At 74.0% G+C, this 88068-nt stretch carries 82 protein-coding genes (1 of these 82 running past the window's edge); 41 read left to right on the plus strand and 41 right to left on the minus strand.

Going from position 1 to position 88068, the window contains the following annotated elements; genetic code table 11:
• The 4 genes from qcrB to ctaE all read right to left on the minus strand — a co-directional run.
• Positions 1-264, minus strand: the start of a protein-coding gene (gene qcrB / locus SM452_RS16790; RefSeq protein ID WP_355512759.1) for a cytochrome bc1 complex cytochrome b subunit. 1368 nt of this gene lie to the left of the window's left edge; only the first 264 of its 1632 coding nucleotides appear in the window; it begins with the start codon at positions 262-264; its stop codon lies beyond the left edge, outside the window.
• Complete coding sequence (gene qcrA, locus SM452_RS16795; RefSeq protein WP_194801161.1) at positions 261-1349, minus strand: cytochrome bc1 complex Rieske iron-sulfur subunit; 1089 nt, start codon at positions 1347-1349, stop codon at positions 261-263. The genes qcrB and qcrA overlap by 4 nt, the downstream gene beginning before the upstream one ends.
• Before the next feature lie 67 nt (positions 1350-1416).
• On the minus strand, positions 1417-2250 hold the full coding sequence (qcrC, locus tag SM452_RS16800; RefSeq protein ID WP_091421029.1) for a cytochrome bc1 complex diheme cytochrome c subunit: 834 nt from the start codon (positions 2248-2250) through the stop codon (positions 1417-1419).
• Between the two features lie 72 nt (positions 2251-2322).
• Entirely contained in the window at positions 2323-2922 is a 600-nt protein-coding gene (ctaE, locus tag SM452_RS16805; RefSeq protein ID WP_354869940.1) for an aa3-type cytochrome oxidase subunit III, read from the minus strand.
• A gap of 108 nt (positions 2923-3030) precedes the next feature.
• On the opposite strand from ctaE, the gene SM452_RS16810 reads away from it, so the two are divergent.
• From SM452_RS16810 to SM452_RS16825, 4 genes are all read left to right on the plus strand, one after another.
• Positions 3031-3984 carry a cytochrome c oxidase assembly protein gene (locus SM452_RS16810; protein ID WP_436798924.1) on the plus strand — a complete coding sequence of 318 codons (954 nt, stop codon included), beginning with the start codon at positions 3031-3033 and terminating at the stop codon, positions 3982-3984.
• Between the two features lie 104 nt (positions 3985-4088).
• A complete protein-coding gene (locus SM452_RS16815) occupies positions 4089-4487 on the plus strand; it encodes a response regulator (RefSeq protein ID WP_194801159.1) in 399 nt (132 codons plus the stop codon).
• An 80-nt stretch (positions 4488-4567) separates the two neighbouring features.
• A complete protein-coding gene (gene trpD / locus SM452_RS16820) occupies positions 4568-5614 on the plus strand; it encodes an anthranilate phosphoribosyltransferase (RefSeq protein ID WP_463840236.1) in 1047 nt (348 codons plus the stop codon).
• A gap of 162 nt (positions 5615-5776) precedes the next feature.
• Positions 5777-5983 (plus strand): hypothetical protein, encoded by a 207-nt coding sequence (locus SM452_RS16825; protein WP_151499889.1) that lies wholly within the window; start codon positions 5777-5779, stop codon positions 5981-5983.
• Positions 5984-6605: 622 nt separating this feature from the next.
• Here SM452_RS16825 and SM452_RS16830 read toward each other — a convergent pair.
• Both SM452_RS16830 and ctaC read right to left on the minus strand, forming a co-directional pair.
• Positions 6606-7034: a cytochrome c oxidase subunit 4 gene (locus SM452_RS16830; RefSeq protein WP_355512764.1), complete on the minus strand. Its 429-nt coding sequence runs from the start codon at positions 7032-7034 to the stop codon at positions 6606-6608.
• Between the two features lie 10 nt (positions 7035-7044).
• Positions 7045-8016: an aa3-type cytochrome oxidase subunit II gene (gene ctaC / locus SM452_RS16835; protein WP_463840237.1), complete on the minus strand. Its 972-nt coding sequence runs from the start codon at positions 8014-8016 to the stop codon at positions 7045-7047.
• A 171-nt stretch (positions 8017-8187) separates the two neighbouring features.
• Between ctaC and SM452_RS16840 the strand changes: the two genes are divergently transcribed.
• Together SM452_RS16840 and SM452_RS16845 are read left to right on the plus strand one after the other, a co-directional pair.
• Entirely contained in the window at positions 8188-9339 is a 1152-nt protein-coding gene (locus SM452_RS16840) for a cysteine desulfurase family protein (RefSeq protein ID WP_402811291.1), read from the plus strand.
• A complete protein-coding gene (locus SM452_RS16845; protein ID WP_402811293.1) occupies positions 9336-9560 on the plus strand; it encodes a sulfurtransferase TusA family protein in 225 nt (74 codons plus the stop codon). The genes SM452_RS16840 and SM452_RS16845 overlap by 4 nt, the downstream gene beginning before the upstream one ends.
• On the opposite strand, the gene SM452_RS16850 is transcribed toward SM452_RS16845, so the two are convergent.
• The 4 genes from SM452_RS16850 to SM452_RS16865 form a co-directional block, all read right to left on the minus strand.
• Positions 9557-10099 carry a P-loop nucleotide/nucleoside kinase family protein gene (locus tag SM452_RS16850; protein ID WP_135241351.1) on the minus strand — a complete coding sequence of 181 codons (543 nt, stop codon included), beginning with the start codon at positions 10097-10099 and terminating at the stop codon, positions 9557-9559. The genes SM452_RS16845 and SM452_RS16850 overlap by 4 nt on opposite strands.
• Positions 10096-11070, minus strand: a complete 975-nt coding sequence (locus tag SM452_RS16855; RefSeq protein ID WP_135241352.1) for a carbohydrate kinase family protein — start codon at positions 11068-11070, stop codon at positions 10096-10098. The genes SM452_RS16850 and SM452_RS16855 overlap by 4 nt, the downstream gene beginning before the upstream one ends.
• Before the next feature lie 196 nt (positions 11071-11266).
• Complete coding sequence (erpA, locus tag SM452_RS16860) at positions 11267-11635, minus strand: iron-sulfur cluster insertion protein ErpA (protein ID WP_013287705.1); 369 nt, start codon at positions 11633-11635, stop codon at positions 11267-11269.
• Between the two features lie 140 nt (positions 11636-11775).
• Positions 11776-12936, minus strand: a complete 1161-nt coding sequence (locus SM452_RS16865; protein WP_463840238.1) for a glycerate kinase family protein — start codon at positions 12934-12936, stop codon at positions 11776-11778.
• A gap of 43 nt (positions 12937-12979) precedes the next feature.
• Between SM452_RS16865 and nadA the strand changes: the two genes are divergently transcribed.
• From nadA to SM452_RS16880, 3 genes are all read left to right on the plus strand, one after another.
• The gene (gene nadA / locus SM452_RS16870; RefSeq protein WP_355512774.1) at positions 12980-14155 is read left to right on the plus strand and encodes a quinolinate synthase NadA; all 1176 of its coding nucleotides are present in this window, start codon (positions 12980-12982) and stop codon (positions 14153-14155) included.
• Between the two features lie 214 nt (positions 14156-14369).
• Positions 14370-15725 (plus strand): UDP-N-acetylglucosamine 1-carboxyvinyltransferase, encoded by a 1356-nt coding sequence (murA, locus tag SM452_RS16875; RefSeq protein WP_135241354.1) that lies wholly within the window; start codon positions 14370-14372, stop codon positions 15723-15725.
• A gap of 79 nt (positions 15726-15804) precedes the next feature.
• Positions 15805-16410, plus strand: a complete 606-nt coding sequence (locus tag SM452_RS16880; protein WP_194801150.1) for a DUF3043 domain-containing protein — start codon at positions 15805-15807, stop codon at positions 16408-16410.
• Between the two features lie 101 nt (positions 16411-16511).
• Here SM452_RS16880 and SM452_RS16885 read toward each other — a convergent pair whose 3' ends face one another.
• Both SM452_RS16885 and SM452_RS16890 read right to left on the minus strand, forming a co-directional pair.
• Positions 16512-16820, minus strand: coding sequence for an AzlD domain-containing protein (locus SM452_RS16885; protein ID WP_334461719.1), 309 nt, complete (start codon positions 16818-16820; stop codon positions 16512-16514).
• A complete protein-coding gene (locus SM452_RS16890) occupies positions 16814-17662 on the minus strand; it encodes an AzlC family ABC transporter permease (RefSeq protein ID WP_355514683.1) in 849 nt (282 codons plus the stop codon). Before SM452_RS16890 ends, SM452_RS16885 begins: the two co-directional genes overlap by 7 nt.
• A gap of 67 nt (positions 17663-17729) precedes the next feature.
• Between SM452_RS16890 and SM452_RS16895 the strand changes: the two genes are divergently transcribed.
• Positions 17730-18290 carry a helix-turn-helix domain-containing protein gene (locus tag SM452_RS16895; protein ID WP_357210250.1) on the plus strand — a complete coding sequence of 187 codons (561 nt, stop codon included), beginning with the start codon at positions 17730-17732 and terminating at the stop codon, positions 18288-18290.
• On the opposite strand, the gene SM452_RS16900 is transcribed toward SM452_RS16895, so the two are convergent.
• From SM452_RS16900 to SM452_RS16915, 4 genes are all read right to left on the minus strand, one after another.
• On the minus strand, positions 18274-19260 hold the full coding sequence (locus tag SM452_RS16900) for an ABC transporter ATP-binding protein (RefSeq protein WP_463840239.1): 987 nt from the start codon (positions 19258-19260) through the stop codon (positions 18274-18276). The genes SM452_RS16895 and SM452_RS16900 overlap by 17 nt on opposite strands.
• Positions 19257-20057 carry an ABC transporter permease gene (locus SM452_RS16905; protein ID WP_357210295.1) on the minus strand — a complete coding sequence of 267 codons (801 nt, stop codon included), beginning with the start codon at positions 20055-20057 and terminating at the stop codon, positions 19257-19259. Before SM452_RS16905 ends, SM452_RS16900 begins: the two co-directional genes overlap by 4 nt.
• 82 nt (positions 20058-20139) lie before the next feature.
• Positions 20140-20991 carry an ABC transporter permease gene (locus SM452_RS16910; RefSeq protein ID WP_402811302.1) on the minus strand — a complete coding sequence of 284 codons (852 nt, stop codon included), beginning with the start codon at positions 20989-20991 and terminating at the stop codon, positions 20140-20142.
• A 1098-nt stretch (positions 20992-22089) separates the two neighbouring features.
• A complete protein-coding gene (locus SM452_RS16915) occupies positions 22090-22836 on the minus strand; it encodes a hypothetical protein (protein ID WP_463840240.1) in 747 nt (248 codons plus the stop codon).
• A gap of 1977 nt (positions 22837-24813) precedes the next feature.
• On the opposite strand from SM452_RS16915, the gene SM452_RS16920 reads away from it, so the two are divergent.
• Positions 24814-26691: a WG repeat-containing protein gene (locus SM452_RS16920; RefSeq protein WP_463840241.1), complete on the plus strand. Its 1878-nt coding sequence runs from the start codon at positions 24814-24816 to the stop codon at positions 26689-26691.
• A gap of 25 nt (positions 26692-26716) precedes the next feature.
• The gene (locus SM452_RS16925; protein ID WP_355514668.1) at positions 26717-27715 is read left to right on the plus strand and encodes an aldo/keto reductase family protein; all 999 of its coding nucleotides are present in this window, start codon (positions 26717-26719) and stop codon (positions 27713-27715) included.
• Between the two features lie 52 nt (positions 27716-27767).
• Here SM452_RS16925 and SM452_RS16930 read toward each other — a convergent pair whose 3' ends face one another.
• Together SM452_RS16930 and SM452_RS16935 are read right to left on the minus strand one after the other, a co-directional pair.
• Entirely contained in the window at positions 27768-28562 is a 795-nt protein-coding gene (locus SM452_RS16930) for a site-2 protease family protein (RefSeq protein ID WP_135241362.1), read from the minus strand.
• On the minus strand, positions 28559-28759 hold the full coding sequence (locus SM452_RS16935; RefSeq protein ID WP_194801142.1) for a hypothetical protein: 201 nt from the start codon (positions 28757-28759) through the stop codon (positions 28559-28561). The genes SM452_RS16930 and SM452_RS16935 overlap by 4 nt, the downstream gene beginning before the upstream one ends.
• A 291-nt stretch (positions 28760-29050) precedes the next feature.
• Between SM452_RS16935 and SM452_RS16940 the strand changes: the two genes are divergently transcribed.
• From SM452_RS16940 to SM452_RS16950, 3 genes are all read left to right on the plus strand, one after another.
• Entirely contained in the window at positions 29051-31144 is a 2094-nt protein-coding gene (locus SM452_RS16940; protein WP_463840242.1) for a bifunctional adenosylcobinamide kinase/adenosylcobinamide-phosphate guanylyltransferase, read from the plus strand.
• Positions 31134-31907 carry an adenosylcobinamide-GDP ribazoletransferase gene (gene cobS / locus SM452_RS16945; protein ID WP_355514632.1) on the plus strand — a complete coding sequence of 258 codons (774 nt, stop codon included), beginning with the start codon at positions 31134-31136 and terminating at the stop codon, positions 31905-31907. The genes SM452_RS16940 and cobS overlap by 11 nt, the downstream gene beginning before the upstream one ends.
• Before the next feature lie 63 nt (positions 31908-31970).
• Complete coding sequence (locus tag SM452_RS16950; RefSeq protein WP_355514634.1) at positions 31971-33260, plus strand: DUF2314 domain-containing protein; 1290 nt, start codon at positions 31971-31973, stop codon at positions 33258-33260.
• 42 nt (positions 33261-33302) lie between these two features.
• Here SM452_RS16950 and gcvT read toward each other — a convergent pair whose 3' ends face one another.
• A complete protein-coding gene (gene gcvT / locus SM452_RS16955) occupies positions 33303-34427 on the minus strand; it encodes a glycine cleavage system aminomethyltransferase GcvT (protein ID WP_269697386.1) in 1125 nt (374 codons plus the stop codon).
• A gap of 166 nt (positions 34428-34593) precedes the next feature.
• On the opposite strand from gcvT, the gene SM452_RS16960 reads away from it, so the two are divergent.
• Positions 34594-36162: a leucyl aminopeptidase gene (locus SM452_RS16960; protein WP_463840243.1), complete on the plus strand. Its 1569-nt coding sequence runs from the start codon at positions 34594-34596 to the stop codon at positions 36160-36162.
• Between the two features lie 74 nt (positions 36163-36236).
• Here SM452_RS16960 and SM452_RS16965 read toward each other — a convergent pair whose 3' ends face one another.
• A complete protein-coding gene (locus tag SM452_RS16965) occupies positions 36237-36566 on the minus strand; it encodes a hypothetical protein (protein WP_013287729.1) in 330 nt (109 codons plus the stop codon).
• A 178-nt stretch (positions 36567-36744) separates the two neighbouring features.
• Here SM452_RS16965 and lpdA point away from each other — a divergent pair, with 178 nt between their 5' ends.
• Positions 36745-38136: a dihydrolipoyl dehydrogenase gene (gene lpdA, locus SM452_RS16970; RefSeq protein ID WP_269697387.1), complete on the plus strand. Its 1392-nt coding sequence runs from the start codon at positions 36745-36747 to the stop codon at positions 38134-38136.
• Between the two features lie 66 nt (positions 38137-38202).
• Entirely contained in the window at positions 38203-40050 is a 1848-nt protein-coding gene (sucB, locus tag SM452_RS16975; RefSeq protein WP_463840244.1) for a 2-oxoglutarate dehydrogenase, E2 component, dihydrolipoamide succinyltransferase, read from the plus strand.
• 63 nt (positions 40051-40113) lie between these two features.
• Here sucB and SM452_RS16980 read toward each other — a convergent pair whose 3' ends face one another.
• Entirely contained in the window at positions 40114-41058 is a 945-nt protein-coding gene (locus SM452_RS16980) for an SDR family NAD(P)-dependent oxidoreductase (RefSeq protein WP_463840245.1), read from the minus strand.
• Positions 41059-41205: 147 nt separating this feature from the next.
• On the opposite strand from SM452_RS16980, the gene SM452_RS16985 reads away from it, so the two are divergent.
• From SM452_RS16985 to SM452_RS17020, 8 genes are all read left to right on the plus strand, one after another.
• Complete coding sequence (locus tag SM452_RS16985; protein ID WP_355514385.1) at positions 41206-41772, plus strand: TetR/AcrR family transcriptional regulator; 567 nt, start codon at positions 41206-41208, stop codon at positions 41770-41772.
• 44 nt (positions 41773-41816) lie between these two features.
• Entirely contained in the window at positions 41817-43151 is a 1335-nt protein-coding gene (locus SM452_RS16990) for a low temperature requirement protein A (protein ID WP_463840246.1), read from the plus strand.
• Positions 43152-43224: 73 nt separating this feature from the next.
• A complete protein-coding gene (locus SM452_RS16995) occupies positions 43225-44103 on the plus strand; it encodes an oxidoreductase (protein ID WP_355514380.1) in 879 nt (292 codons plus the stop codon).
• Positions 44104-44172: 69 nt separating this feature from the next.
• Positions 44173-45120, plus strand: coding sequence for an LLM class flavin-dependent oxidoreductase (locus SM452_RS17000; RefSeq protein WP_355514377.1), 948 nt, complete (start codon positions 44173-44175; stop codon positions 45118-45120).
• An 11-nt stretch (positions 45121-45131) separates the two neighbouring features.
• Positions 45132-46142 (plus strand): aldo/keto reductase, encoded by a 1011-nt coding sequence (locus SM452_RS17005; protein WP_463840247.1) that lies wholly within the window; start codon positions 45132-45134, stop codon positions 46140-46142.
• Between the two features lie 67 nt (positions 46143-46209).
• On the plus strand, positions 46210-46479 hold the full coding sequence (locus tag SM452_RS17010; protein WP_366625473.1) for a type II toxin-antitoxin system Phd/YefM family antitoxin: 270 nt from the start codon (positions 46210-46212) through the stop codon (positions 46477-46479).
• Positions 46469-46891: a PIN domain-containing protein gene (locus SM452_RS17015; RefSeq protein WP_463840248.1), complete on the plus strand. Its 423-nt coding sequence runs from the start codon at positions 46469-46471 to the stop codon at positions 46889-46891. Before SM452_RS17010 ends, SM452_RS17015 begins: the two co-directional genes overlap by 11 nt.
• Positions 46892-46982: 91 nt before the next feature.
• The gene (locus SM452_RS17020) at positions 46983-47882 is read left to right on the plus strand and encodes a TIGR01777 family oxidoreductase (RefSeq protein WP_357210458.1); all 900 of its coding nucleotides are present in this window, start codon (positions 46983-46985) and stop codon (positions 47880-47882) included.
• Between the two features lie 28 nt (positions 47883-47910).
• On the opposite strand, the gene SM452_RS17025 is transcribed toward SM452_RS17020, so the two are convergent.
• Positions 47911-49146 (minus strand): extracellular catalytic domain type 1 short-chain-length polyhydroxyalkanoate depolymerase, encoded by a 1236-nt coding sequence (locus tag SM452_RS17025; RefSeq protein WP_463840249.1) that lies wholly within the window; start codon positions 49144-49146, stop codon positions 47911-47913.
• A 173-nt stretch (positions 49147-49319) separates the two neighbouring features.
• Here SM452_RS17025 and SM452_RS17030 point away from each other — a divergent pair, with 173 nt between their 5' ends.
• The 3 genes from SM452_RS17030 (at position 49320) to SM452_RS17040 (ending at position 52258) form a co-directional block, all read left to right on the plus strand.
• Positions 49320-51131, plus strand: a complete 1812-nt coding sequence (locus tag SM452_RS17030) for a DUF6311 domain-containing protein (protein ID WP_463840250.1) — start codon at positions 49320-49322, stop codon at positions 51129-51131.
• A gap of 88 nt (positions 51132-51219) precedes the next feature.
• A complete protein-coding gene (gene lipB, locus SM452_RS17035) occupies positions 51220-51861 on the plus strand; it encodes a lipoyl(octanoyl) transferase LipB (RefSeq protein ID WP_030500098.1) in 642 nt (213 codons plus the stop codon).
• A 4-nt stretch (positions 51862-51865) separates the two neighbouring features.
• The gene (locus SM452_RS17040; protein WP_194801122.1) at positions 51866-52258 is read left to right on the plus strand and encodes a VOC family protein; all 393 of its coding nucleotides are present in this window, start codon (positions 51866-51868) and stop codon (positions 52256-52258) included.
• Between the two features lie 367 nt (positions 52259-52625).
• Here SM452_RS17040 and aspS read toward each other — a convergent pair whose 3' ends face one another.
• Positions 52626-53912, minus strand: coding sequence for an aspartate--tRNA(Asn) ligase (aspS, locus tag SM452_RS17045; RefSeq protein WP_463840251.1), 1287 nt, complete (start codon positions 53910-53912; stop codon positions 52626-52628).
• A gap of 413 nt (positions 53913-54325) precedes the next feature.
• On the opposite strand from aspS, the gene lipA reads away from it, so the two are divergent.
• A complete protein-coding gene (lipA, locus tag SM452_RS17050) occupies positions 54326-55315 on the plus strand; it encodes a lipoyl synthase (protein ID WP_355514355.1) in 990 nt (329 codons plus the stop codon).
• A 60-nt stretch (positions 55316-55375) separates the two neighbouring features.
• Positions 55376-56965 carry a DUF423 domain-containing protein gene (locus SM452_RS17055; protein WP_463840252.1) on the plus strand — a complete coding sequence of 530 codons (1590 nt, stop codon included), beginning with the start codon at positions 55376-55378 and terminating at the stop codon, positions 56963-56965.
• Positions 56966-56980: 15 nt separating this feature from the next.
• Here the strand turns inward: SM452_RS17055 and SM452_RS17060 are convergent, their stop codons facing one another.
• Positions 56981-59905: an ATP-binding protein gene (locus SM452_RS17060; protein WP_463840253.1), complete on the minus strand. Its 2925-nt coding sequence runs from the start codon at positions 59903-59905 to the stop codon at positions 56981-56983.
• A gap of 152 nt (positions 59906-60057) precedes the next feature.
• Entirely contained in the window at positions 60058-60228 is a 171-nt protein-coding gene (locus SM452_RS17065) for a hypothetical protein (RefSeq protein ID WP_162959008.1), read from the minus strand.
• A 215-nt stretch (positions 60229-60443) separates the two neighbouring features.
• On the opposite strand from SM452_RS17065, the gene SM452_RS17070 reads away from it, so the two are divergent.
• Complete coding sequence (locus SM452_RS17070; protein WP_120568720.1) at positions 60444-61133, plus strand: DUF4191 domain-containing protein; 690 nt, start codon at positions 60444-60446, stop codon at positions 61131-61133.
• Positions 61134-61194: 61 nt separating this feature from the next.
• Here the strand turns inward: SM452_RS17070 and SM452_RS17075 are convergent, their stop codons facing one another.
• Entirely contained in the window at positions 61195-61650 is a 456-nt protein-coding gene (locus SM452_RS17075; protein WP_120568719.1) for an RDD family protein, read from the minus strand.
• A gap of 129 nt (positions 61651-61779) precedes the next feature.
• Between SM452_RS17075 and glnA (SM452_RS17080) the strand changes: the two genes are divergently transcribed.
• Entirely contained in the window at positions 61780-63204 is a 1425-nt protein-coding gene (glnA, locus tag SM452_RS17080; protein WP_463840254.1) for a type I glutamate--ammonia ligase, read from the plus strand.
• Between the two features lie 80 nt (positions 63205-63284).
• Here glnA (SM452_RS17080) and mptB (SM452_RS17085) read toward each other — a convergent pair whose 3' ends face one another.
• Together mptB (SM452_RS17085) and mptB (SM452_RS17090) are read right to left on the minus strand one after the other, a co-directional pair.
• A complete protein-coding gene (gene mptB / locus SM452_RS17085; RefSeq protein WP_463840255.1) occupies positions 63285-64772 on the minus strand; it encodes a polyprenol phosphomannose-dependent alpha 1,6 mannosyltransferase MptB in 1488 nt (495 codons plus the stop codon).
• Positions 64773-64783: 11 nt separating this feature from the next.
• Entirely contained in the window at positions 64784-66196 is a 1413-nt protein-coding gene (gene mptB / locus SM452_RS17090; protein ID WP_463840256.1) for a polyprenol phosphomannose-dependent alpha 1,6 mannosyltransferase MptB, read from the minus strand.
• 36 nt (positions 66197-66232) lie between these two features.
• Between mptB (SM452_RS17090) and SM452_RS17095 the strand changes: the two genes are divergently transcribed.
• A complete protein-coding gene (locus SM452_RS17095) occupies positions 66233-67804 on the plus strand; it encodes a hypothetical protein (protein ID WP_463840257.1) in 1572 nt (523 codons plus the stop codon).
• A 149-nt stretch (positions 67805-67953) separates the two neighbouring features.
• On the opposite strand, the gene SM452_RS17100 is transcribed toward SM452_RS17095, so the two are convergent.
• Complete coding sequence (locus SM452_RS17100) at positions 67954-70977, minus strand: bifunctional [glutamine synthetase] adenylyltransferase/[glutamine synthetase]-adenylyl-L-tyrosine phosphorylase (RefSeq protein WP_463840258.1); 3024 nt, start codon at positions 70975-70977, stop codon at positions 67954-67956.
• A gap of 2 nt (positions 70978-70979) precedes the next feature.
• Entirely contained in the window at positions 70980-71747 is a 768-nt protein-coding gene (locus SM452_RS17105; RefSeq protein ID WP_463840259.1) for a type 1 glutamine amidotransferase, read from the minus strand.
• Positions 71748-71859: 112 nt separating this feature from the next.
• Here SM452_RS17105 and SM452_RS17110 point away from each other — a divergent pair, with 112 nt between their 5' ends.
• Positions 71860-72735, plus strand: a complete 876-nt coding sequence (locus tag SM452_RS17110; RefSeq protein WP_463840273.1) for a S66 peptidase family protein — start codon at positions 71860-71862, stop codon at positions 72733-72735.
• 67 nt (positions 72736-72802) lie between these two features.
• On the opposite strand, the gene SM452_RS17115 is transcribed toward SM452_RS17110, so the two are convergent.
• Positions 72803-73702, minus strand: a complete 900-nt coding sequence (locus SM452_RS17115; protein ID WP_463840260.1) for a Vgb family protein — start codon at positions 73700-73702, stop codon at positions 72803-72805.
• 181 nt (positions 73703-73883) lie between these two features.
• On the opposite strand from SM452_RS17115, the gene SM452_RS17120 reads away from it, so the two are divergent.
• Positions 73884-74414, plus strand: a complete 531-nt coding sequence (locus SM452_RS17120) for a hypothetical protein (protein WP_463840261.1) — start codon at positions 73884-73886, stop codon at positions 74412-74414.
• A 282-nt stretch (positions 74415-74696) separates the two neighbouring features.
• Here SM452_RS17120 and SM452_RS17125 read toward each other — a convergent pair whose 3' ends face one another.
• The 4 genes from SM452_RS17125 to glnA (SM452_RS17140) all read right to left on the minus strand — a co-directional run bounded on the left by SM452_RS17125 (position 74697) and on the right by glnA (SM452_RS17140) (position 77736).
• On the minus strand, positions 74697-75059 hold the full coding sequence (locus SM452_RS17125) for a VOC family protein (RefSeq protein WP_463840262.1): 363 nt from the start codon (positions 75057-75059) through the stop codon (positions 74697-74699).
• A 95-nt stretch (positions 75060-75154) separates the two neighbouring features.
• The gene (locus tag SM452_RS17130) at positions 75155-75847 is read right to left on the minus strand and encodes a helix-turn-helix transcriptional regulator (protein WP_318335105.1); all 693 of its coding nucleotides are present in this window, start codon (positions 75845-75847) and stop codon (positions 75155-75157) included.
• Positions 75848-75879: 32 nt separating this feature from the next.
• Positions 75880-76305 carry a DUF350 domain-containing protein gene (locus SM452_RS17135; protein WP_128138053.1) on the minus strand — a complete coding sequence of 142 codons (426 nt, stop codon included), beginning with the start codon at positions 76303-76305 and terminating at the stop codon, positions 75880-75882.
• An 81-nt stretch (positions 76306-76386) separates the two neighbouring features.
• Complete coding sequence (glnA, locus tag SM452_RS17140; RefSeq protein ID WP_091421234.1) at positions 76387-77736, minus strand: type I glutamate--ammonia ligase; 1350 nt, start codon at positions 77734-77736, stop codon at positions 76387-76389.
• Positions 77737-77941: 205 nt separating this feature from the next.
• On the opposite strand from glnA (SM452_RS17140), the gene SM452_RS17145 reads away from it, so the two are divergent.
• Together SM452_RS17145 and panB are read left to right on the plus strand one after the other, a co-directional pair.
• Entirely contained in the window at positions 77942-79702 is a 1761-nt protein-coding gene (locus tag SM452_RS17145) for an NAD+ synthase (RefSeq protein ID WP_463840263.1), read from the plus strand.
• Between the two features lie 119 nt (positions 79703-79821).
• Positions 79822-80667, plus strand: coding sequence for a 3-methyl-2-oxobutanoate hydroxymethyltransferase (gene panB / locus SM452_RS17150; RefSeq protein ID WP_355508129.1), 846 nt, complete (start codon positions 79822-79824; stop codon positions 80665-80667).
• Positions 80668-80713: 46 nt separating this feature from the next.
• Here the strand turns inward: panB and npdG are convergent, their stop codons facing one another.
• The 4 genes from npdG to SM452_RS17170 all read right to left on the minus strand — a co-directional run bounded on the left by npdG (position 80714) and on the right by SM452_RS17170 (position 84016).
• On the minus strand, positions 80714-81412 hold the full coding sequence (npdG, locus tag SM452_RS17155) for an NADPH-dependent F420 reductase (RefSeq protein ID WP_355508131.1): 699 nt from the start codon (positions 81410-81412) through the stop codon (positions 80714-80716).
• A 66-nt stretch (positions 81413-81478) separates the two neighbouring features.
• On the minus strand, positions 81479-82915 hold the full coding sequence (locus SM452_RS17160; protein WP_463840264.1) for an RNB domain-containing ribonuclease: 1437 nt from the start codon (positions 82913-82915) through the stop codon (positions 81479-81481).
• A 61-nt stretch (positions 82916-82976) separates the two neighbouring features.
• Positions 82977-83735 carry a histone gene (locus tag SM452_RS17165; RefSeq protein WP_463840265.1) on the minus strand — a complete coding sequence of 253 codons (759 nt, stop codon included), beginning with the start codon at positions 83733-83735 and terminating at the stop codon, positions 82977-82979.
• A 77-nt stretch (positions 83736-83812) separates the two neighbouring features.
• The gene (locus tag SM452_RS17170) at positions 83813-84016 is read right to left on the minus strand and encodes a hypothetical protein (RefSeq protein ID WP_030273123.1); all 204 of its coding nucleotides are present in this window, start codon (positions 84014-84016) and stop codon (positions 83813-83815) included.
• Between the two features lie 182 nt (positions 84017-84198).
• Here SM452_RS17170 and SM452_RS17175 point away from each other — a divergent pair, with 182 nt between their 5' ends.
• The gene (locus tag SM452_RS17175; RefSeq protein WP_463840266.1) at positions 84199-85473 is read left to right on the plus strand and encodes a M48 family metalloprotease; all 1275 of its coding nucleotides are present in this window, start codon (positions 84199-84201) and stop codon (positions 85471-85473) included.
• Between the two features lie 3 nt (positions 85474-85476).
• Here SM452_RS17175 and SM452_RS17180 read toward each other — a convergent pair whose 3' ends face one another.
• Together SM452_RS17180 and SM452_RS17185 are read right to left on the minus strand one after the other, a co-directional pair.
• On the minus strand, positions 85477-86430 hold the full coding sequence (locus SM452_RS17180; protein WP_463840267.1) for a hypothetical protein: 954 nt from the start codon (positions 86428-86430) through the stop codon (positions 85477-85479).
• Positions 86424-86750 (minus strand): PadR family transcriptional regulator, encoded by a 327-nt coding sequence (locus SM452_RS17185; RefSeq protein WP_135241405.1) that lies wholly within the window; start codon positions 86748-86750, stop codon positions 86424-86426. Before SM452_RS17185 ends, SM452_RS17180 begins: the two co-directional genes overlap by 7 nt.
• 236 nt (positions 86751-86986) lie before the next feature.
• On the opposite strand from SM452_RS17185, the gene SM452_RS17190 reads away from it, so the two are divergent.
• Together SM452_RS17190 and SM452_RS17195 are read left to right on the plus strand one after the other, a co-directional pair.
• Positions 86987-87358, plus strand: a complete 372-nt coding sequence (locus SM452_RS17190; protein WP_135241406.1) for a hypothetical protein — start codon at positions 86987-86989, stop codon at positions 87356-87358.
• On the plus strand, positions 87355-87840 hold the full coding sequence (locus SM452_RS17195) for a roadblock/LC7 domain-containing protein (protein WP_135241407.1): 486 nt from the start codon (positions 87355-87357) through the stop codon (positions 87838-87840). The genes SM452_RS17190 and SM452_RS17195 overlap by 4 nt, the downstream gene beginning before the upstream one ends.
• Positions 87841-88068: the final 228 nt, after the last annotated feature.

An 88068-nucleotide genomic window follows, 5' to 3' on the forward strand; every position in this document is an offset into this window, starting at 1 on the left:
CATCGGGGTGCCCCGCAGCGGCGCGTAGCTGCCGTTGTAGATGACCTCGGTCATCGCCGGCTCGAAGAAGAACGTCAGGAAGACGCCGGTGAGCAGCAGAACGATGAACGAGAACAGCGCGATCTCGCCGAGCAGGAACGACCAGTGGTCGGGGAAGACCTTGTTCAGCAGCTTGCGCAGGGGCGTGGCCACCTGGAAGCGGTCGTCCACCGCCCGCGCGCTCTTGGCCGGCAGCGCGGCCGCATCAAACTTTCGGCGCTTCATGGCCGCTCCCAGAAGTCGGGACCGATGGTCTCGGTGTAGTCGGACTTCGCCACGAAGAAGCCCTCCTCGTCCACCTCGATCGGCAGCTGCGGCAGCGGCCGGTTCGCCGGGCCGAAGATCGGCTTGGCGTTGTCGGTGATGAGGAACTGCGACTGGTGGCAGGGGCAGAGCAGGCGGTTGGTCTGCTGCTCGTAGAGGCTGGCCGGGCAGCCCGCGTGCGTGCAGATCTTGGAGAACGCGACGTAGTTGCCCCACATGTAGTCGCCGTGGCCCTTGCGCTCGTTCGCGGCGCGCGACTTCTGCGCGTCGTCCTCCCGCAGGTGGATGAGCAGGGTGGGCGAGTCGGCGTGCAGGTTGCTCACGCCGCCGTCGATGCCCGGGAACACGGTGAGCTGGCCGCCGACGCTGACGTCGGCCGGGCGGATCGGGCGGCCGTCCTCACGGATCAGCCGGATCTTCTTGCCGCCCTCACCCGGCTGGAAGCCGGTGGTGAACATCTGGTTGTTCTTGTGCGGCTGCTCGATCAGGCCACCGATCAGCGGGGCCGCGGCCACCGCGCCCACCGGCGCCAGGCCGGCGAGCAGCGAGATGCCCAGCAGCGGCCGGCGACGGACGCCCATCTCGTCGGCCAGGTAGAGCATGGTCTCGCCGGTGATCTTGCGACCCTCCGGGTCGTCGGCCTGGTCGTGCCGGTCCTGGATCGAGACCTCCTTGGGCAGCAACTTCTTGCCCCAGGTCAGGATGCCGAAACCGATGCCCAGCAGCGCGAGGCCGAGGGTCAGGCCGAGCAGCGGCGTGTAGAGCTTGTCGCCGCCGGTACCCGGCTCCCACTGCCACGGCCACCAGATGTAGACCACCAGGAAGGCGGTCGCGAAGACGCCGGTCAGCAGGAACATCAGGGCGACCGTACGGGTCAGCCGGCGCTCGGCCTTGCTGCCCGGGACGACCTGCGGCTCGTAGTGGACGATCTCGATGTCGTCCCGCCGCGCACCCTCCTGGACGATGTCGAACCGGGAGAGCCGGGGGTCGTTCACGTCGAGCGGCTCCGGGCCCTGCTGGGCCTGGTGCTCGGTGTGGGTGCTCATGCCGTCACCTCGCTACGGGTGACGCCGGGGGTCGGCGCCACAGCACTGGAAGCATTGATCCGTCCGGTCACGACTTGCCCGCGATCCACAGGCTCGCGAAGACCAGCGCGACGATGCCGACCAGGAAGATCGCGAGACCCTCGGTCGACGGGCCGTAGCGGCCCAGGTTGAAGCCGCCCGGGTCGCCGTCGTGCTTCAGCGTCTCCTGGATGTAGGCGATGATGTCCGCCTTCTCCTCGGGCGTGATCTGGTTGTCGCCGAACACCGGCATGTTCTGCGGGCCGCTCAGCATCGCGGCGTAGATCTGCCGGTCGCTGGCCGGCGCCAGGCTCGGCGCGTACTTGCCGGAGGACAGCGCACCGCCGCCGCCACTGAAGGCGTGGCACTGCGAGCAGTTGATCCGGAACAGCTCACCACCGGTGGACAGGTTGGCGCCCTCACGCAGGTCGCCGTTGGGGACCTCCGGGCCGCCGCCGAGCTCCTGGATGTACTGCCCGAGCTGGCGCACCTGCTCGTCGGTGAACTGCGGCGGCTTGCGCATGGCCTGGGCCTCCTGCCGGGCCATCGGCATGCGACCGCTGCTGACCTGGAACTCCACCGAGGCCGCTCCGACGCCGATCAGGCTCGGACCGCGGCCCTCGACGCCCTGGGCGTTGCGACCGTGACAGGTCACACAGCTCACGTCGAACAGCGCCTTGCCCTCGTTGCCTGCGGCGGTCAACGGAGGGTTGTCCTGCGCCTGCACGCCGGGGGCGAAGACGGTGTAGGCACCGCCGGCCAGCATCAGCGCGGCGAACAGCCGGACCGCGGCACCCAGCCGGCGGCGGCCCCTGCTGCGCACTACGGGCCGCCCGCGCAGCCGCGCGAGCAGACCGCGTCGGCGGTCGTTGTCAGAAGTCATGACCTGTGTCCTTAACCGGTTGGACCTTGTCTCAGGGGACGGAGCAGCGGCGCGGTTCGTGACGCGCCAAGATCACTGAAGCCAGTAGATCATGACGTAGAGCCCGATCCACACGACGTCCACGAAGTGCCAGTAGTAGGACACGACGATCGCCGAGGTCGCCTGGGCGGGGGTGAACCGGCCCATCGTGGTACGGATCATGAAGATCACGAAGGCGATGAGACCGCCGGTCACGTGCAGACCGTGGAAGCCGGTGGTGAGGTAGAACATCGACCCGTAACCGTCTTCGTTGATCTTCACACCCTCGTGCACCAGGGTCCGGTACTCGTTCAACTGACCGAGCACGAAGATCAGACCCATCACGAAGGTGATCGTGAACCACCGGCGCAGAGCGTGGACGTCACCGCGCTCGGCCGCGAACACGCCGATCTGGCAGGTGATCGAGGAGAGCACCAGGATCACCGTGAACGTGGTCGCGTACGGGATGTTCAGCACCTCGGTGTGCTTCTCCCACTGCTCCGGCGCCGCCGCGCGGATGGAGAAGTACATCGCGAACAGCGCCGCGAAGAACATGAGTTCGCTGGAGAGCCACACGATCGTCCCGACGCTGACCATGTTGGGTCGGGTCAGGGAGTGGATCCGGCTCTTGTCAATGGCTGGGGCCGCAGTCACGCGGTCATTATTGCCCCTGACCGGGACCGACGATCAGCGGGGTGGCAAACCCGGCCCTTCCGTGGCCCGATCGTGGTGGTCCGCTTCGCCTGACCTACCCTGAAAAGCGTGCTGCACGTCGATCAGATCCGCGCCGTCACCTCGGCTGTTCCGGCGACGCTGGCGGCGGGAGGCGAGGGCGCCCCGCCGCCGTTCACCGTGACCCGGGTGTTCACCGAGACCCGGCTGGACAGCTGGCTCACGCTGGGCATCGTCCTGGCCGCCGGCCTCTACCTCTACGGGGTGCACCGGCTGCGGCTGCGCGGCGACCGCTGGCCGGTCGTCCGTACCGTGTCGTTCCTCGGCCCCGGCCTCGGCGGCATCGCCCTGGTCACGCTCACCGGCCTCGGCGCGTACGACACCGCCCTGCTCTCGGTGCACATGGTGCAGCACATGGTGCTGTCCATGATCGCGCCGATCTTCCTGGCGCTCGGCGCCCCGATGACGCTGGCGCTGCGCACGCTGCCGGCACGACCCCGCAAGCGGCTGCTCGCGATCGTGCACAGCAAGGTGATCCGGATCTACAGCTTCCCGCTTGTGGCGTTCGCCATCTTCGTGGTGAACCCGTTCGCGCTGTACTTCACCGACCTCTACGAGTTCACCCTGCGCCACGAGTGGGCGCACGAGCTGGTGCACGCGCACTTCATCGCCACCGGCTGCGTCTTCTTCTGGCCGCTGCTCGGGCTGGACCCGCTGCCCGGCCGCTGGCCGTACCCGGGCCGCGCGCTGCTCATGCTGCTCTCGGTGCCGTTCCACACCGTCCTCGGCCTGACCATCATGCAGAGCACCACGCTGTTCGGCGGCGACTGGTACCCGTCGCTCAACCTGTCCTGGTCCGACCCCTGGAACGACCAGGTGGTCGCGGGCGGCATCCTGTGGGCCGGCGGCGAGTTCGTGAGCGTCACCATGCTCGCCGTCCTGGTCGTCCAGTGGGTCAAGCAGTCCGAGCGCGAGGCCCGGCGGCTCGACCGCGAGCTGGACCGCCAGGAGGCCCGCCAGCGCGCCGCGGAGACGAGCGCCTGACGGCCCGTTCCGGGGTACGCCCCGAGCCCGCCGGGCGGGGCGACAGCCCGGATGTGACGACCGCTACGATCAGCGGGCAGCTACGAGGTGGGAGCCACGTCACGATGAGCGATCGTCTTTGCACCGTCCTGCTCTACAGCGACGACCCGAAGGTCCGCGACCGGATGCGGCTCGCCGTGGGCACCCGGCCGGCGCCCGGGCTCGAGATCGAGTTCGTCGAGGCCGACGACTACAACGCCTGCATCCGGCTGGTCGACGACTACGAGATCGACCTGCTCCTGCTCGACGGCGAGGCGACCCCGGGCGGCGGCATCGGCATCGCCCGCCAGATCAAGGACGACCGGGACGACGCGCCGCCCACCTGCGTGGTGCTCGCCCGCGCCGCCGACCGCTGGCTGGCCGCGTACGCCGAGGTCGACGCCACGCTGACCCACCCGCTGGACCCGGTGGTCGCCGGCAGCACCGTGGCGGAGCTGCTGCGCCGCACCCACGCCGCGGCCTGACCCCTCCGGTCTTCGCGCGCCACGGCGACGCGGCCGTGGCGCGCCCCAACCGCTTTCTCACGCCGCTCGGGAGGCCCGCCATGGGCGAACGGACCTGGCCGCTTCTGCTCAACGCGCTGCTGCGCGGCGAGGAGCTCTCCACCGCCGACACCGCGTGGGCGATGGGTGAGATCATGGCCGGCTCGGCCACCCCGGCGCAGATCGCCGGGTTCGCCGTGGCGCTGCGCACCAAGGGTGAGACCCCCGCCGAGCTGGGCGGCCTGGTCGAGGCCATGCTGACCCGCGCGGTGCCGGTGCTCCTGCCCGAGGACGTACGCGCGAGCGCGCTGGACGTGGTCGGCACCGGCGGCGACCTCGCCCACACGGTGAACATCTCCACCATGGCGGCGCTGGTGGTCGCCGGGGCCGGGGTGCGCGTGGTCAAGCACGGCAACCGGGCCGCCTCCTCCTCCTGCGGCACCGCCGACGTGTTGGAGCAGCTCGGCGTACCCCTCGACCTGGCGCCCGAGCAGGTGGCCCGCTGCGTCACCGAGGCCGGCATCGGCTTCTGCTTCGCCGCCCGCTTCCACCCCGGCATGCGCCACACCGGCCCGGTCCGGCGCGAGATCGGCGTACCCACCGCGTTCAACTTCCTCGGCCCGCTGACCAACCCGGCGCGGCCCCGCGCGGGCGCGGTGGGCTGCTTCGACAAGCGGATGGCCCCGGTGATGGCCGCCGTCTTCGCGGCCCGTGGTGACTCCGCGATCGTGGTACGCGGCGAGGACGGCCTGGACGAGTTCAGCACCGGCGCACCCACCCGGGTCTGGGTGGCGCAGCAGGGCACCGTCACGGAGGCCGTGCTGGACGCTACGGACCTCGGTGTGCCCCGGGCCACCCTGGCCGACCTGCGCGGCGGGGACGCGGTCTACAACGCCGACGTGGTCCGGCGCCTGCTCGCCGGCGAGACCGGGCCGGTACGGGACGCGGTGCTGGTCAACGCCGCCGTCGCGCTTGCCACCCAGGGGCCGCTCGACGGCGATCTGCACGAGGTGCTGCGGGCCAACCTGGACCGGGCCGCCGAGGCGGTCGACTCCGGCGCCGCCGCGGCAGCGCTGGACCGCTGGCTCGAGGTGGCGCGCGCCGCCTGACGGCGGCCTGACGCGGGTGTTGTCGTACCCGCGTGCCAAACTACACGGGAGTTATTTTCCGTTTTCGGTCTATCCGTTTTCGGTCTATCCGTTTTCCGTCTTCGGTCCACCCGGCCGGCGGCTTCCCGCCCCGGCCCGTGCCCGGAGCGAGAGGAGCCACCCGTGTCTGACCGCGAGCTGCACTGTGACACCTGCGAGGGCGTCGTGCTGTTCGAGGCGCCGCCGTGCGGCGACGGGCACGGCGCCGACTGCCCGGAGCTGATCTGCACCGGTTGCGGCGCGGCAGTGGTGATCGCCACGTTCACGTTCCGCGAGACCCGCCTGTCCGGCCGCCGCGCCCGCCGCCCCTCCCACCCCCAGGCCGCCTGACCTCCACTCCCTTTCGCGTCTTCGCCCTTCCGCGCCGCGGCCCTTCTGCACCCTTCCGGCACACCGCGCCGAGACTGTCCGCGCCTCTTACGCCTCCGCGCCGCCCGCCACCCTTGCATCCCGCCACGCCCGACAGCCCAACCGTCCGCCGCTCGTGATCAAGGAGTTGGTGTCCCCGCGGTCTTCCAGGCGGACACAAACTCCTTGATCACCGTCCGGGTGACCGGCAGGTGGCGGTGCTCCCCCGGATCAATGAGGCAGGGCGGGCGCCGGGAGCGCATCGGGCGTTGGGCTTGGGCGTGAGTGTCGGCGGCGCCCCCCGTGACAACACCGGGCCAAGCCGCGCGGCGAGATCTTGGAAGGAAACGGCCCCTATGAGGGCCGTTTCCTTCCAAGATCTCTTGTGGTCCTGGTGTGAGCCGGTGGTGCGCGTCGGAGGTGAGCGGGAGAGCGCCAGGCTGACCGCGTCTGGCGGTGATCATGAAGTTGACGGGGACAAAAGGGACCGCCAACGCCGCTAACTTCATGATCGACGGGGAAAGCGGGGGCGGGGCGGGTGGGGGAACGCGCGGCAGGCCCGCGGCCCCGGAGAGGGGGCGCGGGCCTGCGACGGTGCTTCGGGTCAGTGCTCGGCGGTGCGGCGGGTGCCCGAGTAGTACTCGAACAGCAGCCCGCAGGTGGCGAGGACGACCGCCACCAGGCCCAGTCCCAGCAGCCAGAACTGCCAGAACACCAGGCCGAGACCGGCGATCGCGGCGGCCAGCGCCAGCCCGAACGGCCAGTAGCTACCCGGGCTGAAGAAGCCGACCTCACCGGCGCCGTCGGCGATCTCGCCGTCCGGCCGGTCCTCGGGGCGCAGGTCGATACGGCGGGAGACGAACCAGAAGAAGCCGCCGCACATGGCGCAGAGCAGGAAGGACAGCAGCAGCGCCACGGTGCCGATCCACTCGACGTGGCCGCCGCTGTCGGCGTGCGTCCAGGCGCCGTAGAGGATCGTCGCGCCGAGGAGGAACGTGGCGATGGTCAGGAAGATCTTCCACTCGGTCTTCATGCCGAACCCCTCAGCTTCCCGCGCCGGCCGACGCGTCGGACGGGTTGAAGTTGTTCACGTCGCGCCGGGTGTCGAACGGCTTCGTCTCGGTGGCGTACTCCGGCTCACCGATCGCGCCGAGCGCCTCCTGGGTCGACTTGCCGGCCTTCTTGGCCGCCAGGAACTGGTCGTACTTCTCCGGCGAGACGACCCGCAGCTCGAAGTTCATGAAGGCGTGGTAGCTGCCGCACAGCTCGGCGCAGCGGCCGACGAACGCGCCCTCCTGGTCGATGCTGGAGACCTCGAACGTGTTGCGCACGTTGCCCGGCATGACGTCCCGCTTGAACAGCAGCTCCGGCACCCAGAACGAGTGGATGACGTCGCGGCTGGTCTCCTCGAACCGGATCGAGCGGCCGCTGGGCAGCACCAGCACCGGGATGACCTCGCTGGTGCCGAGCACCGAGGCGACGGTGTTGGCGTCGCGGCCCTGGCCGTCGCGGTAGTTGAACTGCCAGTTCCACTTGAACGCCACGACCTCGACGGTGACGTCCGGGTTCTTCGACTCCTTCACCACGTCGGTCTGCACGACCGCCGTGTAGTAGAAGAGCACGGAGACCACGAGGATCGGCGCGATGGTGTAGAGGAACTCCATCGGCAGGTTGTAGCGGGTCTGCACCGGCAGCTCGTTGCCGCGCTTGCGGTAGCGGACCACGCACCAGAAGATCAGGCCCCACACGAACACGCCGACGGCGAGCGCCGCGATGCAGGACGCGATCCACAGGTCGTACATGCGGTGCGACTCGGGCGTGATGCCGCCCTGCGGCCAGCCGAACCCGCCGAACGTCTTGCCGACGTCACAGCCGGTGAGCGAGACCAGCAGCGCCGCCGCGCCGAGACCGAGCCCGGCGATTCGACCAGCACCACGCCGCCGGCGTCCACCGGCCCCCGGGGAAGCGCTGTGCCGTACGGCCGAGCGCCGTACCTCCGAACTCCTTGCGACCACCTGGTCCTGCCTCCCTAGCGCGCCGCGGCGGTTGTTCTCCTTGACACCGACGGCAAAGGCGTCACCGACGGTCGCAGATTACTCGACCATGACCGGCCAGGCCGTCTTGGGGTCGCTGTCCACCCCCATCGGGGGGATCTTGGGCGTAACCGGGCGATAGCGTGGAACCCCATGAGCGCCTCCCCGGTCTACCTGGACGCCGCCACCGCGGCGCCGCTGCATCCGGTCGCGCGGCAGGCGATGCTGGCCGCCCTGGACGACGGCTGGGCCGACCCGGCCCGGCTCTACTCGGCGGCCCGCCGGGCCCGCCGGCTCCTCGACGCCGCGCGGGAGGCCGCCGCGCAGACGCTCGGCGTCCGCGCCGACGAGCTGTCCTTCACCCCCAGCGGTACGACGGCAGCGCACGCCGCCGTACTCGGTGGCCTGGCCGGGCGGCGGCGGGCCGGGGCGACGCTTGTGCACTCGGCGATCGAACACTCGGCGGTGCTGCACGCCGCCCAGCGGCACACGGCGGCCGGCGGCACGGCGGTGTCCGTACCCGTGGACCGGTCGGGCCGGCTGGACCTGGACGCCTGGTCGGCGGCGGTGGCCGCGCCCGGCGTGGCCCTCGCGGCGCTGATCGGGGCCAGTCACGAGGTGGGCACGGTGCAGCCGGTGCCCGCGGCGGCGGAGTCGTGCGCCGAGGCGGGCGTGCCGCTGTACGTGGACGCGGCACAGCTGGCCGGCCGGGCGCCGCTGCCGGCGGGCTGGTCGGTGCTGAGCGCCAGCGCGCACAAGTGGGGCGGGCCGCCCGGCGTCGGGCTGCTCGTGGTGCGCAAGGGCACCCGGTGGGAGTCGCCGTACCCGGCCGACGAGCGGGAGTCGGGGCGTACCCCCGGGGTGGTGAACCTGCCGGCGGTGGTGGCGGCGGCGGCGAGCCTGCGCGCGGCGGCGGCCGACGCGGCGGCCGAGGCGGCCCGGCTGGGTCCGCTTGTCGACCGGATCCGGGCGCGGGTGGCGGCCGAGGTGCCGGACGTGGAGGTGGTCGGCGACCCGGTGGACCGGTTGCCGCACCTGGTGACGTTCTCCTGCCTGTACGTGGACGGCGAGGCGTTGCTGCACGCGCTGGACCGGCGCGGGTTCGCGGTGTCCTCCGGCTCGTCGTGCACGTCGTCGACGGTGCGCCCGTCACACGTGCTGGAGGCGATGGGGGTGCTGTCGCACGGCAACGTACGGGTGTCGCTGCACCGGGAGACGACCGAGGCGGACGTGGAGCGGTTCCTGGCCGAGCTGCCCGGGATCGTGGCGGACCTGCGGGCGGAGGCGGGGGTGACGGACCTGTGAGCGAGCCGGATCAGGTGCTGGACTGCCGGGGGCAGCGCTGCCCGCTACCAGTGATCAATCTCGCCCGGCTGGTGCCCGGTCTGCCGGTCGGCGCGGTGGTGCGGGTGCTGGCCGACGACCCGGCGGCGGCCGTCGACATCCCGGCGTGGTGCCGGATGCGCGGCCACGAGTTCCTCGACGCGCACCCCGGCCCCGCCTACGACGTCCGGGTGAGCGGCTAGCGCAGGTACGCGAGGATGCCCGGCAGCGGGTCTGCCGCCACGGCGGTGTCGACCACCAGGCGCGGGCCGATCAGCGGCTCGTACTCGGCCCGGCGGCGCAGCGTCTGCTCCCAGGTGCCGTGCTCCTCGGGCGGGCGGGCCTCGACGCGGCGGCGGTGCTCCTCCTCGTCGCCGCAGTGCACCTCGATCACCCGCAGCGGCACGCCGGCCCGTTCGGCCACGTCGTGCCAGAGTCCTCGGGCGCTGGCGACCGGGTTCACCGCGTCGACCACCACGCTGAGCCCCAGGCCGAGCTGCACCTCGGCCAGCCCGGCGACCGCGCCGTAGGCGGCCATGCCGGGTACGTCGCCGGTGAGGCCGTAGCGGTGCAGGGCCCGCTCGACCGGGTCGACCGGCAGGACCGGGGCGCGCAGAGCGGCGCCGACCCGGGCGGCCAGGGTGGTCTTGCCCACACCCGGCAGCCCGGCGAACGCGACGAGGACCGGACCGCCGGTGCCGGGGCGGACCTCCGGGTCCACCCCGCCGGCCGGGCCGGTCACAGCAGGTGCGGCCGGACGTCCTCGGCGGCCGCGTCACCGTACGACTCGGCGAGTCGCTTCACGAACAGGTCGCGGCGGACCTCGTACTCCTGGCCGCCGAAGTTCTCCAGCACGAGCGTGGCCAGCAGGCAGCCGACCTGGGCCGCGCGCTCCAGCCCGACGCCCCAGTCGAGCGCGGCGAAGAAACCGGCCCGGAAGCCGTCGCCGACACCGGTCGGGTCGACCGCCTGGATCTCCCGCGCGATCGGCACCCGGATCGTGCCGATCTCCCGGCCGGCGATCTCCACACCCTGCTTGCCCAGCGTGGTGACCCGCACCTTGACCCGGTCCAGCAGCTGCTCGTCGGTGAGGCCGGCCTTGCTCTGCAGCAGCGACTTCTCGTACTCGTTGGTCATCAGGTAGTCGGCGCCCTCGACCAGGCCGAGCACGTCCGCGCCGTCCATCCGGGCGAGCTGCTGCGACGGGTCGGCGACGAAGGCGTAGCCGCGGTCCCGGCACTCGCCGGAATGCCGGATCATCGCGGCCGGGTCGTTGGCGCTGACCAGCACCAGATCCAGCCCGCCGAGGCGCTGCGCCACCGGGGCCAGCTCGATGTTGCGGGCCTCGCTCATCGCCCCGGCGTAGAAGGAGGCGATCTGGCACATGTCGGTGTCGGTGGTGCAGACGAAGCGTGCCGTGTGCGCGATCTCGCTGACGTGCACCGAGTCGCAGTCGACGCCGTGGCGCTCCAGCCAGGAGCGGTAGTCGGCGAAGTCGGCGCCGACCGCGCCGAGCAGCACCGGGCGCAGGCCGAGCTGGGCCATGCCGAAGGCGATGTTCGCCGCGGTGCCGCCACGCCGGAGCACCAGTTCGTCGACGAGGAAGGACAGCGAGACCTTGTCGAGCTGGTCGGCGATGAGCTGATCGGCGAAGCGGCCGGGGAAGCTCATCAGGTGGTCGGTCGCGATCGAGCCGGTCACGGCGATCTTCATGTCAACCCTCGGGGTCGGGAGCACGGCGCGGTCAGCCTACCGGCCCCCGGACCGGACGGACGGCGGTCGGTCACCAACCGGTCGGTCAGCGCACATCCGGGCGTCACACCCCGGGGGTACGTCACGCGCCGGGGGTACGACGAAGCGGCGGGCCGCCCCACCGGGGACGGCCCGCCGCTGTCGGTCGGTCGTCGACTCAGCTGAAGGAGTCGCCGCAGGCGCAGGAGTTGCCCGCGTTCGGGTTGTCGATGGTGAAGCCCTGGGCGTCGATCCGGTCGGCGAAGTCGATGGTGGCGCCGGCCAGGTAGGGGGCGCTCATCCGGTCGACGACGACCTCGACACCGTCGAAGTCGGTGACGACGTCACCGTCGAGCGAGCGCTCGTCGAAGAACAGCTGGTACCGCAGGCCGGAGCAGCCACCCGGCTGCACGGCGACCCGGAGCCGCAGGTCGTCGCGGCCCTCCTGCTCGATCAGGGCCTTGACCTTCTGCGCCGCGACGTCGGTGAGGACGACGGTGCTGGGGGCCTTGGCCTCGGTCGACTCGGTCTGCGCTGGCGTGGTCACGTGGAAGTCTCCCTGCGCGGTATGAGGTCCGGACGTCCTGGCCAACGCCGCACGTCCGCCAGTGATTCCCGGTGTGGTCCGTCTTTCGATCGTACGCCGCCTCCGGCGCCGCCACCCGGCGGCGTGACCAGCGGAACCGGTCAGCGGCTCCACTGCCGGGCGAGGCGGGCGCCGAGCGCGCGCAGCCCTTCGGCCGGGCGGGTCATCGCGGCGTCCACTCCCCCGTGCTCCTCGCCGCCGAAGTGCTCGACCAGGCTGTACGTCTCGGTGACGCCGGCCGCCGCCGCCTCCCGCCGTCCGGTGCTCACCCGTCCCGCGAGCACCACGCAGGGCACGCCCCGGTCCCGGGCGGCCCCGGCCACGCCGGCGACCACCTTGCCGCGCAGCGACTGGTGGTCGAACGAGCCCTCGCCGGTGATCACCAGGTCGGCGGCGTCGAGCGCGGCGTCCAGTCTCACCGCGCGGGTGACCAGGCCGATGCCCGATTCGCACCGGCCGCCGAGCGCCAGCACCACCGCGCCGAGGCCGCCCGCGGCGCCGCCGCCGGGCAGCGCGCCCAGCCCGGACGGGCAGCCGGGCAGGCGTTCGGTCAGCACCTCCGCCCAGCGGGTCAGCGCGGCGTCCAGCAGCAGCACGTCGGCCCGGTCGGCGCCCTTCTGCGGGCCGAAGACGCTGCTCGCGCCGTGCAGCCCGAGCAGCGGGTTGTCGACGTCGGTGGCGGCGACGAGCGTGGCGCCGCGCAGCCGGGGCTCCCCGTCGAGCGCGGCCACCTCGGCCAGCGCCGCGCCGCCGTACGGCAGGGCCCGGCCGGCGCCGTCCAGCGGCGTGACGCCCAGCGGGACGAGCATCCCGGCGCCGCCGTCGTTCGTGGCCGAGCCGCCCAGCCCCACCACCACCGTGCGCGCGCCCGCCTCGACCGCGGCGGCGACGAGCAGCCCCAGCCCGTACGAGGTGGTGGCCTTCGGGTCGCGTTCGGCGGCGGTGAGCAGGTGCAGTCCGCACGCCTGCGCGCTCTCCAGGTACGCCGTGCCGTCGTCGGTGAGCAGGATCTCACCGGCGGCCGGGCGGCCCAGCGGGTCGACGGTGGGCACCGGCACCCGGCGCCCGCCCAGCGCCCCGGCGAGCACGTCGACGAACCCCGGCCCGCCGTCGGCGAGTGGCCGGGCCAGCAGGTCGTCGCCGGGGGCGACGTCACGCCAGCCGTCGGCCACCGCGGCGGCCACGTCTGGGGCCGGCAGCGTGCCGGCGAACTTGTCCGGGCAGAGCAGCACGCGCATGCGCAGCAGTGTGGCAGGCCACATCCGAGGCGGCTGCGGCGCGGGCGCGCTGTGGGACCATGGGGTCGTGACTTCGACCTGGGTTGAGCCGTCCAACACCGCCACGGCGCTGCTGCTCCTCGGCCGCGGCAGCGACCCCGCCACCGAACGTGGCGTGGAGTGTCCGGGTGATCTCCCCGCGCCGAGCGACCCCGACCTGGTGGCCCGCGCCGCCGCCGCGAAGGCCGCGCTCGGCACGAAGGTGTTCGTCCTGGGCCACCACTACCAGCGCGACGAGGTGATCCAGTTCGCCGACGTGACGGGCGACTCGTTCAAGCTGGCCCGGGAGGCCGCGGCCCGCCCGGACGCGGAGTACATCGTCTTCTGCGGCGTGCACTTCATGGCCGAGAGCGCGGACATCCTCACCTCGGACGCGCAGAAGGTGATCCTGCCCGATCTCGCCGCCGGCTGCTCGATGGCCGACATGGCGGTGCTGTCGCAGGTCGAGGCCGCGTGGGACACGCTCACCGACCTGGGCATCGCGGCCGAGACCGTGCCGGTGACGTACATGAACTCCTCGGCCGACATCAAGGGCTTCGTCGGGCGCAACGGCGGCGTGGTCTGCACCTCGTCCAACGCCAAGCGGGCCCTGGACTGGGCCTTCGAGCAGGGCCGCAAGGTGCTGTTCCTGCCCGACCAGCACCTCGGCCGCAACACCGCGGTGCTGGAGATGGGCTTCTCGCTCGACGACTGCGTGCTCTACGACCCGCACAAGCCGGGCGGCGGGCTGACCCCGGAGCAGCTGCGGGACGCGAAGATGATCCTGTGGCGCGGCCACTGCTCGGTGCACGGCCGGTTCACGCTGGACAGCGTCGACGACGTCCGCGAGCGGGTGCCGGGCGTGAACGTGCTGGTGCACCCGGAGTGCCGCCACGAGGTGGTGAACGCCGCCGACCTGGTCGGCTCGACCGAGTTCATCATCAGGACCATCGAGGCGGCCCCGGCCGGCTCGGCGTGGGCGGTCGGCACCGAGCTGAACCTGGTGCGCCGGCTCGCCCTGGCCCACCCGGACAAGCAGATCATGTTCCTCGACCGGGCGGTCTGCTACTGCTCGACGATGAACCGGATCGACCTGCCGCACCTGGTCTGGGCGTTGGAGGAACTGGTCGCCGGGCGCGTGGTCAACCAGATCACGGTGGACCCGGAAACCGCCCGACACGCCCGGTCGGCGCTGGACCAGATGCTCGCCCTTCCGGGAGCCTGATCACCGTCGGTGACCCCGCTGGCACGGAAACGCACCGGACACCCCGGTTCGTGCCCTCGCTGGCGATGTGACCGATTCCATTCCCGTCACGGAGGGCTATGCTGCCGGGGCGACGACACACGCGGCCCGTTTTCCCATGACCGCGTTCCGGGTAGCGATGAACTTCGTGCACCCATCACTAGACACGGCAGCACCCAACGCGCTGGAGGTTGCGTTGACCGACGACGTCCTGGTCGTACACGGAGGCACTCCGCTTGAAGGGCGGATCCGCGTGCGCGGCGCGAAGAACCTGGTGTCCAAGGCGATGGTGGCCGCCCTGCTGGGCGACACACCGAGCCGGCTGTTCGACGTGCCTCGTATCCGTGACGTCGAGGTGGTCCGCGGTCTGCTCGGCCTGCACGGCGTCAAGGTCAGCGACGGCGTGGAGGAGGGCGAACTCGTCTTCGACCCCTCGAACGTCGAGAGCGCCAGCACCGACCAGATCAACGTGCACGCCGGGTCCAGCCGGATCCCGATCCTGTTCTGCGGCCCGCTGCTGCACCGGCTCGGCCACGCCTTCATCCCCGACCTGGGCGGCTGCCACATCGGCCCGCGCCCGATCGACTTCCACCTCCAGGCGCTGCGCGAGTTCGGCGCCACCGTCGAGAAGACGCCGGAGGGCCTGCACCTGTCCGCGCCCAACGGGCTGCACGGCACGAAGTTCGCGCTGCCGTACCCGAGCGTGGGCGCCACCGAGCAGGTGCTGCTCACCGCGGTGATGGCCGAGGGCGTCACCGAGCTGCGCAACGCGGCGGTCGAGCCGGAGATCATCGACCTCATCTGCGTGCTGCAGAAGATGGGCGCGATCATCAAGGTGCACACCGACCGGGTGATCGAGATCCAGGGCGTCAAGAAGCTGCACGGCTACACCCACCGGCCGATCCCGGACCGGATCGAGGCGGCCAGCTGGGCGGCGGCCGCGCTGGCCACCCGCGGTCACGTCGAGGTGCTGGGCGCCCAGCAGGCCGACATGATGACGTTCCTGAACATCTTCCGGTCGGTCGGCGGCGAGTACGAGGTCACCGACCTGCGCCCGCCGCGCGGCGGCAGCCCGGGCCAGGAGGGCGGCATCCGGTTCTGGCACCCGGGCGGCGAGCTGAACGCGGTGGCGCTGGAGACCGACGTACACCCCGGTTTCATGACCGACTGGCAGCAGCCGCTGGTGGTCGCGCTCACCCAGGCCCGAGGCCTGTCGATCGTCCACGAGACGGTCTACGAGCAGCGGCTCGGCTACACCGAGGCGCTGAACACGATGGGCGCCAACATCCAGGTCTACCGGGACTGCCTCGGCGGCACCCCGTGCCGCTTCGGCCGGCGCAACTTCAAGCACTCCGCGGTGATCGCCGGGCCGAGCAAGCTGCACGCCGCCGACCTGGTCATCCCGGACCTTCGTGCCGGGTTCAGCCACCTGATCGCGGCGCTGGCCGCCGAGGGCACCTCCCGGGTGTACGGCGTGGACCTGATCAACCGTGGCTACGAGGACTTCGAGGCCAAGCTGGCCGACCTCGGCGCGCACGTCGAGCGTCCCTGACCGTCCCGTTCACTCGTCCGGCCGCGCCCGGTGCACCCGTGATGTGCACCGGGCGCGGCCGGTTGGCTACCCTTGCCGCGTGCCGTCGCTGTTTCGCCGCAAGCCCGCCGACCTCGTCGAGGAGTCCGTCACCACGGTGACGACCGACGAGGAGTCCGCCGCCCGCCCCCGGGGCTACACGCCCAGCAAGAAGGAACTCGGGCAGGTCACGCCGAAGCGCCCGGTCGCCGGTCGCCGGCCGACCGCGCCGGCGAAGCCGCTGACCAAGGAGGAGGCCCGCGCGCAGCGCCGCGCCGCCCGCGCCGAGGCCGCCGCCGAGTTCCGCCGCGAGGGCGGCCCGCGTGACCGGGGCCCCGAGCGGCTGCTGGCCCGCAACGTGGTCGACTCCCGCCGTACGATCGGCACCTGGTTCTTCGGCGGCGCGCTGATCGTGCTGTTCGGCTCCAACCAGGCCATGCCGCCGATCGTGCGGCTGCTGTCGAACGTGCTCTGGGGCGCGCTGGCGCTCGGCGTGCTGATCGACTCGATCCTGATCTCCCGGAAGATCAAGCGGCTGGTCCGCGAGCGCTTCCCGAAGAGCACCGAGAAGCTCGGCTCGCTCTACTTCTACGCGATCATGCGGTCGATCACGTTCCGTCGGATGCGCGCTCCCGCCCCCCGGGTGAACATCGGCGACAAGGTCTGACCGGCCCGCTCCGAACCGGCCCCTCCCCGCCCCGGCGGTGAGGGGCCGTTCTCATGCGGGAAGCGGCCGATGCCGCGCCGGGAGCGGGCCGAATGCCGCGCTCAGGCCACGCCGAGCAGGCGCAGCACCGCGGTGGTGGCCGCCGCCGCGACCACGACCAGCACGAACGGCGCCCGGCGCCAGGCGAGCAGCAGGCCGACGAGCACCCCGGCGGGCCGGGCGTAGCCGGCGAAGCCGCCGGCCTCGGTGAGCGCCGCGGTGGCGGCGAGCGCGGCGAGCAGCGTGGCGGCGCCGACCGGCAGCAGGTGACGGGACCACTCCGGCAGGTCGAGCCGGTCCCGCAGCAGCACCCCGGCGACCCGGAACCCGTAGGTGCCGGCGGCCAGCGCGAGGATCACCGCGATCAGCACGAGACCTCCCCGGCCCGCACACTCCGCCGAGCCCCGCCGTCGTCCACCGGTCCGCCGCCGGCCGCGTCCGGCACGGCGACGGGACCACCAGCCGGCGCGGCGTCCGGGTCGGACGGCACGCCGGACCGGTCGGCGGACGCGGGGTTCGGGTCGGCGGCCGGCGAAGCGGGTGGGCGGCGGCGGGCCAGCAGCGGCAGGGCCAGCGCGGCGAGCGCGAGCAGCACCGGCAGCCCGGCCGGCAGCAGCGGGGTGGCCAGCACGGCGAGGCCGGCACCGAGGAGCGCCACCCGGCGGGTCTCCCGGTCGCGCAGGCTCGGCAGCAGCAGGGCCGCCAGCCCGGCCGGGAACGCGGCGTCGAGTCCCAGCGTCGCCGGGTCGCCTGCGGCGCCGCCGGCGAGCACGCCGAGCGCGGTGCCGGCGTTCCAGGCCAGGAACAGCAGCACCCCGGCGAGCCAGAACGCCCGGCGCCGCTGCGGCCCGGCCGGGCGGGCCAGCGCGAACGCGGTCGCCTCGTCGGTCATCAGGTGGCTGCCGAGCAGCCGCTGCGCGCGCCGGGTGCCGAGCGCACCGCCGAGGGCCAGGCCGAACGGCAGGTGCCGGGCGTTGAGGAGCAGGCCGGCGAGGACCGCCGCGAGCGGGCTGCCGGCCGCGACGAGGCCCACTGCCATGAACTGGGCGCCACCGGCGTAGACGACAGCGGACATGGCGAGCGTGGCCCAGACGGGCAGGCCGGCGGCCACCGCCACGGCACCGAACGAGGCGCCCACGGCGAGCATCGCCGCGCCGATGGCGGCGACGTCGCGGAGCACCCGGGCGTCGCCCGTTCGGTTTGCCGTACGCATGTCCATTATCCTGAACGGGAGCACGCTGGTTCGTCAAACCGAACAAATCGACTGATGGAGCGAACATATGGCGATCGACCCCGCTCCCCCGCTCGCCACCATCGCCGCCGCGCTGCGCCGCGAGCGCGAACGGGCCGGCCTGTCGCTCACCGAACTGGCCCGCCGCGCCGGCATCGCCAAGTCCACCCTGTCCCAGCTGGAGTCCGGCTCCGGCAACCCCAGCGTGGAGACGCTCTGGGCGCTCGGCGTGGCGCTGGACGTACCGTTCAGCCGCCTGGTCGAACCTCCCACCGCCGCCGTGCGGGTGATCCGGGCCGGCGAGGGTCCCCGGATCCGGTCCGAGCACGCCGACTTCTCCGCCACCCTGCTCGCCGCCGGAGCGCCGCACGCCCGGCGGGACGTCTACGTGATGGAGCTGGAACCCGGCGCGGTACGGCTCGCCGAGGCGCACACCCCGCGCAGCGTCGAGCACGTCGTGGTCGCCGCCGGGCGGATGCGCGTCGGCCCCGAGAGCGACCTGGTCGAGCTGGGCCCCGGCGACTACGCCACGTTCCCCGGCGACACCCCGCACCGGTACGAGGCACTGGCCCCCGGCACCTTCGCCGTACTCGTCATGGAGCACCCGTGACGGCGGACGGCCCAGCCGGCGCCCGGTAGAGCCGGGTCACCACCTCCTCGATGTCCGGCTCCACGATCGAGATGTCCCGCAGCGTGGTCAGGCCGGCCAGCCCGGCCACCACCTCGGCGACGCTCGCCCGTTCCAGCGCGAAGACCAGCCGCCGTCCGTCGGCCTCCACCCGCTGCACCGACGCGCCGGGCAGCACCGGCGGCTCGGGCAGCGCCCCGTCCAGCTCGGCGACCACCATCCGGCGCGAGCCGTACCGGCAGTGCAGCTCGGCGATCGACCCGTCGTGCACCACCCGCCCGTGGTCGATCACCACGAGCCGCCGGCACAGCCGCTCGATGTCGGCCAGGTCGTGCGTCGTCAGCACGAGCGTGGTGTCCCCGGCCCGGCCCAGCTCGGCCAGGAAACCGCGTACCGCCTGCTTGCTGACCACGTCCAGGCCGATCGTCGGCTCGTCCAGGAACAGCACCTCCGGGCCGTGCAGCAGCGCCGCGGTCAGCTCACCGCGCATCCGCTGACCCAGCGAGAGCTGCCGGACCGGGGTGTCCAGGAACCCGTCCAGGTCGAGCAACTCCCGGCAGCGGGCCAGCCGGGCCGCGTGCTCGCCGGCCGGCACCCGGTAGACGTGCCGCAGCAGGTCGAACGAGTCTCGCAGCGGCAGGTCCCACCAGAGCTGCGAGCGCTGCCCGAACACCACCCCGATACGCAGCGCCAGCCGGGTCCGGTCGGCCACCGGGCGCAGCCCGCACACCCGGGCCCGCCCCGCGGACGGCGTCAGCACGCCGGTGAGCATCTTCAGCGTGGTCGACTTCCCGGCGCCGTTCGGGCCGATGTAGCCGAGCATCTCACCGCGCTCCACCCGCAGGTCGACCCCGTCGACGGCGGTCACCGTCCGCTTCTCGCGCCGCAGCGGACCGGCCTTCACCCGGACCGTGAACTCCTTGCGCAGACCGTCCATCTCGATGACGCTCATGACCCCGTACTCCGGTAGTGACGGACCCCGACGCGCCAGGCCAGGGCGGCCAGCGCCGCGGCGACCACCGCGACGCCCGGCGCGGCCCAGCCCGTCCACTGCGGCAGGCCGAGCGGGTCGGCGCGGCCCAGCAGCGCCAGCGCCGGGTGGTAACTGACGAAGGCGAACCCCATCCCGTACGCGAACAGCGCGCGGAACCACCCGCCGTACACGGTGATCGGGTACGAGGTGAAGTCGCGCCCGCCGTAGGTGACCGCGTTCGCCAGCTCGCCCGAGTCGACCCAGTAGAACGACACGGTCGCGGTCAGCACGAAGACCGAGCCGAAGAAGACCACTGCGGCCAGCGGGGCGACCACCGCCAGCGCGACCCGGCCCGGCGTCCAGTCGATGCCGGCCGAGACGAGCGCGAACAGCAGCACGGCGAGCCCGAACACGGCCCGGGACAGCTTGCGCAGCGGCAGATCCATCAGCAGCAGTTGCGGCAGCGCCCCGAGCGGGCGGACCAGCACGGCGTCGAAGAGGCCGGTGCGCACGTACCGGGGAAGCCGTTCGATGTTGCCGACCAGCAGGTCGGCGGTGGCGAAGCCGCACGACGACAGGCCGACCACGACGAGCGTCTCGCGCAGCGTGAAGCCGCCCAGCTCCCGCGTCACGCCGAAGATCACCAGGACGGTGACCACGTCGAACACGGTGGCGCCCACGTTGCCGACCAGGTCCACCACGAACGAGGTGCGGTACGCCGCCTGCGAGCGCGCCTGCGCACCGAGCAGCGCCCGGTACGCGCGCAGTTCCGCCAGATCAGCCACCCTGGGCGCGCTGCCGCGCTCAGCCACCCTGGGGGCGCTGCCGCGCTCAGCCACCCTGGGGGCGCTGCCGCGCTCAGCCACCCTGGACCACCAGGCGGCGCTCGGCTCGGCGCTGCACCAGCCGGCACAGCGCCAGCAGCAGCACCGCCCAGCCGGCCTGCACCCCGACCAGGGTGAGACCGGTGGCCATCGGCTCCCGCTCGACGAGCACGTCCAGCGGCACCTGGAGGATGCTGGGGAACGGGGTGGCGTACCGCAGGACCGCCTCCAGCGGGCCGGGCAGGAAGCCCAGCGGGAAGTAGAGGCCGGCCAGCACGCCGGAGCCGAGCGTCCACAGGATCATCGGGCCCCGGACGTCCTGCAACCAGTACGCGGTCGCGTTGACCAGGTAGCGGCAGCCGAAGCAGACCACCACCGCGAGCAACGCGGAGAGCAGGAACAGCGGCACCGTCGCCCAGTGCCGGGGCACGTACACCGCGAAGAAGAACGGGCCGACCACAAGCGGCGGCACCAGCCGGGCCAGCGACGCGAACCCGGCCCGGCCCAGGTCGGTGGCGAGGTAGCTGGTCACCGGGTGCACCGGCCGCAGCAGGTCGGCGGCCACCTCGCCGGTACGGATCCGGTCGGCCAGATCGGTCCAGCCCCAGATGGCGATCACCGCCAGCAGCCCCTGGCCGGCCCAGACGAACGTGGCGAGCTGCGCCCTGTCGTAGCCGGCCACGGTGCCCGCCGCACCCGTCGCCGCGAGGAAGATGTAGCACCGCAGGAAGCCGAACACGGTGTTGGTGCACAACCCCGCCACGGCGGCCTGACGGTAGGTCGCGTGCCGCCGGAACCCGGCCGCCGCGATCGCGCCGAATGTCCGAAACCATGGGGTAACGTGTGCGCCGGTGGGTGGTGCCACAGTGGCGGTGACCGAGCCCACGCCGTTACCCTCCTTCCGCAGCCACGACGTGCTGGACCGGGCGACTGTACCGGCACGTCCGGCGCCCCAGCGCGAGAATTTCCAATGAGGTGACACCGCCGTGAGCGAGCGACGCGAGCCGGCCCCGGGGCCGTCCCGCGCGAGCGGCGGGAGGGGTTGCCGATGAGCGGCTGGGGCAGCTGGCGCGAGCCGGCCGAACCGGCCTGGGCCGCCGAGCCCACCCACGAGTGGCAGCCGCAGTTCCCCGGGCAGCGCTACCCGGGTGACATCGGCATCGAGAACCTGACGCCGCGTCCGCGCGCCGTGGTCGGCCGGGCCGAGGTACGCCCGGTCAGCCCCGCGCCGAACGAGGACACGTACCCGGTGAGCCCCGCCGGTGCCCGGCCCTCCGGACACGAGGCCGGACGCCCGGTGAGCCCGGCCGGCCCGCGCGACGCGCACCGCGCCGGCCCGGACACGTACCCGGTCAGCCCGGCCGGTCCGCACGGCGCGTACCCGACCAGCCCGGCGGCGCCGCGCGAGGCGTACCCGATCAGTCCCGCGGTCCCGCCCGGCGTGCACCCGACCAGCCCCGCCGGGCCACGCGGCGCGCACCCGGACGGACCGGCAGGTCCACGCGGCACGCATCCGAACAGTCCGGTTGGACCGCGCGGCGGGCACTCGGACGGGTCGGCAGCTCCACGCGGCACGTACCTGGACGGGGCGGGTGCGCCGCGCGGGGCGTACCCGATCGGTTCCGCCGGTCCCGGCGGGCAGCGCCCCGCGGGGCCGGACGAGCGGCGCGGGCATCTCGACGGCCCCGGCGCGGACGGCCGCCGGTCCCACCGGCCCGGCCCGCCGCCGGAGCGGCTCGACCAACGCTGGGTACACCCCGACGGCCCACCCCGTCGGGCCGCCCAGCCGGGCTGGATGCCGGAGCCGAACGAGGCTCCGCACCGGGCCGATCGCCCGGCGGACGGCAGGCGCGCCCCGGCCGACGGCCGTCCGGCGGCTTCCGGCGACCGGTGGGGTGCGGCACCCGACGCTCGCCGTGACCACTCCCCCGCCGCACGTGGCGGTCCCCTGCCCGACGGACGTCGCGGCCCCTTCCCGGAGCCGTCACAGGTCGATCCCGCCCGTGGTCGGCGCGGTCCCGGCGTCGACGGGCGCGACGGAGCCGTGCCGCCGTCGGAGCGGAGTGCTGCCGGCCGGGTCGAGCCGGGTCGGCGTGAGCCAGGCTGGGCCGATCCGGCTCGCGACGGCCGGCGCGAACCAGGCTGGAGCGAGCCGGGCCACGGCGGCCCCGGTTGGGGCGGTTCGGGCCACGACGGCCGGCGCGAGCCCGCGCGTGACGGCTGGCGCGAGCCCGGCCCACCTCCCCCGGCGGACCGGCGCGACCCGGCCGGTGGCCGGTGGGACGACCGTGCGCCGGGCCGCGAGGCCGCCGCGTACCCGGAGACCCAGCGCCGGGCACCCGAGAACGGGCGGCCGGCGCCGCAGAGCGAGCCCGACCGGTACGGCGCGCAGGGACACCGTCCGGCTGACCCGCAAGCGTCCGCCCCGGCGCGGCCGGGCGCCGACCAGCGTTGGCAGCGCCCGCCAGCCGATCGCCCTCGCCCGCACCAGGGCGAGTGGCCCGTCATCGAGCCCCGCCCCCGGCCGGAGCCCGACGCGTACCGGCCGGACGAGCGGCACCGCCCACCCGCGGAGCGGCCCGTACCGCCCCGGCACCCGATGCCACCCGCCGACGGTCCACGCCCCGACGCGCGCCGTCCCGGGCAGGACGGTCCCGTCCGTCCGGACCCACGCGACGCTCGGCCTGCCGGTACGGGCGCGCAGCCCGACGGCACCGGTCCGCGTACCCACGCCACCCGGCCGCCCACCGCCCCGACGCGCCCCGAGACCGGGCGGTCGCAGCCGGAGCAGGACCGTCGCCAGCCGGGCGAGGTCGCCGCGCGTTCCGAGTCCCGGCCGCAGCAGTGGCCGGTACGGCCCGACGAGCGCCGTCCGGACACCCCGGACCAGGCGGCCGCGCGTCCCGACGACCGTGCCCGCCCTGCCCCGGCAGTACCGGATCCGCTGTCGTCACCGCGTACGCCCGCGCGCCCCGGCGACGGCTCGCCGTCGACCGGCCCGGCCGCGCTGCGGCCCGTGTCACCAGCCGGTTCGGACGAGCAGCACCGGACGCCGACGCCGGGCCGGTACGAGGCGACCCGTCCGCCGGTGCCCGAGCCCGACCGGCGCGTGGCCGACGGCGGTTCCGCACCTGCTGTTCCCGTCCGCGACGAGCCCTCGCCCGCCGTGCCCTCGGGCCCCAGGTCGGACGCGCCCTCGGCCCCGACATCGGACAGGCCTTCCAGTCCCGCGCCCCGCGTGCCCTCCGGCCCCACACCCGGCGCGCCCGCTTCTGCGGGTCCGGGGCCGTCGAGCGCACCGGTCTCCGGCGGGGTCGCTCCCGCCGCACCGGTTGTCGGCACGCCCAGCGGAGATGCTCAGGCTCCTACCGGCACCGGACGAGCGGAGGCCGTCCGCCCCACGCCGCCGCCGGGCCGGACCGAGGAACGTCAGGGACTTCCTCCGGCCGGTCCCGTCCAGCCGACCCGGGCCGCGCCGGCTCGTCCCGCGCCGCCCACCTATCCGGGCCCTGCCCAGGCCGGTCCGACCGCGCCACCACCGGTTGTCCCAGCGACGCGCCCCGCCGAACCGGCGCCGCGCCCCGCCGAACCGGCGCCGCGCCCCGCCGAACCGGAAGCACAGGCGGCTCGGCCCACGGCAGGCACGAGCGCCCGTCCCGTTCCGCACACGGACGCCAACCGCCCCGAAGCCGACGCCGGAGCGACGCCCGGAGTGGGCACCCGACCCGAGCCGGCCACGGGCACCGGGACGGGCACCGGCACTGGCACTGGCACTGGCACCAACGGTCCGGGATCCGGCGCGTACTCCGGAGCGACGCCCGACACGAGCGCCCGCGCGGTCCCGGACATGAGGGCCGATCGCCCGGTAGCCGACCCGCGTCCTCGAACCGCGCCCGGCACCCCGACTACGCCGAGCACGGACGCCGACCGTCGAGCGGTCGACGCGCACGCCGAGACGACACCGCCCCGGACGGTCCCCCAGGCCACGCCGACCGCCGCCACCGGCCAGCCCGAGACCGATGTGCACGTCCCCTTCGAGGACGGCAACCTGGGAGCCGGTGCAGGCACCCGGCCCGAGTCCCGCTCAGACGGAGGCCCGCCCGATGCCGAAGCGGACGTGGAAGCCGCGTCCACTACGGACATCGTCTCTCCGGAAGCCGACGCCGACACCCGGCCCGCACAGGGCGCGGACCGGCTCGGAGCCGAGGCGTCCTCCGGCCGGAGTGACAAGCCGTCGGGGAACGGCCGGCCGGCGGAGAAGACACGTCCGCCGTCCCCCGGCGCCGAGGCATGGTTCCGCCCGAACCAGCCCGCCGAAGCCCCGAAACCGCCGGAGATCTTGGACGATTTCGGCCCCTCTGGGGGCCCTTTCGTACCAAGATCTCTACCCGGCCAGGAGTCGATCGCTCCGGCGGCGGCGGCGAAGGGGCCGGAAGCCGCAGCGACCGCAGCGGAGACGAACGCAACGGACGGGAGGAAGCCTCCGGAACTCGATGCCGTGGTGCCTCCAGCACCGGCGTCCACTGCCGACTCGAACGCACCCACACCCGCACCCGCGCGTGAACCGGCGCCGGCCCCCGCACCGGTCGTCACCGCGTCCGCCCCGGACGACGCCGATGCCCGCCGTGCCCTGTCCGGAGGAGCTACCGCGTCAACTGCCGGCGCACCGGCCGAGGCCACAACGACCACCGGCTCACCGGCCGAACCCGTGCACGCGCCGATCACCCCGCCGCCGGTCGAGCCGACGACGGCGGACACCAGCGTCCCCGCACCCGACGGCCCGCCTGCCGAGCCCGAGCCGCACGACGCGATTGCTACGGCACCCGAGCAGTCCAGCCCTCCGCCGGAGCGCAATCCGAACGATGTCGCGACCTTCGGCACCACCGAGGCCCGGCGGGACGGCGCCGCACCGGAGGCCACTGCCGACGAGACGACGGGCGAGACCATCGCCGACGGCACAGCCCGGGAACCAGCGGCGGCCGACGGCACCGGCCGCTCCGCGCCCACACCGTCCACCCCGGAGCCGGTCGACACGGCCGCTGATGCGGACGACACCGCCGCCGCGCCCCCGCAACAGGCGCAAGCACAGGCCGAAGACACCGAACCGACCCCGACCGACACCGAGCACGACGCCGAACACGCCGGCAGCGCCGAGCACACCAAGAGCACCGACCACACCGACGACGAAGACGAAGACGACGCGCAGGATCCGCGTACCCCCGAAGTCGGAACCCACGACGGCGCCGCGCCGGCGACGGACGCCGAGCCGCCGCCTCCCGTCGACCCGGAGCAGGCCCTCGCGGCGGTCGGCTGGGAACTGGATCCGCTGACGCTGCGCGAGCGGGCCCCCGACCCGGAGCAGCTGCGGGTGATCCGGGACGGGCTGACCGGCAAGCTGGACACCACGCTCGACAACCGCAGCCGGGCCCGGCTGCTGAGCCTGCGCGCGGTGGCGTCGCGGATCCTCGGTGACCTGGACGACGCGCTCGGGGACGCGCGGCTGGCCGTCACGTACGCGGAGGCCACCGGCGAGTTCCGGCGGACCGCGCTGGCCCGCGCGCGCCTCGCCGAGGCACTGCGGTGGCGGGGCGACCACGCGGAGGCGGACCGGCTCTTCGCAGAGGCGAACTCGCCGGAGCTGCCGGACCGGCTGCGTGCGCTGCTGCACGAGCATGCCGGGCGGTGCTGCTTCGACCAGGGCCGGCTGACCGAGGCGTGCCTGCACTTCGAGCGGGCGCTGGACCTGCGTCACGGCGAGGACGCGCAGCTCAACGCCCGGGTCGAGGTCGCGCTGGACGCGGTCGCGACGCGGGCCGCCGCCGACGGCTTCGGGCCCCCGCCGCGCCGGCCCGAGGAGGTGCTCGGCACGCCGCGTCCGCCGATGCCGACGTTCGACGAGGAGCAAGAGCTCTGGGGGTACGCGGACGCCGACGGCGAGATGGTCATCGCGCACCGGTACGCCGAGGCGCAGCCGTTCCAGGAAGGACTGGCCTGGGTACGGCGGCCGGAGGCGTCCCGGTGGGCGCTGATCGACACGTCCGGCGCGGCGCTGATCGAGGCGAACAACGGCTACCGGGCGGTGGTGCCCTTCTCGGACGGGCTGTCCTGGGTGTCGATGGACGGCAAGGGCCGGTGGATGGCCGTCGACCGGATGAACATCGTGAAGATCCCGCCCGGGTACGAGGAGGCCAGGCCGTTCCGCAACGGCCTGGCGGCGGTACGGCAGAACGGCGGCTGGGGCGCGGTGGACCTGACCGGCGAGGTGGTGGTGCCGACCCGCTACCACCGTCTCGGCACGCCGCTCGCGGACGGGCGGGAGGTCGACGGGTTCACCGCCGACGGACTGGCGGTGGTCGAGTTGGCCGGCCGCCGGGGCGTGGTGGACCGGACCGGCCGGGTGGTGGTGCCACCGGCGTACCCGACGGTGGTGGTGCACCCGGTGGCGTTCCTGGTCGCCGCCGAGTCGGGCCGCTGGGGCGCGCTGGACCGGCGCGGCGAGCCGCTCATCGACCCGGTGCACCCGGGGCGCGCGGCGGTGGTCGCGGAGATCGACCGGCTGCTCGCCGACGCCAGCCCGGTGCTCTGACCCGGGCAGGTCTAGGGTCGGGAGCATGGAATTCCGTCACCTGGGCCGTTCCGGCCTGATGGTCAGCGAGATCTCGTACGGCAACTGGATCACCCACGGCTCGCAGGTCGAGGAGGACGCGGCGGTCGCGTGCGTCCGCGCCGCGATCGACAGTGGCATCACCACCTTCGACACCGCCGACGTGTACGCGGGCACCCGCGCCGAGTCGGTGCTCGGCCGCGCGCTCAAGGGTGAGCGTCGCGAAGGGCTGGAGATCTTCACCAAGGTCTACTGGCCGACCGGTCCCGGCCGCAACGACCGGGGTCTGTCCCGCAAGCACATCATGGAGTCGATCGACGGCTCGCTGCGTCGCCTCCAGACCGACCACGTGGACCTCTACCAGGCCCACCGCTACGACTACAGCACCCCGCTGGAGGAGACGATGGAGGCCTTCGCCGACGTCGTCCGGTCCGGCAAGGCGCACTACATCGGCGTCTCCGAGTGGAAGGCGTCCCAGCTGCGTGAGGCGCATGCGCTGGCCCGTGAGCTGCGCATCCCGCTGATCTCGAACCAGCCGCAGTACTCGATGCTGTGGCGGGTCATCGAGACCGAGGTGGTCCCCACCAGCGAGGAGCTGGGCATCGGCCAGATCGTCTGGTCGCCGATGGCCCAGGGTGTGCTGTCCGGCAAGTACCTGCCGGGCCAGCCGCCGCCCGCCGGCTCGCGCGCCACCGACGAGAAGTCCGGCGCCGGGTTCATCGCCCGGTTCATGACCGACGACGTGCTCACCCGGGTGCAGCGGCTCAAGCCGCTGGCCGAGCAGGCCGGGCTGACCATGCCGCAGCTCGCCGTCGCCTGGGTGCTGCAGAATCCGAACGTCTCGTCGGCGATCGTCGGCGCGTCCCGGCCGGAGCAGGTGCACGACAACGTGAAGGCGGCGGGCGTGAAGCTCGACGCCGACCTGCTCAAGGCGATCGACGAGATCGTCGAGCCGGTCACCGAGCGAGACCCGGCGAAGACCGAGAGCCCGGCTCAGCGCCCGTGACCTCGCGTCGTTCCCGGGCCGGCTCGCACCGGCCCGGGAACGACCGGGCCGGCTACTCCCAGAAGCGGATCAGGGCGTAGCCGATCTGGTACAGCTCGCGCGGCAGGCCGAGCGCGTCGCCGACGGCGAAGACCGCGCCGAAGAACGCCCGGTTGATCTGCGGGCTCCACAGCAGCGCGAAGAGCAGAATGAAGCCGTACGGGGCGAACAGGTCGTACATCCGCCGGTAGGCGGGGCTGAGCCAGGGCTGGAGCATGTTGCCGCCGTCCAGGCCGGGCACCGGCAGCAGGTTGAGCACGCTGGCGGTGAGCTGGAGGAACGCGAGCAGCCCGACGCCGGCCCAGAACTCCAGCGGCCCGCCCAGTTCCGGCCCCCACGCCACCGCTGCCACCAGCACCAGCGTGAACAGCACGTTCGTCGCCGGACCGGCCAGGCTGACCAGCGTGTGCCGCAGCCGGCCGGGGATGGCGTGCCGGTCCACCCAGACCGCGCCGCCGGGCAGGCCGATGCCGCCGAGCAGCACCACGACCACCGGCAGCACGATCGACAGCAGCGGGCTGGTGTATTTCAGCGGGTTCAGCGTGAGGTAGCCGCGGTGCGCGATGTCCCGGTCACCGGACCGGTACGCGACCACGGCGTGCGCGTACTCGTGCAGGCACAGCGAGACCAGCCAGCCGGACACGACGAAGAGGAACACGTCGAAGCCGACGTTGCCGTACCGGTTCCAGGTCATCACCCCGGCGGCGACGAACAGCGCCACCAGGGCCAGGAAGATCGGGCTGGGCCGGAACGCCGCCCGGGGCACGCCGAGGATCAGCGGCTCGCCCGGGCGGTCGTAGCCCGTCATTCGGCCGGGGGTTGCAGGCTCATCCGGTAGTCCACCCGGTCGTCCTCGACCAGCACGACTGTGGTGACGCCGGATGCCGCGAGCTCCCGCCAGGTCTGGCCGATCCACGATTCGGCGTCCGCCTGGCTCGTGAACGACTCGGCCGGCCCGTCGGCCGCGTCGCCGTTCGTGCCCTCGTACCGCCAGCTCCACGCCATGCCGCGTCTCCCCTCGCCGCCGTCGTCCCGTGGGACGCCAAACCTCCGCAAGCCTAGTCGGCCCCGCCGACGACGGCCCGCCACCACATCGATCATGCCGACCTGCCCCGCCCACCGCACCGTCGATCTTGCGGTTGGCGCCCCGACAGAGCGGTCATTCCCGGCATCCCGGGGGCCGCAAGTGCAAGATCGGCGGCGGGGAGAGGGTCGGGCGAGGGCGGGGCGGGGGTGGGGTGGGGGTGGGGAGGGGCGAGCTGCCCGGAACGCGGGCGGGCGAACTAAGGTACGGGCATGTCCGTTGACGGGTGGCACACCCTCCTGGTGCTCGGCGGTATCCGCTCCGGCAAGTCCGAGTTCGCCGAGTCACTGGTCGCCGACGCGCCCACGGTCCGGTACGTCGCCACCGCCCCGGCCGGCGACCCGGAGGACACCGAGTGGGCGATCCGCCTCGCGGCGCACCGCGCCCGGCGGCCGGGGAGCTGGAGCACCGAGGAGACCGCTGCGGACCCGGGCCGGCTGGTCGAGGTGATCACCGCCGCCGGGCCGAACGAGACGCTGCTCGTGGACGACCTGGGCGGCTGGGTGACGGTGCTGCTCGACCCGGCCCACCAGCCCGCTGACGACACCGCGACGATCGCCGAGCTGGCCGAGGCGGTGCGCTCCAGCACGGCCCGGCTGGTGCTGGTCAGCCCCGAGGTGGGCCTGTCGCTGGTGCCCACCACGCCGCTGGGCCGGGCGTTCACCGACGCGCTGGGCGCGACGAACCGCGCGGTCGCCGACGCCTGCGACGCGGTCGCGCTCGTCGTCGCCGGTCAGACCGCCTGGCTGAAGCCGGCCACCCCGGCCCCCGCGCACGCCGTGCCGCCCGCCGCCACGTCGCCCGAGGCCGAGCCCGGCCGCGCCCCCGCGCCCCATCACGCGGCGCCCCATCACGCGGCGCCCCAGACAGCGGCACCCCAGACCGCAGCGCCCCACGCCGCAGCGTCCTGGACCGCGGCGCCCCAGCCCGCACCGAACCAGACCACGCCGGCCCAGGCCGTACCGGCCGACCTCGGCGCCGGGGACGTGACGCTGCCCGAGGTGCTCACCCCGGCCGCCGCCCCGGTGCCCGCCCCGGCCACGTCCGACGAGCCCGGTACGGGCGACTGGGCCGCACCCACGATGGCGCTGCCGATGATCGCCACCGGCCTGGTCATCCAGCCGGGCATGGAACTGCCGATGCCCGACGACTACACCGGACCGCAGGCGGTCGACCGGCTCGCCACCCTCGACATCCCCGGCGCCGGTCTCGGCGTGCTGGAGCAGGTGGTCGGCTTCGCCGCCGCCACCCAGGGCACCTCGACGCCGCGTCCGTGGGACTCGGTGCGCGTACTGCTGATCCAGGGCGACCACGAGGGCGGCGCGTCGGCCGGCGCGACGCCCGGTGAGTCGGCCCGCCGTGCCCGGCAGGCCCGGGCCGGCCGGGGCGCGCTGGCCCGGCTCGCCGCCGAGAACCGGGCCGGCCTGCAGATCGTCGAGGCGCCCGTCTCGGCGCCGATGGAGGACGGTCCGGCCCTGCCCGCCGACGAGGTCGAGGCGGCGCTGCGCTACGGCTGGCGGCTCGCCGAGCAGGCCGCCGACGCCGGGGTGCAGCTACTGGTGCTCGCCGCGTGCGGCACGGGCGCCGAGGCCGCCGCCGCGGCGGTGCTCGCGGCCACCGCCGGCGCGGAGCCGCCGACGGTGCTCGGCCGGGTGATCACCGAGCAGGGCGAGATCGACGACACCGCCTGGATGGTCCGCTGCGCGGCGGTGCGGGACGCGCTGCACCGCACCCGGCGCTCCGCCCGGGAGGCCAAGGACGTGCTGGCCGAGCTGGGCGGCGGCGACATCGCGCTGGCCACCGGCGTGCTGCTGGGCGCCACCGCCCGCAACGTGCCGGTGCTGCTGGACGGGCCGGTCGGCACCGCCGCCGCCATGGTCAGCCGCGACCTGGCCGGGCAGGCCCGGCACTGGTGCCTGCTGCCCGACCACGGCGGCCGTCCGGGCGTGCGGCTCGCCGCCGACGTGCTCGGCCTGACGCCGCTGGTGGACCTGCGGCTCGACCTGGGCGAGGGGGCGACCGCGCTGGCCGCGCTGCCGCTGCTGCGCTCCGCGCTGACGCTCGCCGCCACGCTGCCGGTGCACCCGTCGCTGGGCGGCCCCGACGACAGCGACAGCGACACCGACGACGCCGCCGGCGACCGCACCAGCTCCGGCATCGGCGAGCCCACCAGCGACGACGGCAGCGACGACGACTGGACCGGCGGCGGGGCCGAACCGGACTTCGCCGAGCCGGAGCCGGCCGGGCCGGGACCGACCACGATCGGGTCCGGCGAGCCGGTCTCCCCCGGCCGACGTGCCGACTGAGGCGCGGCTCGCCGACGGCATCCGGCTGGCGCTCACCACGTTCACCACCCTCCCGGTACGCGCCGGCCGGGTCGACCGCGCCGCCGCCGGCACCGCGATGGCGCTCGCGCCGCTGGTCGGGGCGCTGCTCGGCGCCGTACTCGGCGGGGTGCTGCTGCTCACCGGCGCGCTCGCGCCACCGCTCGTCGCCGCGGTGGTCACCGTGGGGCTGGGCGCGCTGCTCACCCGGGGCCTGCACCTGGACGGGCTGGCCGACACCGTCGACGCGCTCGGCTCGTACCGGCGCGGTCCAGCCGCGCTGGAGATCATGAAGCAGCCGGACGTCGGCCCGTTCGGGGTGGTCGCGCTGGTGGTCGTACTCCTGCTCCAGGCCGCGGTGCTCGCGGAGCTGGCCGGCCGGAACGCCCTCGCCGCGTTCGCCGCCGTGGTCGCGGCCACCGCGGCCGGGCGGCTCGCCGTCGGCCTGGCCTGCCGGCGCGGCGTGCCGGCGGCCCGGCCGGAGGGCCTGGGCGCGCTCGTCGCCGGCACGGTCGGGTGGGCCGCGCCGGCGCTCGGCGCGGTCGCCGTCGCGCTGGCGGCCGTGCCCGCGGTGCCGGACCGTCCGTGGCAGGGGCCGCTCGCCGTCCTCGGCGCGCTCGCCGTCGCGGCCGGGCTGCTGCGGCACCTGGTACGCCGCTTCGGCGGCATCACCGGCGACGTGCTCGGGGCGCTCGTGGAGATCGTCACCACGCTGTCCTACCTGGGACTGGTGCTGACCGGCTGAGCGTCACCGGTCCGGGCGGGTAGCGTTCGGGGCGAGTGCACCGGCGCGGTCGAGGGGGACGGCATGCTCATCACGGACGACTTCCTGCCGGTACCGGTGCCCGAGTCGCTCGACGCGACGTACCTGGTACCGATCACCGGGCTGCCCAAGGTGAGCCCGAAGACAGCCGTGGAAGGGCTGGCCGGCCGGCTCGCCGAACCGGTCCACGGGCTGGCCCGGCAGATGCTCGACAGCCCGCTGATGACGGTGGACACCCGTACCGTCGACGAGTTCCCCGAGCTGCCGCCGGACCTGCTCACCGCGTTCGGCGCCACCGAGGAGCAGCTGGCCCGGCTGGCCGCCGCCACCCACCTCGTGGTGGTGCAGGCCGAGTACCGGCCGGGCTGGCCGCCCGCGCACGAGTGGGCCGCCCGCGCGGTGGCCGCCGCGGTCGCCGAGACGGTCGGCGGGGACGTGGTGGACGTCTTCGGGCTGCAGTTCCTCGACCCGGCGGCGGCGCTGCGCTCGCTGCCCGACGAGCAGGGCCGGATCCGGCTCGTCGACTGGGTGCTGGTGCCCTACTCCTCGGACTCCGACGGGCTCTGGTTCACCACGAAGGGGCTGCGCCGGTTCGGGCTGCTGGAGTTGCAGGCCCAGGGCGTACCGGACCACCTGACCCGGGCATGGGGCGCGGTGATGACCGGCGCGGCCCGGCGGCTGCTGCGGGACTGGACCGACGGGCTCACCGGCGAGGAGGTGCCGGCGTTCGTGCAGCTGCCGGTGCTGGCCACGGTGACCGGGCACGACATCGCCGTGGCGTACGGCAATCCGGAACAGCACGGCGCGACCGCACCGGTGCTGCTGCGGCTGGAGCTGGACCCGGCCACCGACCCGGACGCCGACTCGTTCCTGAGCCTGAACCCGCCGCCCGGGCATCCGGGTCCGCCCGGCCGCTACTTCGCCGCCGCCTGCGCCACGCTGTTCAACGGCATCCAGCCGGACGTGCGCTACACCCGCACCGGCGACGCGATGAGCCGCGCGGTGGAGACCGCCCGGGAGGCGCTCGGCGACATCCGGGCCCGGTTCCTGGCCGGGCGGCTGCCCGAGGAGAGCCAGCTCGTGGTCAAGTACGGCCTGCCCGGCGACGACGGCCCCGAGTACGTCTGGGCCGGGGTGACCTCGTGGGACACCCCGGAACGGATCGTCGGCGCCAGCGCCAGCGACGCCAACACCGACCCGAGCGTGCGGATCGGCTCGCCGGTGGTGGTGGAGGCGTCGGACGTCGTCGACTGGGCCGTGCTGGACGGCACCGGCGTGCTGGAGGGCGGCTGGACGCAGGCAGTGCTCGACGCCGGGGAGCGCGGCGAGCACTGACCCGCGCGGCTCAGCGCACCGAGGGCGGGTCCGCCTCCGGGCTCAGCGCACCGAGGGCTTGACGAACGGCGGCCGGGTCAGGCGCATCCGGGCGCGGCGGCCCCGGATGTCCACCTCCAGCTCGTCGCCGTCGGCCAGCTTCGGGTCGGTGTCGACGAGCGCCAGCGCGACGCCGTGCTTGAGCGTCGGGCTGAACGTGCCGCTGGTGACGGTGCCGACCTGGCGGTCGCCCGCGTACACGGCCATGCCGGGGCGCGGGATGGCCCGGTCGACGGCGGTGAGGCCGCGCAGCGTACGGGCCGGGCCGGCGGCCTTCTCGGCGCGCAGCGCGTCCCGGCCCCAGAACGCCGGCTTGTCCCAGCCCACCGCCCAGCCGGAGCGGCCCTGCACCGGGGTGATCTCCGGGGACAGGTCCTGCCCGTGCAGCGGGTAGCCCATCTCGGTGCGCAGCGTGTCCCGGGCGGCCAGGCCGCAGGCGCGTACGTCGCCTGCCGCGGCGAAGAGCGCGTCCCAGACGGCGACCGCGTGCTCGGCCGGTACTACCAACTCGTAGCCCAGCTCGCCGGTGTAGCCGGTGCGGCACACGGTCAGCTCCACCCCGTCGAGCGTGGCGGTGGAGAAGCTCATGTAGTCGTGGCCGGTGGGCAGGCCGAGCGCGCCCAGCAGGTCCGCCGAGCGCGGTCCCTGGACGGCGAGCACCGCGTACGCCTCGTGCTCGTCGGTGACGGTGACGCCGGCCGGCGCGGCGGCGCGCAGCCGGCGGGCCACCTCGGCGGTGTTCGCGGCGTTGGGGATCAGGAAGACGTGGTCGTCGGCGTGCAGGTAGGCGATGATGTCGTCCACCACGCCGCCGGTGGCGTCGTCGCAGCAGAGCGTGTACTGCGCCTGGCCGGGGGCGATCCGGCCGAGGTCGTTGGTGAGGCAGGCGTTGACGAAGTCCGCCGCGCCCGGCCCGGTGACCCGGATCTTGCCCAGGTGCGAGACGTCGAACACGCCGACGCCCTCGCGGACGGCCGTGTGCTCCTTGAGCACGCCGCCACCGGCGTACTCCAGCGGCATCTGCCAGCCCCCGAAGGGGGCGAACTTCGCGCCGAGCGCGGTGTGCCGCTCGTGCAGCGGGGAGCGGCGCAGCCGGGTCTCGGCGGCGTCGGAGGTCACCTCGGTCATGGGTGGCAACTTACCGGCCCGGACCGCTGTGGTTAGCATCGGCGGGATCCCGTCGGCACGCATCGGCGGGACAGCCACGCCCCCCGGCGGGTAGGTTGCCGCCGGAGACACCTTCATCGCCGGTACGCGACTACGCGGCCGGCCCGGCCCGCCCGGAGTAGCTTTCGTGACATCGCCCCGCACCACCCTCAGCCTGGTCGACACCGACCCCGCCGAACTCGCCGTCGACGCGATCGTGATCGGCGTGCACAGCCAGACCACCGAGCCGGGCAGCGGCGCATCCGCCCACGCCCTGCTGCTGGCCACCGGCGGGGAGAGCATCGCCGCCGCGTTCGACGGAAAGCTGACCGAGACGCTGGCCCTGCTCGGCGCGACAGGTGGCCCGGGCGAGGTGATCAAGCTGGCCACGCTGGGCACCGTGACCGCGCCGCTGGTCGTGGCCGTCGGTCTCGGCCCGGAGCCCTCGGGCGCCGCTCCGGCCCCGGAGTCGCTGCGCCGGGCCGCCGGTGCCGCGGTGCGGGCGCTGGCCGGCGCCCCGCGCGTCGCGCTGGCCCTGCCGCTGCCCGACGACGCCGACGCCCCGGCCGCGCTGCGCGCGGTCGCCGAGGGCGCGCTGCTGGGCGGCTACCGGTTCGCCGGCTACAAGACCAAGCCGCAGCCGGCCCGGCGTGAGCCGGTGGCCGAGGTGCTGGTGGCGGTGCCGGACGCGGCCGACGCGACCGCCCAGGCCGAGATCGCGCGGGCGCAGGCCGTGGCCGGCGCGGTGCGGACCAGCCGGGACTGGGTCAACACCGCGCCGAACGAGCTGCGTCCCCCGGCGTTCGCCGACGTCGTCTCCGCCGCCGCCCGCGAGGCGGGGCTGGAGGTCGAGGTGCTGGACGAGGCGGCGCTGAAGGCCGGCGGCTACGGCGGCATCCTCGCCGTCGGCCAGGGCTCCGAGGCCCCGCCGCGGCTGGTGAAGCTCACCTACACGCCCGAGGCCGGCGGCAACGGCAAGCGGGTCGCGCTTGTCGGCAAGGGCATCACGTTCGACACCGGCGGCATCTCGATCAAGCCGGCGCAGGGCATGTGGGAGATGAAGTCGGACATGGCCGGCGCGGCGGCGGTCGGCGCCGCCATGCTGGCGGTCGCGGCGCTCAAGCCGTCGGTCACCGTCACCGGCTACCTGCCGATGGCGGAGAACATGCCGTCGGGCACCAGCTACCGGCCGGGCGACGTGATCAGCATGTTCAACGGCAAGAAGGTGGAGGTGCTCAACACCGACGCCGAGGGCCGGATGGTGCTGGCCGACGCGATGGCGCGGGCCTGCGCGGACGGCGCGGACTACCTGTTCGAGACCTCCACGCTGACCGGCGGACAGGTGATCGCGCTGGGCAAGCGGATCGCCGGTGTGATGGGCACCCCGGAGCTGTGCGAGCGGGTGCGGGTGGCAGGTGACGCGACCGGTGAGCCGGCCTGGCCGATGCCGCTGCCGGACGACGTGCGCAAGGGCATGGAGTCGGACGTCGCGGACATCTCGCAGGTCAACGCCGGGATGGACCGGGCCGGGCACATGCTGCAGGGCGGCGTGTTCCTGCGTGAGTTCGTCACCGACGACGTGGCGTGGGCGCACATCGACATCGCCGGTCCGGGCTACCACTCGGGCGAGGCGACCGGCTACTGGACCAAGGGCGGCACCGGCGTGCCGGTGCGTACGCTCGTGCACCTGGTCGAGGACGTCGCCACCAACGGCTGACGTGCAAGGAAGGGCCCCTTCTTAACGCCTGGCGTTGCAGAAGGGGCCCTTTTTAACACCCGCGCGCAGACAGCTCAGAACAGCTCGGGGCGGCGCTTGCGGCGCTCGTTGTAGTCGCGCATGCGCTGCGGATAGCCCATCAGCCGCACGTCGTAGATCGGGATGGCGATCCGGTGCGCCCAGCGGCGGGCCTCGTCCGGCCCGCCGACACGCCGCCGGGTCCACTCGCCGTCGTCGGCGATCAGCATGATCGTGGTCTCGGTGACAGTCGTACGGGGCTCGATGTACGCCTCGACGCCCTTGCGGGTCCGGACGAAGTTCTCCAGATGGTCCAGATCGGCGCGGTCGGCGGCGCGGTCGCGGCTCGCCGGGGCCGCCCGCTTGCGTCGTCGGAACAGCCCCACCGAATCCACTCCTCCCCCAAGCCGTCATCGAAGACGGTGCCAAGGGTACGTGTCACCGACGTGTCGTTGGGCACCTCGGTACGCGCTCGGTCCGTGGTGGTGACAAGATGACCGAGGTGGGGTGTGCCTGTTACTCCGCCGTAACCCCCGATGCAGTGACGCGACCTGGGAGTTGGATGTGAGCGAGCCGAACGACACGACCTTCGACATCGTCATCCTCGGAGGTGGTAGCGGCGGCTACGCGGCGGCGCTGCGTGCCGCCCAGCTGGACCTCTCCGTCGCCCTCATCGAGAAGAGCAAGCTGGGCGGGACCTGCCTGCACAACGGGTGCATCCCGACCAAGGCGCTGCTGCACGCCGCCGAGATCGCCGACCAGACCCGCGAGTCCGAGCAGTTCGGTGTGAAGGCCGAGCTGGTCGGCATCGACATGAAGGCCGTCAACTCGTACAAGGACGGCGTGATCTCCCGCCTGTACAAGGGTCTCCAGGGCCTGGTGGGCAGCAGCAAGAAGATCACCTTCGTGGCCGGCGCGGGCAAGCTGGTCGGCAAGAACGTCGTCGAGGTGGACGGCAAGCGCTACACCGGCCGCAACGTCGTGCTGGCCTCCGGCTCGTACGCGAAGAGCCTGCCCGGCCTGGACGTCGACGGTGAGCGGATCATCACCAGCGACCACGCCCTGACCCTGGACCGCGTCCCGTCGTCGGCGATCGTCCTCGGCGGCGGCGTGATCGGCGTCGAGTTCGCCAGCGTCTGGAAGTCCTTCGGCGTGGACGTGACCATCGTCGAGGCGCTGCCTCGCCTGGTCGCCGCCGAGGACGAGGAGTCGTCGAAGGCGCTGGAGCGGGCGTTCCGCAAGCGGAAGATCAACTTCAAGGTCGGCAAGCCGTTCGAGAAGGTCGAGAAGACCGACAAGGGCGTGAAGCTGACCATTCAGGGCGGCGACACGGTCGAGGCCGAGCTGCTGCTGGTCGCCGTGGGCCGCGGCCCGAACACCGCCGGCCTCGGCTACGAGGAGCAGGGCGTCAAGATGGACCGCGGCTACGTGCTGACCGACGAGCGGCTGCGCACCAGCGTGCCGAACGTCTACGCGGTCGGCGACATCGTGCCCGGCCTGCAGCTCGCGCACCGTGGCTTCCAGCAGGGCATCTTCGTCGCCGAGGAGATCGCCGGGAAGAACCCGGCCGTGATCGACGAGGCCGGCATCCCGCGCGTCACCTACTGCGACCCGGAGCTGGCGTCGGTCGGCCTGACCGAGGCGAAGGCCAAGGAGCAGTACGGCGCCGACAAGATCAAGACCTACAACTACAACCTGGGCGGCAACGGCAAGAGCCAGATCCTCAAGACCGCCGGCCACGTGAAGCTGGTCCGGGTGGACGACGGCCCGGTGGTCGGCGTGCACATGGTCGGCGCCCGGGTCGGTGAGCTGATCGGCGAGGCGCAGCTCATCTACAACTGGGAGGCGTACCCGGCCGAGGTGGCGCAGCTCGTGCACGCCCACCCGACGCAGAACGAGGCTCTGGGCGAGGCGCACCTGGCCCTGGCCGGCAAGCCGCTGCACGCGCACGCCTGACACGACAACCGCGGCGTCCGGCGACGGGCGATGATCCCACCAGGGGAATGAAGGAGTCTGGAGAACATGCCGGTATCGGTCACCATGCCCCGGCTCGGCGAGAGCGTCACCGAGGGCACCGTCACGCGCTGGCTCAAGCAGGAGGGTGACACCGTCGAGGTCGACGAGCCCCTGCTCGAGGTGTCGACCGACAAGGTCGACACCGAGATCCCGTCCCCCGCGGCGGGCGTGCTGAGCCGGATCGTGGTCGGCGAGGACGAGACCGCCGAGGTCGGCAGCGAGCTGGCGGTCATCGCCGGCGAGGGCGAGGACGCGGGCGCGGCTCCCACGGAGAAGGCCGAGCCGGCCACCGAGCCGACGGCCGCCGCCGAGGGCACCGGCCCCGAGCCGGAGCAGGAGGCCGAGCAGGCCGCCGCCGCGCCGGGCGCCGAGGCCGAGCAGCCGGCCGTCGAGGAGCCGGCCGAGCCCGCCGCGCCGTCGGGCGAGGGCACGCCGGTGACCATGCCGGCCCTGGGTGAGAGCGTCACCGAGGGTACTGTCACCCGCTGGCTCAAGCAGGTCGGCGAGACCGTCGAGGTGGACGAGCCGCTGCTGGAGGTCTCCACCGACAAGGTCGACACCGAGATTCCGTCGCCGGTCGCCGGCACGCTGCAGGAGATCAAGGTCGCCGAGGACGAGACCGCCGACGTCGGCGCCGTGCTGGCGATCGTCGGGGTGGCCGGCGCCGCGCCCGCGAAGGCCGAGCCGAAGCCCGAGCCCAAGCCGGAGCCCAAGGCCGAGGCGAAGCCCGAGCCCAAGCCCGAGCCGAAGCCGGAGCCCGAGGTCGAGGAGCCCACGCCGGGCGCGTCCTACAACGAGCCGGCCGCCGAGGCGGAGCAGGCCGCGCAGCCGGCCAAGGCCGAGCAGGCGGCCCAGCCGGCCGCGCCGGCCGCCGCGCAGCGCCCGAGCGTTCCGGCCGAGTACGGCGAGGACGCCGCCGGGTACGTGACGCCGCTGGTGCGCAAGCTCGCCGCCGAGCACGGCGTGGACCTGGGTTCGATCAAGGGCACCGGCGTGGGTGGCCGCATCCGTAAGCAGGACGTGCTGGAGGCGGCCGAGAAGGCGAAGGCCGCCAAGCCCGCGCCGGTCGCCGCCGCTGCCCCGTCCGCACCGGCCCCGGCCAAGCCGGCCGCCAAGCCGGAGCCGAGCGCCAAGCGGGGCACCACGGAGAAGCTGCCGCGGATCCGCTCGATCATCGCCAAGCGTCTCCAGCAGTCGCTGCACGAGACGGCGCAGCTGACCACCGTCGTCGAGGTCGACGTCACCAAGGTCGCCAAGCTGCGGGCCCGGGCCAAGGACTCGTTCCAGGCCAAGCACGGCGTGAAGCTGTCCTTCCTGCCGTTCTTCGCGGTGGCCGCGATCGAGGCGCTCCAGACGTACCCGATCATCCAGGCCAGCATGGACCTGGACGGCGGGACGATCACCTACCCGGGCGCCGAGCACCTGGGCATCGCGGTGGACACCGAGCGCGGGCTGCTCACGCCGGTCATCCACAACGCCGGTGACCTGAACATGGGTGGCCTGGCCAAGCGGATCGCCGACCTGGCCGAGCGCACCCGGGCCAACAAGATCACCCCGGACGAGATGGCCGGGGCGACGTTCACGCTCACCAACACCGGCAGCCGGGGCGCGCTGTTCGACACCCCGATCGTGCCGTCGCCGCAGTCGGCGATGCTCGGCACGGGTGCCGTGGTGAAGCGTCCGGTCGTGGTGAACGACGCGGAGCTGGGCGAGGTCGTGGCGATCCGCTCGATGGTCTACCTGGCTCTGTCGTACGACCACCGGCTGATCGACGGCGCCGACGCGGCCCGCTTCCTCACCGCGGTGAAGGAGCGGCTGGAGGGCGGCAACTTCGAGGCCGAGCTGGGTCTGTAGATCCCGTACGGCGAGGGGGCGCGCGGCGACATGCCGCGCGCCCCCTTCCTCGTTTCCTCGGGTTCAGCCGCGCAGGTGCGCCTCGGAGACGGTCCAGAGCTGCTCGGCGGCCTCCGGGTCCCGGGCGTACCCGGCCCAGCCGGTGCGAGTGCCCGGCTGGTTCGGCCCGGCCTCCTGGCAGTCCTCGAAGTACCGGCCGCCGACGCCGTCGAGCAGCGGCGAGGCGGCGACCAGCACCGAGGTCGCCGCGCCCTGCTCGGGGGTCTTGAAGGTGGCCGCGCCGCCGCCGCTCTGGGCGCGCATCCGGGCCAGCTCCTCCTCGGTGATGTAGCGCTGCAGGTTGGTCCGGATCGCGCCGGGCATCAGCGCGTTGGTGTAGATGCCGTCGTCCGCCCAGCGGCGGGTCGCCTCCACCGCGAAGAGCACGTTCGCGGTCTTGGACTGCCCGTACGCCAGCCACGGGTCGTACGGCCGCTGCCGGAAGTGGATGTCGGAGAACACCACCGGTGAGCGCAGGTGCGCCGCCGAGCTGACCGAGACGATCCGCGCGCCGTCGGCCGCGGCGAGCGCCGGGCGCAGCCCGGCGGCGAGCGCGAAGTGCCCGAGGTGGTTTGTGGCGAACTGCATCTCCCAGCCCTGTTCGGTGCGCATCTCGGGCGAGGCCATGATCCCGGCGTTGTTCACGAGCATGTGCAGCGGCCCGTCCCAGGTGCGGACGAACGAGGCCACCGAGGCGAGGTCGGCGAGGTCGAGCGGCGCGACCAGGATCCGGTCGTTGCCGGTGGTGCCGGTGATGTCGTCGGCGGCGCGCTGCCCGGCGTCGGTGTTGCGGACGGCGAGTGTGAGGTCCGCTCCGGCGGCGGCGAGCGCCCGGGCGGTCTCCACGCCGATCCCGGAGGCGCCGCCGGTGACGACGGCCCGCCGGCCGGTGAGGTCCAGGTCGCGGACCACCTCCAGGGCTGTGGTCTCGGCGGAGAACGGGGTGGTGACGGGTGTCGAGCTGGTCATGGTCCATCCTTGTCGACGGCGACGCGGACCGATGTCCGCCCGCTACGATGAGAAGCGGAGGATCCTCCGTTACTTCGCCAGCATAACCGGAGGGCACTCCGGTTACCATCGTGCGGGGCCGGGGACCCGGTCGAGGGAGGAGGGCCCGTGCCCGACCGACAGCTGCGCGCGGACGCGCTGCGCAACCGGCAGCGGCTGCTCGACGCCGCGGTCCAGGCGTTTTCCCAGGACGGCCCGGAGGTGACGCTGGACCGGGTCGCCAAGGAGGCCGGCGTCGGCATCGGCACGCTCTACCGCCACTTCCCGAGCCGGGAGGCGCTGATCGAGGCCGCGTACCGCAACGAGCTGGAGAAGCTCTGCGACGCCGCCCCGGCGCTGATCGCGGCCCAGCCCGCCGACGCGGCGCTGCGCGCCTGGATGGACCGGTTCGTCGACTACCTCGCCACCAAGCGGGGCATGGCCGACGCGCTGCGGCTGGTGATCGCCTCCGGCGCCAACCCGTACGCGCAGAGCCGCGACCGGCTACTCGCCGCGCTCGGCGAACTGCTCGCGGCCGGCGCGGCGGCCGGCGTCCTGCGCGCCGACGTGGCCGCCGCCGACGTGCTCGCCAGCCTCAGCGGGGTCTCCCTGGTGGCGGGCGAGCCGGACCAGCGCGCCCAGGCCGGACGCCTGCTCGACCTGCTGATGGACGGCCTGCGCCACCGGCCGGGCTGACCGAATCGGCCACCCGGCCCGACCTGCGCTGACAGACTCGGCCGGTGGGCTCGTACGGGTGGCGGGGACGCCTGGGGCCGGCGGTGCCGGTGGCCCCGGGCGCCCGGGTCGACCGGTTCGAGATCTTCTTCGACCTGGTCTTCGTCTTCTCGTTCTTCATCATCACCCGGGCCACCGCCCTCCAGGTGACCGGCGGGGCGCTGCTGCACGCGCTGCTGGTCCTCGCCGTGCTGTGGTGGTCGTGGGTGGTGCACAGTGTGGTCGCCACCCGGGTACGCCTCGGCGAGGGCTTCGTCCCGGTGCTCATGACCGTCGGCATGGCCGCGCTGTTCACGTTCGCGCTGTCCCTGCCGCAGGCGTTCCGGGACCCCACCGGCAACGCGGCCGGGCCGATGGTCGCGGCGCTCAGCTACACCGTCCTGCGGTTGATCCACCTGCTGCTGTACCGGCACGCGGTCCGGGACAGCCCGAACGAGCGTCGGCAACTCCTCCGGTTCGCCCCGGAACTGATCGGCAGCACCGCGCTGCTGCTGGTCGCCGCGCTACTGCCGCCGAGGATCGACGACCTGTTCTCCGCGGCGGTGCTCCGCGACGTGCTGTGGGGCGGGGTCGTCCTGCTCCAGTACGGCAGCGGCCTGATCGCCGGCACGTGGGGCTGGGGCGTCGCGTCGGCCGAACACTGGACCGAGCGGTACGACCTCATCCTGATCATCGCGCTGGGCGAGTCCGTGATCTCGGTCGGCGTCGGCAGCAACCTGCTCGGCCAGCCGCCCACCTGGCCGGCCGTGGCCGCGGCGGTACTCGGCATCTTCTTCACCGCCGCGCTCTGGTGGGCGCACTACGACATGGTCGGGCCGGCCGCCCGGATCGCCCTGCACGTCGCGCAGGACGGCCCCCGGGTGGCCATGGCCCGGGATGCGTACGCGTACCTGTTCCTGCCGATGATCACGGGCATCATCCTGTTCGCGCTCGGCGCCGAGACGATCGTGCACGGCATCGCCGACCCGAACGTGCCGCCGAGCGAGCCGGCACACGGTCCCGGCGTACCGCTGCTGTACGGCGGCGTCATCTGCTACCTCTGCGGCAACATGCTGTTCCAGCTGCGTACCCTGCGCACGCTGAGCTGGACCCGGGTCGGCGCGGCACTGCTGCTGGGCTTGCTCATCCCGGTCGCGGAACGCGTGCCGGGGCTGGCCGCGCTGGGCATGCTGACCGCCGTCACCGTGGGTATGGTGGCCGTCGAGGTGGTCGTCTTCGCCGAGGGCCGGCAGGCGCTGCGCAAGCTGGTCTTCGAGGAACGCGCCAGCCACGAGGCGCACGAGGCGGCCTGGCGGGCCCGCTGGCTCGAGAAGCCCGAGGACCGCGACGAAGGCGAGTGAACCGGCTGCCCGTCGCCCCCGTGGTACCTGTCGGCCCCGCAGTGGGGCCGCAGACGAGGGATACGGGGACCACATGACCATCGACACCGTGCACGCCGGCGCCGCCGGCACCTGGCAGCTCGGCGACCTGACCGTCAACCGGATGGGCCTGGGCGCGATGCGGCTGACCGCGAACGCCGACGGCAGCCCGAGCGACAGGGACCGAGCCGTCGCCGTACTGCGCCGCGCCGTCGAGCTGGGCGTCAACCACATCGACACGGCCGCGTTCTACTTCTCGCCGCTGCGCTCGGCCAACGAGCTGATCAACCGGGCGCTGTGGCCGTACCCGGAGGATCTGGTCGTCGTGACCAAGGTCGGGCCGGGCAAGGACCCGTCCGGGCAGTGGCTGCCGGCGGCCCGCCCGGACCAGCTGCGCGGGCAGGTGGAGGAGAACCTGCGTCAGCTCGGCCGCGACCACCTGGACGTGGTGAACCTGCGGGTGCACGGGCCGGAGCCGCTGTCCGAACACTTCGGCGCGCTCGCCGAGCTGCGCGACGCCGGGCTGATCCGGCACCTCGGCGTCTCCGCCGTACGCCCGCACCAGGTCGCCGAGGCGCGCGCCATCGCCCCGGTGGTGTGCGTGCAGAACTCGTACGGCCTGGGCTACCGCCGTCAGCACGACGAGCTGATCCGCGACTGCGCGGCGCACGGCACCGCGTTCGTGCCCTTCTTCTCCCTCGTCACCAGCGGCCGGGAGGCCGGCGCGACCGGCGAGGAGCACCCGGAGGTGCTCGCGGTGGCCCGGGAGCACGGTGTGACGGCGGCCCAGGTCCGGCTGGCCTGGACGCTGGCCCGGGGCCCGAACGTGCTGGCCATCCCCGGCACCGGCGACCCGGCGCACCTGGAGCAGAACGTCGCCGCCGCCGCGCTGCGCCTCTCCCCCGCCGACCTGGCCCGCCTCGACGCGGTGTGACGTTCGGCCGTCGGCAGAATCGGCGCGTACGGGGTGGCCTGCGGCCCGGCGCGCGCCGATGCTGAGGCGATGGCGACCTTCTCCGTACAGGCCCATCCCACCGACGCGGCGAGCTGGACCGAGCTGGCCCGCACCGTCGAGGCGGCCGGTTTCGACGCGCTGTTCGCCGCCGACCACCCCGGCGACTGCGCGTCGCCGTTCGTCGCGCTGGCCGCCGCGGCGGCGGTGACCAGCACGCTGGGCCTCGGCTCGTACGTCTCCAACGCCGGCGTCCGGGAACCGATCCTGCTCGCCGCCGACGTGGCCACGCTCGACGTGGTCTCCGGCGGGCGGGCCCGGTTCGGCGTCGGCGCGGGCCACACGCCGGCCGAGTGGCGGGCCGTCGGGCGCGAGCGCCCGGACGTCGCCGGCCGGGTCCGCCGCTGCGTCGCGGTGACCGAGGCGGTACGGGCACTGCTGGCCGGCGACGAGGTCACCGTGGACACCGGGGAGCTGACCGCGCACGCCGCCCGCCTCACGGCACCCCGCCCGGTCCAGGACCGGATCCCGCTGACCGTGGGCACGTCCAACTCGACGCTGCTGCGCTGGGCCGGGAGGCACGCCGACGTGGTCGGCCTGACCGGCTTCGGCCGTACCCTGCCCGACGGCCACCAGCACACCGTCCGCTGGCGGTCCGACCAGATCGAGGCGCAGCTCGCGCACGTGGCAGCCGGAGCGGCCGGCCGGGACACACCGCCGGCCCTGGAGGCGCTGGTCCAGCACGTCGCCGTCACCGACGACGCCGAGGCGGCCGCCGCCGGGACGGCCGCCGAGACCGGGCTCACCCCGGCGGAGGTGCTGGCCACCCCGTTCGTACTGGCCGGCACGCCCGACGAGATCGTCTCGGCGGTCGCCGGGCACCGGCGCCGCTGGGGCGTCACCCGCTTCGTGGTACGCGCCGGAGCCGTCGACGCGCTCGCCCCGCTCCTGCCCCGGCTGGCGGGAAAAGGGCTGGACTTCGAGCACACTCGAAAGTGAACACTTGGCGCATGACGACGACACGACGGCTGGGCCGCAGCGGCATCGAGGTCAGCGCGATCGGCATGGGTTGCTGGGCGATCGGCGGCCCGCTCTGGGACGGCACCCAACCGCTCGGCTGGGGCGAGGTGGACGACGACGAGTCGGTGCGTACCGTCCACCGGGCTCTCGACCTGGGCGCGACGCTGTTCGACACCTCCAGCAACTACGGCGCGGGGCACAGCGAGCGGGTACTCGGGCGCGCGCTGGCGGGCCGCCGGGACCGGGCGGTCATCGCGACCAAGTTCGGCTACCCCACCGACGAGGAGACCCGCCAGGCGCTCGGCGAGGACGCCGGCCCCGAGTACGCGCGGCGCAGCCTGGAGGGTTCGCTGCGCCGGCTCGGCACCGACCACGTCGACCTCTACCAGCTCCACCTGGGCGGTCTGCCGGTGCCGCGGGCGCTGGACCTCGTCGGCACGCTGGAGGACCTGGTCGCGGAGGGGAAGATCCGGGCGTACGGCTGGAGCACCGACGACCCCGCCTCGGCACGCGCCTTCGCCGAGGCCGGACCGCACTGCGCGGCGATCCAGCACGACCAGTCGGTGCTGCGGGACAACGCGGCCATGCTCGCGGTGTGCGCGGAGTTCGACCTGGCCAGCCTCAACCGGGGGCCGCTGGCGATGGGCCTGCTCACCGCGAAGTACCAGGACGCACCGATCGCCCGGGGCGACGACGACGTGCGCGGCGTGGCACCGGAGTGGCTGGACTGGTTCACCGGCGGCGTACCGCGCGCCGAGTGGTCCGAGCGGGTGGCCCGGGTCCGTGAGGCGCTGACCGCCGACGGCCGCACGCTCGCCCAGGGCGCGCTGGGCTGGCTGCTCGCCCGCAGCCCGCAGACGCTGCCGATCCCCGGCTGCCGGACCGTCGCGCAGGCCGAGGAGAACCTGGGAGCGCTGGCGTACGGGCCGCTGCCGGAGGCGGCTTTCGCCGAGGTGGAACGCCTGCTCGCCGACCTGCGCACCGCCCCGGCCGACGCCTGACCGGCTCGGCTGCACCGACGCCGACAACCTGTAGCACTTCGTAGCACACAGGCGGTAGGCTGTCGGTGTGGCCGAGCACGCTCATCGCGAGATCACCCAACGCGAGCTGCGCAACGACTCCGGCGCCATCATGCGCGGGGTCGAGCGCGGAGAGTCCTTCACCATCACCCGCAACGGCACGCCGATCGGACGCTTGATCCCGATCCGGCGGCGCACGTTCGTACCGCGAGCCGAGGTTCTCGCGGCCTTCGCCAGCGCACCCCGGTTGGACGAGGCACGGTTCCGGGCCGACCTCGACGGCGCGATCGACCAGGAGCTGCCCAGCCGTGACTGGTGACCTCCCCGTCCGCGGTCTGATCGACACCAACATCGTCATCCATCTGGGCGGACTCGACGGGGCGGAACTGCCCAACGAGATGGTCATCAGCGCGGTCACGCTTGCCGAACTCTCGGCCGGTCCACATCACACCGACGATCCGCGCGAGCGCGCCCGCCGGATGAGCGTCCTGCAGCACGTCGAGGCCACCTTCGAGCCGCTTCCGTTCGACGCCGAGGCGGCGCGGGCCTTCGGCCTGGTCTCAGCGGCGGTGCTCGCCGCCGGACGAGGCACACGCCGCCGGGTGGCGGACCTGATGATCGCCTCCGTCGCACATGCCAACGCGCTTCCTCTCTACACCACGAACCCCGCCGACTTCCTCGGGCTCGACGGTCTGGTCACCGTGCATCCGGTCAACCGGCCGACCGGCTGAAGCCCGCGGGCGGCGCGCAACCGGTAGGCGTGACGAGTGAGTGATTTCGCTCAACGCATCCGAATCGCGCCGCGTACTCGAAGATGTGAGCATGCGGATCCTCATGGCCGGCGCGTCCGGTTTCCTCGGCACCCGACTGGTCGACTGCCTCACCGCGGACGGCCACCAGGTCACCCGCCTGGTCCGCCGCCCGCCACGCACCCCCACCGAACGGCAGTGGAACCCGTCCGCCGCGCAGCTGGACCCGCAGTGCGTCGCCGACGCGGACGCGGTGGTGAACCTGGCCGGCGCCGGGGTGGGCGACAAGCGCTGGAACGACGATTACCGGAAGCTGATCCGGACCAGCCGGGTGGACAGCACCACCACGCTCGCCATCACGATCGCCGGCCTGCCCGCCGCCGACCGGCCCGCGGTGCTGCTGAACTCCTCCGCCGTCGGCTGGTACGGCAACACCGGCGACCGGACGGTCACCGAGGAGGCGCCTGCGGGTGAGGGATTCCTCGCCGACGTCTGCCGGGTCTGGGAGGCCGCGACCCGCCCGGCCGAGGACGCGGGCGTACGGGTGGTGCGCCTGCGGACCGGACTGCCGCTGCACCGCGACGGCGGCCTGCTCAAGCCGCAGCTGCTGCCGTTCCGGCTCGGCGTCGGCGGCAAGCTGGGCAACGGGCGGCAGTGGCTGCCGTGGATCTCGATGCGGGACTGGCTCGACGCCGCGAAGTTCCTGCTGGCCCGCGACGGCATCGCCGGCGCGGTGAACGTGGTCGGCCCGGCGCCGGTCACCAACGCCGAGTTCACCAAGGAGCTGGCCCGGCAGCTGCACCGCCCGGCGATCATGCCGATCCCGGCGGTGGCGTTGAAGGTGGCGCTCGGCGGTTTCGCGCAGGAGGCGCTGACCAGCGCGCGGGTGCTGCCCGCCGTGCTCGACAAGGCCGGGTTCCCGTGGGCGCACCCGGACCTGGCGGGCGCGTTGCGCGCCGCCCTCACCGAGTGAGCGGGCGAGGGCGGCGCGACAGGGGCGATCAGCAGCCGATCACCCAGTACGCGGGCCCGGTCTGCTTCAGCGTGCTCGTGTAGAAGGTGTTGTAGAGGCCCATCCGCTGCCCGCTGCCGAGCGCGTAGGCGTACCCGCCGGACTGGTAGGCCCGCCCGGCCACCACGTGCGCGTAGTTGCTGGCGGTGACGCAGACCGGTGCGCCGGTCGGCGTGGGCGACGCGGTCGGCGACGCGGTCGGCGTGGGTGACGCGGTCGCCGTCGGGGCCGGGCTCGGCGAGGCGCCGCCACCGCCGAGCCCGAAGAAGACCGCGTCCCGGTACGTCGAACAGATGGTGTCCAGGAAGTACGCCCCGGCGGTGCCGCACTGGTCCGCGCCCGCACCCGGGTCGACGGGGGTGCCGTGGCCCATCCCGGAGACCCGGTAGAGGCGGACCTGGTCGCTGCCGTAGACCTCCAGGCCGGTGCCGGCCGGCAACGTGGACGTGCTGGTCGGGGTGGTCGACACACCCAGCACGTTCGTCCACTGGTCCCGCGACTCGGCGGCGTTCGCGGTCGCCACCGTGGTGTCACTGGTGCCGTGCCAGATCGCCACCCGCGGGCGCTTCCCGGTGTATCCGGCGTACGCGCCGCGGACCAGGTCGCCCCACTGCGCCGGGGTCTTGTCCACGCCCGGGTTCATGCAGCTGAACGCGGTGACGGTGCTGGTGGCGCAGCGGTACGGGATGCCGGCGATGATCGAGCCGCCGGCGAAGACGTCCGGGTAGGCGGCGAGCATGGCCGCGCTCATCGCGCCGCCTGCGGACAGGCCGCTGACGTACACCCGGGCGCCGTCGGTGCCGTAGGTGGTCTTGGCGTAGTCGACCATCTGCTTGATCGACAGCGCCTCGCCCTGGCCGCGCGCGGTGTCACCGGTCTCGAACCAGTTGAAGCAGGAGTTGGCGTTGTTGGCGCTGGGCTGCTGCGGCGCGATGAGCGTGAACTTCCACTGGTCGGCGTACTTCTGCCAGCCGGAGTTGGCGACGTACGTCGAGGCGTTCTGCACGCAGCCGTGCAGCAGCACCACGGCGGGCGCGCCGGCGGGCAGGCCGTCCGGGCGGTACGCGTACATGGCCAGGTTGCCGGGGTTGGAGCCGAATCCGGTGACCTGGGTCAGCGAGGCGGCCTGGGCGGGAAGGGCGGCTACCAGCGCGGTGGCCGCGGCCAGCACGACCCCGGCCGCCGCCCCGGCGACGCGGGCGATGAGGGATGAGGAGCGGGGCACGGGGACCTCCCGATCGTGGAATGTGAACTGAGTCACCTCCGAGTTGCCGAGACGTTACGGCCGCGTTTCGTCACACCGGAATGGCCGCCGCTCACACATTCACGGTCACCGAAGTGTGCGGCGAGTTCCGTGTCCGGGCGGTCTGCCCAGGTCCGGTTGGTAACGTCCGCTGCGTGCCCTCCTCCCCGTCCCCGGCCGCCGGCCCGGCGCCGACACGCGTCCGCGACCGGCGCGCCGACCTGCTGGTCACGCTCGCCGCGCTGGCCCTGGCCCTCTGGGTGACGAGTGGCCTGTGGCGGGATCCGAACAGCCGCGCGATCACCGTCAACTCCAGCGACCAGGCGCTGTTCGAGTGGCTGCTGGCGTTCGGCGGACACGCGCTGACCCACGGACAGAACCCGCTGTACACCACCTTGATCAATGTTCCGGACGGGGTGAACCTCGCGGTGAACACCTCGATCACCGTGTACGCGGCGGTCTTCGCGCCGCTGACGTACCTGATCGGGCCGCCCGCGACGTTCCTGGTGATCCTCACGCTCAACCTGGCCGCGACGGCGGTGGCCTGGTACTGGCTGCTCAGCCGGCACCTGGTCCGCAGCCGGCTGGCCGCCGGGGTGGGCGCGCTGTTCATCGCCTTCTGCCCGGCGATGGTGTCGCACGCCAACGCGCACCTGAACTGGACCGCGGGCTGGCTGGTGCCGCTGCTGATCTGGGGCGTGTTCCGGCTGCGCCGGCCGGGCCGGGCGGTCACCGGCGGGATCGTGCTCGGGCTGCTGGTGGCCGTCGCGTTCTCGATCGCCGCCGAGGGTCTGTTCTTCACCGCGCTGGCGCTCGGCGTGTTCCTCGCGGTGTGGGCGCTGCACCCGGCCCGCCGGTCCGAGGTACGCGCCGCGCTGCCCCGGATGGCGGCCGGACTGGGCGTGACAGCACTCGTCGCGGGGGCGCTGCTGGCGTACCCGCTCTGGCTGCACTTCCTCGGACCGCAACGGTTCCACGGCACCGGGTTCGACCCGCTGATCCACTCCGAGGACATCGCCGCGTACGGGTCGTACCCGCGCCGGTCGCTGGCCGGCTGGGCCGGATGGGGCACCTCGCTGGCGCCCAACCCGACGGAGGAGAACTCGTTCTTCGGCGTACCGCTGCTCCTGCTCGCCGTCGCCTGCTTCGCGCTGCTGTGGCGGCGCGCGGACCGGGCGTTCCGGGCCACGCTGGCCGCCCTCGGCGTGACCGCAGTGGTCTTCGCGGTGCTGTCGTGGGGGCCGACGGTGAAGTGGAACGGCCGCCGCTTCGACCAGACGCTGCCGTTCGGGGTGCTGGACAACCTGCCGGTGATCAACGCGGCGTTGCCGTCCCGGCTGGCGCTCGTGGTCGCGCCGGTCATCGGCCTGCTGCTGGCGTACGCGATCGACTCGCTGCGCGCCCGGCCGCCCCGGCGCCGGGTGAGCGGGCTCGCCTGGGCGCTGGGCTTCGTCGCCGCGCTGCTGCCGCTGGTACCCACCCCGCTGCTGACAAGCGTCCGCGAACCGATCCCGGCGTTCATCACCAGCGGCGCCTGGCAGCGCTACGTCCCGCCCGACGGGGTGCTGACCCCGCTGCCGCTGACCGTTGACGTCTACCCGGACGGGCAGCGCTGGCAGGCGTACGCGCTGGCGAACCGGCAGGGTGAGTTCCGGATCCCGTCCGGGTTCTTCCTCGGGCCGGGCGGGCCGGAGGGCCGGGGCCGGATCGGCCCGGTGCCGCGCACCTTCGACTCGCTGATGGATCAGGCGGGCCGGACCGGGCTGGTGCCGATCATCACCGACGGCAGCATCCGCGAGTCGCGTGCCGACCTGCGCTACTGGGGCGTCCAGGCGGTGGTGCTTCCCGACCGGGTGCACGGCGCGAAGTTCGACGTCGACGAGGAGGCGCTGCGGCGCACCGCCACCGCGCTGCTCGGCCCGCCCGAGCGGGTGGAGGACGTCTGGCTGTGGCGGGTGCCGGCCTGACCACTGCCTCGGCACCGACCGCAGCCTCGGCTCGATGGCGACGAGGCTCACGGGTCCGGTTCCCGGGGGTCGGGACTAGGCTGGACGGGTGAGCGTGACGACTTCCGGGCTGACCGCCGTCCGCGCCGGCCTGCTCGACTACCAGGCCGCCTGGGACGAGCAGCGCCGGCTGCACGAGGCGGTGGTGGCCGGCGAGCAGGGCGACACGGTGCTGCTGCTGGAGCACCCCAGCGTCTACACCGCCGGCAAGCGCACCGAGCCGTGGGACCGCCCGATGGACGGCACCCCGGTGGTGGACGTGGACCGCGGCGGAAAGATCACCTGGCACGGTCCGGGGCAGCTCGTCGGCTACCCGATCGTCCGGCTGCCCGACCCGGTCGACGTGGTCGCGTACGTCCGGCGCACCGAGCAGCTCCTGATCGACGTCTGCGCCGAGTTCGGGCTGGCCGCCGGCCGGGTCGAGGGACGCAGCGGCGTGTGGGTGCCGGAGGACGACCGGGGCCCGGCCCGCAAGGTCGCCGCCATCGGCATCCGGGTGGCGCGCGGTGTCACGCTGCACGGCTTCTCCATCAACTGCGACTGCGACCTGGGCTTCTTCGACCGGATCGTGCCCTGCGGCATCCGCGACGCCGGTGTCACCTCGCTGACCGCCGAGCTGGGCCGGCCGATCACCGTCGCCGACGTGCTGCCGGTGGTCGAGCGGCACCTGCCGACGCTGACGCAGGTCTGAGCCCGTGCGGCTCGACCTGGTCACGCTCGTCGTGGCCGAGTACGACCCGGCGATCACCTTCTTCACCGAGGTGCTCGGATTCGAGCTGGCCGAGGACAAGCCCTCGCTGACGAACGACGGCCGGCCCAAGCGCTGGGTGGTCGTACGCCCGCCGGGCGGCGGAACCGGCCTGCTGCTGGCCCGCGCCGACGGCGAGCACCAGGCCGGTGCGGTGGGCGACCAGACCCACGGCCGGGTGGGCTTCTTCCTCCAGGTCGACGACTTCGAGGCGGTGTACCGCCGGATGGCCGACGCGGGCGTCGAGTTCGTCCGGCCGCCCCGCACCGAGCCGTACGGCCGGGTCGCGGTCTTCCGCGACATCGCCGGCAACCCCTGGGACCTGCTCGGCCCCGCCTGACCGTCCCCTCCCCCGAGCCCGCGCGCCGGCAGGACCGGCGCCCCGCAGTCACCGTGAGTGACAGATGCCGTGCCCCTGGGTTGTGCCCTCTCGCCGACTTTGCTCTGCAGCCGGATACGCGACGGTCACTCCTTGTCGGCCGGCGCGTCGGTGGCTGCAGAGCAAAGGGCGCACATGCCCATCCCTCCCTCTCGGCGGGCGTTCGCCATAATCCCTGCTCACCGCGATCTGGAGGCGACAAGGGCACCCGAGCGACCTCTGACGCATCCTCACGGACCGTGACCGCAGTCGGAGACGGCTTCCCCTCACTCTCAGTGGCCACGCCGGGGCCGGTTTCCCCAGCCCCGGCTCGACCGAGAGCCGCCGGTCAGGGCGTGAGGCGGTGCAGGTCGCGCGGGAAGGCGGTCACCTCGCGGACGTTCGCCGCGCCCGTGAGCCGGGCGACGAACCGCTCCAGCCCGATCGCGAAACCGCCGTGCGGCGGCATGCCGTGCCGGAACGCGTCCACGTACCCGGCGTACGGCTCCACCGGCTCGCCGCGCGCCGCCAGGGCGGCCAGGTAGTCGGCGTGCCGGTGCAGCCGCTGCCCGCCGGTCACCAGCTCCACGCCGCGGAACAGCAGGTCGAAACCGTTGGAGTACGCGGGCCGGGCCGGGTCCGGATGGGTGTAGAACGGGCGCTTCGCCATCGGGTAGCCGGTGACGAAGAGGAAGTCGCTGCCGTGCTCGCGGAGCGCCCACTCCCCCAGCGCCCGCTCGTGCGCCGGGGCCAGGTCGGGTTCGGAAGGCGGCGCCCCGGCGATCGTCAGCGCGTCGGTGAAGTGCACCGCCGGGATCTCGGCCGGCACCTCCGGCACCGTCACACCGAGCGTCGTCAGCGCGCCACCGGCCCGCTCGCCGACGGTCGCCACCATCCCGGCCAGGGTCTCCCGCAGCACCGCCATCACGTCCCGGTGGTCGGCCACGAAGCCCAACTCCACGTCGAGCGACGTGTACTGGGCCAGGTGGCGCACCGTGTCGTGCGGCTCGGCGCGGAACACCGGCCCCACCTCGTACACCCGCTCGAAGACGCCGACCATGAGCTGCTTGTAGAACTGCGGCGACTGGGCCAGGTAGGCGGGCCGCCCGAACCAGTCCAGCGCGAACACGTTCGCCCCGCTCTCGGTGGACGAGGCGACAACCTTCGGCGTGTGCACCTCGACGAAGCCCCGCCCGTCGAGCGTGGCCCGGAAGCCGGACACGGCCGCCGCCGAGATCCGCAGCGCGGCGGAGCGGACCGGGTGCCGCAGCGCGACCGGCGCGTGGTCGAGCTGGGTGGGCAGGGTGGCGGTGAGCACCGGCCGGTACAGGTCGAACGGGGGCGGGACGGCGGGCGGCCCGAGCGGCCGTACCGTCGGCTCGACGACCTCGACCCCGGCGGGCGCGGTGGGGTTCGCGACCACCGTGCCGACCACCTCGACGACCGTCTCCTCGGTGAGCGCCTCGACCTGCTCGCGCACAGCGGGCGCGGCGACCACCACCTGGGCGAGCCCGGCGGCGTCCCGCAGGATCAGGAAGGCCACCGACTTGAGCAGCCGGCGGCGGTGGACCCAACCGGCGAGCCGCACGGTGGCGCCCACATGGGCGGGGAGTTCTGTGGACAGGATGCGTTGCACGACTACTACCTCCTTGACCAATCGCAACGCGATCCCCAGGGAGGTGTGGGCGAGCGGGAAACCTCGCGGTGCCACCACACCTTCGCCCCCGCCAGGGCGGGAGCCTCGTTCGTCGCCTTTTCACCGGGGCCGGCCGGGCGGGCTCTACTGGGCGCGACGCGCCGTTCTTCCCGCAGCTCGGGAGGGTCTTCGCGGACCGGCGCCAGACCGCCTCGCAGCAACCGGCGGCTCTCTCGACTGGCGGATCGGTCCGTTACTCGGCTCCGTCACAGCTCTGCCCGGCACGCTAGCACCGCACGCGCCACGCTGTGACCGGGTTTTTTCGCCCCTGGTGTCCGGTGTCACAGCCATTCCGGCGTGACGGCCGTCGCCCTCGTTCATCGACCGGCACCGACCGGCGTACGCTCGGTTTTGTGACGATCGAGCAATCCGCGCCGACGAATGAGCAGCCAGCGCGCACCGCGACTGTCGCCCCGGAGGGGCGGCGGATGCTGCGGATCGAGGCGCGCAACGCCGAGACGCCGATCGAGCGCAAGCCGCCGTGGATCAAGGTCAAGGCCAAGATGGGCCCGGAGTACACCCAGTTGCGCGGGCTCGTGTCGCGCGAAGGGCTGCACACCGTGTGCCAGGAGGCCGGCTGCCCCAACATCTACGAGTGCTGGGAGGACCGGGAGGCCACCTTCCTCATCGGTGGTGACCAGTGCACCCGGCGCTGCGACTTCTGCCAGATCGACACCGGCAAGCCGGCCGAGTTCGACGCCGACGAGCCGCGGCGCGTCGCCGAGTCGGTCGCCACGATGGGCCTGCGCTACGCGACCATCACCGGCGTCGCCCGCGACGACCTGCCCGACGGCGGGGCCTGGCTGTACGCCGAGACGGTCCGGCAGATCCACGCGCTGCAGTCCGGCTGCGGTGTCGAACTGCTGATCCCCGACTTCAACGCGGTGCCCGAGCAGCTCGCCGAGGTCTTCGGCTCGCGGCCCGAGGTGCTGGCCCATAACGTGGAGACCGTGCCGCGCATCTTCAAGCGGATCCGCCCGGCGTTCCGCTACGAGCGTTCGCTGGACGTGATCCGCCAGGCGCGGGCCGACGGCCTGGTCACCAAGAGCAACCTGATCCTCGGCATGGGCGAGGAGCGTGCCGAGGTGTCCCAGGCGCTGCGTGACCTCCACGAGGCGGGCTGCGAGCTGATCACCATCACGCAGTACCTGCGCCCCTCCCCCCGGCACCACCCGGTGACCCGCTGGGTCAAGCCGGAGGAGTTCGTCGAGCTGCGCGAGGAGGCCGAGGAGATCGGCTTCGCGGGCGTGATGAGCGGTCCCCTGGTCCGCTCGTCGTACCGCGCGGGCCGCCTCTACCAGCAGGCGCTCGACGCCCGCCGGGAGGTCACCGTCGCCGGCTGAGGCCGGCCGACCACCGCGTCACCCGCCGCCGGCCGCCCGCCGGATGCCATGATCACAGGCATGACCGCCGGGGTACGCGAGGAGCCACGCGAAGCGGTGCGCCCTCGTACGCCCCGGCGGCTGCCGTTGCCGACGCTGCTCGCCCTGCTCGTCGGGTCCGCCGGGGTGGGCTACCGGCTGGCGCTGCTGTTCGCCGGCGTACCGCCCACCAACAGCGACGAGGCGACGATGGGGCTGGCCGCCCTGCACATCGCCCGCGGTGACGGCTTCCCGGTGTGGTTCTACGGCCAGGCGTACATGGGCACGCTGGAGGCGTACCTGGCCGCGCCGCTGGTTGCGCTGGCCGGACCGTCGGTGCTCGTGCTGCGGCTGCCCACGCTGGCGCTGTACGCGTTGTTCCTGCTGCTGTCCTGGCGGCTGACCCGGCGTCTCGGCGGTGACCGCTGGTACGCCCTGCTGGTGGTCGCCGTGCTGGCGCTCGGCGCGGACCGGGTGGTGAAGAACCAGCTCATCGCCGGTGGCGGCTATCCGGAGCTGAACCCCGCAGGTGCCGCGCTTGCGCTGCTGACGGTCGGGCTCTGCGTGACCGGGGCGGGCGCGCGGCTGCCCCGCTGGGCGGCCTGGGGACTGATCTCCGGGGTGCTGCTCTGGGTGGACCCGCTGATCCTGCCGTACGTGCTGACGCTCGGCGCGCTGCTGGTGGCCCGCCGGTGGCGGGAGCTGGCCGGCCGGGCCGGGGTGGTGCTGACCGGCGCGCTGCTGCTGGGCGCGGCCCCGATGCTCGTGGACAGTATCCGGCACAGCCGCAACCCGGTGGCCGCGGTACTGGCGGCCGGTGGCACGGGCTCACCTGCCGACTGGGCGGACCGGCTGCACGGCGCGCTGGTCCTCGGGCCGCCGCTGGCGATGGGCTTCTGCTCCCCCGGCCGGTGCGCCACCTGGCAGCTCTGGTGGGCCGTCGCGTTCCCGGTGCTGCTGGTGCTCGCCGCGCTCACCGCGTGGCTCACCCTCCGCCGTACCTCCGGCGGTCCGGGCTCGCCGGAGCGGGTGTCGGCCGGGGTGCGGCTGGCGCTGCTCGGCGGCGCGGCGGGTGTGCTCGGCGCGTACGCGGTGAGCAACGCGGCCGGGCAGACGCCGATCGAGAGCAGTCGTTACCTGTCGTGCCTGGCGGTCGCCGTGCCCGCCCTGCTCTGGCCACTGTGGCAGGCCGCCCGCCGGCCGGCGGTCCGGGTGGCGGGAGTCGCGGCGGTGGCGGTGCTGGCGGGTGTGCTCGGCACCGGCGCGGTGGCCACAGTGGACGTGATCCGGGCGGCGCCGGCCGTGCACGCCGAGGCGGACCGGCACCGGTCGCTCGTGGACACGCTCGGCGCGCTCGACGTCCGGAACGTCCGCGGCGGCTACTGGACGTGCAACCGGCTCACCTACGCCACCGGCGAGAACGTGGTCTGTGCTGTGGTCGACGACGACCTGACCCCGGGTTTCGACCGGTTGCCCGCGTACCGGCGGGAGGTGGCCGCCGACCCGGGCGCGGCGTGGGTGGCGCCGGCCGGCTCGCCGCTGGCCGCACGGCTGGACGAACGCCTCGGCACCGAATCCGGCGCGCTCGACGTGGTCACGGTGGCCGGCTGGCGGATCTACCTGCCGCGCTGACGCGGACGCGGCGCGCTACCGGGCGCGGCGCTGTGCCGGGGCGGGCGGCGAAGCGTCGAGCAGGCCGAGGCGGTGGGCCAGCGCGGCGGCCTCGACCCGGTTGGTCACGTCGAGCTTGGCGATGATCCGGGACACGTGCACACTCGCCGTCTTCGGCGAGATGAACAGCCGCTCGGCGATCCGGCTGTTGCTGTGCCCCTCGGCGACCAGCCGCAGCACCTCCTGCTCCCGGCTGGTCAGCAGGTCCGGCCCGGGTCGCCCGGTGCCCCGCAGCCCCACCCGGCGGGCCAGCGTCGCCGCCTGCTCGCCCAGCGGGGTGGCACCCAGCCGGGCGGCCAGTTCGGCCGTCTCCCGTACCGCGGCGGCGACCTCGTCCCGCTCGCCCGCCGCCGCGGCCGCCTCGGCCAGCCCGAGCAGCGCCCGGCCCAGCGGGTACGGCTGCCCGGCCGCCCGCCACGCCGCCACGGCCTCCCGCCACGCGGCGAGCGCCTCGGCGGGAGCGGCGGGGCCGAGCCCGGTCAGGACGGCGGTGACGTGGGCCGCGTGGGCGTGCTCGGCCGGGTGCCGGGCGGGCAGCGCGGCGGCCACCGCCGACACCTCGGCGGCGAGCGTCGCCTCCCCGATCACCGCGGCGGTACGCGCCAGCGCGTTCAGCAGCGGCCAGCCCTCCCGCGGCAGGTCGGCCAGGTGCGCGTCGGCCAGTGCGGCGCGCGCCGCGCGTACCGCCTCGGGCTTGTCGTCGGCGGCGAGCGCGGCCTCCACGCGCAGCTCGTGCAGCGGCAGCCGGTGGTTCGGCCAGAGGTAGGGGCGGCTGAGGAACGCCAGCGCCCGCCCGACGACCTCGTCGGCGCCGGGATGGGCGCGGGCCAGGTGGAGCCCGGCGCGCAGTTGCAGCCAGTGCAGCCCGGACACGCCGGGCGGGTCGATCCGGGCCGCCTCGGCGCAGGTGGCGTCCGCCTCGTCCCAGCGGCCCAGCGCGATCAGCGCCTCGGCCCGGTTGGACAGCAGGTACGCCCCGATCGAGCGGCTGATGCCGACCCGGCGCGCCTCGCTCACCCCGGCCGCGGCCGCCTGTTCGGACTCGTCGTAGCGGCCCAGTTCGTAGAGCACGTCGGAGAGGAAGACCAGCGCACTGACCAGGGCCCACGAGTCACCGGCGGCGCGGGCCCGCGCCTCGACCCCGCGCAGCTCGGCCAGCCCGCGCTCCGGGGTGCCGTCGAGGCGGTGCAGCAGGGCGATCCGGGTGGGCAGCAGCACCAGGTCGGTGCCGACCTCGGACGCGCCGGCCGCGGCTTCGGCGGCGACCGAGGCGGCCTCGCGCGGGTCGACCTTCATCAGGTGCGACGCGATGTCGGCCAGCACGGCGAACCGTTCCGGGCCGTCGGGGGCGCCGGCCGCCAGCCGGTACGCCTCGCGCAGCTCGGCCGCGCCGTCGCTCTTGCCGAGCAGCGCGAACAGCCGGCCGCGATGGTCGAGCAGGCGGGCGGCGCGCAGCGGCTCGGCGCCGGGGTCGACCTCGGCGAGCGCGGCCCGGGTGAGCGTGAGCGCGCGGCTGAGGTCACCGGCGGTGACCGCGGCGGTGAGCGTGTCCTCCAGCACCCGCAGGTGGTCCATGCCGAGCCGGTCGGCGGCGTCGGGCACCTGCTCCCACAGTTCGAGGACGCGCTCCAGCAGACGACTCTGCTCCGCGTACGCGTACCGTTCGGCCGCCGCCTCGGCGGCGACCAGGGCGGCGGTGAGCGCGCGCGGGTGGTCGTGCGCGGCGTACCAGTGGTGGGCGATCTCGGCCGGCGCCCGACCGGCGGCGACCAGGTGGGGTTGGGCCTCGATCGCGGCGGCGTACCGGGCATGCAGCCGCGCGTGCTCGCCGGGCAGCAGGTCGTCGTGCACGGCCTCGCGGACCAGCGCGTGCCGGAACTCGTAGTCGCCGTCCGGGTCGGCCACCACGAGCTGCCCGGCGACGGCGGCGCGCAGCGCGTCCTCCAGTTCGGCCTCGGGCAGGCCGGCCACCTCGGCGAGCAGTTGGTGGGCGAAGCGGGTGCCTCCGGCGGCCGCGATCCGCAGCACCCGCTGGGCCGGCTCGGGCAGCCGGTCGACGCGGGCCAGCAGCAGGTCGCGCAGCGTCTCCGGGATGGCCGCGCAGCCGACCGGGCCACCGGCGGCGGCCAGTTCCTCGATGAAGAACGGGTTGCCCTGGGTGCGTTCGTGCACGTCGTCGACGGTCCGGGCGTACTGCTCGGTGCCGAGCAGGTCGGCCAGCACCGCGGCGGTGCCGTCGCGGTCGAGACGGCCCAGCTCGATCCGGTCCACGCCGCGGACCCGGTCCAGCTCGGCGAGGAACGGCCGCAGCGGGTGCCCGCGGTGCAGCTCGTCGGTGCGGTACGTGCAGACCACCAGCAGGCGGGTGGCGCGGGCGGCCCGCACCAGGAAGCCGATGAGATCCCGGGTGGACCGGTCGGCCCAGTGCAGGTCCTCGATCACCAGCACCAGCGGGCGTTCCTCGGCGATCCGCCGGAACAGGTCGGCGACCAGGTCGAACAGGTAGCCACGCGGGGTGTCGGCGAGCGCCGGCCCGGCGGGCGCGGCGACACCTGCGGGCATCCGGGCGAGTTCCGGCAGCAGCCGGGCGAACTCCGCCTCGTAGCCGGCGAAGGCGGCCGGCCCGTCGTGGCGCAGCACGTCGCGCAGCGCGGCGGCGAACGGGGCGAACGGCAGGCCGGCCTCGCCCAGCTCCAGGCACTGGCCGACGAGCAGCCGCGCGCCGGCCGCGTCCACCTGCGTGCCGAACTCCTCCAGCAGCCGGGTCTTGCCGACACCCGCCTCGCCGCCGACGAGCACCGTCGCCGGCTCGCCGGACCGGGACCGGGCCAGCGCGTCGCCGAGCGCGGTCAGCTCGGTCCGGCGGCCGACGAGGACGGTGCTGGCGGCGCGTACGGTCACGCCGTCGAGCATGCCACGCGCCCCCGACGGCCCGACCGGGCCGATCGGGCCGCGCGTCGCCGCCGGTCCGGCCGCCCCCGTGACGGCCGGACCGGCGAACTGCCCTGCGGCACCGGCCGCGCCCACGATCCCGGGGACGGCCGCCGGTGCGGTCACCGGCGGGCGTCGGTGGTGCGGGCGTTGTGCTGCCGACGGCTGAGCCAGCCGCGCGGGTGCCGCCGTGGCAGCGACCGGGCGAGCCGGTCCTGTGCGGCGTCGGCCTGCAACTCGGAGGCGTGGCTGCGGTGGATGCTGAGGATGAAGTCCGCGTCGTTGCCGAACATCTCGATCTCCCTTGTCGTGCGGTGTCGTTCCCTGTCGAGATCGACTCTCCGCGCGAAGGTGCCCCCGGGGCATGGGTACGCCGCCTGATCTTCGCCCGCCCGGCCTCCTTACCGGCGGGCCGGTTCGGGCCGGCACGGCGGTAAGGTACTCAGCCCTCGGCGGAAGAGGCGGCCACGGATCAACGTGATGTGCGCCGACCACTAGACTCTGCGGTATGGCAAAGCCCCAGGAGAAGGTCTCGTTCGGCCAGCGGCTGAAGCAGATCGGGATGGTGTTCCGGTTCACCGCCAAGCAGGACAAGTGGTTCGCGCCGCTGACCGCGGCGGCGGTGCTGATCCCGCTCGCGCTCACCGTGGTCGCGGTGATCGCCTGGGGCTGGCTCTGGCTGCCGATCGGCATCCTGCTCGCCCTGCTGGCCGTGCTGATCGTGCTCAACCTGCGCTCCAACAAGGCGATGATGAACGCCGCCGAGGGGCAGCCCGGCGCGGCGGCGCAGATCATGGAGAGCATGCGCGGCGACTGGCGGGTCACTCCGGCGGTCAGCTCCACCACCCAGATGGACATGGTGCACCTGGTGGTGGGCCGGCAGGGTGTGATCCTCCTGGCCGAGGGCAACCCGCAGCGCGTACGCGGCCTGCTCGGCCAGGAGAAGCGCCGCCTGGCGAAGGTGATCGGCACCGCCCCGCTGCACGACTACGTGATCGGGCAGGGCGAGGGTGAGCTGCCGGTCCGCAAGCTGCGGATGACGCTGATGCGGCTGCCCCGCGCCCTGTCCCCCAAGGACGTCAACGCGCTCGACAAGCGGCTCAAGGCGCTCACCGCGCGGCCGCAGATGCCCAAGGGCGCGATCCCGAAGAACATGCGGCCGGCGCGCGGCGCGTTCCGGCAGACCCGGGGTCGCTGACCTCCGGCGTACGCGAAGAAGGAGCCGGTCCCGTGCGGGGCCGGCTCCTTCGTCGTACAGGTCAGCGGCGCGGGGCGTCGGTGACGACCGACCCGGAGAGCCGGTCGTGCAGGCCCCGCCGGTGCTCGTCCATGAGCAGGGCCGGCACCACGAGGGCCAGCAGGAGGCCGCGCAGCAGGCCCCGGAGCAGCCCGATCCGGCCGCCGTCGGCCCAGGACACGCAGCGCAGCCGGGTGAGGAACATGCCGGGGGTCTGGGCGAACAGGCCGATGAAGAAGCCGTACTCCAGGATCAGCACCAGGACCGGCGGCCAGCCGTCGCGGACCGGGTCGGAGAAGGCCCGGGCGACCATCAGGCACAGCACCCAGTCGATGATCAGGGCGCCGAAGCGGCGGCCGAGGCTGGGCGGGGTGAAGGCGGGGTCGGTGGCGGGCGGCACCGGTGTGGCGGCGGTATCGGTCACAGCGGCCAGGGTAGCGCCGCCTCGACCCCTGACGAAAAATACGACATTCAGCATCAGAGTGTGCCGGGATGACGCTCCGCAAGCGACGTAACACGGCGGAAACAGACGAGACACGGCCGGGCAACCCCCCGGCCATAGCGTCGCCAGTAGCCAGCTACCGGAGTGGACCTGCCAGGAGGACGTGTGTTCGCCAATTCCGAGGAACTCCTGCGATACCTCGCCAACGAGGACGTGAAGTTCGTCGACGTACGTTTCTGTGACCTGCCCGGCGTGATGCAGCACTTCAACCTGCCGGTCGAGTCGTTCGACGACAGCGTCTTCACCGACGGCCTCGCCTTCGACGGATCCTCGATCCGCGGCTTCCAGGCCATCCACGAGTCCGACATGCTCCTGCTGCCGGACGTCGCCACCGCCTTCATCGACCCGTTCCGGGCCCAGAAGACGCTCGCGCTCAACTTCTTCATCCACGACCCGTTCACCCGCGAGGCCTACTCCCGCGACCCGCGCAACGTGGCGAAGAAGGCCGAGGCGTACCTCGCCGCCAGCGGAATCGCGGACACCGCGTACTTCGGCGCGGAGGCGGAGTTCTACATCTTCGACTCCATCCGCCACGAGACCTCCGCGCACCAGTCGTTCTACTACATCGACTCGATCGAGGGCGCCTGGAACAGCGGCCGGATCGAGGAGGGCGGCAACCGGGGTTACAAGACCGCCTACAAGGGCGGCTACTTCCCGGTGCCGCCGGTGGACCACTACGCCGACCTGCGCGACCGGATCGTGCGGCGCCTCGTCGACGGCGGCTTCACCGTCGAGCGGTCGCACCACGAGGTCGGCACCGCCGGCCAGTCGGAGATCAACTACAAGTTCTCCACCCTGCTGCACGCCGCCGACCAGCTCCAGCTGTTCAAGTACATCGTCAAGAACGAGACCTGGGCCGCCGGCAAGACCGCGACGTTCATGCCCAAGCCGCTGTTCGGTGACAACGGTTCCGGCATGCACACCCACCAGAGCCTCTGGCGTGGCGGCGAGCCGCTGTTCTACGACGAGACCGGCTACGCCGGCCTGTCCGACACCGCCCGCTGGTACATCGGCGGCCTGCTGCACCACGCACCCTCGCTGCTCGCCTTCACCAACCCGACCATCAACTCCTACCGCCGTCTCGTCCCCGGCTTCGAGGCCCCGGTGAACCTGGTCTACTCGCAGCGCAACCGCTCCGCCTGCACCCGCATCCCGGTCACCGGCAGCAACCCCAAGGCCAAGCGCGTCGAGTTCCGCGTCCCCGACCCGTCCAGCAACCCGTACCTGGCGTTCTCGGCCATGATGATGGCCGGTCTCGACGGCATCAAGAACAAGATCGAGCCGCCGGCGCCGATCGACAAGGACCTGTACGACCTGCCGCCGGAGGAGTGGGGCGACGTCAAGCAGGTTCCGGGTTCGCTGCCGGAGGTGCTCAACGCGCTCGAGGCCGACCACGACTACCTGCTCGACGGCGGCGTGTTCACGCCGGACCTGATCTCCACCTGGGTCGACTGGAAGCGGGCCAACGAGGTCGACCCGGTGCGTCTGCGCCCGACCCCGCACGAGTTCGCGATGTACTTCGACTGCTGAGCACGCTCGTCAGCACCGGCCGGGCCGGCTCCGCGATGGCGGAGCTGGCCCGGCCGTTCCGCGCGGTGCGGTTCGGCCGTTCACGCGGTACGCCGGCGCAACGCGGCCCGGACACCGGCCACCGCGACGACCACCACCAGCGCCGTCATCAGCACCGCGCCCGGCGCCTTGCTGAACCGGGCCAGGTTGGATCCGTCGGGCAGGGTGAGCGCCGAGGCGACCGCGCAGGGCGCCACGAACCAGACCTGCCGGGCCAGCGGCACCGCCGCGACCGCGAGCACTGTCAGCGGCCAGATCGCGTACCAGGGGTGGAAGACCGGGGCGAGCAGCACCGTGGCGGCGAGCGCCAGCCCCGCGCCGAGCAGCGCCACCCGGGGGCGGGCCAGCGTCAGCCGGGCCACCCGCTGCCGGGCGTCGTTGAGTCGGCGCAGCGTCGTCCACGCCTGCCACCAGAGCGCGACGAGCGTCCCGGCCAGCAGCACCAGCGCGACCGCCCGGGCCACCGGAACCGCCTGCGGTCGCAGGCCGGCCAGCTCACCGGCATAGTCGATGACGAAGCCGACAGCTGTGGGCGGGGACGTCCACTGCTGCGAGTCGCCGCTGTGGCCGAGCCCTCCCACCCAGCCCAGTCCGAGACCGGTGGCGAGCGAGAGGACCAGCAGCGTGCCGAGCACCGACGCGGCCAGCTGCCCGCCGTCGCGTAGCAGCGCACGCCAGGTGTAGCGGCCGAGCACGGCGGCGAGCGCCGCGAACGGCAGCGCCACCACCGCGACCGCCTTCACCGCCACGGCCAGGCCCAGCAGCATCCCGGCCACCAGCAGCGCGCGCGGCTTGCCCGGCAGGCGGACCAGCACCAGCAGCCCGAGCAGGAGCAGCCCGAGCGCGAGCGCGTCGTTGTGCGCGCCCGCCACCAGGTGGACCCCGACCAACGGGCACGCGAGCACCAGCCAGGCGGCGCGGCGGGTGGGCATCCCGGCGGCGCGGGCCAGGCCGGGCAGGCAGAGCGCGGCCAGCAGCACCCCGGCCACCGCGACCAGCCGCAGCGCCACGATCGTCCCGATCAGGCCGCCACCGGCGAGGACGGCGAGCCCGGCCAGCAGCACGAAGAACGGCCCGTACGGCGCCGGGGTGTCCCGCCAGATCGGCGACACCGAGTCGGTCCACGGGCAGCCGGCCGCGGCGACGCCCACCCGGTACGGGCTGAGCCCCTGCGTCCACGTCCAGCCCTGGCAGGCGTACGAGTAGACGTCGCGGCTGCCGATCGGCGGCGCGGCGAGCAGCGGCAGCGACCAGAGCCCGGCGGTCACGTACGCCCACCGGCCGGACGGTGCGCCCCACCGCAGCGACCACCAGGCGCCCACCAGCAGCAGCATCCCGGCCAGCCAGCAGCCGAGCGTCACCGGCCCGTGCGGTGCGGTCCAGATCGCGGCGAGCGTGCCGCGCGGTGGCGTGCGGGGTAGCGCGCCGCCGAGCCATCCGGCGACGGTGAGCAGCACGGCCCCGGCGAGGCCGGTGTAGCGGGCGAGACCGGCGGCGATCGGCCGGACGGGTCCGTCGGGCTCGCTCACCGGCACACTCCTCAGTCCACGGGAACCGGCTGCCGGCCCTTGCGAGCCGACCGTACCAACCACACGACCACCCCGATCACGAACAGGGTCATCAAGGGCGCACCGGGCATCTTGGAGTACCGGGCCAGCCCGGTGCCGTCGGCCAGCACCAGGAACGACGACACCACGGTGACGATCGAGAACCAGAGCTTGCGGTGCGCGGTGGCGGCGAGCACGGCCAGCGGCCACAGCCAGTACCAGGGGTGGAACAGCGGAGAGAGCGCGACGGTGGCGGTCAGCGCCAGCCCGGCGTGCCAGAACGGCTCACCGCGACGGAACGACCGGAACCAGAGCCAGATCAGCACGGCGACCAGCACGACCATGCCGATCGCCCGGGTCACCGGCAGCGCGTCGACGTGCACACCGAACGGCGCGAGCAGGTAGCCGACGGTCTGCCCCACCGCCGTCGGCGGCGACGTCCAGGCCACCACCAGCCCGCCCTGCTCCAGCCCGCTGACGAACCCCAGCCCCAGCCCGGAGGCGACTGTCACGGCGGTGAGCGCGGCGAGCGAGCCGCCGACCACCCACCCGCCGTCGCGCACCAGCGTCCTGATCCGGTACGCCCCGACGATCGCGGCCAGCGCGGCGAACGGCATCACGACCAGCGCGGTGACCTTGACGGCGGCGGCCAGTCCGAGCAGCGCCCCACCGGCGAGCAGCGGTCCGGGCCGGCCCGGACGGGCCGCCACCACCGCCAGCCCGGCCACGAGCAGGCCGATCATCAGCGCGTCGTTGTGCGCGCCGGAGACCAGGTGCACGGGCACCAGCGGGCTCGCCAGCGCCAGCCAGAGCGCCCGGCGCGGCGGCACCCCGCAGCGGCGGGCCAGCACCGGCAGCGCCCACGCGGTGAGCGCCACCCCGGCCACGGCGAGCACCCGGAACAGCGCGACGGCGGCGAGCAGCGAGCCGGTGGCCTCCACCACCGCGCCGGCGAGCAGCACGAACAGCGGCCCGTACGGTGCCGGGGTGTCCCGCCAGATGTAGGAGATGGTGTCCAGCCAGGGGCACGGCAGCGCGGACACGCCCTGCTCGTAGGGGTTGATCCCGGCCGAGAAGCTGGCGCCCTGACAGGCGTACGCGTACACGTCCCGGCTGCCCAGCGGCGGCGCGACGAGCATCGGCAGCAGCCACAGCGCGACGGTGACCAGCACCCACCGGGCGGACGGCACCCGGTCCCGCAGCGACCACCAGGCCCACGCCAGCAGCGCGGTGCCGACCAGCCACAACCCGATGATCAGCGGCCCGTTCGGGCCCTGCCAGATGCTGACCGGGGTGGGACGCAACTCGCCGTCGGGCAGGGCGCCGCCGAGGAACGCGGCCACGGCGAGCAGCACCGAACCCGCCAGGCCGATCCAGCGCGAGAGGTGGTGAGGCACGTCCGACATGCTGCCAGTACGGTGGTTCGCGATCAGGAGGTGGGCATGCGGGGCGGTCGGGTGGTGGCGGTCTCCGCCGTGTCGGCGCTCGTCCTCTGCGTGCTCTACCTCACGCTGCCGGCCACCGGCTCTGACCTGTCCGCGCAGGTCGCCCGCGCCGGGTTCTTCGCCGATCACGGAAGCGCCCTGGTCGACCTGCGCTGGTACGGCGGTGTGCACCCGTGGGGCTACAGCCTCGTCTCGCCGCCGCTGATGGCACTGCTCGGGGTACGCGTCACCGGCGCGCTCGCCCTGCTCGCCTCCGCCACCGCGTTCGCCGCCCTGCTGGTGCGGACCCGGGTGCCCCGTCCGCTGCTCGGCAGCCTGGTGGGCGTGGTCACGATCGCCGGCAACCTGGTGTCCGGGCGGGTCACGTACGCCCTCGGCGTCGCGTTCGGCCTGGCCGCGCTGCTCGCTCTCACCGTCCCCGCCCGCCGCTCCCGGCTCGTCGCCGCCGGTGCCGCCGCGCTGCTCGCCTCGGCGGCCAGCCCGGTGGCCGGGCTGTTCGTCGGGCTCGCCGGCGTCGCGCTGCTGCTGACCCGCCGGTACGCCGACGGCCTGCTGCTCGCCGTACCGGCCGCCGCACCGCTCGCGGTGACCGGGCTGCTGTTCGGTGAGGGCGGCTGGATGAACATCAGCACTGCCGACACCGTGCACGCCGTGGTGACGAGCCTGGTCGTGGCGGCGCTCGTGGCGTACCGGCCGGTGCGGGTGGGCGCGCTGCTGTCCGCGGCCGGGGTGCTGGCGTCGGCGCTGCTGCACACGCCGGTCGGGCTGAACGCCACCCGCCTGGTGGTGATGTTCGCGCTGCCGGTGCTGGCCGCCACCGCGACGCTTCCCGCCCCGGTGTCCGATCGGCTTCGCGCCGCCGGCCGGCGCTTCCGGGTCGCCGGGGCGGTCGGGCTTGCCGCGCTGCTGGCGGTGGTGTGCTGGTGGCAGCCGCCGGTGGTCACCGCCGACCTGCGCAGCGCCGACGACCCGACGGCGGACCCGGCGTACTTCACGCCGCTGCGCGCGGAGCTGGCCCGGCGCGGGCTCACCGGGCGGGTGGAGGTGCCGCCGACCCGCAACTACTGGGAGGCGGCCCACATGGGCGACGTGCCGCTCGCCCGGGGCTGGCTGCGGCAGGCCGACATCGACCGCAACGCGCTGTTCTTCACCACGGTGCCCGGCGCGGACGGCACCGGCGTCCCGCTGACCCCGATCACCTACCGGGACTGGCTGGCCGACAACGCGGTGCAGTACGTGGCCGTGCCCGACGCCGAGTTCTCCTGGGTGGGTGCGTCGGAGGCGAAGCTGGTGGAGACGGGCCAGCCGTACCTGACCGAGGTCTGGTCGGACCGGCACTGGAAGCTGTACGCGGTCGCCGAGCCCACGCCGCTGGTCGGCGCGCCTGGTGAATTGATCCGCCAGGACGGCGCCTCGATCACGTTCCGCGCCCCCGCCCTCGGCAAGATCCCGATCCGGGTACGCCACGACCGCTGGCTCACCGTCAACGGCGGCGCCGAGGTCACCCGAGACGGCAAGTGGATCACCGTAACGGTCCCCCGAGAGGGCACCTACACCCTCACAAGCTGACCCACCCGCCCCCGCCCTCGTCCCCCTGCCCCGTCGATCTTGCGGTTGCGGCCCCTCGGGAGCCGGAAATGCCGCTTTCGCCGGGGCCACAAGTGCAAGATCAACGCCGCGGGAGGCGGGCGGGGCGGGGCGGGAGGGGCGGCGTGGGGTTAGAGGGGGGACTCGAGGATTCGCTGGACGACTGTGCGGGAGTGGCGGCCGGTGCGCAGGTACTCGTCGAGGAACTCGCCCTGGTCCTCGCGCCCCAGCAGCCGCACCACCCCGGCCAGCTCCACCCCGTGCCGGGGCAACTGGTCCCCGGCCCGGCCGCGGACCAGCATCAACGCGTCGCGCACCTCGGCGGCGAGCGTCCAGCCGGCGGCCAGCTCGGCGGCGTCGGAGGGGTCGAGCAGCCCGGCGTCGCGAGCGGCGGCGAGCGCGTCGAGCGTACGGGTGCCACGCAGGGCGGGCACCTGACCGGCGTACCGGAGCTGGAGCAACTGCACCGCCCACTCGACGTCTGCCAGCCCGCCCCGGCCCAGCTTGGTGTGGGTGGCCGGGTCGGCGCCCCGGGGCAGCCGCTCGGTCTCCACCCGCGCCTTGATCCGCCGGATCTCCACCACCTGCTCGCGGCTCAGCCCTTCGGCCGGGTAGCGCACCGGCTCGATCATGGCCTCGAACTCGGCGCCCAGGTCGGCGTCGCCGCAGACGAACCGGGCCCGCAGCAGCGCCTGCGCCTCCCACACCCGGGACCAGCGCGCGTAGTACTGCGCGTACGCGGCGAGGCTGCGGACCAGCGGGCCCTGCCGGCCCTCGGGGCGCAGGTCGGCGTCGACGCCCAGCGGCGGGTCGGGGGCGGGCGCGGACAGCAGCCGGCGCAGTTCCTCGGCGATGGCCTGAGCGGCGGCGCTCGCCGCGCTCTCCCCCAGCCCGGGCGGCGGGTCGTAGACGAACAGCACGTCGGCGTCGGAGAGGTAGTTCGACTCGTACCCGCCGAGCCGGCCCATGCCGATCACCGCGAAGCGCAGGCCGGGCGGTCCGGGGTGGACGGTACGGGCGGCGCGCAGCGCGGCGGCCAGCGTGGCGTCGGCGACGTGCGACAACGCGGTGCCGACGGCAGTCACGTCCACCACAGTGGGCCGGCGTTCCCCGCCGCCGACCGGGCGCGAGGTGAGCGGGGCGAGCGAACCGGCGTGGCTGAGCACGTCGGCGGCGGCGATCCGGACCAGCTCCCGGCGGCGCAGCGCGCGGACCGCCCGAATCGCCTCGACCGGGTCGTCGTGGCGGGCGGCAGCGGCGGCGAAGCCCTCGACGAGCGTCTCCCGTGGACGCGGAGTCAGCTCGCTGTCCTCGGCGAGCAGCCGCAGCGCCTCCGGTTCGCGGGCCAGCATGTCGGCCGCGTACCGGGACGAGGACAGCACCCGGGCCAGCCGGCGCGCGACCGGGCCGGAGTCACGCAGCAGGCGCAGGTACCAGGGGGTGCTGCCGAGCTTGTCGGAGACCTGCCGGTAGTTGAGCAGACCACGGTCCGGTTCGGGGGCGTCGGCGAACTCGTCGAGCAGCACCGGCAGCAGCGTGCGCTGGATCGCGGCGGTACGGCTGACGCCGCCGGTGAGCGCCTGCAGGTGCCGCAGCGCACCGGCCGGGTCGGCGAAGCCGAGCACCTCCAGCCGGTGCCGGGCCGCCTCGGGCGTGAGGCGCAGCCCTTCGGCCGGTACGCGGGCCACGGATTCGAGCAGCGGCCGGTAGAGCAGTTTGGCGTGCAGCCGGCGTACCTCGGTGGCGTGGGTGACCCACTCGGCGCGGAACTCCTCGACGGCGCTGCGGCCCGGCGTGGCCACGTAGCCGAGCGCGGCGGCGAGCCAGCGCAGCGCGGCCGGTTCGGTCGGCACGGTGTGGGTGCGGCGCAGGGCTTGGAGCTGGAGCCGATGCTCGACGGCGCGCAGGAAGCGGTAGCCGCGCAGCAGCGCCTCCCCGTCGGCGCGCCCCACGTAGCCGCCGGCGACGAGCGCGCGCAGCGCCGGCACGGTGCCGGGCACCCGCAGCGACTCGTCGCCCCGGCCGTGCACGAGCTGGAGCAGCTGGACGGCGAACTCGATGTCGCGCAGCCCGCCCGGACCGCGCTTGATCTCGCGTTCCAGCTCCTTCGGCGGCACGTTGTCGAGGATCTTGCGGCGCATGGACCGGACGTCCTCGACCGCCTCGGGGCGCTCGGCGGCGGTCCACACGAGCGGGGCCAGCGCGTCGATCCACTCCTTTGCGAGCTCCAGGTCGCCGGCGGCCGGGCGGGCCTTGAGCAGCGCCTGGAACTCCCAGGTGCGCGCCCAGCGCTTGTAGTAGGCGAGGTGGCTGGCGAGCGTGCGGACCAGCGGCCCCCGGTTGCCCTCGGGTCGCAGCGCCGCGTCGACCGGCCAGGCCACCAGCCCGCAGATCTGGATCAGCCGGGTGGCGATCTGGGTCGCGGCGGGCAGGTCGTCGTCGGTGGCGGAGACGAAGATGACGTCGACGTCGGAGACGTAGTTCAGCTCGTCGCCACCGCACTTGCCCATCGCCACCACCGCGAGCCGGGGGCGCGGCGTGCCCTCGGGGAGTTCGTCGGCGGCGATGTCGTAGGCGGCGGCCAGCGTGGCGTCGGCCAGCCCGGACAGCGCCGCCATGGTCTGCTCCAGGCCGCGCCCGCCGGTCAGGTCGGCCGCCGCGATCTGCAGCAGCGAGAGACGGTACGCCTGCCGCAGCAGCGGGACCGCGCCGGTCATCGTGGTGAGCCGGGCGGCGACGCTCAGGTCGAGCCGGCCGTCCGCGGTGGGGGCGAGCCCGTCCGGCTCGGTCGCCAGCACCGCCCACTGCCCGGGGTTGGCGACCAGGTGGTCGCCGAGCGCGGAGGAGGCGCCGAGCACCGCGATCAGCCGGCGGCGCAGCCCGGGGTCGGCGGCCAGGGCGTCGCGTACGGCCACCTCGTCGCCGGAGCGCCGCTCGGACTCGACCAGCCGGTGCAGCTGACGCAGGGCCAGGTCCGGGTCGGCGGCGCGGGACAGCGCGCCGAGCAGCTCGGCGGCGGGTTCGTCGGCGGGCTCCTGGGTGTCGGGCCGCCACAGGGCGAGCCCGTCCGGGCCGAGCAGGTCGGCGGCGCGGGCGGCGCCGTCACCCTCGGCGAATCCGTAGCGGGCCAGGCGCCCGCGGGCCGGCCGGGTCACCGTCAGGCCCCGAGCAGCGGCAGGCTGCGGCGCGGGTTGTCGTCGCCGAGTTCGCCGAGCGCGAGTGCGGCGAACCGGATCGCGAACGGCTGCCACGCCTCCTCGACGTCGGCCATCACCCGGTCGCAGGCGGCCACCACCAGCTCCGGGTCGTAGCCCAGCTCGGCCAGCACGGCCGAGTCGCGGGACCACTCGGCGATCATCGCGGTGTCGCACTCGATGTGGAACTGCAGCCCCCAGGCCCGGTCGCCGAGCCGGAACGCCTGGTGCGGGTAGCGGGTGGACGCGGCGAGCAGCGTCGCGCCGTGCGGCAGCTCGGTGATCTCGTCGGCGTGCCACTGGAGCACGTCGGGCATCAGCGGCACGTACCGGAACAGGGGGTCGTCCTCGGCGGCGTCGCGCCGCCCGACGAGCGTCGGCCCGACCTCCGGGCCGGACGTGCTGCGCTCGACCCGGCCGGCGTGCGCGGTGGCGAGCAGTTGCGCGCCGAGGCAGACCGCGAGCGTGGGCACGCGCTTGCGGACCGCCTTGCGCAGCAGCCCTTCCAGCGCCGGGAACCAGGGTGCGCCCGGAGCCCCGTCGGGCCCCGGGTATGCCTGCTGGTCGCCGCCGAGCACCACGAGCGCGGCGTACCCCTCCAGGTCGTCGGGGAGCGGGTCACCGGCGTGCGGACGCAGCACGCGCAGCTCAAGGCCCCCTTCGGTGAGCCACTCCCCCAGGCGGCGGAGGTCGTCGGTCGGGTCGTTCTCGATCACCAGCGCGGTCGCCACGACGTCGAGGCTAACCGGTGCGGCCGACAGGGCACGGTCCGGCAGGCCCTAGGCTCCGATCGTGCCTGACGACTGTGTGCGCCCACCGGCCCTGCGTCCCGGCGACGCGGTGATGCTGGTGTCCCCGTCCGGGCCGACCCGTCCCGAACGGGTGGCCCGCGGCATCGAGCTGCTCACCGGGTGGGGGCTGCGGCCGGTGCCCGCGCCGAACGCGTACGCCAGGCGGGGTTACCTGGCCGGCGACGACGCGCTGCGGGCCGCGGACCTGAACGCGGCGTTCGCCGACCCGGAGATCCGCGGGGTGATCTGCACCCGGGGCGGCTACGGCGCGCAGCGGGTGGTCGACCTGATCGACATGGCCGCGGTACGCCGGGATCCGAAGGTGGTGGCCGGGTTCTCCGACATCACCGCGTTGCAGTTCGCGCTCTGGCGGGGCGCCCGGCTGGCCGGGGTGCACGGGCCGGGCGCCGCGTGGCGGGACGAGCGCACGCCGGTCCGCTCGGCGGAGTCGCTGCACGCCGCGCTGGCCAGCACCGAGCCGGTGACGGTGGCGGCGGTCGAGGCGGAGGAGACGTACCCGGTGCGGGTGCCCGGGCGGGCCGAGGGCCGGCTGATCGGCGGCAACCTGTGCCTGATCACCGCGTCCATCGGCACGCCGGACATGCCCGACCTGACCGGGGCGATCCTGCTGGTCGAGGAGGTGCAGGAGCCGCCGTACAAGATCGACCGGATGCTCACCCACCTGCGCCGCTGCGGCGCGTTGGACGGGATCGCCGGGGTGGCGGTCGGCCAGTTCACCGAGTGCGCGGACGGCTGGGACACCACAGTCGTGGACGTGCTCACCGACCGGCTGGGCGACCTGGGCGTGCCGGTCCTCGGCGGCCTGCCCGTCGGCCACGGCCCGGGCCAGCTCACCGTCCCGGTGAACACCCCCGCCCTGCTCGACGCCACCACAGGCACCCTGACGGTGACCGCCGCCGTCCGCTGACGCCGAGGCCGAGGCCCGGCGATCATGAAGTTGGCGGCAGCTCAGAGATCCACAACTGCCGCCAACCTCATGATCGACGCGGCGAGGGCGTGAGGTGGGCCACGGCGCCGATCTCCAGGGCCGCCCAGACCGCGCCGTCGGGGGTGACCGTGAGGCCGTGGGGTTCCGAGGCCGGCGTGGGCAGGGTGTGGGCGGTGATGTGGCCGTCGGGGTCGATGTGGCCGATGCGGTTGGCGCCCCACTCGGTGAACCAGCAGCCGCCGGCCGGGTCCGCGACGATCGCGTGCGGGCGCGCCGTCCGGTCCGGCAACGGGAACTCGTCGATCCGCCCGTCCGGCGTGATCCGGCCGAGCTGCCCGGCCACGATCTCCACGAACCAGAGCGCGCCGTCGCCGCCCCGGGTGATGCCGACCGGCCCGGCCGCCTCGGTGGGCAGCGGATGCACTGCCACCTTCCCGTCCAGGCCGACCCGGGCGATCGCGTTCGCCTGGTTGAGCGTGAGCCAGAGCGCGTCGTCCGGGCCGGCCGCCAGCATCGACGGGAAGCCCTTGTCGACCGGCAGCGGGAAGGACGTCACCTCCCCGTCGACGCTCACCCGGCCGATCGTGTCGTCGCTCATGCCGGCGTACCAGAGCGCGCCGTCCGCACCCACCGCCAGCCCGCAGGGGCCGCAGGCGGGCGGCAGCGCCACCGAGCCGGTCTCGCCGTCGACGGTGATCCGGCCGAGCCGGTCGTCGCCCGAGCGGGTGTACCAGAGCGCGCCGTCGGGGCCGCCGACGATGATCAGCGGGCGGCTGCCGGGCGGGTCGTCGCGGTAGGTCCGTACCTCACCGTCGAGGCCGAGCCGGGCGACGCCGCCGGAGCCGGCCAGCGCCAGCCAGAGCGCGCCGTCGGGCCCGACCGTGATCGAGTACGGCCCGGAGCCCGGCCCGGTGAGCGGGATCTCGCGGATGGCGGGCTGTGGCATGGAGTGGCCTTTCGTCGGGTTTCGCCCAGCCTCGCGGGCGCTGCGGCACCCCGGCAACACGAATAATTCGGGCCTTCCGGACGGGATTGCCAGCTCGCTGACAGGTTCGCCACGGGTGGCCCTCAGTTCCGGCGACCACTGTCGGTGACGTCATCGCACCACCACCGAACAGGAGAATCGCATGATCCGCACGATGTCGAAGAAGCACCTGCTGGCCGGCCTGGCCGCCGCCGGCGTGCTCGGCGTCGGGATCGCCGCCCCGACGGTGGCGCTCGCCGACGACAAGAGCCCGAACCCGTCTTCGAGCGCCAGCAGCAGCACCGACCAGGGTGACGACCGCCGCCAGAAGCACGCCGACCGGCAGGCCGAGTTCGCCGAGGCGCTCGCCAAGGAGCTGGGCGTCTCGACCGACAAGGTCACCGCGGCGCTGGAGAAGCTGCACGAGCAGCGCCAGGGCGACCGCCCGGAGCGGCCGGAGCGGCCGTCGACCGAGGACCGGCAGGCCGCGCTGAAGGAGCGGCTGGACCAGGCCGTCACCGACGGCAAGCTCACCCAGGAGCAGGCCGACGCGGTGCTCAAGGCCGCCGAGGCGGGCGTGTTCCCGGGCCCGGGCAAGGGCGGCCACGACGGCCGGCCCGGCCACCACGGCAAGGGCGGCGACAAGGCCAGCAAGGGCGCCGAGGCCGAGCAGGAGGGCCAGGGCGGCAAGTGACGCGGTGGTCCCGCCGCCCCTCACCGGCCGTTCCCTCCTCCTGGCCGGAGCTGAGCGGGGCCACCCCCGGTGGGGGGGGGGCCCCGGGGGCCCCCCCCCCCCCCCCCCGCCCACCAGCCCCCCGGGGGGGGGGGGGGGGGGCGCCCCCCCCACGCCCCGGCCGGTCCCCGCCCCGGGCCGGGCGCGGGGGGGGCCCCCCCCGGGGGGGGGCCCCCCACCGGCCCCCCCCACCACGCCGTTCCCGGTACGGCAGTCCCGACGACGACCACACCCGACGTACTGTCAGCCCTCGGCGGGCGGGGTGAAGACGCCGAACAGATTGCCCGACGGGTCACGCAGCGTGGCGCGCACCAGGCCGGCCGGCGTGGTCATCGGTGCGGTCAGTACGGCGCCGCCGGCCTCCTCGGCCCGGCGGCAGGTCTCCGCCACGTCGGCGACCCGGGCGTAGAAGGTCGCGTAGTTGCCGTCGTCGGTGCCCCGGATCGCGCCGCCGATCCCCGGCTCACCGCCGGCCGTCGTCTGCCGGTACGACAGGCCCGGGCCGCCCTGCTCGAAACTCCAGCCGAACAGCTCGGAGTAGAACCGCTGCACCTCGTCCGGGCGGTCGGAGCCGATCTCGAACCAGGTCACGGGCGTGCTGGACATGCTTCCTCCTCATTCGCGCCGGCGGTCGGCCGGCGTCGTCAGGATTCAGCCTCGTACCGGGCCACGACAGCGTCCTGTCGGTGTTTCCACCCGGATCAGACCAGGGTGAGCGGGCGCACCCGGTCGACCGGCACGTCGAGGTCGCCGGGACGCCACTCCCGGGTCACCGGCTCGGCCAGCGGGTGCACCGACACGATCCGGTCGGTGCGGAAGCAGCGCACACCGTCGCGCAGCCGGCACCAGGCGACCAGGTACCAGTGCACCGAGTTGCCCAGGTAGGCCAGCGGCTCCACGTCGCGCGCCGAATCGGTGCCGCCGCGGTCGGCGTACCGCAGGCGCAGCACCCGCCCGGCGGCGACCGCGTCGGCGACGGCGGCCGGGACGGGTGTGCCCGGTCCGTCGCCGACCAGGTGCACCCGGCCGGCGAGCCGGTGCGCCTCGGCCACCGCGGCGGGCGGCATCACCGCGACCAGTTTGCGCAGCGCGGCGCCGGCCGCCGGGGCGAACGGTGAGCCGCCGAGCCGGTGCAGCGCGACGGCCATCGCCACCGCCTCGGCCGGGGTCAGGTTGACCGGCGGCAACGTGCGGGCCCGGTCGACCACGTAGCCGCCGGTGCGGCCCGGCTCGGCCCAGATCGGCACCCCGGCGCCCTGCAACGCGGAGATGTCGCGCTCGACGGTGCGGGTGCTCACCTCGAAGCGGCGGGCCAGCCAGGTCGCGCTGCGCGGGCGCGGCGACACCGCCCGCAGCTCCTCGACCAGGGCGTAGAGGCGGTCGGTGCGGTTCACCCCCGGAAGCTAACCCGGGGGTACGACACCCCTCAGGCGATGCAGGCGCAGACGATCAGCGCGGCGCCGAAGTGGGTGGCGGCGCTGACCCGGGCGGCCGGGTGCGGCTCGTCGGCGGCGATGACGTCGCCGAGCTTGCCCGGGGTGAGCAGGTCCAGCACCAGGAACGCCAGCGCCATCACCAGCAGGCCGACCAGCCCGAACACCACAGTGGACGCGAGCCCCTTGGTGAACGAGCTGTAGCTGGTCAGCACGGCGGTGAAGACGATGCCGGCGATGCCGAGCTGGTTGGCGGCGAGCAGCAGCGCGGCGTTGCCGTTGCGGCGCACCCAGATCAGCTCCCGCAGCTTGCCCGGGGTGAGCAGGTCGACGAGCAGGAATCCGGCGGCCATCAGGGCGACCCCGACGATCCCGAACACGATGCTCTGCCACGCCCCGTCGAGCAGATCTCCCAGCACCAACGCCTCCCCGGCTCACGCCCGCCCGGCGGTGGTGCCGGGACGGTGCCGCAGACGATAGCGGCACCGCGCCAGCGTGATCTAGAGCGAGAGGTAGCGCTGCCGCTCGTACGGGGTGACCTCGCGGCGGTACTGCTCCCACTCGGAGCGCTTGTTGCGCAGGAAGAAGTCGAAGACGTGCTCGCCGAGCACCTCGGCCACCAGCTCGGAACCGGCCATCACGTCGATTGCCTCGGCCAGGTTCTCCGGCAGCGCCTCGTACCCCATGGCCCGGCGCTCGGCGCTGCTCAGCGACCAGACGTCGTCCTCGGCGCCCGGGGGCAGCTCGTAGCCCTCCTCGATGCCCTTGAGGCCGGCGCCGAGCATCACCGCGAACGCGAGGTAGGGGTTGGTCGCGGAGTCCAGCGAGCGGACCTCGACCCGGGCCGAGTTCGGCTTGCCGTACGCGGGCACCCGCACCAGCGCGGACCGGTTCAGGTGACCCCAGCAGACGTACGCGGGGCTCTCGGTGATCCGGTCCGGCAGCGCCTGCGGGAACAGCCGCTTGTACGAGTTGACCCACTGGTTGGTGACCGCTGTGTACTCGCGGGCGTGGGTGAGCAGCCCGGCGATGAACGACTTCGCGACCTTGGAGAGCTTCATCGGGTCGCCGGCGTCGTGGAACGCGTTGCGCTCCCCCTCGAACAGCGACAGGTGGGTGTGCATGCCGTTGCCGGGCTGGTCGGTGAACGGCTTCGGCATGAAGCTGGCCTGCACACCGGTGGAGAGCGCGACCTCCTTCACCACGTGCCGGAACGTCATGATGTTGTCGGCGGTGGTGAGCGCGTCGGCGTAGCGCAGGTCGATCTCCTGCTGGCCGGGGGCGACCTCGTGGTGGCTGTACTCCACCGAGATGCCGATCCGCTCCAGCGCCAGCACGGCCTGGCGGCGGAAGTCCCGCGCGACGGCGTGCGTGGTGTGCTCGAAGTAGCCGCCGGTGTCCACCGGGACGGGCACCGAGCCGTCCTGCGGGCCGTTCTCCAGCAGGAAGAACTCGATCTCCGGGTGGGTGTAGAAGGTGAAGCCCTTGTCGGCGGCCCGGGAGAGCATCCGGCGCAGCACGTGCCGCGGGTCGGCCCACGACGGGCTGCCGTCGGGCAGCGAGATGTCGCAGAACATCCGGGCGCTCTCGCCGCTGACCCCGCCCTCGAACGGGAAGACCTGGAAGGTGGTCGGGTCCGGCATGGCCACCATGTCCGACTCGAAGACCCGGGCGAAGCCCTCGATCGCGGAGCCGTCGAACCCGATGCCCTCGTCGAAGGCCGCCTCCAGCTCCGCCGGGGCCACCGAGACGCTCTTGAGCGTGCCGAGCACATCGGTGAACCACAGCCGGACGAAACGGATGTCCCGCTCTTCCAGCGTGCGGAGGACGAACTCCTGCTGACGGTCCACTTCCACCCCTCGTGACACGTACGTCCGCACCGGTCGGGCCGGCCCGGCCTGACCGCCCAGTCTCCACCGGGCTCGTTACGCCGACGTTACGCCCTCCCCGGCCGGCCGTCCCGCCGTGTCCGGCCCGCCGGGACGCGCGCGGGGCCCGCCCCGGTATCCCGCGACCTGTCGGATTCGGCCCGGACGGCTGGGGGAAGATGGAGGCATGCCCACCCTGCGTCTCGCCCTGTGCCAGGTCAACCCGACGGTAGGCGACCTCGCCGGCAACGCCGGCCTGGTCCGCGCGTGGAGCCGTCGGGCCGCCGACGCCGGCGCCCAGCTCGTCCTGTTCCCCGAGCTGATGCTCACCGGTTACCCGGTCGAGGACCTGGTGTTCCGCCGCTCGTTCGTGGCCGCGTCCCGCGCCGCGCTGCACCGGCTCGCCGCCGACCTGGCCGCCGACGGCCTCGGTGACCTGCCGGTGCTGGTCGGCTACCTGGACGCGGACGGCCCTCCGCAGGTCAGCTCCGACGCCCAGCCGGGCCGGGGCGCCCGCAACGCGGCGGCGGTGCTGCACCGGGGCGAGGTGGTGGCCACCTACTTCAAGCACCACCTGCCCAACTACGGCGTCTTCGACGAGGACCGCTACTTCGTCGCCGGCGACACGCTGACAGTGGTGCGCGTCGGCGGGGTGGACGTGGCGCTGACCATCTGCGAGGACCTATGGCAGGCCGGCGGCCCGTTCGCGGTGGCCCGGGAGGCCGGCGTCGGGCTGGTGCTGAGCATCAACGGCTCGCCGTACGAGCTGAACAAGAACGACGTGCGGCTGCCGCTGGTGCGCCGGCGCGCCGCCGAGGCCGGGGCCGCCATCGCGTACGTGAACATGGTCGGCGGCCAGGACGAGCTGGTCTACGACGGCGACTCGATGATCGTCGCCGCGGACGGCACGCTGCTGACCCGGGCGCCGCAGTTCGTCGAGCACCTGGTGGTGCACGACCTGGAGCTGCCGGCGGCGACCGGGGCGCCGGGCGAGGCCGGCGCGCTGACCGACGGGATGCGCGTGGTCCGCCACGAGATCCCGGCGATCCCGGCCGCACCGCCCGGCCCGGCGGCCGACGGCGGCATCATCGAGCCGGTCGCCGACGAGGCCGAGGTGTGGCACGCGCTGGTGCTGGGCCTGCGCGACTACGTCGACAAGAACCGCTTCCCCTCGGTGGTGCTCGGCCTGTCCGGCGGCATCGACTCGGCGGTGGCGGCGGCCATCGCTGTGGACGCGGTCGGCCCGGAACGGGTGGTCGGCGTCTCGATGCCCAGCCAGCACTCCTCGGAGCACTCCCGCACCGACGCCGAGGACCTGGCGAAGCGGACCGGCCTGGACTACCGGGTCGAGCCGATCCAGCCGATGGTGGACACGTTCCTGGCGAACATGTCGCTGTCCGGGGTGGCGGTGGAGAACCTCCAGGCCCGGGTACGCGGCGTGATCCTCATGGCGCTGTCGAACCAGGAGGGCCACCTGGTGCTCACCACCGGCAACAAGAGCGAGCTGGCGGTGGGCTACTCGACGCTCTACGGCGACTCGGTGGGTGGCTACAACCCGGTCAAGGACGTCTGGAAGACGCTCGTGTGGCGGCTGGCGAAGTGGCGCAACGCGGACGCGGCGCGACGCGGCCAGACGCCGCCGATCCCGGAGAACTCGATCGGCAAGCCGCCGTCGGCCGAGCTGAGCCCCGGCCAGCTCGACAGCGACACGCTGCCCGACTACGACGTGCTCGACCCGATCCTGATCGGCTACGTCGACGGCGACCTGGGCCGCGACGGCCTGGTCGAGTCCGGCCACGACCCGGCCGTGGTGGACAAGGTGCTGCGGATGGTGGATACCGCCGAGTACAAGCGACGGCAGTCCGCGCCCGGCACCAAGATCTCCATGAAGGCGTTCGGGCGGGACCGGCGGCTGCCGATCACCAACCGGTGGCGCGAGGACGGCTGACCGCTCCTCCGGCCGGGGAGTGACATCCTCCACTCCGACCTGCCCGCGGCCCGCCGCCCGGTGCGACGATCGCGGGGAACCCGGGGACCGCGTGCGCGGCCTCGAGGAAGGAGATTGTCATGGTGGAGTCCACCCCGGCCGAGGTGACCGCCCTCTACGGCGGGCCGGCCACCCGGCGGGTACGCACCCGCGACCTGATCGCCGCCAAGGAGCGCGGCGAGCGGTGGGCGATGCTGACCTCGTACGACCAGTACACGGCCTCGATCTTCGACCAGGCGGGGATCCCGGTGCTGCTGGTCGGCGACTCGGCGGCGAACAACGTCTTCGGCTACGAGACCACGCTGCCGGTGACCGCCGAGGAGCTGCTGCCGCTGGTGCGCGCCGTGGTGCGGGCCACGAAGCACTCGCTGATCGTCGGTGACCTCCCGTTCGGCTCCTACGAGGAAGGGCCGGCGCAGGCGCTGCGGACCGCGGTGCGGTTCATGAAGGAGGGCGGCTGCCACGCGGTGAAGCTGGAGGGCGGGCGGCGCTGCGCCGCCCAGATCGAGGCGATCACCGGCGCCGGCATCCCGGTGATGGCGCACATCGGCTTCACCCCGCAGAGCGAGCACACGCTGGGCGGCTACCGGGTGCAGGGCCGGGGGGAAGCGGCCGAGGAGGTGCTCGCCGACGCGCGTGCGGTGGCCGAGGCGGGCGCGTTCGCGGTAGTGCTGGAGATGGTGCCGGGCGAGGTGGCCAAGCGGGTCACCGCCGAGCTGCCCATCCCCACCGTCGGCATCGGGGCCGGCGCAGACACCGACGGTCAGGTGCTGGTCTGGCAGGACATGGCCGGGCTGCGTACCGGCCGGGCGCCGCGCTTCGTGAAGCGCTACGCCGACCTGGCGGGCGCGCTGACCGACGCCACCCGCCGGTTCGCCGACGAGGTGCGCGGCGGCGAGTTCCCGGCGGCCGAGCACACGTTCTGACGCGAGTACGGCGGGAGCCGGCGCCGGCCGGCTCCCGCCGCGCTCGTCAGAGGTCGGTGACCCGGATGCCGGCGTGCGCCTTGTAGCGCTTGTTGATCGCGATCAGGTTCGCGGTGAACGCCTCGATCTGGTGGGCGTTGCGCAGCCGCCCGGCGTAGATGCCCCGCATGCCGGGGATCCGCGCGGCCAGCGCGCCGACCACGCCCACGAGTTCCCGGTCCTCGGTGCAGATCAGCACGTCCAGGTCGATCCGGTCGATCTCCGGGTCGGCCAGCAGCGGCGCGCTGACGTGGTTGAACGCGGCGCAGACCCGGGACTCGGGCAGCAGCGCGGCAGCCTGCTGCACGGCGCTGCCCTCGGCGACGGTGAGCGCGTACGGGCCCTGCTTGTCGAAGCCGAGCGGGTTGACGCAGTCCACCACGATCTTGCCGGCCAGCGGTCCGGCGAGCGCGGCGACGGTGGCCGCGTGCCCGTCCCACGGCACCGCGACGATCACCACGTCGCTGCGCCGGGCGACGTCCTCGTTGTCCCCGCCGGAGACCAGGGCGCCGTCGGGGATCCCGGGCAGCGCGGCGATCTCGGCGGCGGCCTGGGTGGCCCGCTCCGCGGTGCGGGAGCCGATCAGCACGGTCTGCCCGGCCCGGGCGAACCGGTAGGCGAGACCTCGTCCCTGGTCGCCGGTGCCACCGATGATGCCGACGGTCAGCCCGGAGACGTCGGGCAGCGTGGTCGCGTCGTAAGCCATGGGCTCATCCTCGCAAAGCGGGACCGCGTGCGGTGCATCCCGATGCTGTGACAATGGCCGCGCTGGTCACGCCCGTTCGAAGGCGACCCGGCGCTGGGCCGGGTCGGCGGCGGTGAGGCGTACCCGGACGCGTTCGCCCAGCGGCAGCTCACCGGTGCAGCGGGCGCGTACCGGCGGCTCGTCCAGCGCGATGCTGCCGCCGGGCGGTCGGCCGGTGCGGCCGTTGCCCGCCGGGCGCGGTTCGTCCACGTCGAGCACGGCCGCCTCGAACGTCTCCCCCACCCGGTGCGCGAGCAGCACCGCCTCGGCCAGTTCCACGGCGCCGCGGGTGGCGGCGCCGGCGGTGCGGTCGGTCGCGGCCATCACCTCGGGCAGTTTCGGCAGCGCGGCCCGGACCTGCTCGGGCACCTCGCGGCCCTCGTGCAGCGCCAGGCAGACCTCGGTGGCGTAGCGGTCGGCCAGCCGGCGCAACGGTGCCGTGACGTGCGCGTACGCGGCGGCCACCCCGCCGTGCTCGGGCTGCTCGGGCAGTTCCCCGTCGAACGCGGTGTACGCGGCGCCGCGCATCAGCTCGGCGGCCTGGTCGACGAAGGCCGCGACCCGGGGCTGGGAGGTGTCCAGCCCGTCGAGCACCTGACCCACCGGGGTGCCGTCCGGCCAGGGCACGCCGAGCGGTCCGGCGGCGAGCCGCAGCCGCTCGACCGCCTCCGGCCGGGGCCGGGGCATGGTGCGCAGCAGCCCGATCCGGCCGGCCAGCATGATGTCGGCGGCGGCCATCCCGGTCAGCAGCGAGATCTGCGCGTTGTGCTCCTCCATCGGGCCGGGGCCGCGCAGCACCAGCCGCCACCCGTCGCCGTCGGGCTCGACGTCCTGCTCCGGCAGCGGCAGGTTGATCGCGCCCCGGCTCAGGCCCCGCGCGGTGAGCAGCGCCCCGATCTCGGGCAGCAGGGCGATCGGCTCGGGCAGCCGGCCCGCGTCGGCGTCGCGCTGCACGCCGCCGTAGTCGAGCTTGGCCCGGCTGCGCACCAGCGCCCGCTCCAGCGAGACCGCGACGGTGCCGCCGTCGGCGTCCAGGTCGACGGTCCAGAGCACGGCGGCCCGGTCGGCGTCGGGCAGCAGACTGGCGGCACCCTCGCTGAGCGTGTACGGGTGCAGCGGCACGTTGCCGTCGGGCAGGTAGACCGTCTGCCCCCGGCGCCACGTCTCGGCCTCCAGGTCACCGCCGAGGCGTACGTGGGTCAGGACGTCAGCGATCGCGTACCGGACGCGGTAGCCGCCGCCGGGACGGCGGGTGAGGTGCATGGCCTGGTCGAGGTCGCGCGAGGTCGCCGGGTCGACGGTGACGAACGGGATGTCGGTCCGGTCGGCGACCGCCGGTGGCGGCGCGGCGGCGGCCGCGTCGGCCTCGCGCTGCGCCGCGGCCGGGAAGCTCTCGGGCAGTCCCAGCTCGCGGCGCAGCGCGCCGAAGTCGATACGGGGCGCCAGTACGCGTCGGATCACCACGGGGTAATCCTGACAGCGCCCCGCACGTTCCGCTCCCCGGGAGGGAGCGGTGTCCGCGGCGTCAGGCGCGGCGGGCCGGCGCCTTACGTGCGGTGGTGCTCTTCGCGGCGGTGCTCTTGCGGGCCGGCGCCTTCTTCGCGGCGGTGGTCTTCTTCGCCGTGGTGGTGGTGGTGGTCTTGCGCGCGGTGGTGGTCTTGCGCGCGGGCGCCTTCTTCGCCGCCGCCTTGCGCGCCGTGGGACGCGTCGAGGCGGTGGTCTTCTTCGCCGGCGCCTTCTTCGCCGCCGTGGTCTTCTTGGCGGCGGTGGTCTTCTTCGCCGCCGAGGTGACCTTCCGCGCGCCGGTGGTCTTCTTGGCCGCCGCCGCCGTCGTCTTCTTCGCCGCCGTCGTCGTGCGGGCCGGCGCCTTCTTCGCGGTGGCGGTGGTCCGGGCCGTCGTGGTCTTCCGGGCCGCTGTGGTCTTCTTCGCCGCCGCCGTCTTCTTGGCCGCCGTGGTCTTCTTCGCGGTCGTCTTCTTCGCCGTGGTCTTCTTGGCCGGCGCGCTCTTGGCGGTGGCCCGGCCGGCCGGTGCCGTACGAGCCGCGGTCTTCTTCGCCGTCGTCCTGCTGGTGGTGGTCTTGGTGGCCGGCGCCTTGCGCGCCGCCGACACGACCTTCCTGGCGGCCGCCTTCTTGGCCGCCGCCTTCTTCGCCGGTGTCCGTCCGGCGCCGGCGCCCGAGGCGTTCGGCGACGCCTTGGTGACCGTCGTCGTCCTGCCCGCAGCGGTCCTCTTCGCGGTCGTCCGTTTCGCGGCCGGGCGGGTGGCCTGCTGTGCTTCGGCCATCTCGGTTCCCTTTCCTGGGGACGTGCTCTCGCCCTCGCGGAGCACGGATCACCTCGACGCGGGCCCTCCCGCGCCGTCTAGCGGCCCTCCCCGGCCCAACGGGCGTCCTCGGCGTCCCACGCGTCGTTACGCTCCCGCACTGTCTGCAGGGCGTTGTCCGCGTCGGCGGCTGAGGCGTACGGTCCGAGAACGTGCTTGGCGGGGCACACGTCGGCATCGGTCTCGACCCGGTGGTGTCGCGTGCACCAGTAGTAGTGCCCACCACTTCCGTCGTCGCTCATGCGATCACTGTGCACCGGGAACCGCCCGGCCGCCACCGGAACGGCACAAATAGTCACGGCCTCCTCCACATTAGACCTGGTCGGGGCGGTTGTGGCGGGGAACGGCGGAAGACTCGGAGATGCCCGCACTCGTCCGAACGGCCGGTACCGGCGCCGGTGGGGAACGGACAGGATCGGCGCTCGTGATCACCACGACGACGGGCACGGGGGCCTGTCCGCGATGCGGCGCGACGCCGGTGTCGCTGGACGGGGCGTTGCCCTGGTGCGCCGGCTGCGACTGGAACCTCGACACCTACGACGCGCGCCGGCAGCCGCCGGAGTTCGGCTGGTCCTGGGTCGACCGGCGGACCCACCGGCTCGCCGCGCGGCTCACCCGCCGGCAGTACGCCGCGCTGCTCGGCCGGTCGCTGGAGCGGACCGGGCCCGGGTTCACCGGCGTTCTCGTCGCCGGCATCTCGGTGCTGCTCCTGCTCGGGGTGGCGGGGATCGCGGTGGCCGGGGTGTGGCTGCTGTTCGCGTACCCCTTCCCGAACCTCGCGGTGGTCGGCGGCGTGGCGCTGATCGCGCTCGCGGTGGCGCTGCGGCCGCGTTTCGGCCGGCTCGACCGGGACCTGGACGTGCTCACCGAGCGGGAGGCGCCGGAGCTGCACGCACTGGTCCGGGAGGTGGCGACGGCGGTGGGCGCGCCGATGCCGCACGTGATCGGCGTCGACGGTGCCATCAACGCGTACGCCACGTCGGTGGGGCTGCGCCGGCGGCGCGTGCTCGGCCTCGGGCTGCCGCTGTGGGGCGCGCTGGACGGACCGGCGCGGGTCGCGTTGCTGGGCCACGAGCTGGGCCACTTCGTCAACGGCGACGTACGCCGGGGGCCGGTGACCCAGCCGGCGCTGACCATGCTCGGCAACGCCGCCGACCTGTTCCGGCCGCGGGGCGGGTCCGACGGGGGCGGGCTGCTGGTGATGGTCGGCGAGTGGCTCGGGCACCTGGCGTCCTGGACGCTGTCGCGGCTGCTGTTCGCCGGGCACGTGGTGCTGGTCGCGACCGCGCTGCGGGAGAGCCAGCGGGCCGAGTACCTGGCCGACGAGATGGCCGCCCGCGCCGGCGGCACGGCGGGCGCGACCCGGCTGCTGGACACGACGCTGCGGACCGACTCGGTGGCCACCGCCGTGCGCAACGCGGTACGCGGCGGCCACGGGCCGGACACCTGGCGGGTGGAGACGGGACGCGCGCTGGACGCCGCGGCGCAGCGGCTGTCGCTGGAACGGCAGCTCACCGTCCGGGAGGACGCCTCGCTGTTCGCCGCCCACCCGCCGACCGGTCTGCGGCACCGGATGCTCGGCGCGCGGCCCTGGCAGGACCCGGCGGTGACGCTCACCGAGGCGCGGGGCGCGCGGATCGACGCCGAGCTGGCCCGGCACTACGAGCGGGCCGGGCGGGCGCTGAGCTGGAACGCCTGACGCTCAGGCAGGAATCGGGACGGGTACGGCGGCGGGCGCCGGGCGGGCCGCCGCCATCGCGTACGCCACGGCGTAGGGCGTGCAGGCCAGATAGAACAGCGGCTCGACGAGCACCCGGTCGGTGATGAGGAACCGTTCCCACCCGGTCGGCCGGGGCAGCCCGAACGACGAGTCGGTCCAGCAGGTGAACAGCCAGAGCGGCGCGGAGATCCGGTCGACCGCGTCCGGCGGCAGACCGTCGGCCACGGGTGCGGTGGCCGGGATCGAGGTGACCACCGCGAGCACCACCGCCGCGTCGGCCGCCACCAACGCGCCGAGCAGACCGGCCAGCCACGCGAGGCGGACCCGGCCCCGGCGCGCCAGCGCCCCGGCGGCCCAGAGCGCCGGGACCAGCAGCGCCAGCCAGAGCAGCAGCCCGGGCACCGTCTCCCACACCCGGCTCTCGCCCCGGGCGGCGAGCAGCGCGAGCGTCGCGGTCACCGTCGCGGCGACCGGCAGCACCACGCCGAGCGCGGTGGGCAGCGCCCCCACGCGTACGGTCCGGCGCGCGGCCCGGGTGACGACGAGCGCGAGCGCCGTGCCGAGCAGCGCGGTGAGCGCCGACCAGGCCGGCAGCTGCGCGGCGGCGGCCCACGGCACGCGCATCTCCAGCCACCCGTGGGCCACGCCCGTCACCGCGGCCGCGACCACGAGGACCGCGACGCAGGCCGACGGCGCGAGCAACAACACCCCTGCGGTACGCCCCAGCCGCCGCGACCCGGCCCGCCCGGTCAGTGGCGCGGCCGCCCGGCGCGCCGCCAGGCTCGCGGCGAACCGGAGCATCACCCACCGCTGCCCGGTGCGGGCCAGCTCGTGCAGCTCGGCGGCCCACTCGCGGGCCAGGTCGGCGCGCAGCTCCGCCGGCCACCGGCGTACCGCGACCCGCAGCAGCAGCGCCGCCACCCACCGAGTCACCACGCCGGCGCCCCGGCCGGGTCCGCGCCGCCGGCACGTTCGGAGGGTACGAGGGCACGCAACTCGGCCAGCGCCAGCCGGGCCGACCGGATGCCCTCGCCGGTGAGGCGGTAGTAGCGGCGGGCCGGGCGGCCGGCGGCGACCGGGTCGACGTCCTCCCAGTCGGCGGCGAGCCAGCCCGCTTCCTGGAGGCGGTGCAGCACCGGGTAGAGCGTCCCGCTGGGCAGGCCGGTGAGCCGCATCAGGTCGAGGCCGTAGCGCGGCGCCTCGGGCTCGGCGAGCAGCGCCGAGAGCACCTTCGCCACCGGAATGGTCAGTCGCACGGGCCTACTCTATCGGAACTCTACATAGGGTGGTTGCACCGTCGTAGCAGGACAAACGCTGATCGGCAATGGGACGGCGCGGTCCGTTTGCCGGGACCGGAGGCCGGTCCGGCGGGGACCGCTCAGGTGGATCACCAGCGGCCCGGATGCAGGCCGCGACTCCATATGCGAGCCTCGACGGACGAATCCGCTGTCGCGCTTCCAGCGGACAGCGACCCGAGCTGGGGAGAGAAATCGTGGGCAACCTTGACGTCGCGCTGAAGAACGCGATGAACATCGACGGCGCGATCGGGGCCGCGCTCGTCGACTACACCAGTGGCATGACCCTCGGCGTCGCCGGCGGCACCGGCGAGATCGACCTGACCGTCGCCGCCGCCGGCAACACCGACGTCGTACGCGCCAAGCTGCGCACCATCGAGATGCTCAAGCTCGACGACGAGATCGAGGACATCCTGATCACGCTCGGCAGCCAGTACCACCTGATCCGCCCGCTGAGCAACCGCACCGGCAAGGGACTGTTCCTCTACCTGATGGTCAGCAAGAGCCGGGCCAACCTCGCGATGGCGCGGCACCAACTGCGCACGATCGAGGAGAGCCTGGAACTGTGAGCCGGGTGGACGACCTCCCCCGCCGTACGCGCGCCCAGGCCGGCACCCTGCCGCCACCACAGGCGCTTCCGCGGTCGCTGGCCGGCAACCCGGCACTGCCGTACCCGGCCATCGGCCAGGAACTCTCCGCGCTGCGGTTGCAGATCCCCGGCGTGCACGGCTGCGTCCTCGGCGGCGTCGACGGCCTGCTCGTCACGCACAACCTGCAGAACGGCGCCGACCCGGACGACCTGGCCGCGCTCGCCGCCACCACGTACGGACTCGGCCGTCAGGTCGGGCTCCGGCTCGGGCAGGGCGACTTCCAGCAGTCCACGGTGCGCAACGCGGGCGGCTACCTCAGCGTGTACGCGATCAACGGGCAGGCGCTGCTCGCCGTGATCGGCACGGACAGCATCAACGTGGCGCGGCTGCACCTGCACGCTCCGACCACCGCGGGCCGGCTCGCCGAACTACTCGACGGCGTCAGCCCGGCCACGTCCTGACGTACGCCGGTCGTCCCGGTCCCACCCGTCCGGACCGGAGGCGGCCGGCGTACCCCCGGCTTCTGCCGCTCGGGTGGCGCGGAGGTCGCGGGGCGCGGTCACGCGCTTGGCGCGGCGGTCGCGGCGCGGGGATGCTCCTATAGAAGTCAAGGGGTGTTGAGGGTGGTGAAGTCAGCGAGGAGGGCGGTGTGGACCTCGCGGACGATGTAGCGCTTGAGGCAGCGCATG

It is taken from the genome of Micromonospora sp. SYSU B005, assembly GCF_055362685.1.

Coding starts and splice junctions, on each gene's coding strand:
- SM452_RS16830 (WP_355512764.1), bottom strand. CDS start 7,034: ATGAAGACCGAGTGGAAGATCTTCCTGACCATCGCCACGTTCCTCCTC.
- SM452_RS17095 (WP_463840257.1), top strand. CDS start 66,233: ATGCGGGGCGGTCGGGTGGTGGCGGTCTCCGCCGTGTCGGCGCTCGTC.
- npdG (WP_355508131.1), bottom strand. CDS start 81,412: ATGGCTTACGACGCGACCACGCTGCCCGACGTCTCCGGGCTGACCGTC.
- SM452_RS16865 (WP_463840238.1), bottom strand. CDS start 12,936: ATGTGGCCTGCCACACTGCTGCGCATGCGCGTGCTGCTCTGCCCGGAC.
- SM452_RS16895 (WP_357210250.1), top strand. CDS start 17,730: ATGGCGATCGACCCCGCTCCCCCGCTCGCCACCATCGCCGCCGCGCTG.
- SM452_RS16890 (WP_355514683.1), bottom strand. CDS start 17,662: ATGCGTACGGCAAACCGAACGGGCGACGCCCGGGTGCTCCGCGACGTC.
- panB (WP_355508129.1), top strand. CDS start 79,822: ATGGTGGAGTCCACCCCGGCCGAGGTGACCGCCCTCTACGGCGGGCCG.
- SM452_RS17145 (WP_463840263.1), top strand. CDS start 77,942: ATGCCCACCCTGCGTCTCGCCCTGTGCCAGGTCAACCCGACGGTAGGC.
- qcrA (WP_194801161.1), bottom strand. CDS start 1,349: ATGAGCACCCACACCGAGCACCAGGCCCAGCAGGGCCCGGAGCCGCTC.
- SM452_RS16925 (WP_355514668.1), top strand. CDS start 26,717: ATGGAATTCCGTCACCTGGGCCGTTCCGGCCTGATGGTCAGCGAGATC.
- mptB (WP_463840256.1), bottom strand. CDS start 66,196: ATGTCGGACGTGCCTCACCACCTCTCGCGCTGGATCGGCCTGGCGGGT.
- SM452_RS16935 (WP_194801142.1), bottom strand. CDS start 28,759: ATGGCGTGGAGCTGGCGGTACGAGGGCACGAACGGCGACGCGGCCGAC.
- SM452_RS16855 (WP_135241352.1), bottom strand. CDS start 11,070: ATGAAGATCGCCGTGACCGGCTCGATCGCGACCGACCACCTGATGAGC.
- SM452_RS17020 (WP_357210458.1), top strand. CDS start 46,983: ATGCGGATCCTCATGGCCGGCGCGTCCGGTTTCCTCGGCACCCGACTG.
- SM452_RS17065 (WP_162959008.1), bottom strand. CDS start 60,228: ATGTTCGGCAACGACGCGGACTTCATCCTCAGCATCCACCGCAGCCAC.
- SM452_RS17165 (WP_463840265.1), bottom strand. CDS start 83,735: ATGGCCGAAGCACAGCAGGCCACCCGCCCGGCCGCGAAACGGACGACC.
- qcrC (WP_091421029.1), bottom strand. CDS start 2,250: ATGACTTCTGACAACGACCGCCGACGCGGTCTGCTCGCGCGGCTGCGC.
- SM452_RS17125 (WP_463840262.1), bottom strand. CDS start 75,059: ATGTCCAGCACGCCCGTGACCTGGTTCGAGATCGGCTCCGACCGCCCG.
- SM452_RS17000 (WP_355514377.1), top strand. CDS start 44,173: ATGGCGACCTTCTCCGTACAGGCCCATCCCACCGACGCGGCGAGCTGG.
- SM452_RS16840 (WP_402811291.1), top strand. CDS start 8,188: ATGAGCGCCTCCCCGGTCTACCTGGACGCCGCCACCGCGGCGCCGCTG.
- trpD (WP_463840236.1), top strand. CDS start 4,568: ATGGGCGAACGGACCTGGCCGCTTCTGCTCAACGCGCTGCTGCGCGGC.
- SM452_RS17055 (WP_463840252.1), top strand. CDS start 55,376: ATGACCGCCGGGGTACGCGAGGAGCCACGCGAAGCGGTGCGCCCTCGT.
- SM452_RS16950 (WP_355514634.1), top strand. CDS start 31,971: ATGCTCATCACGGACGACTTCCTGCCGGTACCGGTGCCCGAGTCGCTC.
- SM452_RS17075 (WP_120568719.1), bottom strand. CDS start 61,650: ATGCTGAATGTCGTATTTTTCGTCAGGGGTCGAGGCGGCGCTACCCTG.
- SM452_RS16940 (WP_463840242.1), top strand. CDS start 29,051: ATGTCCGTTGACGGGTGGCACACCCTCCTGGTGCTCGGCGGTATCCGC.
- sucB (WP_463840244.1), top strand. CDS start 38,203: ATGCCGGTATCGGTCACCATGCCCCGGCTCGGCGAGAGCGTCACCGAG.
- SM452_RS17070 (WP_120568720.1), top strand. CDS start 60,444: ATGGCAAAGCCCCAGGAGAAGGTCTCGTTCGGCCAGCGGCTGAAGCAG.
- SM452_RS17120 (WP_463840261.1), top strand. CDS start 73,884: ATGATCCGCACGATGTCGAAGAAGCACCTGCTGGCCGGCCTGGCCGCC.
- SM452_RS17005 (WP_463840247.1), top strand. CDS start 45,132: ATGACGACGACACGACGGCTGGGCCGCAGCGGCATCGAGGTCAGCGCG.
- SM452_RS16815 (WP_194801159.1), top strand. CDS start 4,089: ATGAGCGATCGTCTTTGCACCGTCCTGCTCTACAGCGACGACCCGAAG.
- SM452_RS16980 (WP_463840245.1), bottom strand. CDS start 41,058: ATGACCAGCTCGACACCCGTCACCACCCCGTTCTCCGCCGAGACCACA.
- SM452_RS17170 (WP_030273123.1), bottom strand. CDS start 84,016: ATGAGCGACGACGGAAGTGGTGGGCACTACTACTGGTGCACGCGACAC.
- SM452_RS16930 (WP_135241362.1), bottom strand. CDS start 28,562: ATGACGGGCTACGACCGCCCGGGCGAGCCGCTGATCCTCGGCGTGCCC.
- SM452_RS17110 (WP_463840273.1), top strand. CDS start 71,860: ATGCTGGTGTCCCCGTCCGGGCCGACCCGTCCCGAACGGGTGGCCCGC.
- SM452_RS17115 (WP_463840260.1), bottom strand. CDS start 73,702: ATGCCACAGCCCGCCATCCGCGAGATCCCGCTCACCGGGCCGGGCTCC.
- SM452_RS16995 (WP_355514380.1), top strand. CDS start 43,225: ATGACCATCGACACCGTGCACGCCGGCGCCGCCGGCACCTGGCAGCTC.
- SM452_RS16900 (WP_463840239.1), bottom strand. CDS start 19,260: ATGAGCGTCATCGAGATGGACGGTCTGCGCAAGGAGTTCACGGTCCGG.
- gcvT (WP_269697386.1), bottom strand. CDS start 34,427: ATGACCGAGGTGACCTCCGACGCCGCCGAGACCCGGCTGCGCCGCTCC.